Annotated in this window: 108 protein-coding genes and 4 pseudogenes (1 of these 112 only partly in view); 37 read left to right on the top strand and 75 right to left on the bottom strand. The window is 63.5% G+C overall.

What is annotated here, in order from left to right:
* From K6I40_RS27270 to K6I40_RS27250, 5 genes are all read right to left on the bottom strand, one after another.
* Window positions 1–576 carry the 5' portion of a hypothetical protein gene (locus K6I40_RS27270; protein WP_222918515.1) on the bottom strand. The gene continues 351 nt to the left of window position 1, outside the view, so only the first 576 of its 927 coding nucleotides appear in the window; its start codon is at window positions 574–576; its stop codon lies beyond the left edge, outside the window.
* A gap of 110 nt (window positions 577–686) precedes the next feature.
* The gene (locus K6I40_RS27265) at window positions 687–1,340 is read right to left on the bottom strand and encodes an HAD family hydrolase (RefSeq protein WP_222918514.1); all 654 of its coding nucleotides are present in this window, start codon (window positions 1,338–1,340) and stop codon (window positions 687–689) included.
* Window positions 1,341–1,716: 376 nt separating this feature from the next.
* Window positions 1,717–2,496: an alpha/beta hydrolase gene (locus K6I40_RS27260; RefSeq protein ID WP_222918513.1), complete on the bottom strand. Its 780-nt coding sequence runs from the start codon at window positions 2,494–2,496 to the stop codon at window positions 1,717–1,719.
* A gap of 48 nt (window positions 2,497–2,544) precedes the next feature.
* Window positions 2,545–3,048, bottom strand: a complete 504-nt coding sequence (locus tag K6I40_RS27255) for a DUF892 family protein (protein WP_222918512.1) — start codon at window positions 3,046–3,048, stop codon at window positions 2,545–2,547.
* A gap of 132 nt (window positions 3,049–3,180) precedes the next feature.
* Window positions 3,181–3,738: an FAD-dependent oxidoreductase gene (locus tag K6I40_RS27250; RefSeq protein ID WP_222918511.1), complete on the bottom strand. Its 558-nt coding sequence runs from the start codon at window positions 3,736–3,738 to the stop codon at window positions 3,181–3,183.
* A gap of 151 nt (window positions 3,739–3,889) precedes the next feature.
* Here K6I40_RS27250 and K6I40_RS27245 point away from each other — a divergent pair, with 151 nt between their 5' ends.
* A complete protein-coding gene (locus K6I40_RS27245) occupies window positions 3,890–5,458 on the top strand; it encodes an FAD-dependent oxidoreductase (protein ID WP_222918510.1) in 1,569 nt (522 codons plus the stop codon).
* 35 nt (window positions 5,459–5,493) lie between these two features.
* On the opposite strand, the gene K6I40_RS27240 is transcribed toward K6I40_RS27245, so the two are convergent.
* From K6I40_RS27240 to K6I40_RS27210, 7 genes are all read right to left on the bottom strand, one after another.
* Entirely contained in the window at window positions 5,494–6,243 is a 750-nt protein-coding gene (locus K6I40_RS27240; RefSeq protein WP_222918509.1) for a hypothetical protein, read from the bottom strand.
* A gap of 111 nt (window positions 6,244–6,354) precedes the next feature.
* Window positions 6,355–6,948, bottom strand: a complete 594-nt coding sequence (locus tag K6I40_RS27235; RefSeq protein ID WP_222918508.1) for a DJ-1/PfpI family protein — start codon at window positions 6,946–6,948, stop codon at window positions 6,355–6,357.
* 91 nt (window positions 6,949–7,039) lie between these two features.
* Complete coding sequence (locus tag K6I40_RS27230) at window positions 7,040–8,197, bottom strand: sugar-transfer associated ATP-grasp domain-containing protein (protein WP_345779424.1); 1,158 nt, start codon at window positions 8,195–8,197, stop codon at window positions 7,040–7,042.
* 50 nt (window positions 8,198–8,247) lie between these two features.
* Window positions 8,248–9,429, bottom strand: a complete 1,182-nt coding sequence (gene dnaJ, locus K6I40_RS27225; RefSeq protein ID WP_222918507.1) for a molecular chaperone DnaJ — start codon at window positions 9,427–9,429, stop codon at window positions 8,248–8,250.
* Window positions 9,430–9,658: 229 nt separating this feature from the next.
* Window positions 9,659–11,611 carry a molecular chaperone DnaK gene (gene dnaK / locus K6I40_RS27220; protein ID WP_222918506.1) on the bottom strand — a complete coding sequence of 651 codons (1,953 nt, stop codon included), beginning with the start codon at window positions 11,609–11,611 and terminating at the stop codon, window positions 9,659–9,661.
* Between the two features lie 193 nt (window positions 11,612–11,804).
* On the bottom strand, window positions 11,805–12,917 hold the full coding sequence (gene grpE / locus K6I40_RS27215; protein ID WP_222918505.1) for a nucleotide exchange factor GrpE: 1,113 nt from the start codon (window positions 12,915–12,917) through the stop codon (window positions 11,805–11,807).
* 759 nt (window positions 12,918–13,676) lie between these two features.
* Complete coding sequence (locus tag K6I40_RS27210) at window positions 13,677–14,231, bottom strand: carbonic anhydrase (RefSeq protein ID WP_222918504.1); 555 nt, start codon at window positions 14,229–14,231, stop codon at window positions 13,677–13,679.
* Between the two features lie 401 nt (window positions 14,232–14,632).
* On the opposite strand from K6I40_RS27210, the gene K6I40_RS27205 reads away from it, so the two are divergent.
* On the top strand, window positions 14,633–16,069 hold the full coding sequence (locus K6I40_RS27205) for a DEAD/DEAH box helicase family protein (protein WP_222918503.1): 1,437 nt from the start codon (window positions 14,633–14,635) through the stop codon (window positions 16,067–16,069).
* 109 nt (window positions 16,070–16,178) lie between these two features.
* On the opposite strand, the gene K6I40_RS27200 is transcribed toward K6I40_RS27205, so the two are convergent.
* On the bottom strand, window positions 16,179–16,565 hold the full coding sequence (locus K6I40_RS27200; protein WP_222920486.1) for a hypothetical protein: 387 nt from the start codon (window positions 16,563–16,565) through the stop codon (window positions 16,179–16,181).
* 67 nt (window positions 16,566–16,632) lie between these two features.
* Here K6I40_RS27200 and K6I40_RS27195 point away from each other — a divergent pair, with 67 nt between their 5' ends.
* Window positions 16,633–17,193: a uracil-DNA glycosylase gene (locus K6I40_RS27195; RefSeq protein WP_222918502.1), complete on the top strand. Its 561-nt coding sequence runs from the start codon at window positions 16,633–16,635 to the stop codon at window positions 17,191–17,193.
* 201 nt (window positions 17,194–17,394) lie between these two features.
* On the opposite strand, the gene K6I40_RS27190 is transcribed toward K6I40_RS27195, so the two are convergent.
* Complete coding sequence (locus K6I40_RS27190; RefSeq protein ID WP_222918501.1) at window positions 17,395–17,649, bottom strand: glutathione S-transferase N-terminal domain-containing protein; 255 nt, start codon at window positions 17,647–17,649, stop codon at window positions 17,395–17,397.
* Window positions 17,650–17,754: 105 nt separating this feature from the next.
* Here K6I40_RS27190 and K6I40_RS27185 point away from each other — a divergent pair, with 105 nt between their 5' ends.
* Together K6I40_RS27185 and K6I40_RS27180 are read left to right on the top strand one after the other, a co-directional pair.
* Window positions 17,755–18,042 carry a DUF3006 family protein gene (locus K6I40_RS27185; RefSeq protein WP_222918500.1) on the top strand — a complete coding sequence of 96 codons (288 nt, stop codon included), beginning with the start codon at window positions 17,755–17,757 and terminating at the stop codon, window positions 18,040–18,042.
* A gap of 304 nt (window positions 18,043–18,346) precedes the next feature.
* On the top strand, window positions 18,347–18,847 hold the full coding sequence (locus tag K6I40_RS27180; RefSeq protein ID WP_222918499.1) for a gamma carbonic anhydrase family protein: 501 nt from the start codon (window positions 18,347–18,349) through the stop codon (window positions 18,845–18,847).
* Window positions 18,848–18,865: 18 nt separating this feature from the next.
* Here the strand turns inward: K6I40_RS27180 and K6I40_RS27175 are convergent, their stop codons facing one another.
* From K6I40_RS27175 to K6I40_RS27165, 3 genes are all read right to left on the bottom strand, one after another.
* Window positions 18,866–19,909, bottom strand: a complete 1,044-nt coding sequence (locus K6I40_RS27175) for an amidohydrolase family protein (protein WP_222918498.1) — start codon at window positions 19,907–19,909, stop codon at window positions 18,866–18,868.
* Window positions 19,910–19,964: 55 nt separating this feature from the next.
* On the bottom strand, window positions 19,965–20,174 hold the full coding sequence (locus K6I40_RS27170; RefSeq protein WP_222918497.1) for a hypothetical protein: 210 nt from the start codon (window positions 20,172–20,174) through the stop codon (window positions 19,965–19,967).
* Window positions 20,175–20,302: 128 nt separating this feature from the next.
* Window positions 20,303–21,535 carry an HD domain-containing protein gene (locus K6I40_RS27165; protein WP_222918496.1) on the bottom strand — a complete coding sequence of 411 codons (1,233 nt, stop codon included), beginning with the start codon at window positions 21,533–21,535 and terminating at the stop codon, window positions 20,303–20,305.
* 110 nt (window positions 21,536–21,645) lie between these two features.
* Between K6I40_RS27165 and K6I40_RS27160 the strand changes: the two genes are divergently transcribed.
* On the top strand, window positions 21,646–21,894 hold the full coding sequence (locus K6I40_RS27160; RefSeq protein ID WP_222918495.1) for a hypothetical protein: 249 nt from the start codon (window positions 21,646–21,648) through the stop codon (window positions 21,892–21,894).
* A 115-nt stretch (window positions 21,895–22,009) separates the two neighbouring features.
* Here K6I40_RS27160 and K6I40_RS27155 read toward each other — a convergent pair whose 3' ends face one another.
* Together K6I40_RS27155 and K6I40_RS29095 are read right to left on the bottom strand one after the other, a co-directional pair.
* Complete coding sequence (locus K6I40_RS27155) at window positions 22,010–23,014, bottom strand: zinc-binding dehydrogenase (protein ID WP_222918494.1); 1,005 nt, start codon at window positions 23,012–23,014, stop codon at window positions 22,010–22,012.
* A gap of 90 nt (window positions 23,015–23,104) precedes the next feature.
* Window positions 23,105–23,251 (bottom strand): hypothetical protein, encoded by a 147-nt coding sequence (locus K6I40_RS29095; protein ID WP_345779423.1) that lies wholly within the window; start codon window positions 23,249–23,251, stop codon window positions 23,105–23,107.
* A 100-nt stretch (window positions 23,252–23,351) separates the two neighbouring features.
* Between K6I40_RS29095 and K6I40_RS29090 the strand changes: the two genes are divergently transcribed.
* The gene (locus K6I40_RS29090) at window positions 23,352–23,519 is read left to right on the top strand and encodes a hypothetical protein (RefSeq protein WP_345779422.1); all 168 of its coding nucleotides are present in this window, start codon (window positions 23,352–23,354) and stop codon (window positions 23,517–23,519) included.
* A 565-nt stretch (window positions 23,520–24,084) separates the two neighbouring features.
* Here the strand turns inward: K6I40_RS29090 and K6I40_RS27145 are convergent.
* From K6I40_RS27145 to K6I40_RS27105, 9 genes are all read right to left on the bottom strand, one after another.
* Window positions 24,085–25,212, bottom strand: a complete 1,128-nt coding sequence (locus K6I40_RS27145) for a Gfo/Idh/MocA family oxidoreductase (protein ID WP_222918493.1) — start codon at window positions 25,210–25,212, stop codon at window positions 24,085–24,087.
* A gap of 113 nt (window positions 25,213–25,325) precedes the next feature.
* Window positions 25,326–26,294: a sugar phosphate isomerase/epimerase gene (locus K6I40_RS27140; protein ID WP_222918492.1), complete on the bottom strand. Its 969-nt coding sequence runs from the start codon at window positions 26,292–26,294 to the stop codon at window positions 25,326–25,328.
* A gap of 230 nt (window positions 26,295–26,524) precedes the next feature.
* Complete coding sequence (locus tag K6I40_RS27135) at window positions 26,525–27,643, bottom strand: Gfo/Idh/MocA family oxidoreductase (RefSeq protein ID WP_222918491.1); 1,119 nt, start codon at window positions 27,641–27,643, stop codon at window positions 26,525–26,527.
* A 51-nt stretch (window positions 27,644–27,694) separates the two neighbouring features.
* Window positions 27,695–27,898 carry a hypothetical protein gene (locus K6I40_RS27130; RefSeq protein WP_222918490.1) on the bottom strand — a complete coding sequence of 68 codons (204 nt, stop codon included), beginning with the start codon at window positions 27,896–27,898 and terminating at the stop codon, window positions 27,695–27,697.
* Window positions 27,891–29,111, bottom strand: coding sequence for an ABC transporter ATP-binding protein (locus K6I40_RS27125; RefSeq protein ID WP_222918489.1), 1,221 nt, complete (start codon window positions 29,109–29,111; stop codon window positions 27,891–27,893). Before K6I40_RS27125 ends, K6I40_RS27130 begins: the two co-directional genes overlap by 8 nt.
* 2 nt (window positions 29,112–29,113) lie before the next feature.
* Window positions 29,114–30,130, bottom strand: a complete 1,017-nt coding sequence (locus K6I40_RS27120; RefSeq protein WP_222918488.1) for a carbohydrate ABC transporter permease — start codon at window positions 30,128–30,130, stop codon at window positions 29,114–29,116.
* Window position 30,131: 1 nt separating this feature from the next.
* Window positions 30,132–31,145, bottom strand: coding sequence for a sugar ABC transporter permease (locus K6I40_RS27115; protein ID WP_222918487.1), 1,014 nt, complete (start codon window positions 31,143–31,145; stop codon window positions 30,132–30,134).
* A complete protein-coding gene (locus tag K6I40_RS27110) occupies window positions 31,142–32,611 on the bottom strand; it encodes a substrate-binding domain-containing protein (protein ID WP_222918486.1) in 1,470 nt (489 codons plus the stop codon). Before K6I40_RS27110 ends, K6I40_RS27115 begins: the two co-directional genes overlap by 4 nt.
* 191 nt (window positions 32,612–32,802) lie before the next feature.
* Window positions 32,803–33,879 carry a TrmB family transcriptional regulator gene (locus K6I40_RS27105; protein WP_222918485.1) on the bottom strand — a complete coding sequence of 359 codons (1,077 nt, stop codon included), beginning with the start codon at window positions 33,877–33,879 and terminating at the stop codon, window positions 32,803–32,805.
* Window positions 33,880–34,112: 233 nt separating this feature from the next.
* Between K6I40_RS27105 and K6I40_RS27100 the strand changes: the two genes are divergently transcribed.
* Window positions 34,113–34,952 (top strand): hypothetical protein, encoded by an 840-nt coding sequence (locus tag K6I40_RS27100; protein WP_222918484.1) that lies wholly within the window; start codon window positions 34,113–34,115, stop codon window positions 34,950–34,952.
* A 171-nt stretch (window positions 34,953–35,123) separates the two neighbouring features.
* Window positions 35,124–35,720, top strand: coding sequence for a hypothetical protein (locus K6I40_RS27095; protein ID WP_222918483.1), 597 nt, complete (start codon window positions 35,124–35,126; stop codon window positions 35,718–35,720).
* Between the two features lie 26 nt (window positions 35,721–35,746).
* On the opposite strand, the gene K6I40_RS27090 is transcribed toward K6I40_RS27095, so the two are convergent.
* The 12 genes and pseudogenes from K6I40_RS27090 to K6I40_RS27035 all read right to left on the bottom strand — a co-directional run bounded on the left by K6I40_RS27090 (window position 35,747) and on the right by K6I40_RS27035 (window position 48,968).
* Window positions 35,747–38,314, bottom strand: coding sequence for a glycoside hydrolase family 3 N-terminal domain-containing protein (locus K6I40_RS27090; RefSeq protein ID WP_222918482.1), 2,568 nt, complete (start codon window positions 38,312–38,314; stop codon window positions 35,747–35,749).
* Between the two features lie 297 nt (window positions 38,315–38,611).
* The gene (locus tag K6I40_RS27085) at window positions 38,612–39,229 is read right to left on the bottom strand and encodes a nitroreductase family protein (RefSeq protein WP_222918481.1); all 618 of its coding nucleotides are present in this window, start codon (window positions 39,227–39,229) and stop codon (window positions 38,612–38,614) included.
* A 243-nt stretch (window positions 39,230–39,472) separates the two neighbouring features.
* The gene (locus K6I40_RS27080) at window positions 39,473–40,549 is read right to left on the bottom strand and encodes a methionine synthase (RefSeq protein ID WP_222918480.1); all 1,077 of its coding nucleotides are present in this window, start codon (window positions 40,547–40,549) and stop codon (window positions 39,473–39,475) included.
* Window positions 40,546–41,549 (bottom strand): annotated as a pseudogene (locus K6I40_RS27075) (5-methyltetrahydropteroyltriglutamate--homocysteine methyltransferase). Before K6I40_RS27075 ends, K6I40_RS27080 begins: the two are co-directional and overlap by 4 nt.
* A gap of 229 nt (window positions 41,550–41,778) precedes the next feature.
* Entirely contained in the window at window positions 41,779–42,996 is a 1,218-nt protein-coding gene (locus tag K6I40_RS27070; protein WP_222918479.1) for a PQQ-binding-like beta-propeller repeat protein, read from the bottom strand.
* Between the two features lie 69 nt (window positions 42,997–43,065).
* Window positions 43,066–43,638, bottom strand: a complete 573-nt coding sequence (locus K6I40_RS27065; RefSeq protein ID WP_222918478.1) for a HemK2/MTQ2 family protein methyltransferase — start codon at window positions 43,636–43,638, stop codon at window positions 43,066–43,068.
* Window positions 43,635–44,798 carry a mechanosensitive ion channel family protein gene (locus tag K6I40_RS27060; protein WP_222918477.1) on the bottom strand — a complete coding sequence of 388 codons (1,164 nt, stop codon included), beginning with the start codon at window positions 44,796–44,798 and terminating at the stop codon, window positions 43,635–43,637. The genes K6I40_RS27065 and K6I40_RS27060 overlap by 4 nt, the downstream gene beginning before the upstream one ends.
* Window positions 44,799–44,918: 120 nt before the next feature.
* The gene (locus K6I40_RS27055; protein WP_222918476.1) at window positions 44,919–45,758 is read right to left on the bottom strand and encodes a 16S ribosomal RNA methyltransferase A; all 840 of its coding nucleotides are present in this window, start codon (window positions 45,756–45,758) and stop codon (window positions 44,919–44,921) included.
* Between the two features lie 171 nt (window positions 45,759–45,929).
* Window positions 45,930–46,526, bottom strand: a complete 597-nt coding sequence (locus K6I40_RS27050; protein WP_222918475.1) for a DUF655 domain-containing protein — start codon at window positions 46,524–46,526, stop codon at window positions 45,930–45,932.
* Window positions 46,527–46,645: 119 nt separating this feature from the next.
* Window positions 46,646–47,002: an RNA polymerase Rpb4 family protein gene (locus K6I40_RS27045; protein WP_222918474.1), complete on the bottom strand. Its 357-nt coding sequence runs from the start codon at window positions 47,000–47,002 to the stop codon at window positions 46,646–46,648.
* Window positions 47,003–47,009: 7 nt separating this feature from the next.
* The gene (locus K6I40_RS27040; protein WP_222918473.1) at window positions 47,010–47,318 is read right to left on the bottom strand and encodes a 50S ribosomal protein L21e; all 309 of its coding nucleotides are present in this window, start codon (window positions 47,316–47,318) and stop codon (window positions 47,010–47,012) included.
* Window positions 47,319–47,609: 291 nt separating this feature from the next.
* The gene (locus K6I40_RS27035) at window positions 47,610–48,968 is read right to left on the bottom strand and encodes an MBL fold metallo-hydrolase (RefSeq protein ID WP_222918472.1); all 1,359 of its coding nucleotides are present in this window, start codon (window positions 48,966–48,968) and stop codon (window positions 47,610–47,612) included.
* Between the two features lie 164 nt (window positions 48,969–49,132).
* Between K6I40_RS27035 and K6I40_RS27030 the strand changes: the two genes are divergently transcribed.
* Window positions 49,133–50,299 (top strand): cystathionine gamma-synthase, encoded by a 1,167-nt coding sequence (locus tag K6I40_RS27030; RefSeq protein WP_222918471.1) that lies wholly within the window; start codon window positions 49,133–49,135, stop codon window positions 50,297–50,299.
* A gap of 61 nt (window positions 50,300–50,360) precedes the next feature.
* Here K6I40_RS27030 and K6I40_RS27025 read toward each other — a convergent pair whose 3' ends face one another.
* On the bottom strand, window positions 50,361–51,356 hold the full coding sequence (locus K6I40_RS27025; protein WP_222918470.1) for a terpene synthase family protein: 996 nt from the start codon (window positions 51,354–51,356) through the stop codon (window positions 50,361–50,363).
* A 143-nt stretch (window positions 51,357–51,499) separates the two neighbouring features.
* Here K6I40_RS27025 and K6I40_RS27020 point away from each other — a divergent pair, with 143 nt between their 5' ends.
* On the top strand, window positions 51,500–52,210 hold the full coding sequence (locus K6I40_RS27020) for an MBL fold metallo-hydrolase (protein ID WP_222918469.1): 711 nt from the start codon (window positions 51,500–51,502) through the stop codon (window positions 52,208–52,210).
* Between the two features lie 139 nt (window positions 52,211–52,349).
* Window positions 52,350–52,778 (top strand): hypothetical protein, encoded by a 429-nt coding sequence (locus tag K6I40_RS27015; protein WP_222918468.1) that lies wholly within the window; start codon window positions 52,350–52,352, stop codon window positions 52,776–52,778.
* A gap of 133 nt (window positions 52,779–52,911) precedes the next feature.
* On the opposite strand, the gene K6I40_RS27010 is transcribed toward K6I40_RS27015, so the two are convergent.
* Window positions 52,912–53,178: an elongation factor 1-beta gene (locus tag K6I40_RS27010; RefSeq protein ID WP_006184531.1), complete on the bottom strand. Its 267-nt coding sequence runs from the start codon at window positions 53,176–53,178 to the stop codon at window positions 52,912–52,914.
* Window positions 53,179–53,186: 8 nt separating this feature from the next.
* Window positions 53,187–53,366, bottom strand: coding sequence for an HVO_2753 family zinc finger protein (locus K6I40_RS27005; protein ID WP_006184530.1), 180 nt, complete (start codon window positions 53,364–53,366; stop codon window positions 53,187–53,189).
* 334 nt (window positions 53,367–53,700) lie between these two features.
* On the opposite strand from K6I40_RS27005, the gene K6I40_RS27000 reads away from it, so the two are divergent.
* From K6I40_RS27000 to nhaC, 3 genes and pseudogenes are all read left to right on the top strand, one after another.
* A complete protein-coding gene (locus K6I40_RS27000; protein ID WP_222918467.1) occupies window positions 53,701–55,101 on the top strand; it encodes an ATP-binding protein in 1,401 nt (466 codons plus the stop codon).
* A 191-nt stretch (window positions 55,102–55,292) separates the two neighbouring features.
* Window positions 55,293–56,594 (top strand): DNA repair protein NreA, encoded by a 1,302-nt coding sequence (nreA, locus tag K6I40_RS26995; RefSeq protein WP_222918466.1) that lies wholly within the window; start codon window positions 55,293–55,295, stop codon window positions 56,592–56,594.
* Between the two features lie 259 nt (window positions 56,595–56,853).
* Window positions 56,854–58,289: pseudogene (nhaC, locus tag K6I40_RS26990) on the top strand (Na+/H+ antiporter NhaC).
* 30 nt (window positions 58,290–58,319) lie between these two features.
* On the opposite strand, the gene K6I40_RS26985 reads toward nhaC, so the two are convergent.
* From K6I40_RS26985 to K6I40_RS26970, 4 genes are all read right to left on the bottom strand, one after another.
* Window positions 58,320–59,393, bottom strand: coding sequence for an AI-2E family transporter (locus K6I40_RS26985; RefSeq protein ID WP_222918465.1), 1,074 nt, complete (start codon window positions 59,391–59,393; stop codon window positions 58,320–58,322).
* A gap of 156 nt (window positions 59,394–59,549) precedes the next feature.
* Window positions 59,550–59,987, bottom strand: coding sequence for a DUF302 domain-containing protein (locus tag K6I40_RS26980; protein WP_222918464.1), 438 nt, complete (start codon window positions 59,985–59,987; stop codon window positions 59,550–59,552).
* A gap of 117 nt (window positions 59,988–60,104) precedes the next feature.
* Entirely contained in the window at window positions 60,105–60,797 is a 693-nt protein-coding gene (locus K6I40_RS26975; protein ID WP_222918463.1) for a CPBP family glutamic-type intramembrane protease, read from the bottom strand.
* 4 nt (window positions 60,798–60,801) lie between these two features.
* On the bottom strand, window positions 60,802–61,089 hold the full coding sequence (locus K6I40_RS26970) for a DUF5789 family protein (RefSeq protein ID WP_222918462.1): 288 nt from the start codon (window positions 61,087–61,089) through the stop codon (window positions 60,802–60,804).
* Between the two features lie 146 nt (window positions 61,090–61,235).
* Between K6I40_RS26970 and K6I40_RS26965 the strand changes: the two genes are divergently transcribed.
* Together K6I40_RS26965 and K6I40_RS26960 are read left to right on the top strand one after the other, a co-directional pair.
* Window positions 61,236–62,243 carry a hypothetical protein gene (locus K6I40_RS26965; RefSeq protein ID WP_222918461.1) on the top strand — a complete coding sequence of 336 codons (1,008 nt, stop codon included), beginning with the start codon at window positions 61,236–61,238 and terminating at the stop codon, window positions 62,241–62,243.
* Window positions 62,244–62,417: 174 nt separating this feature from the next.
* Window positions 62,418–62,687, top strand: a complete 270-nt coding sequence (locus tag K6I40_RS26960; RefSeq protein ID WP_222918460.1) for a HalOD1 output domain-containing protein — start codon at window positions 62,418–62,420, stop codon at window positions 62,685–62,687.
* Window positions 62,688–62,760: 73 nt separating this feature from the next.
* Here K6I40_RS26960 and K6I40_RS26955 read toward each other — a convergent pair whose 3' ends face one another.
* Window positions 62,761–63,246, bottom strand: coding sequence for a metal-dependent hydrolase (locus K6I40_RS26955; RefSeq protein WP_222918459.1), 486 nt, complete (start codon window positions 63,244–63,246; stop codon window positions 62,761–62,763).
* Between the two features lie 78 nt (window positions 63,247–63,324).
* Window positions 63,325–63,837, bottom strand: coding sequence for a CinA family protein (locus K6I40_RS26950; RefSeq protein ID WP_222918458.1), 513 nt, complete (start codon window positions 63,835–63,837; stop codon window positions 63,325–63,327).
* A 161-nt stretch (window positions 63,838–63,998) separates the two neighbouring features.
* On the opposite strand from K6I40_RS26950, the gene K6I40_RS26945 reads away from it, so the two are divergent.
* The 4 genes from K6I40_RS26945 (at window position 63,999) to K6I40_RS26930 (ending at window position 68,841) form a co-directional block, all read left to right on the top strand.
* A complete protein-coding gene (locus K6I40_RS26945; protein ID WP_222918457.1) occupies window positions 63,999–65,450 on the top strand; it encodes a S8 family serine peptidase in 1,452 nt (483 codons plus the stop codon).
* 134 nt (window positions 65,451–65,584) lie between these two features.
* Complete coding sequence (locus tag K6I40_RS26940) at window positions 65,585–66,685, top strand: pyridoxal phosphate-dependent aminotransferase (protein ID WP_222918456.1); 1,101 nt, start codon at window positions 65,585–65,587, stop codon at window positions 66,683–66,685.
* An 80-nt stretch (window positions 66,686–66,765) separates the two neighbouring features.
* Entirely contained in the window at window positions 66,766–67,989 is a 1,224-nt protein-coding gene (locus K6I40_RS26935; RefSeq protein WP_222918455.1) for a TRC40/GET3/ArsA family transport-energizing ATPase, read from the top strand.
* A gap of 75 nt (window positions 67,990–68,064) precedes the next feature.
* A complete protein-coding gene (locus K6I40_RS26930; protein ID WP_222918454.1) occupies window positions 68,065–68,841 on the top strand; it encodes a glycerophosphoryl diester phosphodiesterase membrane domain-containing protein in 777 nt (258 codons plus the stop codon).
* 60 nt (window positions 68,842–68,901) lie between these two features.
* Here the strand turns inward: K6I40_RS26930 and K6I40_RS26925 are convergent, their stop codons facing one another.
* Together K6I40_RS26925 and K6I40_RS26920 are read right to left on the bottom strand one after the other, a co-directional pair.
* Complete coding sequence (locus tag K6I40_RS26925) at window positions 68,902–69,357, bottom strand: universal stress protein (RefSeq protein WP_222918453.1); 456 nt, start codon at window positions 69,355–69,357, stop codon at window positions 68,902–68,904.
* Between the two features lie 207 nt (window positions 69,358–69,564).
* A complete protein-coding gene (locus K6I40_RS26920) occupies window positions 69,565–69,954 on the bottom strand; it encodes a 4-oxalocrotonate tautomerase family protein (protein WP_222918452.1) in 390 nt (129 codons plus the stop codon).
* 105 nt (window positions 69,955–70,059) lie between these two features.
* Between K6I40_RS26920 and K6I40_RS26915 the strand changes: the two genes are divergently transcribed.
* Window positions 70,060–71,883 (top strand): SLC13 family permease, encoded by a 1,824-nt coding sequence (locus K6I40_RS26915; RefSeq protein ID WP_222918451.1) that lies wholly within the window; start codon window positions 70,060–70,062, stop codon window positions 71,881–71,883.
* Between the two features lie 232 nt (window positions 71,884–72,115).
* Here K6I40_RS26915 and purF read toward each other — a convergent pair whose 3' ends face one another.
* The 5 genes and pseudogenes from purF to K6I40_RS26890 form a co-directional block, all read right to left on the bottom strand.
* A complete protein-coding gene (purF, locus tag K6I40_RS26910; protein WP_222920470.1) occupies window positions 72,116–73,588 on the bottom strand; it encodes an amidophosphoribosyltransferase in 1,473 nt (490 codons plus the stop codon).
* 143 nt (window positions 73,589–73,731) lie between these two features.
* A complete protein-coding gene (locus K6I40_RS26905) occupies window positions 73,732–74,352 on the bottom strand; it encodes a DUF5305 family protein (protein ID WP_255681886.1) in 621 nt (206 codons plus the stop codon).
* A 77-nt stretch (window positions 74,353–74,429) separates the two neighbouring features.
* Window positions 74,430–75,050: pseudogene (locus K6I40_RS26900) on the bottom strand (DUF5305 family protein); the annotation flags it as partial.
* A gap of 53 nt (window positions 75,051–75,103) precedes the next feature.
* A complete protein-coding gene (locus K6I40_RS26895; RefSeq protein WP_222918449.1) occupies window positions 75,104–75,640 on the bottom strand; it encodes a hypothetical protein in 537 nt (178 codons plus the stop codon).
* 2 nt (window positions 75,641–75,642) lie between these two features.
* Window positions 75,643–76,176 carry a hypothetical protein gene (locus K6I40_RS26890; protein ID WP_222918448.1) on the bottom strand — a complete coding sequence of 178 codons (534 nt, stop codon included), beginning with the start codon at window positions 76,174–76,176 and terminating at the stop codon, window positions 75,643–75,645.
* 1,236 nt (window positions 76,177–77,412) lie between these two features.
* On the opposite strand from K6I40_RS26890, the gene K6I40_RS26885 reads away from it, so the two are divergent.
* Window positions 77,413–78,570 carry a signal peptidase I gene (locus K6I40_RS26885; protein ID WP_222918447.1) on the top strand — a complete coding sequence of 386 codons (1,158 nt, stop codon included), beginning with the start codon at window positions 77,413–77,415 and terminating at the stop codon, window positions 78,568–78,570.
* Between the two features lie 118 nt (window positions 78,571–78,688).
* Entirely contained in the window at window positions 78,689–80,515 is a 1,827-nt protein-coding gene (locus K6I40_RS26880) for a DNA mismatch repair protein (RefSeq protein ID WP_222918446.1), read from the top strand.
* A gap of 48 nt (window positions 80,516–80,563) precedes the next feature.
* Here the strand turns inward: K6I40_RS26880 and K6I40_RS26875 are convergent, their stop codons facing one another.
* Together K6I40_RS26875 and K6I40_RS26870 are read right to left on the bottom strand one after the other, a co-directional pair.
* The gene (locus K6I40_RS26875) at window positions 80,564–81,157 is read right to left on the bottom strand and encodes a DUF6735 family protein (protein ID WP_222918445.1); all 594 of its coding nucleotides are present in this window, start codon (window positions 81,155–81,157) and stop codon (window positions 80,564–80,566) included.
* Window positions 81,158–81,365: 208 nt separating this feature from the next.
* Window positions 81,366–82,943 (bottom strand): HTTM domain-containing protein, encoded by a 1,578-nt coding sequence (locus K6I40_RS26870; RefSeq protein ID WP_222918444.1) that lies wholly within the window; start codon window positions 82,941–82,943, stop codon window positions 81,366–81,368.
* A gap of 180 nt (window positions 82,944–83,123) precedes the next feature.
* Between K6I40_RS26870 and K6I40_RS26865 the strand changes: the two genes are divergently transcribed.
* Window positions 83,124–83,780 (top strand): HAD hydrolase-like protein, encoded by a 657-nt coding sequence (locus K6I40_RS26865; protein ID WP_222918443.1) that lies wholly within the window; start codon window positions 83,124–83,126, stop codon window positions 83,778–83,780.
* A gap of 48 nt (window positions 83,781–83,828) precedes the next feature.
* Here K6I40_RS26865 and K6I40_RS26860 read toward each other — a convergent pair whose 3' ends face one another.
* Together K6I40_RS26860 and dps are read right to left on the bottom strand one after the other, a co-directional pair.
* A complete protein-coding gene (locus K6I40_RS26860; RefSeq protein ID WP_222918442.1) occupies window positions 83,829–84,275 on the bottom strand; it encodes an SRPBCC family protein in 447 nt (148 codons plus the stop codon).
* A gap of 184 nt (window positions 84,276–84,459) precedes the next feature.
* On the bottom strand, window positions 84,460–85,116 hold the full coding sequence (gene dps / locus K6I40_RS26855) for a DNA protection during starvation protein (RefSeq protein WP_222918441.1): 657 nt from the start codon (window positions 85,114–85,116) through the stop codon (window positions 84,460–84,462).
* Window positions 85,117–85,257: 141 nt separating this feature from the next.
* Here dps and K6I40_RS26850 point away from each other — a divergent pair, with 141 nt between their 5' ends.
* A complete protein-coding gene (locus K6I40_RS26850; RefSeq protein WP_222918440.1) occupies window positions 85,258–86,544 on the top strand; it encodes a Tat pathway signal protein in 1,287 nt (428 codons plus the stop codon).
* A 27-nt stretch (window positions 86,545–86,571) separates the two neighbouring features.
* Here K6I40_RS26850 and K6I40_RS26845 read toward each other — a convergent pair whose 3' ends face one another.
* The gene (locus K6I40_RS26845) at window positions 86,572–87,021 is read right to left on the bottom strand and encodes a DUF393 domain-containing protein (RefSeq protein ID WP_222918439.1); all 450 of its coding nucleotides are present in this window, start codon (window positions 87,019–87,021) and stop codon (window positions 86,572–86,574) included.
* A gap of 76 nt (window positions 87,022–87,097) precedes the next feature.
* Complete coding sequence (locus K6I40_RS26840) at window positions 87,098–87,472, bottom strand: 2Fe-2S iron-sulfur cluster binding domain-containing protein (RefSeq protein WP_222918438.1); 375 nt, start codon at window positions 87,470–87,472, stop codon at window positions 87,098–87,100.
* Between the two features lie 168 nt (window positions 87,473–87,640).
* On the opposite strand from K6I40_RS26840, the gene K6I40_RS26835 reads away from it, so the two are divergent.
* The 3 genes from K6I40_RS26835 (at window position 87,641) to K6I40_RS26825 (ending at window position 90,161) form a co-directional block, all read left to right on the top strand.
* Window positions 87,641–88,654, top strand: a complete 1,014-nt coding sequence (locus K6I40_RS26835; RefSeq protein ID WP_222918437.1) for a zinc-binding dehydrogenase — start codon at window positions 87,641–87,643, stop codon at window positions 88,652–88,654.
* A gap of 281 nt (window positions 88,655–88,935) precedes the next feature.
* Complete coding sequence (locus K6I40_RS26830; RefSeq protein ID WP_222918436.1) at window positions 88,936–89,742, top strand: NAD(P)-dependent oxidoreductase; 807 nt, start codon at window positions 88,936–88,938, stop codon at window positions 89,740–89,742.
* Between the two features lie 65 nt (window positions 89,743–89,807).
* Window positions 89,808–90,161: a hypothetical protein gene (locus K6I40_RS26825; protein WP_222918435.1), complete on the top strand. Its 354-nt coding sequence runs from the start codon at window positions 89,808–89,810 to the stop codon at window positions 90,159–90,161.
* A 49-nt stretch (window positions 90,162–90,210) separates the two neighbouring features.
* Here the strand turns inward: K6I40_RS26825 and K6I40_RS26820 are convergent, their stop codons facing one another.
* A complete protein-coding gene (locus tag K6I40_RS26820; protein ID WP_222918434.1) occupies window positions 90,211–91,347 on the bottom strand; it encodes a glutathione S-transferase family protein in 1,137 nt (378 codons plus the stop codon).
* Window positions 91,348–91,459: 112 nt separating this feature from the next.
* On the opposite strand from K6I40_RS26820, the gene K6I40_RS26815 reads away from it, so the two are divergent.
* Entirely contained in the window at window positions 91,460–92,530 is a 1,071-nt protein-coding gene (locus tag K6I40_RS26815; protein ID WP_222918433.1) for a DNA methyltransferase, read from the top strand.
* Window positions 92,531–92,825: 295 nt separating this feature from the next.
* Here K6I40_RS26815 and K6I40_RS26810 read toward each other — a convergent pair whose 3' ends face one another.
* The gene (locus K6I40_RS26810) at window positions 92,826–93,488 is read right to left on the bottom strand and encodes a TrkA family potassium uptake protein (protein WP_222918432.1); all 663 of its coding nucleotides are present in this window, start codon (window positions 93,486–93,488) and stop codon (window positions 92,826–92,828) included.
* A gap of 205 nt (window positions 93,489–93,693) precedes the next feature.
* On the opposite strand from K6I40_RS26810, the gene K6I40_RS26805 reads away from it, so the two are divergent.
* Together K6I40_RS26805 and K6I40_RS26800 are read left to right on the top strand one after the other, a co-directional pair.
* Window positions 93,694–95,130, top strand: coding sequence for an NCS2 family permease (locus K6I40_RS26805; RefSeq protein WP_222918431.1), 1,437 nt, complete (start codon window positions 93,694–93,696; stop codon window positions 95,128–95,130).
* Window positions 95,131–95,253: 123 nt separating this feature from the next.
* Window positions 95,254–95,511 carry a glutathione S-transferase N-terminal domain-containing protein gene (locus K6I40_RS26800; protein ID WP_222918430.1) on the top strand — a complete coding sequence of 86 codons (258 nt, stop codon included), beginning with the start codon at window positions 95,254–95,256 and terminating at the stop codon, window positions 95,509–95,511.
* A gap of 140 nt (window positions 95,512–95,651) precedes the next feature.
* Here K6I40_RS26800 and K6I40_RS26795 read toward each other — a convergent pair whose 3' ends face one another.
* Entirely contained in the window at window positions 95,652–95,861 is a 210-nt protein-coding gene (locus tag K6I40_RS26795; RefSeq protein ID WP_222918429.1) for a hypothetical protein, read from the bottom strand.
* A gap of 58 nt (window positions 95,862–95,919) precedes the next feature.
* A pseudogene (locus tag K6I40_RS26790) lies at window positions 95,920–96,884 on the bottom strand (transcriptional regulator).
* Window positions 96,885–97,051: 167 nt separating this feature from the next.
* Here K6I40_RS26790 and K6I40_RS26785 point away from each other — a divergent pair.
* Window positions 97,052–98,377, top strand: coding sequence for a tRNA(Ile)(2)-agmatinylcytidine synthase (locus K6I40_RS26785; protein WP_222918428.1), 1,326 nt, complete (start codon window positions 97,052–97,054; stop codon window positions 98,375–98,377).
* A gap of 271 nt (window positions 98,378–98,648) precedes the next feature.
* Here the strand turns inward: K6I40_RS26785 and K6I40_RS26780 are convergent, their stop codons facing one another.
* The 3 genes from K6I40_RS26780 to K6I40_RS26770 all read right to left on the bottom strand — a co-directional run bounded on the left by K6I40_RS26780 (window position 98,649) and on the right by K6I40_RS26770 (window position 101,298).
* Window positions 98,649–98,852 (bottom strand): hypothetical protein, encoded by a 204-nt coding sequence (locus K6I40_RS26780; RefSeq protein ID WP_222918427.1) that lies wholly within the window; start codon window positions 98,850–98,852, stop codon window positions 98,649–98,651.
* Between the two features lie 484 nt (window positions 98,853–99,336).
* The gene (locus tag K6I40_RS26775; RefSeq protein WP_222918426.1) at window positions 99,337–99,570 is read right to left on the bottom strand and encodes a UPF0058 family protein; all 234 of its coding nucleotides are present in this window, start codon (window positions 99,568–99,570) and stop codon (window positions 99,337–99,339) included.
* A 90-nt stretch (window positions 99,571–99,660) separates the two neighbouring features.
* The gene (locus K6I40_RS26770; RefSeq protein WP_222918425.1) at window positions 99,661–101,298 is read right to left on the bottom strand and encodes a hypothetical protein; all 1,638 of its coding nucleotides are present in this window, start codon (window positions 101,296–101,298) and stop codon (window positions 99,661–99,663) included.
* A 228-nt stretch (window positions 101,299–101,526) separates the two neighbouring features.
* On the opposite strand from K6I40_RS26770, the gene K6I40_RS26765 reads away from it, so the two are divergent.
* From K6I40_RS26765 to K6I40_RS26755, 3 genes are all read left to right on the top strand, one after another.
* Window positions 101,527–102,639: a GTPase gene (locus K6I40_RS26765; protein WP_222918424.1), complete on the top strand. Its 1,113-nt coding sequence runs from the start codon at window positions 101,527–101,529 to the stop codon at window positions 102,637–102,639.
* A 152-nt stretch (window positions 102,640–102,791) separates the two neighbouring features.
* Entirely contained in the window at window positions 102,792–104,489 is a 1,698-nt protein-coding gene (locus tag K6I40_RS26760) for a Na+/H+ antiporter NhaC family protein (protein ID WP_222918423.1), read from the top strand.
* A 48-nt stretch (window positions 104,490–104,537) separates the two neighbouring features.
* Complete coding sequence (locus K6I40_RS26755; RefSeq protein WP_222918422.1) at window positions 104,538–105,326, top strand: VOC family protein; 789 nt, start codon at window positions 104,538–104,540, stop codon at window positions 105,324–105,326.
* A 36-nt stretch (window positions 105,327–105,362) separates the two neighbouring features.
* On the opposite strand, the gene K6I40_RS26750 is transcribed toward K6I40_RS26755, so the two are convergent.
* Together K6I40_RS26750 and K6I40_RS26745 are read right to left on the bottom strand one after the other, a co-directional pair.
* The gene (locus K6I40_RS26750) at window positions 105,363–106,808 is read right to left on the bottom strand and encodes an NAD-dependent epimerase/dehydratase family protein (protein ID WP_222918421.1); all 1,446 of its coding nucleotides are present in this window, start codon (window positions 106,806–106,808) and stop codon (window positions 105,363–105,365) included.
* Window positions 106,809–107,014: 206 nt separating this feature from the next.
* The gene (locus K6I40_RS26745; RefSeq protein WP_222918420.1) at window positions 107,015–108,196 is read right to left on the bottom strand and encodes a DegT/DnrJ/EryC1/StrS family aminotransferase; all 1,182 of its coding nucleotides are present in this window, start codon (window positions 108,194–108,196) and stop codon (window positions 107,015–107,017) included.
* A 270-nt stretch (window positions 108,197–108,466) separates the two neighbouring features.
* On the opposite strand from K6I40_RS26745, the gene K6I40_RS26740 reads away from it, so the two are divergent.
* Complete coding sequence (locus K6I40_RS26740) at window positions 108,467–110,491, top strand: hypothetical protein (RefSeq protein WP_222918419.1); 2,025 nt, start codon at window positions 108,467–108,469, stop codon at window positions 110,489–110,491.
* A gap of 27 nt (window positions 110,492–110,518) precedes the next feature.
* On the opposite strand, the gene K6I40_RS26735 is transcribed toward K6I40_RS26740, so the two are convergent.
* The 4 genes from K6I40_RS26735 to K6I40_RS26720 form a co-directional block, all read right to left on the bottom strand.
* Window positions 110,519–110,902, bottom strand: coding sequence for a universal stress protein (locus tag K6I40_RS26735; protein WP_222918418.1), 384 nt, complete (start codon window positions 110,900–110,902; stop codon window positions 110,519–110,521).
* A gap of 349 nt (window positions 110,903–111,251) precedes the next feature.
* Complete coding sequence (locus K6I40_RS26730; protein ID WP_222918417.1) at window positions 111,252–111,563, bottom strand: hypothetical protein; 312 nt, start codon at window positions 111,561–111,563, stop codon at window positions 111,252–111,254.
* The gene (locus K6I40_RS26725; RefSeq protein WP_222918416.1) at window positions 111,560–111,907 is read right to left on the bottom strand and encodes a winged helix-turn-helix domain-containing protein; all 348 of its coding nucleotides are present in this window, start codon (window positions 111,905–111,907) and stop codon (window positions 111,560–111,562) included. The genes K6I40_RS26730 and K6I40_RS26725 overlap by 4 nt, the downstream gene beginning before the upstream one ends.
* A 184-nt stretch (window positions 111,908–112,091) precedes the next feature.
* Window positions 112,092–112,958, bottom strand: coding sequence for a hypothetical protein (locus K6I40_RS26720; RefSeq protein WP_222918415.1), 867 nt, complete (start codon window positions 112,956–112,958; stop codon window positions 112,092–112,094).
* Window positions 112,959–113,020 lie beyond the last annotated feature (62 nt).

Raw genomic sequence — 113,020 nt, 5'->3', positions numbered from 1 at the left:
CCCGTGGAGCTCCTGGTCGGGACCGAGTCGCTCGAGCAGGGGGTCCCGAGCCGATCGACGGACTCGATTGGAGCCGTGTTGGACGTCCGACGCGAGCACGTAGAGATCGGTCAGCGAGTCGGTGTCGAGGGCCGCGGGATCGTCGGTGTCGAGGGCCTCGAGCAGTGCCGCCAGCAACAGGGCGTCGTCGTGGACCCGTTCTGGCTGGTCCCGCGCGGCCGCCGGGGGAACGAGAAACGGGCTCTCGCCGCCGCCAGCGTCGGGATCGTAGCTGATCATCTCCTCGTCGGCGGTGTACTCGTCGGCGAGCGTCACGACGCTCGCGTACGGCTCGACGCCCGGCTGGAGGTGCTCGATAGAGACCGCCCCCTCGTTGAGTTGCTCGAGGAAGACGACGAACTGTTCGCGCCAGAGCGGCCGCGTCTCGCCACTGTCGCCGAACCGGACGACGATCCGGTCGTCATCGGCCTGTTCGATCTCGAACGGGCGCTCGGAGACGGGCGTCACCAGTTCGGCACCCGGCTCGAGGGTCTCGCACTGCTGACGGAGGGTCGTCCAGGTGTCGTCGGGTTCCATACGCCGAGTACGGCGAGCGGGCGGAAAAAGCGCGGCCACGAATCTGCCATGGGGCCCTCATTCGCACTGTCGGGTCAGCCCTCTCTCGCCGGTACCGAGAGTCGATCCGCTCACTCGAGGACCGAGGGAAGCCCTGAGAGCGACGGGAGGCGGTAGGTCGGGTCCACGTCCTCGTCGATCCCTCCGTCCCCGGACCGCGAGAGCAACACTGAATCGATGCCCGCGTTGTCGGCCGCCCGGATGTCGACGGCTCGGTCGCCGACGTACAGCGCGTCGTCCGCCTCGAGGGAGTCCATCGCGGCCTCGATGTTCGTCGGATCGGGCTTCCGTCGGGATAGCCCGTCGGGGGTCAACGGACAGCCATATATGGTCTCGAACAGCGATCGGAGCCCGAACCGATCGAGTAGCGTCGAGACGACGGTTGGGTGGTTGTCGCTGACGATGCCGAGTGGCCGGTCGAGCGACCGCACCGCGGTGACATCGTCGTATGCCGACCGCAACCCGCGTTCTACCTCTTCGCGTTGGGTGCGGACCATCTCGCGGGCGGCCTGGGCACAGAACACGTCCGTTTCGATACCGAGGCCGTGACAGCGGTCGGCGATCGACTCGAAGTCGCCGCACATGAGTTCCTGAAGCGTCTCGGCGGCCGGCCCGGACCGGTCGAGTTTCTCGTACGTTCGGCCGAGGGCGTCGGAGAGCCGCTTGGACGACGGGGTCTCGACCACGACCCCGTCGAAGTCGAACAGGACCGCCTCGTACATCATTGCCGAGGGATATTCACTCGAAGAGTATAATGCTGTTGCGGTGACCGATCACGCTGCGAATGCGAGTGAGAGGACAGAAACGGGCCACAGAGCGGTGTTAGAGGTATTTTCGGAGAGCATGCTACACGGCCCGCAGGCCGCTGCTCGCCGCCGAGAGCGTGAGCGAACTGCTCGCCGATGTCCGGTCGAAATCGCGTGAACAGTGCAGGGAGACGGCTGACAGTCGTCCGTCTTCGTATACAGGTATCTTCCATGGCCACCCGGTTAGTCACGTGGGACTCTCGGTCTCGGTCGAGGCCCACGAGGACGGCTGGCCGCGGGTCTACGACTGGCTCGCGGAACGATCAGAACTGATCGACAGCGCCGAGAAGAACGATTAGCGCTCGAGGAACGAGCGAACCCGTGAATCGAACGTCAGTTTTCGTTCGTGGAAGGCGGCGTGTTTCGCGCCTGGCACGAGCGTCAGCTCTCCGTCGGGGATCCGATCTGCGGTCTCGCGCGCGATCGATGGCGTGAAGAACGGATCGCGGTCGCCGCCGAATACGAGCGTCGGCCGCTCGATCTCGTCGAGGCGATCGCAGCTATCGAACTCGAGGATGAACTCGAGCGACCGCCATACGTCGGCGGGGTCGGCGGGTCGTGGCTGGAGAAATCGACCGACGGTCTGGACGGTTAGCGGGTACGTGACTGCGCGGCCGTCCGAGAACATCGCGGCAGCGAGCGCCGATCTGATCGACGCCCAATCGTGCTCTCGGGCATATTTTTCGAAGCGACGGATCGTCGAGTGAGCGTCGGCGTCGAGGCGACAGCCGCTGTTCGCGAGTACGAGGTGGCCGACCAGTTCGGGGCGCCAGCGGGCCAGTTCTTGGCCGATCAGCCCGCCCATCGAAATGCCGATGACGTCGATTGCCTTGCTTTCGTCCGCGATCGACTCGAGCGCTCGGCGGTGGGTCGCGACGGCGTCGTCCGCGTCATACCCCGCCGGAAGTCCGCGCTGCCGGCTGAGCAGGTACACGGTATACTCGTCGAGGTAGCGAGCGAAGTACGTCGCGAGTGCCCAGCCCGAAAACGGCGGATACGCTCCGGAAAACATCGCGTCACCAATGCCCGGAATGACTACGAGCGCTCGCGAACCGTGTCCAGTGCCGGCGCTCACGTAGGGATGAGAACCGGGGAGATCCCCGGTATCGGTACGTAACACAGCTTACGACGGCGTCAGCCGATCCCACAGCGACTTCATATCCTTCGCCGTCGCCAGCGTCTCGAGTTCGCGGAAGGCGGATTTCTCCTCGTCGTAGTTCGACTCGAGCGGTCGCTGGACGTCGTTGCCGAGTTCGAGCTGTTCCGCGATCGTCGTCAGCCCCTCATAGGCCGTCATCTCGACGCGCTCGGTCATCATCCCCGCATTTAGGTAGACCATGTTCAACATCTCGTCGTCTTCGATCTCGGCCTCGAGTTCGCGCCGGTCTTCCTCGAGGCCGTCGAGGATGGCGCAGTCTCGCGCTTCCGCGGGTCGGTCGAGCGCCGCGAAGACGTCCTCGAGGCGCTGGATCTGCGTTTGAGTCTCGTCGCGGTGGTCGGCAAAGCCCTGGCTCATCCGGTCGTTGGTCGTGTTTCGAGCCATCTCGTCGAGCGTCTCGACGAGTTCCTGTTCGATGTAGTACTGTTGTGCGAGCTTGTGGACGAACAGCTGGTGAAGATCGTTCATTACCATAGATGAACTATCACCGAGTAGTCGCTTAGTCACACCCCCCGAACACGCAGGCGTGGCGCTGTCGGCCGTTTTCACCGTTCGAATGCGGACGAAATCCGAATCGGTTCCGCCGCTCGCTCCGTTCGATCACGGCACGTCGTCGGGCACGTCGAAATCGTGGAAGTGCTCGCCCTTCTCCTTGCTGAGGATGTCCAGCGCCGCCGACGCGCCGTCGCCCGCGGCGATGACGGCCTGCCACTCCTCGTCCCGGACCATCGCACCCGTCGCGTACAGGTCGTCGATGCTCGTCTCCGTGTCCAGGTCGACGTCAACGGTGCCGTCGTCGTCGAACTCGACCGCGAGGTCCTCGGCCATGGAGCGATCGGCACCGGTCGCGAGCACGACGTAGTCGGCGTCGTACTCGCCATCGTCGGTTTCGACTCGGAACCCGTCGTCGCCTGGATCGACATCGGTCACTTCCTCGCCGACGCGCACGTCGGCACCGCGGTCGCGGACCTGGCCACGCATGAGTTCCATGAGCTCGCTCCCGCTGATGCTTCGAATTCCGGGGTAGTTGAACAGGTGGGCCTTGTGCATCCACGTCTCGTCAGTGTCGAAGACGACCGTCTCGAGGCCGTTCTTCGCGGTGAACAGCGCTGCGCTCAGGCCGGCGGCACCGCCGCCGACGATTGCGACGTCTGGCATAGCCGAAGCGACCACGAACGGCAGGATAAACAATTCCGACGGGGAGCGTGACTGTCTCGAGTCACTGCCTGTCTCGAGAGCGTTGCCGTCGGTATCGATCACCCCCGACCCCTTTTTCCTCGAGTGTGGATAGCACGACTCGCTGATCCCAATGTCGGACGATAACACACTCGAATCGGACTCCCCGCGACAGGAGTCGCTGTGGCTCGCTACGACCCCGACGACCGACTACGACCCCTTCGAGGGCGGCCTTGACGTCGATGTCGCGGTCATCGGCGGGGGCATCACTGGATTGAGCGCGGCGATCAATCTGCAAGAGGCCGGTCGGACCGTCGCGGTCCTCGAGTTGGATCGGATCGTCGAGAGCACCACTGGCCACACGACGGCCAAACTCACCTCCCAGCATGGGCTGCTCTACGACACGCTCGTTTCCCAGTTCGGAGCGGGGAAGGCGAGACAGTACGCCGAAGCGAACGAGGCGGCGATCGACGAAGTCGAGCGGCGCGTCGAAGACGGGAGCATCGACTGCGACTTCCAGCGCACGGAAGCCTACACCTACGCGGCCTCGGCCGACGACATCTCGCAGGTCCGCGACGAGGTCGACGCGGCCCAACGACTCGGGCTCCCCGCCTCGTACGTCGAAGAAACCCCGCTTCCCTACGACGTCGACGGTGCGGTCCGATTCGACGAACAGGCGGCGTTTCACCCGCGGAAGTACCTCCTTTCGATCGCAGAACAAATTCACGGCGACGACAGCTACGTGTTCGAGGAGACGCGCGCGCTCGATATCGAGCCCGGCTCCCCGTGTCGCGTCGAAACGGAACGCGGTGATGTCGTCGCCGACGACGTCGTCGTCGCGACACACTTCCCCGTTTTCGACCGCGCCGGCTACTTCGCGCGGATGCATCCCCACCGCGCGTACCTGCTCGCGGTCCGCATCGACGGGACGCCCCCGGAGGGGATGTACTACAACACCGCCTCGCCCCCGGCGACGATACGGCGGTATCCGGTAACTGAGGGGAGCACAGACGACGAGGACGAGGAACTCCTGATCGTCGGCGGACAGAGCCACAAGCCGAGCGTCGACGGCGTACCGACCTCCGAGCGGTATCGGCGCTGCGAGGCGTTCGCTCGCGAGCACTTCGATGTTGAATCGATCGAATACCGCTGGTCGACGATGGACTACTCGCCGGTCGATCACGTGCCCTTCATCGGACGGATCGATCCGCTGGCCGAGAACGTCTACGTCGGCACCGGGTTCAAAGGCTGGGGGATGACGAACGGCACCGCTGCGGGGATGATCCTCGCCGATCTGATCGTTGAGGGATCGAACCCCTGGGCCGACGTGTTCGATCCCCAGCGGCTCACGCCCGGCGCGTCAGCGAAGAGTTTCCTCGAGGAAAACGCCAAAGTCGGCGGCAGTTTCGTCGGCGACCGAATCAAGTCGCTGCTGGCGTCGCTCGGAAGCGACGAGACGGCTGACCTTCCTCGCGGCGACGCGCGCGTCGTCCGGCGCGCGAGCCAGCCAGTGGGCCTCTACCGCGACGAAGACGGGACGACCCACGCCGTCTCAGCCACCTGTCCGCACATGGGCTGTCTCGTCCGGTGGAACGACGCTGAGGAGACATGGGACTGCCCCTGCCACGGCTCGCGGTTCACCCACGATGGCGAGGTTCTGTCGGGACCCGCCGTCGACGGGCTGCTGTACCGAGAGCTCTGATCGGGACTGTGGAAATCGGCGAGAACCGGCCGCCGTCAGGGGAGCGACACCGCGTCGAGGTCGATCCGATTCGGTTCGGGAACCGACTCGACGGATGCGCTCGAGACGGCATAGGTCCCTCGTTCGTCCCCACTCTCGTCTGCGTTGTCCGGAAGCACGATCACGCCTCTGGCCAGCAACGGCGCGATCACGCCAGCCGCGACGGTCCGAGGGTCCGACAGCGGCGCGCGAACGACAACGCGATCGTCCGCCTCGAGATCGGTCTCTGTGACGACCTCGCGTGCGGCTTCAAGCACTCCCTCGTGCGTGACGGTCCGATCGCCGTCGGTCAGGATGATCGTCTCGGGGTCGATTGACAGCGGGGGGAACGAGGGGTTCTCGCTCCAGAGGCCCGCGTCGAAGTGGTGGACGCCCGGTGCGTCGGGTTCGTCACCGTAGCCGACGCGCTGTGCGCCCCGTGGTAACTCGTAGCCCTCGAGTTCATCGACAGCTGCGACGAGGGTCCGGAAGTCGTCCTCGTCAGTGAGATCGGTCGGCGGCTCGAACCGGGTGGTCCCCTCGAGCAATGTCGTGCCGAAGAAGGCGAGCAGTGCGAGGGGGCCGTCACCAACGACACCGACGGTAACGCCGTTGCGAACGCCCGCATGGCGCAGGAAGTTGCCGGCCTTCCAGGCGGTCGTACACAGCCAGTGGTAGTCGTACTCCCGGCCCGTCGCGTCGACGAGTCCGATCCGATCGTCGCGGAGCTCACGGGTGAGCAGGTCGTCGACCGTCGCTGCGTTCATACTCGAGACTGGGGACCGGGGCGGAAAAAGCGCGCCGACTCGCGTCGCCGGTGTCACCGTCGTGAGCCGCCATACGACGGGACTCGCGGGCGGTCATTCGCGGCCGCCAGTTCAGTCGTCCGCGGTCGCCGGTTCGGCGTGGTCGATGTCCGTCCCGAGACACTCGAGGAATTCGGCGAGCCACTCGGGATGGTCCGGCCACGCCTGCCCCGTCACGAGGTTGCCGTCGCGCGTGACTTCCTCGGCCCAGTCGCCGCCAGAAATCCGTACGTCCGTCTCGAGTGCCGGATAGCCCGTACAGGTCCGACCCTCGAGGACGTCCGCGGCGGCGAGGATCTGAACGCCGTGACACAGCGCCGCGACGGGTTTGTCCGCCTCGAAGAAGTGGCGAACGTACTCGAGGACCTCGTCGTAGGTCCGGAGATACTCGGGTGCGCGACCGCCCGGCACGACCAGCGCGTCGTACTCAGACGGGTCGACGGCGTCGAAGTCATGATTCAGTTCGAAATTGTGCCCCGGCTTCTCGGTATAGGTCTGGTCGCCCTCGAAGTCGTGAATTGCGGTCGGACAGGTGTCGCCGGCCTCCTTCTCGGGGCAGACGGCGTGGACCTCGTGGCCGACCATCTCGAGCGCCTGAAACGGGACCATGATCTCGTAGTCCTCGACGAAGTCACCGGCGAGGAGCAGGATTTGATTCCCTTGCATGATAGTACCACGCTAGTGTACGCTGTCACTCGTGAAACCTGTATTGGGTGTTTCCGTGACAGTCGCCCGATCAAATACAACCCCCTCCGGCTTAGAGGACGCCGTGATTCCGGTAGAATCGTCGCGTTCGGGCATCGGCCAGCAGCGGTCGGTGAACCTGTAACGAGGCGACGCCCGGATAGCTGTTGGCCTCGATGATCTGGAACTCACCCTCGTCGGTGACGACCAGATCCCAGCCGACATAGGGGACGTGAGAGAGCGTTTCTGCGATCTCGAGCAGCCGATCGCGAATCCCTTCCCAGCCCGGAATCGTCGTCCCCTCGATGCGAGCGCCGGTCCCAGGGTGGGTTTCGTGCCAGTCGACGGCCCCGTCGTGGGGATACTCGGCACCTTCACCGAGACTGCCGGTCTCGCGGTCAATCAGGGCACTTAGCCCGCCGTTCGAGAAGTTGTCCACTGGCGCGGAGTCCTGCGTTCCGATCCGGTGAATCGCGATCGGGATAAACGCCTCCCCTTCCCGTTCGTCGTACATCGTCAGGACCCGGAGCGTGTTCGCCGCGTCGGGGAACAACTCGGCCGCGTAGTCGGCCTGTTCGACGAACTCGCAGACGAGGTAGTTCTCGAGGCCCGCGAGCGTCTCGGCGAGATCGGACTCGGTCGTCGGCTCGCCGTCGAACAGGTACTCACCGTCAGCTCGCTCGAGGAAGTGAACGTTGTTCCCGCCGCCGCCGCTGAACCACTTCAACACGAGCCGGTCTCCCTCCGAGAGGGTCTCGTCGATCCAGTCGATCGGCGTCCCAGTCGGCGGCCCGGTCATCGTCTCGGATGAGTGCTCGAGTTCGATCCCCCCGTCAGTCAGCGCTGCCTGCTCGTCGGCGGGATCGAACGTGTGGAAGCGCCCGTCAGCGAGCAGTCCGTACACCGCCGGTCGGTGGTCGGGAAACTCGCCGAGCACCCGGTGGAAGGCGAGTTTGTTGTCGATCAGCGCGTTCCAGTGGCCGTTGATCCGTTTCGTCCCGACGAACCGTTGGTAGTCCGAGAGGTATGCGTTGGGATTGTTCGACTCGAAGTCGTAGAGCACGCCGGACTTACTCAGAAGCCGCGGCGATACAGCCGGAGCCGCCGCCGGGGTGAGAGGTCGAACGACGATCCGGTCTGTCGTTCCGACCGGAGTAGCTTGCGCATCTGGTTCGTCGACCGGTACGTTCGAGCGATGTCCATCGACGATGACTCCGAGGGCGTGCCCCATACTTATCGACGAGGTAACGCCCCGTCCGCTATCGAGAACTGTTTCGCTCGTTAAAACGCCCGCTTGATCTTCTCGAAGAATCCTTCCTTCACCTCGATCTCGTCGCCGCCGGCTTCGGCGAACGCCTCGAGCGCCTCGCGTTGCTCCTCGTTGAGACTCTCGGGGGTGACGACCCGGACCTGCACGTAGAGGTCACCCTGACCGCGGCCGCGCAGACGCGGCATCCCCTTCCCCTTGAGCCGGAAGGTCTCGCCGCTCTGGGTCCCCGTCGGGATCTCGAACTCGGCTGCGCCCTCGAGCGTCGGGACTTCCACGGTGTCGCCGAACGTGGCCTGGGGGAATGAGACCGGTAGCCGGTACTGGAGGTCGTCGCCCTCGCGTTCGAACTCCTCGTGCTCGCGGATCGAAACGTCGATCAGCAGGTCACCGTGTGGACCGCCCTCGGGGCTGGGCGCACCTTCGCCTTCCATCCGGAGAGTCTGGCCTTCCTGAATGCCGGCCGGGACTTCGACAGTCAGCGTCGCCTCGTTTCGGACGTAGCCCTCACCGCGACACTCGCCGCAGGTCTCGGAGTACAGCGTCCCCTCGCCCTCACAACGGGGACAGGCCGTCGTCTGCTGGACGCGACCGAGCGGCGTCTGCTGGACCTGGGTCACCTGCCCGCGGCCCTGACACTGCGGACAGGTCTCGGCGTCCGCCTCCGGCGGATGGCCCTCGCCCGCACAGACATCACATTCCTCGGGACGGTCGACGGTGAACTGTTTTTCCGCGCCGTCGTAGGCCTCCTCGAGATCGATCTCGAGTTCGGTTCGCAGGTCTCGCCCTTTGCGGGGCCGACGACGGCCACGTCCACCGCCACCACCGCCGCTGAAGACCTGTTCGAAGAGGTCGCCGAGACCGCCGCCACCCATACCGCCGCCCATTCCGCCACCGCCCATGCCGCCGAACGGGCCACCGCCCATTCCGCCGGCACCGCCGGATTCGCTGGCGTCGAAGCCGTGTTTTTCGGCTTGTTCGTAGCGGTCGTGACCCATCCGATCGTAGGCGTCGCGCTTCTCCTCGTCGGTCAGCACCTGCTTTGCCTTCTGGATCTTCTTAAACTTCTCCTCGGCATTGGGGTCGTCGCTGACGTCTGGGTGGTACTCGGTGGCCTTCGACCGATACGCCTGTTTGATCTCTTCGGCAGACGCGTCTGGGCTCACGTCGAGAACGTCATAGAAGTCCTCGCTCATTCGTTGTTCACCCGATACTCGGTTGAGACACTTGAAACGAACGTTCCAGACGTACCTTTTTCCGCCTCGGGATTCCTCACTTCGTTCGGAACCGCTCGGCGCAAAAATCTACGCTAAAAGACCGCTCGCTCACTCCGTTCGCTCGCGGGTACTGTGCTTACACCCCCAACCGCAGCCGTACCGTCTCCGTCTTCACTGTTTCCGCATCGTCTGACGGGCCGAAGACCCGTTACTCGTCGTCTTCGTCCTCGTCGAAGTCGACGTCCTCGAAGTCGGCGTCGACGAACTCCTCGTCCTCGTCACCGGCAGCGCTGGCGTCGGGACCGGGGTTCGGACCGCCGCCCATGCCACCGGGGCCCGCACCTGCACCGGCCGCACCGCCAGCACCTGCCGCTCCAGCACCCGCTGCGCCACCGGCGGCACCGGCATCCGCGGCATCGGCTTCCTGGTAGATCTGCTTGCCGATCTCCTGGAGTTCCTCGCTCAGGGCCTCGGTCGCGGACTCGATGTCCTCGGCGTCGGCATCATCGTCGTCGATCGTCTCCTCTAAGTCCTCGATTTCACTCTCGATGTCCGCGCGGAGATCGTCGTCGACCTGCTCGTCGTTCTCCTCGAGCAGCGTCTCGGCGCGCTGGATCGTCGCCTCGGCGGCGTTCCGAGCCTCGATGCGCGCGCGCTTTTGCTGGTCTTCCTCGGCGTGTTTCTCGGCCTCTTCTTGCATCTCCTCGATCTGGTCGTCGGAGAGACCGGCACCGCCCTCGATGGTGATCTCCTCGGTGGTGCCGCTGCCCTTGTCCTCCGCACTCACGTTGACGATCCCGTTCTCGTCGATCGAGAAGGAGACCTCGATCTGTGGCGTGCCCGCGGGGGCCGGCGGGATGCCGGTCAGGTGGAACTCGCCGAGCAGTTCGTTCTCCTCGGCCAGTTCGCGCTCACCCTGGAAGACCCGGACCTGCACCGTGGTCTGGTTGGCCGCCGCGGTAGTGAACACCTTCGACTCCTCGGTCGGAATCGTCGTGTTCTTCTCGATGAGTCGCTCGAAGAGACCGCCCTTGACCTCGATACCGAGCGAGAGCGGGGTGACGTCCAGCAGAACGATATCGTCGACCTCGCCGCCGAGGACACCGCCCTGAATCGCGGCCCCGAGCGAGACAGCCTCGTCGGGGTTGACGTTCTTTTGGGGATCCTTGCCCGTCAGCTCCTCGACCTTCTCTGCGACCTGTGGCATCCGAGTCGAACCGCCGACCAGGAGGACTTCGTCGATCCCGTCCTCGTCGTAGCCCGCGTCCTCGAGCGCCTGCTCGGTCGGCTCGACGGTGCGGTCGATCAGATCCTGCGTGAGCGACTCGAACTTGGCCTGGGTCATCGACTCCTCTAAGTGGATCGGGCCGTCGTCGGTCGCCGTGATGAAGGGCAGGTTGATCTCGGTCTCTTTTCGACTACTGAGTTCGATCTTGGCCTCCTCGGCGGCGTCTTTGAGCCGCTGGAGGGCCTGCCGATCGTCGCGGAGGTCGATGCCGTGTTCCGCTTCGAACTCGTCTGCGAGCCAGTCGATGATGGCCTGGTCCCAGTCGTCGCCACCGAGGTCGTTGTCACCGTTAGTCGCGACAACCTCGTAGACGCCGCCGCCGAGATCGAGAATAGAGACGTCGAAGGTGCCGCCACCGAGGTCATAGACGAGCACGGTCTGGTCGGAGTCGTCGTCGAGGCCGTAGGCCATCGACGCAGCGGTCGGCTCGTTGATGATGCGCTCGACCTCGAAGCCGGCGATCTCGCCGGCGTCTTTGGTCGCCTGGCGCTGTCGGTCGGAGAAGTAGGCGGGGACCGTGATAACAGCCTTCTCGACCTCGTCGCCGAGATAGTCCTCGGCGTCGCGTTTGATCTTCTGGAGGATCATTGCCGAAATCTCTTCGGGCGTATACTCCTCGCCCTCGATCTCGACGGTATAGTCATCCTCACCGATGTGGCGCTTGATCGAGGCAATCGTCTTTTCGGGGTTCTGAATCGCCTGGTTCTTCGCCGGTTTCCCGACGAGTCGCTCGTCGTCGGTAAAGGCGACGACGGAGGGCGTCGTCCGCTCGCCTTCGGCGTTAACGATGATCTCCGGATCGCCACCTTCCATCACCGCGAACGCGCTGTTCGTCGTCCCCAGGTCGATTCCGAGAATTTTGTTGCTCGCCATCGTGGACGGGTATTGTGCGCACTTTGTTTTAAAGGTTACTAGCTGAGCAGCAGAGCCGAATAAAATCCGGGCACGCCGCTCTAGAGCCGCGCTCGCGACAGTTGAATCAGAGTGAAAACCAGTGTCAATCCGGTGCTCTCTCGAGCCGTCGCCGGGGCCACGAGCGTCGACGGCTCGACAAATTCCGTTCGCGTTACTCGTCAGCTTCGTCCGCTGGGGCGTCCTCGCGGTCGTCGTCAACTTCGCCGCCGAGTTCGATCGCTTCGCCGTCCTCGGCGTCGGCATCCGACGAGTCGTCGTCGGCCCCGTCGGTCTCGTTACTGTCAGATTCGTCGCCCTGTCCGGCCGATTCTGCGGGGCCATCGCCGTCGGTCTCGGCGAGTTCGCCGTTCGAGACCGTCACCTGAGCGTTCTGAATGACCTTGTCACCCATCTCGTAGCCGGGCGTGTAGACGTCGGCGACGGTCCCCTCTGGCTGGTCACTGTCGACCTGCATCATGACCTCGTGACGCTGTGGATCGGTCTCGGTGCCGGGTTCGGGCTCGATCTCGGAGACGTTCTCGTCCTCGAGAATCCGGTCGAACTCCCGAAGCGTCATCTCGACGCCATCTTGGAGCGTCTCGACATCGTCGCTGTCCTCCTTGAGTGCCCGCTTTAAGTTGTCTCGGACGCCGATGAGCCGCTCGACGAGGTCCTCAGTGGCGCGGTCTTTCATCTGCTGTTGGCGCTTCTTGGCGCGTTTCTTGTAGTTCTGGAAGTCCGCCTGCTTTCGCTTGAGCCGGCTCTCGAGGTTCTCGATCTCCTCTTCGTGCTCCTCGAGTTGGGCGTCGCGTTCGTCTATCGCCTGCTCGTATTCGTCCAGTTCGTCCTGAAGGTCACCGATGGTCTCGGCCTGGGATTCAATGCGCTCCGTGAGGTCCTCGAGTTCCTCGCGCTGGTGTTTGACGGTCCCGTTGAGATCGCGGGCCTCCTCGACGATGGAACTGACCTTGCGGGCGAGTTCGTCGTCGTACTCCGTAACCCGATCGAGCACCTGCTGGATGTCCGCGCTCGTTTCGGGTGCTTCCCGGGGCGCGTCCTCGGTGTCCGCAGTCGTCTCGACATCTGGATCCGCGTTAGCCGCTCCCTCGGACGTATCGACGTCCGCGTTCGCAGATGCTGCTCTCGAGTCGTCTGACTCCGGAGTTGGTTCCGATTCCCCATCCGTCGACGCCGCGGGATCCACGTCGGCCGTCTCGCCGTCGTCGGATTCCTCCGCGGACGGGACACCCTGGGCTGACGTGTCCGTGCCCTCGTCTTCGCTCATATGCCAGTCAACGAACAGCGGTAATAAAAGGGTTGAGGTACCCGGATCCGTGATCAAGTTGCTGAGCAGAGCGGTCACTACACATGCCTCCTGATTCCTGCGGATGGTCCCCATTACGGAGGGGCTCTGTATGCCGTAGTGATACTGTCGGACAGAGGTCACTGCAGATTCGACTGCGAAAGATCGTCCGTCGACTTTAGAGACAGACGAATTCAGCGATCGATAGTCAACTAGTTCTGTCCGACAGTATGAATACGGAGCGGGAATTCAGCACGCTTCGACGCTCACTCATCGAAGAGCGGATATCGGTCACTATCGTGAACAGATCGACAAGGACAGAAATCGCGGGATGGACGTCTGTTATTCCGAGACACGCGTGTTGATCCGCTCAGATATCCGTTCGCCAGGGCGGCGGAGGGCGTCGCTTTCGACTTCATAGATGTAGCCGTGGACGGAGACCTCGTCTGGAGTGACATCCTCCCGCGCCTAAAGACGCGGGCCTCCCACCCGGTGTTGGCCGGGCAGGTCAATCCTGACGGTTGGGAGTCTACGGTTTGCGACCGACGGCGCTGGCTCTGCCACGAAGCCGTTACTCCTACCGCGTTGACGGCTCGGAGGTGTCTTGTTTTGTGTCGGTCGGCGCGGTCGGCTCACTTGTTTGATTTCGGCTCGCGCCGTGGCAAACACCGAGTCAACTGCCAGTTCTCCGCGCACAAGAGGTGTATAGTGGGGTCGAACAATCAAGCTTACGGCGCGTATTCACGGCCTGAAGGCCGTGGTATTGCGCCTGTTCATCAGTATAAGCGGATGGTCCTCGAGATAGTCGATTTGGGCCTGGCACGCCTCATCAATGTCGTCGGTCATCGAGACCCACTCGGCGATCGAGGCATCACCAATATCTAAACTGGGGAGTGCGGGATTGAGATCGATATCGTCGAGGCTACCGCCAGCGGCGGCCTCGAGCCCTTCGGCGACAGCCTCGTCCAGTGCGCTCATCATCCCGCAATCCGTGTGATTGACGACGATGATTTCCGTCGTGTCGAAGAAGTTCGTGGTCAGCGCGGCGCTTCGGATGACATCGTCAGTCACCTTCCCGCCGGCATTTCGGAATATTTGGGCGTCACCCAGGGAAATACCGAGTGCATCTTCGACAGGGATTCGTTCGTCCATGCACGCAATGACGAGTAACTGCTTATCCGTGGGAAGCTCTTTTCGACGGCGGCGTGCCCAGTCGTCCCGCTGATCGACTCGCTCTTCAATCGACTCGAACACCTGTCCAGTGTCTGGGTCGGATTGGTCAGTCGGCTCCACCATGTTCGGTGTGTTATACCGTGCCAGCAATCATGATTGGCGTTACGGCAACCACCGCCACCATCTATGACGGGAGTAGCCCGCCGGAAGACGGCGGGAGCCTCACGCGATAGAATCGATCAACACGGACAGCGACGGACAACCTGAACCCTATCCCGAAGCCGATCGTCCTCGGGTAGTCGACGCAAGTGAAGCCACGCTATAGTAGCCGCTGAAAGTCAATGCACACCTGATCGAATGACAGCTGTGCGATCAGTGTGTGAATCGTTTCAGCGGCTACTATAGTAGTCGCCACGGACGCTGCCCTGAGTCGGTGCCGACCGACGGCAGTCAGCGGCTGCGACAGCCTTCTCGAGCCGCCGAATATCCGACCGTATATGTACGTCCTCCCCTGATTGTGTCCCGTGACGCGGGCTTCAGCCGACGAATCAACGACGATCGAACTCCGGTATGAGGACGGGACGATTCGGATCGATGGCCTCGAGAACACATCCGTCTCGCCGTCGTCGATCCGAACGTCGGTCCCGGATCTCGAGGCTGATCCACGGACCGATGGCTGGCGCGTCCCGGCCGGCAGATATGCCGACCTGCGAGCAGCACTACTGACGACAGCGGCCGCGGTCGACGATCGCGTCCTCGACCTCGAGTCCGTCTCGGATCTCCGGTCGGCGTACGAACTCCGCGACTATCAGGCGACGGCGCTCGAGGCCTGGCTCGAAACGGATCGGTGGGCCGACAGCCCCGCTCTCGAGTCCGTCGAGCGAGCGCCTGCCGGCGTCCTCGAACTCCCGACCGGCAGCGGGAAGACGGTTATCGCGTTGAAAGCGATCGAGCGGCTCTCGGTCCCGACGCTCGTCGTCGTCCCGACGATCGACCTACTCGAGCAGTGGGAACGCGAACTCGAGCGCGAGTTTGGAAACCCGATCGGCCGCTTCGGTGGCGGGGAACAGCGCCTCGAGCCAATCACCGTCTCGACGTACGATTCAGCGTATCTCAAAGCGGATTCGGTCGGCGACCGGTTCGGTTGCGTCGTCTTCGACGAGGTCCACCACCTCGGCGGCGAGGGGTATCGCGAGATCGCGCGGCTGCTCGCTGTGCCGGCACGGCTCGGGCTGACCGCGACGTTCGAGCGGCCCGATGGGGCACACGAGGTCGTCGAGGAGATTGTTGGACCGCTGGTCCACCGGATCGACGTGGACGAACTCGCAGGCGATCACCTCGCAAACTACGACGTTAAGCGACTCGCGGTCTCACTCACTCCCGAAGAGCGCGAGGAGTACGAGCGAAATCAGAAAATCTTCACGGATTACCTCGCGAAGTCGGGTATCGACATGCGCAGCGGCTCGGACTACCAGGAACTCGTCAAGCGATCCGGCAACGACCCCGAGGCCCGCAAGGCACTGCTCGCCCGCCAGCGCGCACGAGAGCTCATGCTCGGCAGTGAGAACAAGCTCGAGGCGCTCACGGACATCCTCGACGACCATCGCGGCGAGCGGACGATCGTCTTTACGGCCCACAACGACCTCGCGTACGACGTCAGCGAGCGGTTTCTGATCCCGACGATCACCCATCAGACCGGTGCCGCGGAGCGACGGGAGATCTTGGAGCGCTTCCGCGAGGGGACCTACACCCGGATCGCGACCTCGAACGTGCTCGACGAGGGCGTCGACGTACCCGATGCAAACGTCGCAATCGTACTCTCGGGCAGCGGCAGCGAACGCGAGTTCACGCAGCGACTCGGGCGAATCTTGCGGCCGACCGCTGACGGCGGGCGCGCGCTGCTCTACGAGGTTGTGAGCCAGGAGACCGGAGAGGAGCGCGTTGCCGATAGACGACGGTAACGAACCACCGAACCGGCGTCTCCTGGGAGACGGTCGGCCGACGGTTCGGATAGATTCGATCGATCGCTACCGCGCGGGGCGGTCGTACCGTAGTCGACTGCGGCGCTGTTCAGTCCGAGATCGGCTGAATATCGGCTTGGTCGGAGTGGGAGGCGACGTAGCGGGCGACTTCGACGTGAGAGTGGTTCTCGACGAGGTGATCCTCGAGCGTCCGGTCGAGTTCGAGCACGTCACAGCAGATCGGACACTTGACCGGCGGTTTGAATGCCATCTGTTCTTCACCCTCCGCCTGGTTGAGGGAAATCGATACAGCATGCATATGCCCGCGGATGATCCGTCTCGTGTGGACTCGAGCGGTACGGACTCGTAGCGTCGAGATGATCGACGCGTTGCGAGCGGTCGGTCGGCGAGACGTCGGCGACCCTGGTATGCCGCCGCTCAAGTCGATGACTGACTGTTGAGATCGACACTGGAACTCGACTGCTGGTACGGTCATGTATCGGATGAGACGGCGGAATACGCAGCGAAAAGGTGTTTCCTTAAGATGGTCGTAGCCCCCCGCGATGACAGATCAGCCGTCGACTGACTGGGAGTTCAAGACAGTGTTCGCGGACGCGCTCGAGGCGGTACCGGACGACCAGTTCGATCCCGACCGATTCGTTCCAGGCATCGGACCGCTGTCGGCAGACGTGATGCTCATCGGCGAGGCCCCGGGCAAGCAGGAGGTCAATCAGGGCGAACCCTTCGTCGGACAAGCCGGACAACAATTGGACCGCGCGCTCGAGGCGATCGGCTACGACCGGCGGGACCTGTACATCACCAACCTGGTCAAGGTGCGGCCGCCGGAGAACCGCGATCCCCACGTCGACGAGATCGAGGCCTGGTGGCCGGTCCTCGAGGCCGAGATCGAGCGCGTCGATCCGGCCGTGCTCGTCCCGCTGGGGAGTTTCGCGACGGACGAACTACTCGAGACCGGCGAGACGATCACCGACCTGCACGGCCGGGAATTCGAGCGCGAGGGGCGGACCGTCGTGCCGGCGTTTCACCCGGCCGCGGCGCTATACGATCGCAGCAAGGTCGACACCGTTAAGTCGGATCTCGGGACCGCCCTCGAGTTGGCGTAGCGCTCCGAACTCCGGCTCCGTCCTGTTCCCCAGCATCCTCTCACCATCATCCAGACGGTGTGCCGGTTCGTCGACGGCGACGGGCACGCAAGAGACAGGGCACTGAAACCGATGCCAACGACGATCACGGGACCGACTCGATATCGCTCCGAGACGGTCCGTCGGTACTCGAGAGCGGTACCGCGGTCCTCGCTCCCGCCGTTAGCCGTAGTGTTCCTCGAGATAGTCGACGATATCGTCGCTCTCGTAGAGCGCCTCCTGCCGATCAGTGTCGATGAGATACGGGATCTGATCCTGCCCGCCGAGTTCCGTCAGTTCCGCGTGGGTCTGCTCGTTGCGCACCTCGCCGCTGACCAGTCGCGGGTTATGGATGGTGTAGGAAACGCCGAGGTCGGTAAGTTTCTCTCGGACCTTCCCGGAATGTGGACAGCCTTCGGCCTGATATAGCTCGAGCATTCCGGTGACGACTCCACCGGCGGGGCCCGTAAACGTTGGTGGGTATCCCTCGGATGCGGTCCACTGATTGATGGCACTGCCATACGTATCGTACCCCGATGCCCGATGAGTGAAACACACACCGCGGTTCTCGACCGTATCGTCGACGGGGAGACAGCGGTTCTCCTGCTCGAAGCGGACGGGGACGTGATCGGCGAGCGGATCGTCACCATCGAGACGCTGCCCGAGGACGGCCGACACGAGGGTGCAGTCTTCGAGGTAACCGTCGACGAGGAAACCCTACTCGAGGCCACCTATCGCGAGGAGGTCGAACGCGAGCGTCGGGAGTTGACGCGGGAACGGTTCGATCGACTCTCGGAACGACTGTCCGACGTCGATCGGGACGAGGAGTAGGCTCGAACGGCCCGGAACCAAGAAGCGAAAGGGGGATACCGAACCGGGGGAGTGGTTCGGGGTGGGGGTAGGGGATGACACGGCGGCAACTGGTGTCCGTCTGGACGGTAGTATGCCGCCAGCACCATATTTTCGGGGCTGGGTATTAGCCATAGTGCCAAAGTGTGTTGGTTGTAGTAAGTAGTATGTTCGAGTCTGTTTGGCATAGTAAATAACTTGTTCAACCGAAACTCGAGCCAGTTCGGTGCGAACAGCGTCGGTTCCGATAGGCACCTTCAAGACGGTTCTCGAGCCAGAAACGGCTATGCTACGATCGTTCGACGGGATGGAACCGCAGATAGCCGACTCCGCGTACGTCGACGACGCTGCAGTCGTCATCGGCGACGTCGTCATCGAGGCGGACGCCAGCGTCTGGCCGAACACGACGCTGCGTGGCGATCACGGGACGATCGTCGTCGGCGAGGGAGCCAACGTCCAAGATAACGCCGTCCTCCACGAGACGGCCGAACTCGCGCCGTACTCGACGGTCGGCCACAGCGCCATCATCCACGACGCCACCGTCGCCGAGCGCGCGCTGGTCGGGATGAGCGCGGTCGTCCTCGACGGCGCTCACGTCGGTGAGGGCGCGGTCGTCGCTGCCGGCAGCGTCGTCACCGAGGGCACCGAGGTCCCCGAGTCCACGCTCGTCGCCGGCACGCCTGCGGAACCGAAGACGGAGATCGACGACCCCCATCTCGAGGCGACGGCCGACCGATACGTCGAACTCTCACGGGAACACGCGGAGACGTCCGAGCGACTCGACTGACGCCGGCCTGAGCCGACGTTAGCTCGCGCTCTCGTCGACGTCCGCGCCGGAGACGACCTCGCGAACGTCGTCGACCCCCGCTCGGCGAACCACGGCCCGGACCGGGTCCCGCGCGCCAATGAGGTTGTCCGAGTCGCCGCCGAGGACCAACAGGCGGGCCTCCCGTCCGGGTTCGATCAGGCCGTACTCGAGGTCGGCGATCTCGGCACCGTTTACCGTCGCCATTCGGAGGATTTCTGTAGCCGGTAGCTCCGAGAGCTTTGCCAGGAACTCCATCTCCCGGAACATCGACGGCGAGTTGAGCATCACGTTGTCCGTCCCGAGCGCGAGCGTCGTCCGCTCGTGTAGTTCCTCGTAGGGCGACAGTCCGACGTCGGTCACGAGATTCGAACGCGGACAGACGACGATCGGAATCTCGCTGTCCGCGATTCGCTCTAGGTGAACCTGTTCGGGGTGGACCATGTGCACCAGAAAGTCCGGATCGAGGTCCAGCGCCGGGTTGATATCGCTCTCATCGACCTCGCCGGCGTGGATGCCGAACGGCTTGCCCGCCTCGCGGGTCGCCGTCCGTTCCTGATCGAAGTTGTCGTCGTTCGCGCCGCTCGCGCCAAACCCGTTGCCGGCGTGCATCGCGTCGACGGAGCCGCGAGCGAACGAGAGCGCGTCGATCGCGAGGTCGTCCGCGGCGTCCTCGAGCATGCGAACGCCCTCGACGCCACCCTCGCGGAAGTCCAGACAGGCGGCCGTCCCCGCTTGCTGCATGAATCGCAGCGACTGCTCCATCGCGGTCACGAGTTCGTTTCGAGAAGCGTCCCGGAGTAGCCGATGTTTCAGGCCGTCCGGCGGCGCGACGAGTTCCTCGAGCGAGAGGCCACCGCCGGCCTCCTTGGCGATCGAATCACCGATGTGAGTGTGGGCGTTGACGAACGCCGGGAGGATGATATCGTCGCTCTCGACCGGGGTTTCCTCGATGGCCTCGATGCAACCGTCGTCGTCGATGACGACCCGTCCCTCGACGGGTTCGAACTCGCGGCCGCGGAGAATCGTTCCCGTTCGTTCCATACGCGTCAGTTCTCGGTCAGCGCCTTCAACGGTTCGGGGTCCGACCGGCACCGATTCAGTTCGATTCGTCCTCGATCTCGAGCGGTTCGTACAGGACGGCGATCAGTCCGGAGAGAACGAGGAGGGAGAGCCCGACGATCACGGCGGAGCGCGACCGGCCGAACGCTTCGACGGTGAGAAATCCGCCAGCCCAGCCGACCAGTGCCACGGCGACCGCGGTCGCTACGACGAGCAGGATCGAAAGACGACTCACAAATTCACTCATCGCGTCGTTCTCTCCATCGAATGGGGATAAGGAGCGAGCCTGAATCGGCTACCCTGAACTGCTCCGGTCCGATTGGCTGCCCCGACCACCTCGTCTGAGAAATCGGCTATTACAGCCGCCGAGAACCGCTAGTCGACGAACTGATCCAACGTCGCGTCCATCCCGTCCCGGACGTCGCTGACCAGCGCACCGTTGATGTCCAGGCCGAGCACGTCCACTGCGGCCCGGCCAACTCGATCGCGCAGATCGGTCGGCGAGTAGACGCCGAGTCGCCATTGGGAGTACTGAGCTGCACGCAGCGCCTCCACGAGTGGCGACTGCTGGCCCAGCTGACGGATCTCACCGTTGACCATCACGCGGGTCGTCGACTCCGTCATCGACGGGCGACTCGGCACGTCGAGGATGACGTGTGCCGGATCGACCTCCGCTCGATCGCTGATCTCGCGCTCGAACTCGCGAATCGCCGCGTGATCGGCCTCGATGATCCCGCCCGGCACGTCGTCCATCTCGGCCCACACCGCCCGTTTGAACAGATCCCGCTGGTCCAGCCGACGAGAAAATTCGCTCGTCTCCACACACGAGCGCAGGGCGACGGTCAGATCGTGATCGTCCATCCGCTGGAGGGTCTCGGCGTCGATGTCCGTCTCGGGAGCCTTGAGCAGCCGTTCGGCCGCCCGGCGGAGCATCGCCTTGCTGATCCGGGCGACGCTGTGACTGTAGACGGTCGGGTTCATCAGCGCCCGCGCGACCAGCAGGCTCTCGGCCGTCTGGACGTTGCCCTCGTCGAGGACGAGTTCGCCGTTGGCGAAGGTCAGTTCCCGGACGAGCCGGCCGTGATCGATCGTCCCGTAGGGAACGCCGGTGTGGTGGGCGTCACGCACCAGATAGTCCATCCGATCCACGTCGAGCTCGCCCGAGACAAGCTGGCCGAACCGGCCCTCGCCGGCGACCAAGTCCGCAACCGTCTCGGGCTCGAGGTCGTGGTCTCGCAGCACGTCCCCGATAGCCCCGTCCGCGAGCAGATCGTGGACGTCGTCGTGGTATCGCCCCGTTCGGCGGTAGGTTAGCATCTCGATATTGTGACTGAACGGCCCGTGGCCGACGTCGTGGAGCAAGGCCGCAGCGTGGACTCGCGCCGCTTGCTGCCCCTCGACGCCGAGTCGCTCGAGGGCCTCGCAGGCGAGGTGGTAGACCCCGAGACTATGCTCGAAGCGAGTGTGGTTAGCCGAGGGGTAAACCAGGGAGACGGTTCCGAGTTGACTAATGTGGCGCAACCGCTGTACCGCCGGCGTGTCCAGCAGGTCGCGGGCGATGCCGTCGACCTGAATGTGGTCGTGGACGCTGTCCTTGATGATCTTCATTGATCGCCGTTGGGCCCGTTCGTACAAAACGGTTGTCCGAGCACAGCAGCCTCGAGTTGCGAATACCTGCTGAACTACTACCGGCGTGGCCGTGCTACGGTCAACCGGCCATGACTGACCTGACGATTCCCCCGGACGCCGATACGGAACAGACCAAAGCACTCGTTCAGGATCACTTCGAGATCGGCGAGACCATCGAGGTTCGCAGCGAGGAGCGGACGGAAGATCACCAGACGGATATCACCGGTGAACTGACGGACTTCGAACCGGGCTATCTCGAGATCGACGGGCAACCACTGGGCGAGGGTAGTGTCCGGTACGACGAGATTCACACGGTCAGCAAAATCGAATCGGTGTAGCCGACTGGCGATTCGTCCCGGCGGCGTCGACCGTGCGGTCTCGAGTTGGCTCCAGTCGAACAGCCGTGACGCCCAGTCGGTCAGCCATGACGCCCGGTCGGCCGAAACGGAGCGCTCACTCGTTGACCAGCAACAGTTTGCCGCGGAAGTCACCGTTCTCGCCGCGACGGTGTGCAGCCGCGGCCTCGTCGAAAGCGAAGCGATCGTCGATGGATGGCTCGATGGCACCATCGTCGACCAGCGCCGCGATGTCCGCGAGTTCCTCGCCGATCCAGTCCTGATGCTCGCCGAGTAGCACGGGGAGGATGACGAGCACGACGCCCAACTCGAGCGAGTTCGCGTGCATGGGCCCGAGATCCAGCTCCTGAGCCGCACTCGACTCAGTCGTCACGACGGTACCGTAGGGCCGGACCGCTTCGAAGGCCGTCTCGAGATGCTCGTCGCCGATCGGATCGACGACGACGTCGAAGCCGTTGCCGCCGGCGTGTTCGTCGACGTACGTCTCGACATCAGTCTCGGTGTAATCGACGGTCGCGTCGGCACCGAGTTTCTCTGCGAGGTTGCGCTTTTCCTCGCTCGAGCCCGTGGCGGTGACGTCCGCGCCAAACCAGTGGGCCAGTTGGACCGCGATGTGGCCCACCCCGCCGCTACCGCCGTAGATGAGCACGTCATCGCCGATGTCGACGCTCGTCTTGTCGGCAAGCAACTCCCAGGCGGTGAGCGCAACGACCGGCAGCGCCGCGCTCTCCTCGAGCGGGATCGAGTCGGGCGCGCGGGCGAACGTTCCGGCGTGGCCGACGACGTAGTCGGCGAGCGAGCCCTGTCGGCCAGCGCCACCGGGCATGCCGTAGACTTTGTCACCCGCTTCGAAAGCATCGACGTTCTCCCCGACCGCGTTGACGACGCCTGACACGTCGCAGTGGAGGATCGCCGGGAACTCGGGGGCGAAGTCGGGCAGCGCACCCTGACGGATCTTGTAATCCACGGGGTTGAGACTGGACGCAGCGACTTCGACGCGGATCTCGTCTGGCCCGGGTTCGGGGACCTCGCGGGTCGTCTCCGTGAAGACGTCCGGGTCGCCGTACTCCTCGATAACATAGGCAGTCATCTCCGCAGCCATAACGAGTCATCGTTGGATCGCCAGCCGGGAATACTCGACGCCTCCGGCGATCAGCGAGTGCGAGTGGTGTCGTCGCCGAGGGTCCCGCAGTTAGCGGTCCTGTTCCCGCTCGCGATCGCGCTCGAGCGGTTCGGTCCGAGTCGCGTCGTCCGGCGTCTCATCGACTATTGCAGCGTCCGTCGGCTCGTCGACCGGCCCGGAACCGATCGCGTCGTCCGGAATCTCGTCGACCGCCACGAGTCGCTCGAGCCGGCGTTCGAACTCCGCGTCGTCGATCTCCCCCGCCGCGTAGCGGCGTTTCAGTTCCTCGAGCGGATCCGATCCGGCATCCGTCTCGGTGTTGCGCCTCGTCGTCCTCGAGCAACAACGCGACCTCCTCGCCCCAGAACAGCAGGATCGGCGTCAACAGGAACCACCCGACGATCGAGATCGCGCCCGCGAGCGCTCCGAGGCCGGCGACTCCGGCAATACTCGTCAGTGCGAACGTCAGGATCGCCACCAGTAGCCAGCTCTCGTTGGCGATGAATTTTCGAATCCTGTCGTCCATTCCCACCGAGATATTCTTAGCGGAGCTACAAAAAATCCTGTCAGGCACCGGGCGTCAGTCGGGCGTCGGAACGGGTCGTATCGTGTGCCGCCACGGTGACTCCCGCTCTCGACGAATGCGCCGGTCCGTCTGGGAGGAATGTCACCGCTCGAGTCGATGGGTGCGCCGGCCGACCATCCGCTCCATACCAGCTGTCGATCCGATGCAGTGGCGCGTGCTGTTCCGCGATGAACAACAGTGAATCGCGGGATGAACTCGCGCGAGCGAATGGTTAGAAAGGACGTGATAACTCCCTGCTGCCAGTATGAGCAGAGCGCTCGTTTTGTCAGTGTCTTACACACTGTTACTGGCGACGAGGCGGACCACAGCTCCCGCAACTGATTCGCTCACTCTCGTTCGGCCGGGTCGACAGCGCGCCACCGTCTGGCGTGTCGGATTTCGGATCGAAGACTCGAGTCACATCCGAGAGCAATTCGACGATTCGGGCGAAGCGCTCTGGATCTGGAACGCCATCGATCTCGGCCTACTCGAGGCTGACCCACTTGCCCTGCTCGTCGCTTCGGTCGATCGCGTCGAGCACCTGCTGGGCGGCGAGGCCATCGTCGAAGTTCGGTTCGAACTCGTCGCCGTTTGCGACCGCGCTGAGGAACTCGTAGTTCTCGTGGACGAAGGTGTGCTCCCAGCCCAGCACGTGGCCCGGCGGCCACCAGTGATCGACGTAGGGATCGTCCTCATCGGTGACCAGGATCGTCTCGTAGCCGCGGTTGTCCTCGCGGAGCACCTCGAGTTCGTTCAGGCGCTCGAGCGAGAACGTCAGACTCCCCTTCGAGCCGTGGATCTCGATCGTGTGGTCGTTCTTGTGGCCCGTCGCGAACCGCGAGGCCTCGATCGTTCCCATGGCACCGTTTTCGAACTCGAGTTGCGCGGAGTAGGCGTCGTCGACCGTAACCGGTCTCGTCTCACCATCTTCGCCCTCCAGTGGCCGCTCGTCGACGAACGTCTGCAGGTGGCCGCTGAGCCGTTCGATATCGCCCGCGAGGGCGTCGTCCCCCACGAGAAATCGAAGCAGGTCGACCGTGTGTGCGCCGAGATCGCCCAGCGCACCCGACCCCGCGAGTTCCTCGTCGTTGCGCCACGACCACGGTGCCTCGGGATCGACCAGCCAGTCCTGTAAATAGCGTCCACGGACGTGGCGGATTTCGCCGAGTTCACCCGCTTCGAGCAATCGCTTCGCATACCGGATCGCCGGCACGAAGCGGTAGTTGAACGCGCAGCCGGCGGGTACGTCGTCACCCGCTGCGCGCGCCGTCTCGGCCATCACGTCGGCTTCCTCGAGCGTCGGCGCGAGCGGTTTCTCACAGAAGACCGGCGTCCCGGCCTCGAGTGCGGCGATCGACGGTTCGCGGTGGACGTGATTGGGGCCGAGATTGTAGAAAACGTCTACATCGTCGACGACATCGGCCCAGTCGGTCGAAACCGACTCGAATCCGAGCCGATCGGCGGCATCCGACAGCGCTGACTCGTCGCGACCGACGAGGACGCTGCGTTCGATCTCGGGCGCGTCCGGGAAGAACATCGGCAGCCGCGCCATCGCGTTCGCGTGTGCTTTGCCCATGAACCGATAGCCGAGCACGCCGACCTCGAGTGTCATGGCTATTCATTCACAAGAGGAGTTGTTAGAACTTTCCGTCAGGGCGATCGCGCTGCGCCGACGCGGTAGGGGCAGCGGGGCCGAGGTCGTGTCGGATTACGGCCCCACGACGGTTACTCGGCCCAGTACGCGTCGCCCGGTCGCTCCCGGAAGATCGCCCGCTCGAGGAGGTCGACCGCTTTCTCGAGGCCTTCCCGAGAACCGGTCAGCGAGTCCTCGTGTTCGATACTTAGGGCACCGTCGTAGCCGACCATCCGGAGCGTCGAGACGATGTCCTTCCAATGAGATTCGTCGTGGCCGTATCCCACGGAGCGGAAGAGCCACGACCGGTTCGCCTCGTCGTCATACGGCGTCGTATCCAGGACTCCCTTCTCACGGGCCTGCTCCTCGTAGATCTTAGTATCCTTGGCGTGAACGTGGTGGATCGCCTCGCGCTCGCCCAGATAGCGGATCGCGTCGGTGATCGAGATGCCCTGCCAGTAGAGGTGCGAGGGGTCGACGTTCGCCCCCACGCGGTCGTTCGTTTCCTCGCGCAACCGCGCCATCCCGTGGGGTTCATACACCAGCATGTTCGGATGCATCTCGATGGCCAAGTCAACGCCGTGGTCGTCCGCGTACTCGGCGAGGTCCCTCCAGTACTCGAGGGCGACCTCCCACTGGTACTCGTGGGCCTCGGCGTGTTCGGACGGCCATGGCGCGGTGATCCAGTTGGGCGTCTCGTCGGTCGGACTCCCCGCTGGCAGTCCCGAGAAGCAGGTCACGGTTCCGACCTCGAGTTGGGCGGCCAGTCGGATCGCCTCGCGGAGTTCGGTATCGGCCTCCTCGGCCCGCTCCTCGTCGGGATGAAGCGGGTTGTTATGCGTCGCGAGTGCGCTGATCCGCGTGTCGTACTCCGCGAGCAGTTGTTGCAATTCGGCCTGCGCGTCCTCGTCGTCGAGGTACGCCCGACGGTCGAGGTGGTCGTCGCCGGGATAGCCACCGACGCCGGGTTCGATTGCGTCGACGCCGACGTCGGAGAGGTATGCGAGCGCGTCCTCGACCGATTCGTTCGCGAGCGGTGGCGTGTGTACTCCGATATCCATACGGTTCGGACAAGTCGCCCACAACCAATAAATTTCACGGTCGTAATAAATTAAAATAAACGTGCTGGCCGCTATCCATGCCGATGTAAGCCGTTCCGACGGGGAACGCTCGACATTCCTCCACGGCTATCGATCGCTGCTCATCGAACGCCGGACGGCGCTATAGTAGCCACTGAAACGATTTACATACTGATCGCAACGCTGTCGTGCGATCAGATGTGCAATGACTTTCAGTGGCTACTATAGTCCGACCGTTCGCGGTTGCCCTGCGGGTCAGGTTTCCCGTCGCCCAGTGAGACGGTGTATCCGCCCTCGCTCGAGCGATAGATGCCATCGATGATCCGCTGGACGGTCAGCGCGTCCTCGATGCCGCCGCCGCTATCGCGGCTAGTCGTGACGGCATCGAAGAACGCCCGCTGTTCGTCCGTGTGGGTGTCGTTCTCGCGGGTTTCGATGGTCGTATCGAGCAGGTGATCGGGGCCGTCCGCGCTCGCCGAGTGGATCGTGAGATCGCCCTCAAGGAGATCGAATCGGGCGGCGGCTTTGGTCCCGCGGACGACGAACTCGTGGGTCGCCGGCCGGTTGGTCGCCCACGCGACCTCGAGCGAGACCGTGCGGTCGCCCGCACAGCGGACGAACGCGCTCGCGGAGTCGTCGACGTCGAACCCGTCCGGACCGCTGTCTCCGCCCCACATCTCGAGGTAGGCGTAGTCATCTCGATCGCCGAACTCCGACCGGGTGACCCCGGAGACTTCCTCGACGGCCGGATAGCCCAGCAGGTACATCGAGAGATCGATCGCGTGGACGCCGAGATCGATGAGCGCGCCGCCGCCGGAGACCGATCGGCGCGTGAACCACGAGCCGCGGCTGGGCACGCCGCGCCGACGGACGTAGTTGGCTTCGATGTGCGTGATTTCGCCGAATTCGCCGCGCTCGGCCCGGTTTCTGATGAGTTTGACGGCGTTCAGGAACCGGTTGTTGAACCCAATCTTGAGCGTTCCCTTGGCGGTCGCCGCCGCGTCAGCGATCCGCTCCGCGCTCTCGATCGTGTGCGCAAGGGGTTTCTCGAGGAGGACGTGGAGATCGCGCTCGAGGGCGGCAACGGCGTACTCCTCATGGAACTTATTCGGTGTCGTGATGACGACGGCATCAACAGCGTCGTAGAGGTCGTGATAGTCGTCGTAGACTTCGACACCGTATCGGTCGGCGAACCGGGTGCGCGCGTCGGGCTCGATGTCCATCCCGCCGACGAGGGGGACGCCGAGGTCGACGAGCCGATCGGCGTGGTGTTGCCCGATGTTTCCGAGACCGACGATACCGGTTCGAACGGACGCGTACTCGCCGGTCATCGATCGGCCCTCCTTCGGTCGCTGCCTCGGACGACTGGGGCTCGTCTGCGCTCAGTACAACTGCTCTTCTTTGGTGGAACGTTCATCATTCTGTGTTCGTTTTTCGTCGCGTCGTTTTCGTCCGCGGCGATACCGCTGGATTCCGGGTACGATCTTGTTCTTCAGGTCGAGACCGAACGAGACGATCCCGTAGATCCAGAAGAAGTAGAGCACGAGCAGGCCGCCGTAGTAGACGACCGGGACGAGATCACTCATGGGTGCCTCCCGAGTCCGCTTCGGCTCGCGCGCTCTCCGCCTCCGGTCCCGGCAGGTCGGCCGAGTCCGACAACTCGGCGACCCCGTGGGCGATCGCGTCGCCCGACGCCGTCTCGAAGAGGTGCACCTTCGACCGATCGAGTTCGACCCTGACCCGATCGTCCTCCGCGATCGTCGAGTCGGGGTTGACGCTCATCAGCAGTTGATTCGACGCGGTCGAGGCCTCGCCGCTCGTCATCATCCCCCCGCTCGAGCCGTCGAGCGAGAGATAGACGAAGATCTCGTCGCCCATCGGCTCGAGGACATCGGTAGTCACGTCGATGGCTGCCGATGCGCTGGCCGGCGAGTCGGCGGTGCTCACGGGGTAGATGTCCTCGGGACGGACGCCCATCGTGACGGCGTCGTCGGAAGCGGCCTCGAGGCCGTCGACGTCGAACTCGACGTCGAAATGGGGGGTCTCCAGCCCGTCCTCGGTCAGCTCACCCTCGACGAAGTTCATGGAGGGCGAGCCGATGAAGCCAGCGACGAACCGGTTGGCCGGCTCGTTGTAACAGGTCAGCGGCGGATCGATCTGCTGGAGTTCGCCACCGTTGATGACGGCGATCCGATCCGACATGGTCATCGCCTCGGCCTGATCGTGGGTGACGTAGATGATCGTCGTGTCGAGTTGCTTGTGCAGCCGCTGGAGTTCGGTCCGCATGTGGACGCGAAGCTTCGCGTCCAAGTTCGCCAGCGGCTCATCCATCAGGAAGACGGCCGGTTCGCGGACGATCGCACGGGCGATCGCCACCCGCTGTTGTTGTCCGCCTGAGAGCTCGTCGGGCATCCGGTCGAGCATTCCCTCGAGCTGGACGACGTCGGAGGCGCGATCAACGCGCCGGTCGATCTCCTCCGTGTCGTACTTCCGGAGCCGCAGCCCGAAGGAAATGTTGTCGTAGACGTCCATATGCGGGAACAGCGCGATGTTCTGGAAGACCATCGCGACGCCCCGGTCTTTCGGGGGGAGTCTGGTGACGTCGGTGTCGCCGATGCGGATCGTTCCCTCCGTCGGTTTGGTGAGGCCGGCGATGGTCTCCATCGTCGTCGATTTCCCGCATCCCGAGGGACCGACGAGGCAGACGAATTCGCCGTCCTCGATCTCGAGGTTCATGTCGTCGACGGCGACGATGTCTTCGTAGCGTTTCGTGACGTTGTCGAGTCGTACTCGTGCCATAGTTACTCCTTGAGTGCTCCGTCGGTCAGTCCGCTGACAATCTTTTCCTGTGCAACGATGACGATGATCAACATCGGCAGGACGCCGACGATGCTGGCGGCTGCCATGAGGTTGAAATCCGTCGTGTACTGGGTCTGGTAGCTCAGAATGCCGCCAACCAGTGGCGACCACTGGGTAGGCTCGTCTTGCAGCGACATGATCGAGCTGAAGAAGTACTCGTTGTAGACCGCGATGAACGTCAGCACGGCCGCGGTCACGACGCCGGGTGCCGACAGCGGCATGATCACGCGGAACAGCGCGCCCAGCCGCGTCGTTCCCTCGACGCGCGCCGCGTCCTCGAGCCCGTCCGGGATCTGCGAGTAGAAGGTGGTGAGAATGAAGATCGACAGCGGGAGGAACAGCGCGCTGAAGGGCATGATCATCGCGCCCGGCGTGTTGACCAGCCGCGGCGGCTCGAACAGTTCGACGCCGAGGAACGGGACCACGACCGGGTTCCCGAGGAACGCCTCGAACAGTGGGATCAGAAACGCCGCCGGCGGGAAGTACGAGACCGCCAGGATGGCAAGCATCATCGCGCCGCGGCCCGGGAACTCCAGACGCCCGAAGACGTAGCCCGCGAGACTCGCGAGGACGATGACGATGATCGTCGTCGCCGTCGCGAGCACGAAGCTGTTGAACACGTAGAGGTGGAACGGCACCTGCTGGAATACCTCCACGAAGGCGGCGACGTTGAACCCCTGCGGCGTCGGGAACGGTACCTCTCCGAGAAGGGGGACGGACACGTCCCAGCCGCCCCGCGTGATCTCGCTGCTCGGCGTCAGCGCCAGTACTAGAAGCCAGTAGAACGGGAACAGCGTCGTCACGAGGAAGAACGCGGTGACGACGTAGAACAGCGCCCTGTAGAGCCGCCCGCGCTTGTCCGGGTCGCTGATGACGCCGCTGGTCCAGCGCTCGAGCGGTCCCGCATTTTCGTCGTCCATCTCCGTCGGTTCCGGCGCGGGATCGGTCGTCGTTGCCATTTCAGAATCCCTCCTTGTACTGCTGGTAGATCACGCCCAGCACGGCGATGGCGATGATTCCCGCCGTGACGAACGCGATCGCGGCTGCCATGCCGCGGTTCGTGTTGAACGTCGAGACGACCATACACGACAACGACGGCACCGTCGTACAGCCCGACACCGAGTCGATGAGGCCGAAGATCCGCATCGCATCGATCGTCCGGAACAGAATCGCGATGCCGAGCGTCGGCAACACCAGCGGGAACGTGATCAGCTTGAACTGCTGCCACTTGCTGGCACCGGCGACCTCCGCGACATCGTAGAGGCCACGGTCGATGCTCTGGAGCCCGGCGAGGATGAGCAACGCCATGAACGCCGACGTCTTCCAGATGTCCGCGGCCGTGATGATGAACAGCGAACTGACGGGATCGTTGAGGGTGTTGTCCAGTTGGACGAGTCCCAGATTAGCGAGCGGTTCGGTCAGGAACCCGGCCGAGGGATGGAACATCAGGAAGAACATCATCCCCTGGATGACGATCGGGATGGCCCACGGGATGATGATCGCGGCGCGGACCCATCGGCGGCCGCGGAAGTCTTGGTCGAGCACCAGCGCCTGTCCGAAGCCGATGAGCGTCTCGAAGAAGACGCTCACGACAGTGAAGATGATCGTCACCGCGAGCGCGCTCCGGAGCAGCCCGTCGAAGTGGACGAACGGGAAGCTCCCGCTGGTGCTGACGCCGGGGAGGAACGTAGTCGTCCCGGGGAACTGCGGGTCAGCCTTGCCGGTGAACAACTGCACGTAGTTCTCGATCCCGATGAACTCCGAATCTGTGAGCACGTTCTGATACAGCGACAGCTCGAACGTCCGCAAGAGCGGATACAGCGCGACCGCACCCAACAGGAGAAACACCGGCGCTAACAGCAGGTACGCGAACCCGGTCTCGCCGAGGTTCTCCATCCAGCGCGTGATCGCGACGATCGGTCCCGAGCGGTTCGATCGCCTCGCGGGACCAGTCGTCTGGTCTTCGGTGCTCATCCTTGCGCTTCGATGTCCTCGAGTCCGTCCTGAAGGTCAGCGGCGGCCTGATCCGGCACCTTGTCCCCGGCGACGGCGAGGTTGACTTCTTCGGCGATGCGACTCGACTGGTTCGTCCAGACGGTCGTCACGGGACGCGGCATCGCGCTCTCACCAGCGACGCGGAGCGTGTCCATGTAATTGCCCATCGGCTCGGCCTGTTCGACCTCGTCGGCGTCGAACAGGGCCGGCTTCGGCGGGATCCAGCCCCAGAGGTCGAACATGCCGAGGTTGAACTCGTCGGTCATCGTGGCGCGGATGACCTCGAGCGCCTCCTCCTTGCGTTCGGAGTTGGGGTTGAGTACGAGGTGCCAGCCGCCGAGCGCGGCCGTCGTCCCGCCGGTGCCGGGCTGGGCGGCCTCGTCCTCGGTCACGCCGTAGGGGATCGGCATCGCGCCGTAGTCTTCGACAGGGACCGGGTCGTCGGCCTCGTCGACGTTCATGTTGATGGCGTACGGCCAGTTGCGCTGCATGACCGCTTCGCCCTCGAGGATGGCCTCGCGGGCGTCCTCTTCCGTCCAAGAGGTGATATCCGACGTGGCGAGCCCGAGCGGGTACTCATCCTCGAGCGTGTGTTCGTCCGCTTCGTCGGCGACGAACGTGCGCATCATCCGCAGCCCCTCGACGAACTCCGGTTCGTCGACGGTAACGTCTCGTTCGCCGACCGTTCCGAACAGGTTGTCCCGCCCACCGAAGTACGCGCCGCCGAACGAGGACATGACCTCGTTCCACGTACAACAGGCCGTGCCCTCGTACTGATCCCACTGGGTCGCGAGCCCGTAGCTCGCATCGGAGGCCGTGACGATCTCCTCGGTGACCTCGGCCCACTCCTGCCAGGTCATCGGCTCGGTCGCCCACTGGTCGAAGTCGCTCTCGTCGTAGCCGGCCGCCCGCGCGTAGTCCTTGCGGTACTGCATCGTCGGGTAGTCCGGGAACATCGGAACGCCGTACAGATCGTCGGTACCCGGGTCGCGAGCCGTCGCGGTGAACGACTCGAAGTACTCGTCCTCGACCGTCGAGAGTTCGTCATCGTCAAGTTCATCGCTCAGGTTCGCGACGTACCCGCGCTGGATGAAGACGTTCACCCACCCGTTGTCCATCAGGAACAGGTCGGGTTGGGTCTCGTCGGCCCCCAGCAGGTTCGTGTACGTGTCCCGTCGAGCACCCGTGTCCTCGTCGCCGGCTCGCAGGTCGATGTCGACCCCGTCGGCCCCGCTCTCCTGGACCAGATCGACGATCTCGTCGCCGACCGCGTCCGCGGCGTTCGGGTCGAAGCCCCAGACGACGGCGTCCGAAGACGCCTCGTCGCCGTAGATACACCCGGCGAGTCCGACCGTCGCCCCGCTCGCACCCGCTGCTTTGACGAACGTCCGCCGCGAGACGCTCGAGTTGGTACCGTCACCCGAATGTGAGTGGTTATCACTCATATCATGAGATATGATATTCATTCATAATATAATTAATGGTGGTATACAACAGGTGTTGTTAATTTTGAGAGAGCGCCGAGAACGGCCGATTAGCGCCACGAGAAGGATTCGAGATCGTCTCAGTGCAATCACTACTGGAGTCCCCGAACGAAGGAAACGCGCGAAACGTCGGAAGCGGGGAACCGGCCGACTCAGTCGAGCGCTTCGATTGTGATCCGCGTCGCTTCGTAGTCCTCGAGCATCGCACCCCAGCCCCCGACGGTGTACGTTCCGTCGTCGGTCGCGAGCGTCAGCGAGGCCTTTCCCGCGAGGTGGAAGAGCGGCGTCTCCTGCTCCTCGCCCGTCGAGTGACCCGTATAAGTGACATCGGTGATCGTTCCCCGCTGTGTCACCTCGCGGCCCGTGTCCGTCTCGAACCCGTAGACGGTGGCTTCAATCGTCACCCCGTCCTTGAGCAGCGGTTCGACGTCCCGGAGACACTGTCGGAGGTCGACGTACGTGATCGGTGGCTCGTCCCCTCGAGCCGAGTATATCGAGTCGTGGATCTCCCAGAGACAAGTGAGGAAGTACCAGTGGAAGACGTACGTGTGCGTTCGATCGTTGACGATGACGCCGTACTCGTTCGTCGAGTCGCCGTGGGGAGAAAAGCAGGTCCACGAGCGGTCGATGAGTGCCACGAGCGGCGAGGGAAGTGTTCGATACCGCGCTTCGGTGCAGGTGCTTGCCAGTTCCTCCGCCGACGGAATGTCGGGGTCCGTGGCCATCTCCGGAAACAGACAGATCTTGACATCGACACCCGACTCGTGGGCCGACGTCAACGCGTCCGAGAGGTCACGGAACTGCGCGGGCGTCAGCCCGATCTGAACCTGATTATCGGCCGCACGGATCAACTCGTCGGCCCGCGTCAGGACCGTATCGAGGCGCTTGACAATGCTCACCTTGTGCTCCTCGAGATCCGGTCGACTCCAACGGTCCTCGATTTCGTCGGCCGCCGTCTCGAAGCGGTTCGCCCGCGACCGGAGGTCGGCCAGCACGTCCGCCGGATCGTGTGCGCGAGCATGGAGGCTGTCCTGCTCGTAGGTCTCGATGTACCCCTTCTCCTCGAGCCCCCGCAGGACGTCGTAGATCCGCGGATCGGGGACGTCACTGGCCCCCGCGATGTCGGTCGCTGATGCCGACCCGAGCCCCAGCAGGGTGACGAACGCGTCTGCTTGATACGGTGAGAGTCCCGCATCCTCGAGAATCGCAGTCAGTTCGTCACCGTCCATGATCGCTCACCGCGAGTACTCGTTCGATCGACTCCGTCCGCGTCGGCGCACTAGCCAGTACCTCCCATTGGCGGATCGACTGCAACCGATCGGATCGGGCCGACAGTGGTTGAGTATCCGTCGATCGGGTATCCGTTCTACCTGTAGTCATCTCGGTTGAGTATAACACCCGTTGTAAAAAAGCGTGACTGTGGTAGCCATATTCAAGGTAACTGCCCGGAAACCGATCCTGTATGATCGACACGACGGAATGGATCCGACGGCCGGAGTACACCGGTGACAATCGGTGCTGGCCATGTACGGTCACGAACGGCGTCCTGCTGACGATCGGCGTCGGCGTCCTGACGATCGCCGGTCGCCGGACCGTCGCCGCGGCAGTCGCCGTCATCGGTATCGTCGCGATTTGGCTGCGCGGGTACCTCGTACCGTACACGCCCCGGTTCGCGCCGCGACTGGTCACCGCGCTCCCCTTCGGGTTCGTCGACCATGGCGACCACACCGGTCGCGACGCCGGCTCGCTGTCGGATACCGGCATCGCGACCGACGAGACGGCCGAGACAGACGTACCGACCGGCGAAGCGGTCGTCACCGCCCTGCTCGAGGTGGGCGTAGTCGTCCCCGCTGGTGAGGAACTCGCCCTCGACGAATCGTTCCGGGACGAGTGGCATCGAAAAATGGCCCGTCTCCGCGATCTCGGCTTCGCGGGGCTCGCCGCCGAAGCGAACGACCTGACCGACCCGTCGATCGACGTGCGGGTCGGTCGGGACTGGCGCGGTCGAGACTCGGCCATCCGTCTCGAGGGCGACGGAGGTCGGAGTGTCTCGTTCGGTGAAGCGGTGGCCGTCGCCGAACTCGCCGCCGCCCGCGCCCTCGAGTCCCGGATCGACGACGAAGCCATCCGTCTCGCCGCCGGCCGCCCGTTGCGGTCGCTGCTCGATCGATGTCCCCGCTGCGACGGCGACCTGACCGTCTCGCGGTCGACCTGCTGTGGCGAGGTGACGCCAATCGGATCTACGCCTGCCGAGAGGTTGATCTGTCCCGACTGCGACGTTCGACTGTTCACGTACGACTGACCCGCGAATCGGAGCCGAGACCACTGATCTCGAGTGCCACGGGCGGTCGTTCACCGGCCTGGTCGGTAGCGCTTCGCAGTGTACCATCGTAGACCGTTTCCGCGCAGTTACCGGGCTATACGATACCATTTCACGCGCTCGGCCCCTATCGTCACGTACCGAGGGGATCGGATGACTGTGACAATCACTCTCGACGAGAACGAGAATATCGATCTGACCGACACTGATATCGAGAACCGAGCGCCCGATCGGCTCGCAGTCACCATCGAGGGACAGCTGACAGTGACCGACGCATTGCTCGCCGAGTTCGAGGGGGCGGCGCTGGATCCCGTCCGCATCACGGTAGCAGTCGAGGACGCGGAACCGATAGCAATCGATCTGATGGGGCCGGCATCGCTTCGCCTCGAGAACGTCGATGTCGGCGTCGCAACGCCGGACGAGGACGCTATCGGAGACGGGCTCGATGCGCTCGAATCGGTCGCAGGGGACAGCTCGGAATCGAGCGATACACGACCTGACGTGATCGCGTTTACCGTCGACGGCGTGATCCGAGACGTCCCGGCGACGACGATCGAGGCGATCGCGGGCGGCGATCCGACGCTCGAGTCGCTCACGTTCGCCGTCGAGGAATCGCTCGAAAGCGACGGTGGGTCGGGAAGCGACGTACTCTTCGAACTCGCCCTGCTCGGGTACGGCATCGTCGTCCACCGCGACGGGACGATCGTCGTCGACAGCGGCGGACGGTCGGTCAGTATCGACCGTGCCTGACGGCCGTGTTTGGCGGTGACGACCGTTCAGCGGTACGTTCGCGGAGAGGAACGCTTCCCGGCGTCACCGCGTCGTTTGAGCCGGCGGTAGAGTGTCATGACGTCCTCGAAGTCCTCGCTGCCGTTTCCGTCGATGTCGTACCGGCCGGGGACCGGCTCAGGGTCCGTGATCGACGCCGTGTTCGCGACGGTCAGTGTCGTCGTCTCGTCGCCGACCGAGAGTTCGTACCCACCGGCTTCGACCACTTTGGCCCGGTTTCCGGGTACGTCGCCGGGGACGACCTCGAGCGTCGAGAGGTCGAGTTCGATGTCGACGGTCGAAGATTCACCGGCACGGAGATCGACTCGCTCGAAGCCCATCAGCCGGCGCTGGGGCTGAAGCACCGACCCGTAGAACTCGGTGTTGTACACTTCGACGATGTGTTCGCCGGCCATCTCGCCGGTGTTCTCGACGGTAACTCGAGCCGTAACGGACGGGTTCCGAGCGGGATTGCCGACAGTGTCCCGCGAGAGCGAGAGCTCCGAGTACTCCCAACCGGTGTAAGAGAGGCCGTGTCCGAACTCGTACTGGACCATCCCACCCGCCGCACCGATGGACTGGCGCGGCGGATAGTCGTCATAGAAGAGGGGGACATGGCCGACGTTGGCTTCCCAGGTGAACGGGAGCCGTCCCGAGGGGTTGTAGTCGCCGAACAGCGTGTCAGTGACCGCGACGCCGGTGTCGCTGCCGGGCTGGCCGGCGAACAGGGCGGCGTCGAGGCGGTCGAACGTCTCGTCGGTCCCGCGCGGACTCCCGGCGACGATCACACCGACGAGCGGAACGTCGTCGTCGGTTTCCTCGGCGACCAGTTCCACGAGGTCCCGCTGTGCCTCGGGGAGACGCATCTTGTCGCGATCGCCGAAGCCCTCGTTGTGCGGGCCCTCGCCGAGTACGACGACGACGGCGTCGGCCGCGTCGGCAGCGTCGACGACCGCCGCTTTCTGCTCGTCAGTGACGTCGAAGAACCCGTTATCGAAGTTCTCGTAGATGCTCTCGTAGGGCGCGGCCTCGAACTCAGTCGGCACGTGGGTGAACTGCTCGCCGAGTCGATCCGAGAGCTCGCCTGCGATCGTGTTCTGACGCGGCCGCGGCCCGTCTTCGGTCAGGGTACCGTCCTCGATCCCTTGCCAGCCGAGCGTCCAGCCCCCGTGTTGCATCAGGAATCGATTCGGCGTCCCCTCCTCGACTCCGGGGCCGGTCAACAGCACATCGTCCGACCCCTCGAGCGGCAGAACGTCGTCCTCGTTCTCCAACAGGACTAGCGATTCCTTGGCGAGTCGCTCGGAGACGTCCCGTGAACCGCCGACGAGATCACTGATCTCGTCCTCGGGGACGTAGGGCCGAGCGAACAGACCGAGGTCGCGCTTAAGCTCGAGAATGCGACGGACCGACTCATCAATGCGTTCCTCGGCGATCTCGCCGCTCACGACGAGATCGATCGTCGTCTCGATGAAGTCTGTCGGCGGCGTCTCCCCGCCACACATGTGCATATCGATACCGGCCTCGAGTCCCTGCTTGACCGCCTCGCGCCAGCCCTCCGCCGTATCGGGCAGGTACTCGTGGTTGGAGAGCAGTCGATCGAAGTCGTCCCAGTCGGTGAGGACGACGCCATCGAACCCGTATCGCTCCCGCAGCACCTGCGTCAGCAGCCACTGCGAGACGTGAGCGGGTTTTCCGTTGACCGCCCCACTGTTGACCATCACCGTCTCGGCTTCCTCGAGTGCTCGCTCGTAGGCCGGAAGCTGTCTGGTGCGGAAATCGCGCATCGACGTGCGGGCGTGAGCGCGATCCTTGCCGGTGTTGGGCGTCCCGTAGCCGGCGAAGTGTTTAACCGTCGCGGCGACGCGACCAGTCCGCTGGAACCCACGCGCTCGCGCCTTCCCCAGTTCACCCAACAGCATCGAGTCCTCGCTGTGGCCCTCGAAGTACCGCCCCCAGCGCATGTCGCGGAGCACGTCAACCGTCGGTCCAAAGATCCAATGCCCACCCATTGCCGCGATCTCATTCCCGGTATGGGTCGCCGCCGCCTCGACCAGATCGACGTCGCGGGTCGCACCCATGTTGAGCCGCTGTGGGAAGCTCGTACAGCCGTCGAGCAAGGTGTTCCCGTGGAGTGCGTCGCCACCCCAGAGGAACGGAATTCCGTGGTCCGTGTTCTCAACGGCGTACTGCTGGAGCCCGTTGAGTCCCGCGACGAACTCCTCGCCGTCCCACGTCGGGCCCGACGCGCCCCCGTTGATGATCGAGCCGAGATGGTACTCCGTGAACAGCTCGCCGATGGTATCGACGTCATCGTGAGTGGTGTACGGATCGTCCGGATCGAACCCCTCCTCCGGTTCGTCGATCGCAACCTGGGTCATCTGTCCTACCTTCTGCTCGAGGGTCAGGTTCTCGATCATATCGTCGACGTCCGTCCCGTTGCGGTCGGCCGCGACGGCCGTTGTGCCGACGCCGACCGCGGACGCCGCCGTCGCTGCCCCAGTCGCCTTCATGAACGTCCGCCGCGATTCGTCGACTGTTCCCGATTCTGATTTCGATGGTCTATCGCCAGACATGCGATAACACATAACAACTCGGAATTTAATAAATATTCCTTCACGAGATCCTAAATACGATATGTATGGGGAGAGAAACGAAAATGGAGTCCTACACCAGCCAATAGAGCCGCGCCATCTCGGGAAGAAACGGGTCCCGATTACGGAACAAGACTGACCGATTCGAATCGACGACTCGAGCCGACCGTGACCTGACGGGTTCGACGGAAGCGCAACGTCGCAGAACCGCCGAACCGCGTAGATCTTCCAGAAGTAGTTGTAGTGTAGTCTCGAGCGATCGGATCGCAGGACAGCGGCTTACTCGAAGCCGCCGCGGTGGAGGGTTTCCGCGAGCGGTTTGCGGTCACTCGGCTGCTCGCGTTCTTGAAGTTCCTCGGGAAGTGTTTCGGGCGGTGCGCGCTCGCCGATCGCGACCATTGCTTCGACCGCGAACCCGTCGGGAACGTCGAGTTCCTCGGCCGCGCGCTCGTAATCGAAGCCGGCCATCCCGTGGACAGCCAAGTCACGGCGTGCGCCCTCGAGTGCGAGGTTCTCCCAGGCCGCACCGGTGTCGAAGGAGTGGACGGGGGCCGGTTCGCCGTTGTGGTCGAACGTCGTCTTGGAGACGATGACTGTGAGAACGGCTGCGTCGGTCGCCCATGCCTGGTTCCCTTCACCCAGGAGGTCAACGAAGGTGTCCCACTCGTCGTCCTCACGGCTCGCATAGCAAAACCGCCAGTGCTGATTGTTGAACGCGGAGGGTGCCCAGCGGGCAGCCTCGAACAGCGGGAGGTACTCCTCCTCATCGAGCGGTTCGCCGGTCATTGCACGCGGCGACCATCGATTGACGAACAGCGGATCGATGTCGTGGTCTGGTTCGCGATGCTCGGCGACGTCGTCGCGCAGTTCATGTCGGGCCTCGAGAGAATCTTGCATCGACCGTTTCTTCGAACTCGACCCATGTATATATTATCGGACAGGAAGGTTACCAGGTAACACTTGTGTCCAACTCCTGTTTCTTGATTCAACAGTGTCTTCGGACGTAATATGCGTGTGACCGTCTCCCACGAGGCACAGACGGATGCGGCCGTCGAAACGGAAATCGTAGAGCAGAAAACTCAGATGAGACCTCAGCTGGCAACGAACCGCCGGATAAACGTAACGACGTGGCGAACCGCGTCAGTCGTCGGCCGGCGTCGGCGCACCGCGCTCGACGTCGATGTTGCCCGCGTCGAGGTCTTCCTCGACGTTTCGGGCCGCCTGCACCATGTTCGCCATCTTGCCGTAGGCGACCTCGCGGGGCAGCAGCTTCACGCCGCAGTCCGGCGAGACGACGAGCTGTTCCGGCGGCACGACCTCGAGACCCTTTTTGATGTTCTCTTCGATCTGCTCGACTGACTCGACTTCGGCGATGTGAGCGTCACAGACGCCGAGTGCGAGATCCTTGCTGAACTCGGGATCTTTGAAGACATCCAGCTGCTCGTAGTCACCGTTGGCGAGTTCGAGGTCGAACTCGTCGACCGGGAACTCGAGGATCTCGGGGTAGATGCGGGAGTAATCGCCGTAACAGACGTGGAGACCAATGCGGACCTCCTCGGGGATATCGGCGACAATGTGCTCTAAGGCCTCGCCGACGATGGCGTGGTCGTCGGGCGTGGTCGCGAGTGCGGGCTCGTCGATCTGGATGTAGCGAGCGCCGGCGTCGACGAGCTTCTCGATCTCCTCGTTGACGAGGTCGGCGAGCTCCAAGGTGAGTTCGTCGTCATCCTCGTAGGCCTCGTTGAACGACCAGTTCGCGAGGGTATAGGGGCCCGTGATCGGGACCTTTACTGGGCGGTTACTCGCTTCAGCGGTGAACTCGTACTCGTCGACCAGCCAATTCTCGTCGTACTCGACCTCGCTGACGACGCTGGGCTTGTCGAAGTAGTTGTGTCCCCAGACCTTGACGGGGCCGTTAAACTCGTAGCCCTCGATTCGGTGGGCGAAAAACTCGACCATCTCGTTGCGCCGCATCTCGCCGTCGACAACGACGTCGAGGCCGGCGCGCTCGTGCTCGTTCGTGATGAGGCGGGCCGCGTCGTTCTTGGCTTCCTGATAGTCGTCCTCATCGAAACCGTGGTCCTCGTCCTGATAGAGCTCCTTCGCACGGTTGAGCCACTTGGGCTTGGGATAACTGCCGACGACGGTCGTCAGCAGGAAGTTATCGTTCTCGTGATCTGCGGGTCGGAACTGATCTTTGTTTTCGTTCGTGCTCATGCTGCTTTCACCTCCGCGAGGTCCGCGGCTTCGGCTAGAACTTCGAGTTTCTCCACGTACTTGCCGTAGGGTAGGTAGAACGTCTCGGTGTTCGTCGTCAGGTAGACCGTCTCGAAGTCGGTGACGCCGAGCTGGCCTTCGACCCACTCGACTCGGTCACGGATCGCTTCGGGATCCTCGACGAGGGTGTTCTGGCCGTCCGCGAGGCCCAGTGCGACGTCGTCCGTCGCGCCGTACTCCTGAAGGTTGTAGATATTGTCGTCCTGATTCGCGACGAAGTCGAAGCCGACCGCGTCGATGTCCGCGTCGAGCAGGTGCGCGTAGACCTTCTCCTCGAGCGCGCCCCAGTAGGGCTGAACGACGACGTCCGCGTCGGTCGCGCTCGCGACTCGGTCAATTGCCTCACTCGCTCGCTCGTCTTCGCCGTCCGCGGGTACGTTCTCGACCAGCGAGGGCTCGAGCAGGAACAGCGTTTCGACGTCGGGGAAGGCGTTGACCTCGCCCTCGAGGAACTCCGCGATTGCGCCGAGGAACTCGGCGTCGTCGCCGTAGTGTTCGTCAGTTGCGAGGTCCGCGAGCGAGTACGGGCCGGGGAGGACGGCCTGCAGATCGTCGCCCTGGGCCAGTTCGGCGGTCGTTTCGAGCTCCGACGCGACATCGCCAGTAGGCTCGAGGTCGGCCTGGACGACTGGCTCTCGGTAGAAGTTGTTGTTGTCGTAGTAGCGGACGATACCACGCGTTTCGACGGCGTCGGCGACGGCCAGCGGGTGGGCGAGCATGTCGTCCCAACGCAGTTGGCCCTCGACGACGCGGTCGAGGCCGGCGTCCTGCTGGACGCCGATCACTTCTTCGCGAGCCTCCTCGTAGGCCGCGGTAATTCCTCACCCTCGTCGCCGCTGATGAGATCGTGTTTCTGGTGACCTTTGAGGTCCGAGAGGTCGTCTTTCGCCCAGTCCGGGAGCGGATACAGCCCCGGTGTGGTCGAAACGTACTCAGTCATCGTAGGCCCGGATAGGCTATACCGACGCTTAATATTTTCCATCCAAACTAATACATTGGAGTAATTTTTGCGGAGTTCGGCCGATTCCGTGGTCCGGTTTCGAGACGGACGTGAACACGTGCCACGTGGCGGCTACCCGAGGAATGACCGTCGGAAACGGGACCGAGACGGTCCCCTATCAAGCAGCGAACCAACTCGAGTCTGAGGATCGCAACGTGAGTTCACGGTATCACTTCAGTGCCAATAGGGCGTACGTCTCGTCGTCGACCTGCGCGACGACGTAGATCGTGCCGTCGTCGAGAACCGGTCCAGGGCCGACGCGTCCAGCGAACTCTCGCTCGAACCGGACTGCAGGGCCGCCGCCTGGACTGTCTCCCGGTGTCGGGTCCAGAGCGTGGAGGCGATCGCCGCCGACGAAGACAGTGTCGCGACCGTACGCCGGTGCGGTGTGTCGCCAGTCACCGATGTCGTATTCCCAGTGCCGCTCTCCGGATTCGGTATCGACGGCCTGAAGCTCCTGCCCGTTTGCGACGAGGACGAGATCGTCGGCCACAGCGATCCCGCGGTCGGCCCAGCCGGTATCGACCCGCCAGTTGATCCCCGAGTCCGAGAGCCCAACCCCATCGCCCATCAACGTGTACGTAGTTCCGTTTCTGCAGTTGACGTAGACCGAGTCAGTGTCCGCGCTGGGCGGCGCCGTCGGCTCGGCAGGTAGTTGCCACCGTCGTCCGCCCATTCCGTCCCTGTCCAACAGATACACCATCCCGGCTTGAGTAGCGATTACGAACCAGTGTACCATGAAGACGGCAGGATGGTCCTGGACCTGTCCGAAGACCTCGCGGTCCCACTGGATCGTCCCGTCGTCGGGCTCGAGCGCGACGACTCGTTCCCCCGCGCCGCAGACGAGTTGCTCTCCGGCGCGCGTCGAGGGCACCGTCACTCGCCCGGGTGTCTCGAGTTCCCGTTCCCACAGTTGCTCGCCGGTGTCGGCCTCGAGCGCGCGAATCGCGGCCCCGGTCGAAACGTAGGCGACATCGTTCCAGATCAGCGGCACTGTCCCGACGCCCTCGACCGTCCACAGTTCCGTTCCCTCGGCGGCGTCGAGGACCCGGAGCGTGTCCGCGTCGGGTTGATAGACGCGCCCGCCGGCGACGACGGGTGCCTGATGGGTGAATTGTGGGACCTCTACGCGCCAGCGCTCGGTGACGCCATCGACCGGGGCCTCGCCATCACCGACCTCGCGGGTGTTAGCCGCGTTGCAGCCGAACGTCGACCAGTCGCCAGTGGCCCCGCGAGCGCTGTTCCCGGGATCCGGTAGACGGTCGACGCCCGACGGCGGCGGCTCATCTGGTCCCCTGAGTCGCGAGAGCTGTGAACAGCCCGCCAACGCGACGCTCGCACCGGTCGCGCCGACGCACCGCAGCAGCGTCCGTCGAGTGGAGGGCATCCCCCGAAACCTATCACCCGTTCGAAAAGAATCTTCTGATGACGTATCTCGCCGCTCGAATCTCGGCCGCTATCGGAGCAACTCGAGCACCGTCAGCGTCTCGAAGGGGAACGACTCGTCGGCGATGGCCACGGCGCTGAACCCGTGTTCGCCGGCTTCTTCGACCACTTTGTCGGCCCCCGTCAGACTGCTCACGAGCAGGTAAACGCTCCCGTCGGGCGCAAGCACGCGACCGACGCGCTCGAGGAAGGGATCGATGACGGCCCGGCCGTCCTCGCCGCCCGACAGCGCGCGCTCCATCCAGTCGTCCCACTCGTTTTCGGGATCGGTCGGCAGATAGGGCGGATTGAAGGCGACCGCGTCGAACGCCCCGTCTCGGAACGGCGAGACGAGATCCGCTCGTACCGTCTCGACGCCCTCGGCGCTGGCCTGGCGGACGGCGTGGGGGTTCAGATCCGATGCAATGACGCGAACGTCCGTCTCATCGGCGATTTGTTTGGCGACGTAGCCCGACCCGGTGCCGACCTCGAGGACCGTCTCGCCCCCCGAAAGGCGCTCGCAGGCCGCCTCGGCCAGCAGGTGAGAGTCCTCGGCGGGCTGGTAGACGTCCGGTTCCTCGTCGCGTCGATCCTCGAGCGTCATTCGTCTTTCTCCAGTGTCGTCATGCGGTGTTCTCGTGATTTGCCGTCGGTATCTTCGGACGATGTCGTCGTTCCCTCGTCGGCGATCCGGAACCCGCCTGTCTCGGCCCGCCCGGAGAGTTCGCGCTGTGGGAACGGGATTTTGATGTCTTCGGCTTCGAAGGCTCGCTTGATCGCATCGATCGCAGCGGTCCGGGCCGTCCAGTAGCGTCTGGCGCTCGGTTTGTCGATCCAGAACCGCACACCGAGCAGGACCGCAGAGTCACCGAAGGACTTGCCAACCACCTGCGGCGACGGCGCGGACAGCACCTCGTCTATGTCGTCGAGTGCGTCCTCCACGAGGTCGGCAGCCCGTTCCACGTCGGTTCCGTAGTCGACGCCAACCTCGACCTCGAGTCGCAGTCGGCCCCGCTTCGAGCGATTGGTCACCATGCTCGAGGCGATGACGTCGTTGGGGATCATGATGTACTCCCCGTCGAACGACCGGATACGCGTGTTGATGATCGAGATGTCGGTGACGATCCCCTCGTCGTCCTCGATTTCGATCCAATCACCGATCTCGAAGGGGCGGGCGAACATCAGGACGAACCCCGCGAGCACGGTTCCGAGCGTCTGCCTGGCGGCCATCCCGAGGACGATCCCGAGGAAGCCGGCCCCGACGAGCAGGCTGCCGAGATCTTCGATCCAGATGCCTAAAATGACGACGAGCGAGACCGACCAGATGATGACCTGCGAGAGGCGGTGGGTGACCTGCCGCTGGTGTTCGGTGACAACCGCAGTCGAGTCCATCACCTCCTCGATTACCCGGCGGACGAACCGCGCCACGATGACCGTCAGCACGAGCAGAATGAACGAAAAGATCGCGCGCGGAACGGTGTTTCCGCTCGGGTCGTCCAGATAGAGCTGCTGGATCTCGTCGGTTCGACCCCAAACGCCCGTGACGACGGCGGTACTGACCGCACACGCGCTGATGAGAAGGGCCATCGAAACGACATCGGCGTACAGCGGCCTCACTCGCTCGGCCATCCATGCATGAACCCGCTGATAGGCGAGCAACACGGCGACAATGAGTCCGACTGCGACGAACGACACCGCGAGTTTTAGCGGCGTCGTTGGGAACAGCTCCGACAGCCAGTTGAGCCGCGTCAGGAATCCGAGCATGCGTTCGTCTCTCGAGTTCGTCGTCCGCGCAGCTTTGAGTATCCGTTGGTTGGGTCGTTCTCCGCGGTATACCTACACGACTCGAGCGGAGCGGCCGACCCGCCTTGCCGGCGGTCGGGATCAGCCGTCAGTAGGCTCGCCGACGTCTCTCGCAAGCTGGGCCAGCGCGGCGAACTCAGCCGGAGCCATCGCACCGGCCCGCTTTCTCAGCACGTCCTCGTCCGCCGCATCGACGACCGCTTCAGGCTCCGCAAGCCCGGAAATGTGCGCCGTGTTCCGGATCGCGTTGCGGATCGTCTTCCGGCGCTGGGTGAACAGCGCCTTGACGAACCGCAGGAAGAACTCCTCATCCTCGACCGCGTAATCGGGATCGCGCGGAATCGCTCGAATCACCGCGCTCTGGACCGCCGGCGGCGGCGAAAACGCTTCCTTGGGAATCGACTCGACGAGTTCGATATCCGCGTAGTGCTGACTCGAGACCGAGAGCCGACCGTACTCGCTCGTTCCCGACTCTGCGACCATCCGCTCGGCGAACTCCTGTTGAAACATCAAAATGAGCGGTTTCTTTTCTGGAAACAGCCGGAACGCGATCTCGCTCGAGACGCCGTAGGGAAGGTTCGACACCGACGCCGAGAAGTCGGGGAGTTCGACCTCGAGAGCATCGCCCTCGATCACGGTTAACTCGCCGGCGTCGATCTCCTCGGCGAACTCCTCGCGCAGGAACGCGGCGAGTTCGCGGTCGCGCTCGACGACGGTCACCTCATCGCCGACCGCAAGCAACCGGTCAGTCAGCGCGCCCGTTCCGCCGCCAATCTCGAGCAGGTGGCTCGTATCGGCATCGATCTCCTCGAGATAGGTCGGCAGCCGGTCCAGCACGCGATCGTCGACGAGGAAGTGCTGGTCGCGGTCCGGATCGCCGCGGACGCCGGCCCGGGCGATCAGTCCGTCTGGATCTCTCATTGCCGGCGCTTTGGCTGGGGCAGGTGTAAACGCACCGTCTCGCAGTCCCCTTTCGCTACGGGTTCTCGCTTCCGACGGTCGCTCGAATCACTCGCAAAAAAGTCCGCGCGCTCTCTCTCTCTCATTGACGGAAAGCGGGGAAAACTCGCGACCACATTCGAGCGAGCCGCGCTACTGGTTCTGTTCCTGTTCGCGCCGACCCACGAACGTCTGATACTTCAGGTCGTCGTCGCGCAGTTCCTCGAGAATGCGATCGACGAGGATTTCATCGGGGTCGTGGAGCCCGGAGACGCGATCGGACAGCTCCTCGAAACTCTCGAAGGGTTTGCGCTTTCGCTCGTCTAAGATGCCGTTGCGGAGCTTCTTGCCGATCCCCGGCAGCAGGTTTAGCTGGTGTAGTCGCAGCGTGATCGGCTGGGCATCGTTGTAGAAGTCGACGAACCGCTCTTCGTTCTCCTCGACGAGGTCGGCAACGACGTACTCGAGTTCCGACTGGGCACCTGAGGAGAGGTCCTCGTACTCGACGCGGTGACACTCGGTAACGATGTCGCGTTCGGCCGGCGGTTCGACGACGACTTCGCTGCCGATCGTGAGCCGCTCGTCCTCGTCGAACGCGACCTGATAGAGCTGGAAGTCATCGATGCCGACAGCGTAGCCTGCCGGTGACTTTGCGTACTGCGGTCGGCCGTCGTCCGACAGACCGTGTGCGAGGTAGTCCAACACAACCGCGCGCCGAACGTCCGTCTCGTCGCCATCGGCTTCGCTCATTGGTTTACAATACGGTGACGGCGTACTTAAAGAGTCGGCTCGCTTTCAGGCGACCGGACAACGAAGGGTTTCGGGCGATCCGCACCCTTGAGACGCCGATATCGTTCCGGCCGACCGTCTCAGGCGTACTGCGCGACGACGTTGAGAATCTCGTCGAGTTCGTCCCCCGACAGCGAGTACCGCTGCTGTGCGTACACCGACCGGAGTTCGTCCCGGTCCTGTGGCAGCAGGTTAGCGATCTTGTAGGCCGTCGGCTCGTCAACCTTCTCGATGTCCAGCAGGTCGTCGACGAGCGTCTGGGCCTCCTCGGGCTCGAGGACGGCGAATCGGTTCGCGTGTTCGATCGCTCGCGCGAGCTCGTAGCGCAGCTCGCGATCCTCGTCCATCGCACGTTCGGCTTCGATGTCGGCGAGCAGCTCCTTCGTCTCCGAGACCGTCAGGAACTCCTCGTCGACGATCTCTTTGAAGATCGTCATCCTGCGGTTATATCCGGCTCTTTTCCTGGTTCTGTGCGCGCATGTGGGCGGCGGTCACGAGCAGCGTTTTCTCCTTGCTGCCGTCGACGATCTCAACCTTGAAGGCGTCGCCCTGTTTGCCGATGACTTCACCGGTGCGACCGTCGAATCGCGGGTGGAAGCGACCATCCGGGATGCTTGGGTCGATCTTTAGGTGGACTTTCTCCCCCTCCTCATACTCCTGAATCGCACGCTGTGGCGGCGAGGTACCGCGGTCTCGAGGATCGTTCGCGAGCTTTCTTCGGGTTCCCTGACGAGGGCCATTAGATTTCGGCATAGTCGTACGACCGCTTTGTCCGGTGACGGTTATAAAACACACGTATTCCGCCTCCCTTTTTCTCAATGTTCTCGGACGGCGTCGCCAGCCGCGAACCCTGACGAGAACTCGATCCGTCGAGATCGAATTCTTGCGCTGTATGGCATCTCAACGGTGGTCAGTGCGCCTGCGTCTGCCTGGGAACTGCAATGAATTCGGTGGTCGTCGGACGGCCAGTTTCGGACGACAACCGTCTGTGTGAGATTGCCGTCTCGAAGGAGACACGTCACCGAGACGGTCTGAGTCGGCATATCAGGCGTGCAGGAAACTCATCGCGTAGAACAGCGACCGTTCGTAGATGTCCGGTTCGATCGAGAAACCGAGATGGGAACCGATGTAGGCGTTGTTGAAGTGGCCGTACCGCGGCCCCTTCAGAATTCGCAGCGTCAGCCGGGGGTCCATCTCCATCCGAACTCGCCGCCGGTCGGTTCGTTCCGGTAGGCCCTCAACAATCTCGTGTCCGCCGCCGTCGGCCGTAAACCGCATGTAGTGGTCGTCGACCAGCGAGAGGACGACCTCCGTCTCCGATTCGAACCCGATCCCGCGGCGCTTCGCGTCGAAGTTCTCGTAGGCCGCCGGCACGTACTCCCGAAACGCCTCGAGCGTCGGCATCGGATCCGACTCGTAGGTGAACTCCCGGTCCGCGAGTTCGGTCTCGATGTATTCCTGCCGTTCGTCGGGATCGACGGGCTCGTAGGGGACAGACTGCTCGCCAGCAGCGACATCGAACCAGTCGCCGCTATTGAGGAGGACGCACTCGGCGTCGTCGTCGACCCGATCCTCGTCTGCGAAGTAGTCTCGCGCCTGCGTTCGCGTCGACCGGGCGACGTACTCGTTTCTATCTGCTAGATCGCCCGCGAGCGTGTAACTCCCCGCGAAGGGCATATAGTAGTCGGGCTCGAGTAGTTCGAGGAACCCGACGGCGTTCTCTAGAGACTGGAGCCGGCGGTCGTCGCGTTCCTCGAGCAGTTTCTCGTGAGAGTAGTCGATCCGCCCCTGCGGGTAGCCGCCGGCGAACGTGTACTGCAACATGGCCAGGTCGATCTTGCCGTACTGCTGTTTCACTCGGCCGGCGGCGTGTCGGGACATCGGCCAGCGACAGTCGTTCAGATTGAGCACGGTGTGCTCGCCGTCGTCGAAGACGGCCATGGAATCGATCTGGGTCGAGCCGTCGACGCCTTGTGTGCTGGCGTCTTCAGCCATCCACGCGCAGGCGAAGTGATTGCCACAGACCTCTGGATCGCAGTCATCCGACGCGAGCACGTTCACGTGCAGGTCACCGCCAAGGTGAATCCGCTCGTCGTGGGGCAGTTCGCGAACGTCGAATCCGGCGGCCTCGATGTTGTGTCTGAGAAAGTCCCAGTTGTAGTCGTGGATCAGGACCGGAATGTCGGAGTCGAGCCGCTCGAGCGTCTCCCGGTGGCAGTGATCCGGATGGATATGCGAAATGTAGATATAGTCGACGTCGAAGTCTTCGGGCTCGAGTTTGACCGGCGGGTAGTGGGCCCAAGCACCGTAGAACGCACCGTCGAGGATCCAAGGATCACAGAGGATCGATGTGTCTCCCGATTCGACAAGGACCGTTGACGACTTGACGTGTCGAACGCGCATACGGAATGAAATAACAATCCACCAAATATACTCTCTCGAGAATCACACAGCGTGAGAACAGAGCGGTTATCGAGAACGTGCGGATCCGGGGCGCGGTCGGCAGGGCCGTCGATGACCTGCCCGCCGGAGCAAGAGTAACCCCGTTCGATCCCCTTGGGGACGGTATGGACGACGACTCTGACCGTCGGATCGAGACCAGATCGATCCACGCCGGCCAGGAACCGGACGACGAGACCGGCGCACTGATGACGCCGATCCACGCGAACACCACGTATAAACAGGATGCTCCGGGCGACCACCGCGGCTACGAATACTCCCGAACCGGGAACCCGACCCGGACGGACCTCGAGGCGAACCTCGCGAGCCTGGAGAACGCCGATCACGGCCGCGCCTTCGCCAGCGGGATGGCTTCGATCAACACCGTGCTCAACCTGCTCGAGGCCGGCGACCACGTCGTCACCGGCAACGATGTCTACGGCGGCACCCACCGCATCTTCACGCAAGTCTACGAGGACTACGACATCGACTTTTCCTTCGTCGATATGACCGACCTCAACGAGATCGAGGCGGCGTTCCGCGAGGAGACGGCACTCCTGTGGCTCGAGACCCCCACCAACCCGCTCATGTCGATCGTCGACATCGAGGGGGCGGCAGAGATCGCCCACGCCCGCGACGCGCTGTGTGCGATCGACAACACGTTCGCGACGCCATACCTCCAGCGGCCGCTCGATCTGGGCGCGGACATCGTCTCGCACTCGCTGACCAAGTACCTCGGCGGCCACTCGGACGTGGTCGGTGGAGCCCTCCTGACGAACGATGCAGACCTCGACGAGCGACTGGGCTTCTACCAGAACTCCGTCGGCGCGACGCCCGGTCCCTTCGAGTCCTTCCTCGTCCTTCGAGGTACCAAGACGCTGCCCGTCCGGATGGATCGACACTGCGAGAACGCCTGCGCCGTTGCCGACTTCCTCAACGATCACCCCGACGTCGAGCGGGTTTACTATCCGGGTCTCGAGTCCCATCCCGGCCACGAGATCGCCGCCGAGCAGATGGACGACTTCGGCGGCATGCTGAGCTTCGAACTCGACGCGAGCCTCGAGGAGGCGAGCGAGGTCGTCTCGAATACCGAGGTGTTCACGCTCGCAGAGAGCCTCGGCGGAGTCGAGAGCCTGATCGAACAGCCCGCACCGATGACTCACGCCGCGATTCCCCGCGAGGAGCGCATCGAAGCTGGGCTCTCGGACAGCCTGATCCGGGCGAGCGTCGGCATCGAGCACGTCGACGACTTGATCGACGACCTCGAGGGGGCAATCGACGCTGTGCTCACATAGTCGACTCGCCGACGCTATACGTGCGTAACTGACGCGAGCGACGCCACACCGCCGGACGCCCTTACGCCGACGGTCGCCGCGCGAGTTGCGAGCGGAAGATCGGCTCGAACCCCTCGAGGTAGGCGCGGACGTCGATGGACTCAATCTCGTCACAGTACTCGGTGGCCGCCTCGTACTCGCGACACCACCGGTCGACGAACTCGGCTTCGATTCCGGAATCGCGAATCCGGTCGACCACCGGGTCGACGGTCGCGTCGGTCGTCGCCGTTCGGATCGCTCGGAGCTCCTTGTGGGAAACGACCTCCGACTCGAGGGCACGAATCACGACGCCCGAACTGTAATCGCCTTCGGCGAGTTCCCGCTCCCAAGTGGCGATCCAGTTGCCGATACGCGCCATTCGCTGGCCGTGAGCGACGACGTCCCGAACGGTCGAGAGCTCCCGGGGCTCGAACGCGAGGGCGTTGGCGAAGTCGATATCAGCGAACGGAAAGAGCATCATGTTGTAGACGTCATACGTCCGGAGCTCGCGTTCGCCCGCGAGGCCGGGATACTGGGCCAGCAGTGCCGAGTAGTCGACCGACTGCAGTGCCTGCCGGACATCGAACCGGAACAGGTCCGCGAACTCGTCTGCGCGTGGACTCGCCGCGTAACACTCCAGCAGCGCGTCCCAGAGTTCCTGCTGGAATCGAACGTACGTCCCGTCGACGCCCTTTCGAGTCGGATCGGCAGGTCGGGAATCGAACGGGACCAACAGCAGTTCCTTGAGGGTCGCCCGATCGCCGTGGCGTTCGGCGACGTCGTCAATGACAGTGATAAACATCGTGGCAAGCACTTTCGCGTCGCGAACGCGCCGTCCGTACTCGTCATCCACACACGACAGTCGGAATTCGGGTTCGACCGTGTCGAACCACCGCCACGTCGATCGGTCCCTGTCCGCAATCCGTTCGTCGTACGCGTCGGCGAGCGGCCGAACTGTCTCCGAGAGCGTCCGCCGCGGTGCATTCGAAAACGGGTCCGTCTCGACTTCGAGAGTAGGGTACTTCGACTCCGTATTCATTACCTATAGTTCGGACTGGAAAGTAAAAGGTTTTTGTCAGCCCAACATACTAAACCAGTAAACGGTGTAGACGTAGATATCGAAGATAACCGGAACGAAACCGGACGAATACTCCTTTTGTGAGGAGCGTGAACAACTCGAGTATGTCGGCAGACGACGGCGAACGCGACACAGGCGTACACGTGCTCCCGATCACGGTCGAATACGGCGGGAGAACGTTCACAATCACTCCGACGCTCGTCGAAACCGAGCGCGGCCCGGTGCTGATCGACGCTGGCCCGCAGGATTCCCTCGAGGGTATTCGGACCCATCTGCGGTCGCTGGGGTACGAACTCACCGATATCTGGCTTGTCCTCTTGACTCACCACGACGGGGACCACGCCGGCGGCCTCGCGGACCTGCTCGAGCAAGTCGATGCGGTCGTCGCGACCCACCACGACGAAGCGCCGTACATTTCGGGTGAGTTAGACCCGATCAAGGGTGACGGCGAACGGTATCCGCCTGTCGACGTCGATATCGAACTGACGGACGGGGTCCGGTTTCCGACGCTCGCTGGGCCGATGGAGGTCGTCGCGACGCCCGGCCATGCGCCCGGACACGTCTCGCTGTACCTTCCAAACAGCAATCTGCTCATCGCCGGCGACGCGCTCGTCGCAGACGGCGGTGAGGGAACCGACGGTGAGGAACCACTCGCCGGCCCGAAGCCTCGTTTCACGCCAGCAATGGGTCGCGCGATCGAATCGGTCGGGACGCTGGCGGATCTTGAGATCGATCACACCGTCTGCTATCACGGCGGGTACGTGGACCAAGGGACCGAACGGATTCAAGATATTTACGGCCAGTTACGGGAGTGAGTCGGCGGTTCCAGAGTCCCGTTCCAGCAGCCGATCTCCCTTTGACACGACGAGACGCTATGCGAACGCGGGAGAGGAATGGGAACGGAAACGGACGGAAGCGGAATTCTCATCGGTGTCCGGCACTAACCGATGCACAATGCGACTCGAACTCCGCGTCTGTCAGCACTGCCTCGACGGCGATCACGGCAACGAGAAGCGGACCGCCCTCCTCAACGATATGGTCGACTGCGCCGAACAGATCAAGGAGTACAGGGAGGTCATCGACCTTGACGCGGTCCACATCCGCAAAGTCAAGGACGACGAACCAGGGAAGCCAGCGGCACTGCCGGTCGTCTCGGCGACGATTCAGAACGATCAGGTCGTCCTGAACGACACCCAGCTCGTCGCGGAGGGCCAGGACGGAAACATGCTGGTCTACACTAATCCCGACGACGTGTTGACGGTGCTTGCAGGGAACTTAGACGAGATCAGTAAGGCCGTTACCGAAGACGTGACCGTTGATCTCTCCCAGGTCGGCGCGGAGATCGTCTCACAGGCCGATCTGGGCGCAAACCGGGAGCAGTAACCGGAGGCTCCGCTCGACTGAACGCGAGCGACTCGACTATCGAGTCCGACGATCCGTCTCGCACCGCACAGATCAGGATGCGCCGCTCTCGAGTGGTACCAGTGAAACGGCTAAAACCGAACGTCGGGCGGCGTTAGATACGGCCGACGTTCTCGACGCCGACGCTTTCGACGCCCTCGACGTCTGCGAAGCTCTCCTCGACGGTTTCCGTTCCGCCGGAGCCGTCAGGAACGATCACGGTCGGGTAGAGCGCAACGAGACCGAACGCGACTTCGTCGCGTTCGACGCCGTTGATCTTCGCGCCCTCAGGAAGGGCGCTCTCGAGGCGCTCCTGAAGCGCATCGAGGTCGATATCGGGGCTGTCCGGCATGACCTTGATTTTGGCAGCGACTTTTCCCATGGGAGACGTTATGGTCCGGTGAATCCGCAGTCGGGACACTCGTAGAGGTTGCTCTGCTTGCGACACTTGGCACAGCGGTAGATCTGCTGGCCGCAGTCGGGACACTTGAACGCAGCGGCGTTGGTGCCCGCGATGTTGAGCCCGCAGGAGACGCAGGAGCGCGTCTCTCGGTCGTCGGTCGTACTCATACCCCTCCCTTCCCGCCCGCCGTTTTTAACTCTTTTCAAGGCACGGCCGCCCCTGACAGGGAATACCGTGGCACATGTGCGGTTTGCGACACGGGTCGGTTTGGGTGTCCAGACCGAACCCGCACCGATACCTGTCGCCACTGATCGTTACTCGATAGCCGTCGAGTGGGCGAACAAACGGAACCGTCGGGTCGTCGTATTCATCGGTCACAGTATTCTATCGTCCCAATTGAGACGATTCATACGGATATCGTCTGAGACAAGTTCTGAACGTGTGATATGTGGCCGATATACATAACCGAATCCGGGGACTAGAAACGCCAGATAACCCGCAATGCAGTCGTCAGGCGACTTCTTCGAACAAATCGTTGAAACCGTCGGCACCGGAGTCGCGGTCTACGGCTCCGATGGCACGTATAGATACGTCAATCCTGCCTACGCGGCCCTCCTCGAGACGACTCGAGACGCCCTCGAGGAACGACCGATCTGGACGATTAACCCGGAGTTGGATCGAGACCGATTCGACGACTACTGGCACTCCTTCGAGATCGGTGAAACGAGAGTCGCCGAGACGCGCCACGAGGTCGAGGGGACATCGACGCCGGTTATGGTCGTCACGACGTGCAACGAGATCGACGGGACGGTATATCACTATGGGACGATTCAGGATATTACCGACCGAAAACAACGAGAGGAGGCACTCGAGTACCAGCGCTCGGTACTAAAATCCCAACAAGAGGCTACTATCGACGGGATCCTCGTCGTTGACGAGAACCGAGATATCGTCACGTACAACGATCGATTCGCCGAAATTGGTTCCATCTCGACTGCTCTCGTCGAGAGCGGAGATGATACGCCGGTCTTCCAGCGGGTCGTAGAACAAGTGAAATACCCCGACGAGTTCCGAGAGCGGGTCGAATACCTGTATGACCATCCCTCCGAAACGTCGCGGGACGAGATCGAATTCGAAGACGGACGAGTGTTCGACCGCTATTCGACAGCCATCACCGGCAACGGGACGTACTACGGACGGCTGTGGGTATTTCGAGACATCACCGATCGCGTCGAACGCGAACGCCTGCTCCAACGACAGAACGACTCTCTCGAGGAGTTCGCCAGTCTCGTCAGTCATGACCTGCGGAACCCGCTCAACGTGGCGACCGGCCACCTCGAACTGGCTGCGGCGGAGTCCGATAGCGACCACGTCGAAATCGCGATGGAGTCGCTCGATCGGATGGCGGAACTTCTGGAGGACATGCTATCGCTCGCTCGGAACGGCCAGGGCGTCCGCGATATCGACTCGGTTTCCGTCTCGAGCCTGGCTAACCGATGCTGGCAGAACGTGGAGACGGGAGCCGCAACCCTCCGTCTGGACGACGATCTTACCGTTCAGGGGGACGAGAGCCGACTCGCACAACTGTTCGAGAACCTGTTCCGAAACGCTGTCGAACACGGCGACTCGACCGTGACAGTGACCGTCGGCGCGTTACCGGACGGCTTCTACGTCGAGGACGACGGGCCGGGAATTCCGCTGGCCGAACGCGACACGGTTTTCGAGAGCGGTTACTCCACGAACGAGCGCGGAACCGGATTCGGCCTGCGTATCGTCACGGACATCATCGACGGACACGACTGGGAGATTTCCATTACCGACGGGACTGACGGCGGTGCGCGGTTCGAGGTGACGAACGTCGACGTGGGAGACGAGTCGGCCGACCGCCAGTTCCGGGCGTAGTTTCTGAGCCTGAAAACGCCCTTGCAGGTACTTTACGGATCGGGGAGAAGGATGGAATGAGGTTCGGGGGCCCGACGCCCGACCGAACCTCAGCCTCTGACATCTTCCACGGTCGCTGACAGTCACCAACCAGCGTCGCGACCATACTCGGAACTCAACATTCAAAGCCGTCCCCATCCTACGTCGAGTGAATGCGCCTCGACGACTACATCGAGGACTTAGAGCCCGACGAGGAGGCCGAGCGTCGCCGCCTCGCAAAGGAGAAGTCCTACGCAATCACGGACCATCTCGAGGAGTTCGAACGAAAGTTCGACGACGCGCTGAGCGGCGATACCCTCGTCGGTTCGACCTCCCCCTCGATCTTCGTCGGTCGATCGAACTATCCGGACATCCCCGTCGGACTGCTCTCTCCGGTCGGCGACGAGGACGCCGCCGAGGAGTACGTCACCGACGGCGACTGGTACCAGCAGGGGTACGCGATCGACGACGTGCTCCAGCGCCGAACCGGACTCCTGAACTCGAGCAAGCGCGCGAACGTGGACTCGCCGAGCATCGCGAGCCGGATGACGCCGAACGTCGACGACGTCTGGGACGGCTTCGTCGGCGTCCAGCGCGAGGTCGCCATCGCCGACCGGCCGGTGGACCTCGAGATCGGGCTGGACGACAAACCCGACCTCGGCCTCGATGCGGGTACCGACGTGGCGACGCCGCGGGGTCCCCGGGCCAGCGCTCGCGGCGCAGACCTCCGGGAGAACCCCCACGTTCCGCAACCGGTCAAGAAAACCCTCGAGGACGACGACTGGCAGGCCGAAGGGGCAATGACCTACCTCTACCGGCGCGGCTTCGACGTCTACGAGATCAATTCGATTCTCTCTGCGGGCGCGCTCGGACAGACGAAACAGCGCCGGCTGGTCCCGACCCGATGGTCGATCACGGCCGTCGACGACACCGTCGGGAAGTTCCTGCGCGGGGGCATCCGGAACGCGCCCAGCATCGACGAGGTGCAGGTTTGGGCCAACGAGTACGTCGGCAACCGTTACTGGATCGTCCTCGCACCGGGCAACTGGGAGTTCGAACTCGTCGAGATGAAAGCCCCCGGCAGCATCTGGAACCCGGATCCCGAAGACAACCTCTGGATGGCCAGCGCCTCGGAAGGGTATGAGGGCCGCTCGAGCTACGTCGAGGAGACCGCGGGGGCCTACTACGCCGCCCGGCTGGGCGTCCTCGAGTACCTCGAGTCGATCGGCCGGCAGGCGAAGTGTCTCGTTTTGCGGGAAGTGTCGGACGACTACTGGGCCCCGGTTGGCGTCTGGCAGGTCCGCGAGAGCGTTCGAAACGCCTTCGACGGGAGATACGGCGAGTCGGAAACCTTCCACGAAGCGGTTTCTGAGGTCGCGACCCAGCTGCCAGTTTCCTACGCGCGATTGCGGCGCAAATCCGAACTCGCGGCCGGGTTGCAGTCCAATCTGAGTGCCTTCTCTACCCTGGATTGATCCGGGACGGATCGTCCATTGTCGCAGTTACGAACGTGGCCAACAGCGCTTCGGACAGACACCGTTCGGGCCCGCGCTGCTCACTTCACGTCTCGAACCCTGTCTCTCTTGAGAGCCCGGCCGTCTCGGGCCCCAGCCATTTCAAACTATTCGTGAAAGTGACTGTCACTATACCAGTAATATGATCACTGGTACCGCAAAACATACACTAAGGTAATAAAGCGCTCAGTTTTTATGCCCCAAGTGCATACCACCGGTGATGACATTCGACTTTACACCGACGACGGTCGACGATCTCGACCCCGAACGACGGCCATCGTTCGCTCTCGCGCTCGTTCCGGTACTCGCAGTCGTCGTGTTTCTCGCCATCGGGTCGGCCGTACTCGGGCTGGCCCCCACGTTCCGTTGCTCTGGAGTATCGTCTTCGTCGGCGCGTTCGGTCGCTCCCTCGGCTATCGCTGGACCGAACTCTCCGATGGCATCTCTAATGGCCTCCTGATGGGGATACAGGCGCTGCTGATTCTCTTTACGATCTACGCGCTGATCGCCACTTGGGTCGACGCCGGGACGATTCCGGCAATGATGTACTACGGCCTCGAGTTGCTCACTCCGACGGTGTTCCTGCCCGTCACGGCGATCTTGGCGGCGGTCGTCGCGTTCTCGATCGGCTCCTCGTGGACGACGGTCGGGACGCTCGGCGTCGCGTTCGTCGGGATCGGGGCGGGACTCGGCGTCCCCGCGCCGATGACCGTCGGCGCAGTTATCTCGGGTGCCTACGCGGGCGACAAGCAGTCGCCGCTGTCGGACACGACCAACCTTGCGGCCGGTGTGACGAACACGCCGCTGTACGACCACATCCGCCGCATGCGAACGGGCACGGCCGTCGCGTTCGGTCTCACGGTACTGGGATTCGCCGCGCTCGGCCTCCGTTCTGGCGGCGAGATTCCGGTTGGCCGCGTCACCGAAATCCAGACCGCGCTCGCGGGCACGTACGACCTCTCCGTGCTCGTCTTCCTGCCGCTCGTGGTCACGTTCGGCCTCGCACTCTATGGCTACCCCGCGCTTCCGACGCTCGTGGCCGGCGTCTTCGCCGGGGTCTTCACCTCAATTCTGCTTCAGGGCTCCGGCTTCGTCGCCGCCTGGGAGGTCTTCATGAACGGGACCGCGCCCGAAACCGGAGCCGATCTCGTGAACGAACTCCTCGCAACCGGCGGCCTCACCGGTTCGGCCTGGACGATCACCGTCGTCGTCGCCGCGCTCTCGCTGGGTGGCCTCCTCGAGCACACCGGCGTGCTGGCGGTACTCGCCGATCGGCTCTCGCAGGGTGTGCGTAGTTCCGGGGGCCTGATCGCCGGCACCGGCCTCTCCGCGATCCTGATCAACGCGCTCACCGCCCAGCAGTATATGAGCATTGTCCTCCCCGGACTGACCCTCAGGAACCTCTACGAGGAGTTCGGCCTCGATAGCGACGAACTCTCCCGAGCCGTCGAAGCCGCCGGGACCCCCACCGGCGCGCTCATTCCGTGGCACGCCGGCGGCGTCTTCATGGCCTCGGCGACCGGCGTTCCCACTCTCGACTACGCGCCGTTCTACCTGTTCGGGCTGTTGTCGCCGCTCGTGTTGTTCGCGATGACACTGACCGGTCGCGGCGTGCCGACGACCGGACGCGCCGAGCAGGTCCAGACGGCCGACTGAGCGGCAGGCCGATTGCGGTCACACTGGCTCTTACTCCGTTTCGACGAAGGTCTGCTCGCGGTCGATACTGGACTCGGATTCTTCCGGCTCGACCCGCTCGATCCGATTAACAACCGTCACGCAGGCTTTGAACGTCGCGAGTACGACGGGACCGACGAACAGTCCAACCACCCCGAAGAGGTAGATGCCACCGACGACGCCCAGCAGGGCCGTCGCTGGATGCAGACCCGATCCCCGGTCGACGAGGTACGCACGCAGATAGTTATCCGTCACGGTGAGCACGGCGATTCCGTATCCCAACAGGACAACGGCGCGCACGGGATCGCTCGAGACCGCGTGGGCGACGGTGACTGGGCCCCAGACGAGCCAGACGCCGACCGTCGGGAGAACCGCAGCGAACATGAGAACAACCCCCAACGTGGTCGCGTACGGGACGCCGAGCAGTGCGAGTCCCACGCCGCCGAGCACCCCTTGGACGACCGCGACGAACACATGAGTACGAAGGACCGCCCAGGTCACGTCGTGAACCTCCGTGAACAGTTCGTCGAGTACGTCAGCATCGAGCGGTGCAATTTCGCGGAGCCAGGTGACGAACGCGGCACCGTCGACCAACAGATAGTACAGCAGAAAGACGATGACGAGCACTCCGACCGCGACATCCATGCCCGTCGTCACGATATCGATGGTTCGGGCTAGCGTCAGTTCCGCGACGTCCGGAATCGATCCCTCGAGCTCCGATCGCATCACGGACTCGAGTGTGGCGACCGACTCGTCGGCCAGTCCCAGATCGTTTCGAGCGATGTCACGACCGTACGCCACGATCTGGCCCCCGTCGAATGACTCGAGGGTCGAGACGGCGGTACGGAGCACGACCAGCGAGATGAGGAGCAGCGGGACGATGCCGGCGACGACGGCGATGCTGGTACACGCGAGTCCGGCGAACCGCGGGCCAACTTGCGGCTCGAGTCGCTCGTAAGCCGGTCGGAGGACGACTGCGAGCAGACAGGCCGCCAGTACGTACTCCACGAGCGGGAGGACCAGCAGGGCGGCGAGCCCGCAGAGGGCGGCGACGAGGAGGGCGAGAAACGTCGTTCGGACGTCCATATTTCAACGTCTTGAACTGAAACATAAGTGTTGGTATTTATTACTGTTTCTCGGAATTAGAGGACCGGTCCGTCCGACCGAGACTGAGTCGAATCGAGCGACGGCGCGGCCGGACGGCGATCCGGTCCAACGTGGTCGCGGCGAGTAGGTGCCCCGTTAGAGGGTTGCGTACGCTTCGTCGACCATTTCGCTGGTCTCGTCGACGATCCCCTGCCAGTTCTCGTCGTCGGGAGCGATTCCGAGTAGGCGCGCGATTTTCATGATCGAGACGTGGTAGACGACCTGCCGGCCCGGTTCTTCTTCCCAGACGACGACGTTACACGGGAACAGTGCCCCCATCTGTTCGGTCACGTCCAGCACTCGATCCGCCATCTCGGGGTTGCAGGCCCCAAGCACGTAGTAAGGATCGCGGTCCGCGTCGACCTTCTCGTTTAACAGTTCCGAGGGCGAGAACTCGGCCGGCACGCCGAACCCCGCCTCGGTGAACACCTCGCGGGTGTGTTCAATGGCTTCCTCATGGTCCATCTCGAGGACCGCTCGATGTTCGCCGTAGTCCGCCGGATCGATCTTCGTCGGGTCGATGGGAAGTGCCATACGGAAGTGTTGGCTTCCCCGTCCCTTATACGATAGGTGACCCGAAAACCTCGACTGTCGCCATGGGGGCACGAACCGGCCACTGGGACCCGATGAGAGCCGGCAATCGAGAGCCGACTACACCGGGACCGGTAGCCACTTGAGGAATCGCACTACGAGTACCGGATCAAACACCGGGTCGTGGAGGACGAGCCAGTCGAGCAAGACGAGTCCGCCGCCGTGGGCGACGACCGACGGGAGGATCGAGTTCGACTTGTAGTCGACGGCACCGAATAGGACATCCGTCGGCCCCGACAGCAGGAACTCAATGGGCGGTTTCGAGGCGTGGTGGAACATGTAGACGACGGGGCTGATAAATACCGCGACGAACCCGAGTTTCTTGACGCCGACACAGAGCAAGCCCCGGTAGTAGGTCTCGGCGGCCAACGCGAGGACAAAGAGTTTGATCGCGTGTGGGACAAACGCTGCCGGCGCAGCCGACGTCTCCCAGATCGGATAGAACGCGCGGATCGTGGGTAACGTCGAGCCGACGATGTAGAACGGAAGCACGAACGCAGCGAGCAGGATCGTGTTCCGAACCGCGACACGATCGATTCGCCAGCCGAGTCGATTCCCGTGGGAGAGTCCAAGTGCGAGCGGCCCCGCGATCAGGAGGAGACCATCGACGATAACCCGCTGGGTCAGATCAGTGGGAACCAGTCGCATCCATAGCACCGTCAGTACGGCACCCACCAGTAACGACTTCTGAACCCAGGAGAGCCTCATGTGATCGCTGAGCCAACGGCCACGTCGTCCCGACTCGGAGGCCACGTTACTACTCGTCCGCGGTCGGAATCGGTCCGGTCCCGATCACGTCTCGGACGTGACCCTCGAACTCCTGGTGGCGCTGGAAGTACGTCTCGTCGACCGACTTGAGGACGGTCGAGAGCTCCTGTGGCCCGTCGGGCGTTCGAATGACGGCGTCGCCTTCGAGACGGTCGACCTCGCTCTTCTCTTTGGGCCAGGTTAGCCGCGAACTCACGCGGGCGAGCGGTGCACCCTCGACGGGAGTGTGTTCTCCGAGCGAGACTGCCGGCTCCGTGTCCTCGTCCTCGTCGCTCATACCGGGCCGTTTGCGAGGGCGGCGATTCAAGCTTTCGTTTCAGCGAGTCACACCGAACCCAGTGACTGCCGGCCACCGAGATACCTCTCTAATAATCGAGGTGTGTCTGACGTATCGTTTTGTGATGGGATGCCGAACGGCCGGGTATGACAAGCCTGACGGAGGCCTACGATGGGACTGCACCGGGGGTGACGAGTCGCCGACTGTACGCGGGGACGGCGCTCGTGTTGCTCGGTGCATTCATGGCCGTCGTGGCCGTACTCGTGGCGACGACTGACCTCTTCGGCGGGTACGCCGTCGAGCTCTCGGGGGGCATGTCCGCCCAGTTCGCGACCGTCCGGGCCGCGGGCATGTTGGTCGGGTTCAGCGTTCCCATCGTCCTCGTCGGCGTCTTCGTCGTGTTGCCAGCCAGCCGTCGCGTTCAGGCGGCGGCCGCGATCAGCGCGAGCCTCTGCCTACTGGGCGTCGTGCTCTTCTGGCACGCCTACCCCGAACACTGGCGCTACGGCAGCGACCAACTCACGCTCGAGGTCTCCGCAATCTACCTGCTCGGACTCTTGCCCGCAATCTGGTGTCTGTTCAGCGCCGTCGCCACGTTCAAGCAGCGAAACGATCCCGGCGGTAACCTCGAGATGAACGTTACTCGCCACAACAAGACCGTCCTCGAAGTCGACGACTCGAGCGATGCGGGCGGGCTGGGCGGCATCGGCTTTCTCGGGGGCACGCCGGACGGCGATGTCGAAACGCAGACCAACGCGGACGCTGAGGACGACACGAACGGCGGCACGTCGCTTTCGTACGATGGTGACGGGGTGAATAGCCGACCCTCGCAGCGGTCGGCCGCGTCCTCGCGGAGTGGCAGCGACACCGGAACTGGATCGAGTCTCGGTCGGACCGCTGGCGCCGCGACCAGTGACGGCGGGTCCGCGACGAGGGACATCACCTCGCCGCTCGAATCGGGCGATGGCCACGACGCGGAAATCGTCGAGTCGTCGACCGAGACGCCCGACGAGCCGACGGACCGCTACTGTGGAAATTGTACGCATTTCGAGTACGTCCGCTCCTCAGAGGGGATGGTCCCCTACTGCGCCCGCCACGAAACGGCCATGGACGACATGGACGCCTGCGAGGAGTGGACACCGAATCGGGAATAGGATCTCCATCTCGTTCTCCGTCGTTTACGGCTCCTTGCTAGTCTCCGCTTCTAGAACCGCTCGAGACGGGAGTATCCCGCCGCGTGGCCGGACCACACAACCATCGGTTGTAGCCGTCTAGTCACACTATAGCTAAGTGGGAGGATGACGCCCCGTCGGATAGAACGACGAATCATGGCAGAAGAACTGTTCTCCGGTCGATACACCTGGTCGAGTACGACGCCAACCGTTGCTGTCGTCAACGCCATCGCCGGCATCGAAGATGTCGAGCCGACCGATCTGTCGACGGCACTCGGGACGACCATGTACGAGCACATCAATCCAGAGGCGCTCGACACGGTCGTCACCACCGGGACACATCCCGAAATCGCGTTTTCCGTCGACAACTATCGAGTCGAGATCAACGGAAACGAGCTGTCGATCACCGCTGGCGGCGACACCTGACGATCACGTCATGTCGGTCCCGCTCGAGGCGCGTTGCGAGACTGACGGTGACGGTTCGTCCGCGGCGGCCGAGCTAGATCCCGAGTGCCCGCCGTCCTATCTCGAAGCCCCACTGCGGAATCTCGAAGACGATCAGCGCGACGAGGAGGAGTTCGGCGACGGTGACTACCATCATCATCAGATCGGCGCGCTCGCTGCTGACCGCGACGCCGATTGGGAGTCCGAACTCCTCCTTCCAAACAGGATAGAACAGCGCGATTCCGCGCTTGCTCCCTGCGATATCGAGGACGTAATGGGTCAACACGCCGATCCAGACGTACTCGAGGTTATTGAACACGTACGGAAAGGCGAGAAAGCCGACCAGAATCGGCAGGTTATGCAACGTCTTCCGGTGCTTGCCGAAGGCGGTGTCGACGTCCGGAAACAGTGCGCCGAGCGAAACCGGTACACCGATCATGGCGATCGTTCTGAACGTCTCCAAATCGCCTGCTGGCTCGAGTAGATACCCAAGTCCAATACTCAATAAGACGGCATTCAGCACGTGCCCCTTCTTGTTCATCTAGCCCCATCTGGGGAGTCGACGACGGAATAGTTTTCTCTCGAGAGTGTCGGCCGTTTGGGCTTATCTCGACCGGACTCACCGCGCCTCGATCTCGGCGAGCAGATCCTCGAGGGCCCACTCGACGGTCTTCGCGCGAACAGCCGCACGGTCGCCGTCGAAGACGTAGCGGGAGACAGTCGCATACGACCCTTCGCTGCCCCATGGGGCCCCGTAGGAAACTCCGATGTAGACGGTCCCGACCGGGTTCACGTCGGTTCCGCCAGTGGGACCGGCGATCCCGGTCGCCGAGACGCCCCACGTCACGTCCGAGACGTCTCTAACTCCCCGTGCCATCTCGCGGGCGACCGGTTCGGAGACCGCACCGTGCTCGTCGAGTGCCTCGCGACTGACACCGAGGTGGCGGCGCTTGGCATCGTAGGCGTAGGTTGTCAGGCCCGAATCGAAGTAATCACTCGCACCCGGGACGGCAGTGATTGCCGCGCCGATCAGCCCGCCAGTACAGGATTCGGCGACGGCCAGGGTCTCCTCGGCGTCACGCAGTGCGTCGGCGACGTCCATCGGCAGGTTGCGATCGATGTCGTCGTTCATGGCTCGAGCAACGCCCCGATGGGTTGTCAAACCGATGGACGACCGGCATCCGAGAATCGGGTCGCCATCGAAAGGAGACGATCTCTCGATTGATATGGTCCGGAAAATAGTTGAATTATTAATCTTTTATATTGAAGCGACGTGGCCACACCTGTTGGAAAATGAATCAGTTAGGCGGACGATCGAGGCGATCGGTACTGAAACGAGTCGTGGAAGGCGGTATCGTACTGGGTAGTGTCGGCGCTGTGAGCGCGGGCGACCGGTCGGTGCCAGCCGACCAGGAGGTCTATGTCGTCTTGGCAGGCGATTCCGAACTCCGCGGTCGGATCGAACGCGCCGGGTTCGAAATCCTGAACGAACTCGCCGACGGATCGATCTTCATCGTTCAGGGTGCCGCCGAGAAGGCAGCGGAACTTCGGGCGGCGGCGGTCGCGATTGAACTCGTGCCGAACGAAACGTTCGTCCTCGACACGATGGAAGCTGCCGCGACCGACGGGGAATCCGGCGATGAACCGGAACCGCTGTACGAAGACCAGTGGGACAAGCAACTCACACGCGCGCAAGCGGCCCATGATCGCGCGACCGGCGAGGGGGCGACGCTCGCCGTCATCGACTCCGGTGTCAGTCACTCCCATCCGGACCTTGAACCGCGACTCGACGCCGACCGCGGTCGTCTCTTTCGCAACGGACACGTTCACACGGGCGTCGGAGAGGTTACCGTCGCCGAAGAATCGAGTCTGCTCCTCCAGCCGACGAAGACGGCAACCCGACCCGTCGCCGCCGACGTATACGGGCACGGATCTCACGTCGCTGGGATCGCGGCTGCACCGCGTAATGACGCCGGGATCGTCGGTATGGCACCCGATGCGACGATCGTCCCGCTTCGCCCAGCGTTCTATAAGGACGCTACCGACGTGTACGACGAACTGTCCGACATCGACGAGGAATACGGCGTTCTGGTCACGACGATCGCCGACATGCTCCTCGCGATCGACTACGCGGTCGAAATTGGCGTCGATGTAATCAATCTCAGTCTCCGGAAGGTCTGGCCCGGCGACAGCCGGTCGTTCGCAGCGTTTCGACGGATAGCCAGTCATGCGATTGAGCAGGGAACCGTGGTCGTGGCCGCGGCCGGTAACGAGATGGTCGACCTCGATCACGACTCGAGATACTTCCTCCCGGCCGGTATCCCCGATGCGATCACCGTCGCGGCGACTGGCCCGACAGACAAGCGGAGCCACTACTCCAATTACGGCGACGGAACGATCGACGTTGCCGCGCCCGGCGGCGGCTACGAGACGCTCGACAAGACCATGAGCGAAGAGCCGGCGCGCGTCGAGTATCCCGCTCCGACGAACTACGTTCTGTCGTCGGTGCCCGAAGAAATCTACGGTAGACAGTACGAATACTTCTCGGGGACGTCGATGGCCGCACCACAGGTCGCCGGTCTGGCGTGTCTACTCCGCGAACTCGCTCCCGATCTGCATCCGCGCCGCGTCGAACAGGCGATCACGGAGAGCGCGGTCGACCTCTCCGGCGAGTACACGTCGGGGCTCGGAACCGGCCGCATCGACGCGCCGGCCGCGATCGACCGCATCTCGGACCGCGTCTAACGAGGATCGCGGACTGCGATCCGAATCAAACTGCATCGTTTTCGAACGCTCGAAGTCCTATAGTAACAACTGAAACAATTCACACGCCGATCGGGATAGGAAGACCGAAGAGATCGACGACGCATACCTCGCGCATGAACTACGAGACGCCGCTGTTCTTCCGCGTGATGGAGTACGCGGACGCGGCGGACCGCGATGTCATCGACATGGTCAGTGGGAACCCCGACTGGGAGCCCCCCGAGGCGCTCCGCGAGGGCCTGCGGGAGTACGCCGACCTCGAGCCAGATCGGTTCCAATACCCGCCCAGTGAGGGCGTACTCGAGTTGCGCGAGGAGATCGCTGCACGTCGAGGCGTCGACGTCGGTCAGATCGTCGTCACGAACGGGACCGGCGAGGCGAACTACCTCGCGATGGCGCGGGCCCTCGAACGCGAGAGCGGCGACGAAATCCTGCTGACTGATCCAGTTTATCCCTACTACCCGGGAAAGACAACGATGCTCGAGGGGACCCAATCGTACGTCCCGACGGACGACGAGGGGCAACTGGACCCCGATGACGTCCGCGCGGCCGCGAGCGAGGAGACGGCCGCGATCGTCGTGAATACGCCGAACAATCCGATGGGCGCGGTCTACCCCGCTGAGACGATGCGGGAACTAATCAACATTACCGAGGAATACGACGCCGTCCTGATCAGCGATGAGGTGTACGACCACTATGACCTCTCGGGGGAGTTCGCGAGCGCGCTCGAGACCGACTCCGCCCACCGGATCGTCACCAACGGCTTTTCGAAGTCGATGGCGATCACCGGCGTTCGCGTGGGATATGCGATTTTCCCGCCAGAACTCGTCGACGACGCTAAGAGCCGCCACATGCTGGTCAACGTCGCCACCACTCGCCCCGGCCAGTACGCGGTTCTGAAAGCGTTGCGCGAGACGGGCCCAGACTACAACGAGCGCAATCGTGACCGCCTCCGCGAGCGCGTCGAGACGTTCACCGCTGCGCTCGACGCCGCCGGAGCGGAGTACACGCGCCCGGACGGCTCGTTCTACGTGATGGCGCACTTCGACGGCTATCCGGGGACGCTCGAGAACGTCGAGCGGCTGATCGACGAGGCCGGCGTGGCCGGCATGCCCGGCGAGGCCTTCGGAAGTTCGCGGACGGAATGGCTGCGATTCGCTCTCGTCACGCCGCGCGTCGAAGAGGCAGCCCAACGGTTGGCGGCATATTTCGGGTGAGCGGCGAGATCGACAGGGGTCCGTTGTGCCCGGTAACCGAGACCGACGAATACTCGTGTCTGGACGGGGAACCGGCGCGTATGAGCGGCATCGACGTCGAGCCGGTCGACGAGGAAGACGAGACGACGAGCAGGGATAGCGACGACGCACACACGATCGAGGTAACGCCGACGGACTCCGTCGACGACGCGGCGACGGACGAGCGCGAGACCATCGACGTCGAGCCGTCGGACGAGCCGATCGACGGCCCCGACTACGTCCTCTACGGCGGGAAAGGCGGCGTCGGAAAGACGACGATGGCGGCCGCGACCGCCCTCGACAGCGCCCGAGGCGGTACCCGAACGCTGGTCGTTTCGACCGACCCGGCCCACTCGCTCTCGGACACATTCGAGACCGATATCCCGGCCGAACCCGGCCGGATCCGGGACGATATCCCCCTCTACGCGGCCGAGATCGATCCCGAGGCCGCGATCGAAGCGGGAGAGACCCCCTTCGGCGGTCCGGGCGCGGGGGAAGATGGGGAATCGCCCTTCCCCGGCGGTGAGGGCGGCGGGTCCCCATTCCCCGGTGGCGAGGGTGCCGAGGGCGGCCCCCTCGGCGGCCTGGGTGACATGCTCGGCGGCGACTCACCAATGGACGCCCTCTTCGGCGGTGCGATGCCCGGAGCCGACGAGGCCGCCGCGATGCAACTCCTGCTCGAGTACATGGACGACGAGCGCTTCGAGCGTGTGATCGTCGACACGGCTCCGACGGGCCACACGCTTCGATTGCTACAGCTCCCCGAAATTATGGACACGATGATGGGCCGACTAATGAAATTCCGCCAGCGCATCAGTGGGATGCTCGACGGCGTCAAGGGGATGTTCGGCGGTGACGAAGGCACCGACGACAGCGATCTCGAGGACTTAGAGGAACTGCGCGAGCGCATCGAGCGCTTGCGAGCCGCGCTGCGTGATCCAGCGCGGACGGACTTCCGGATCGTCATGGTCCCCGAAGAGATGAGCGTCTTCGAATCAAAGCGGCTGCGCCAGCAGCTTCGAGAGTTCGAAATCCCCGTCGGGACCGTTGTCGTCAACCGCGTGATGGAGCCACTGTCAAACGTCACCGACGACGTCGACGGGCAGTTCCTGCAGCCAAATCTCGAGGACTGCGAGTTCTGTCAGCGCCGCTGGGACGTCCAGCAGGGTGCGCTGGCCGAGGCACAGGACCTCTTCCGCGGTACCGACGTCCGTCGAGTACCGCTGTTTGCCGAGGAGGTCCGCGGCGAGGACATGCTCGAGGTCGTAGCGGCCTGCCTCCGATAGCCCGCCGCGACGGAAGCGCCGTATCCATCTTTGAGACGGGTATTTTATATTGCCTATATTTCTTCAATATGTTGTATGGAACAACATCTCCGACGAAAAGGGTCAATCGGAACCCTCGTCGCGGCGACCGAGTGGCTCCGACGAAATCCGGTTTTGATCGTTATCTTCCTCCTGTACGGGCTTCTGGAGGCGTTCAGTAACAGTCCCGGCACCCTCGGGTTGCTCTTCGCCGTCGCTGCCTTCCTTGCCGTAATATACGTCGACGGTCTCGCTCATGTGATCGGCGAGCAGGAAGCGCGCGGAGCGTCGAGTGATATCGCTCGAGCATCGACTACCGTCCGCCAGCGGTACTTATCGCTGTTCGGTGCGACGGTCGTCTACGTTCTGGCCGTCGCCGCCGGACTGATCTTCTTCGTGCTTCCGGGACTCTATCTCGCCGTTCGACTCTCGCTCGCGTTCCCCGCATGCGTCATCGACGACCAGGACGCGGTCGAGAGCCTCAAGACGAGTTGGACTGTCGCCGATGGAAACCTCGCGAAACTGGTCGGCATCTCCCTCACGTGGCTGTTCGTTTTCCTCGGCGGAATGGTCGTGGCGTTCGTCGCGACCGATCTCAGCGTTACCGATCTCAACGAGGGGTTCTCTCTCACGTACTTCGCCGCCACGGTTGTCCTGACCGCGATCGGCAGTCCGATCGTCCAACTCGCGTATGCTCGTGTCTACCTCGAGAACCGGCCCCACTCCGAGACGGACGCCGGCGAAACCGACCGTCGTGAGCAGCCGTCGTGGGGAGCGACGGATGACGGAACGCAAACGGAGCGCGGGGACGACCGATGGAGAGACGACGACTGACGGCGGGATCGATCGGAACCGCTGACACAGACCGGATCGCTGTCGTTGACTCGCGTTCGTTCAGGTCGCCGGAACGACGGTTACCGGCCGCTCGCTGTCGAGTATCACGGCCTGGGCGACGCTCCCGAAGAGCACCTTGCCGACGGGCGACCGATTCTGGACGCCGATAACGATCACATCGCTATCGTACTCCGCCGCCGCCTCGAGGATCGTCGCTGCGGGATCGCCGGTTGCCGTCCTGATTGTCCACTTGAGGTCGCTCGCGTCCAGTACGTCGACCGCTGCCTCGACCGATTCGGGAAGGGCCTCGTCGTCGGTGACCCGCTCCATCTCGGCAGCGTACTCCTCGGTGAACCCGCCCGCCGCCCACTCAGCATCCGTTCCCGACTCGCCCTCGCGAACGTGAAGCACGTCGACTGAGACGTCCGTCGTCGCGCCCGGAAGGTCGCGGACGACGGTGGCCTGTGCCCGCGCTCGCGGTTCGGATTCGTCGACTGGAAGCAGTACGCGGTACATACGAATCGCTTCGGGAGGGAGACAGATAGTGGTTTCAGCGCTCAGTCGTGTCGCCGATCGAACGGTAACCCGTCGCGACCGGCCCGATAATCGGATCGTCGCTATCAACCCAGCGTCCGGACCGTCGCGTTCAGACTGACAATTGCAACAGCGGCTCGAACCGACAACTGCAACAGCACGCCCGGACCGACAGCCGGGCTTCTATACTTACTCGGAATCGTCGCTCTCGCCGTCCCACTCGCCGCCGACGCGGTCGACGCCCATCATCGCCTCGCCGGGGTGTTCAGTGAAGACGACCTTCATGTTCTCGTCGGGAACGTCGAAGGTATCCCCGGCGTACTCCATGGCAGCGAGCGCGAACGCCCGCTTCCGCTCGAACGATCGGCCGCGGCGGATCTCGGCGTCGAGAAAGAGCAGCGGTCCCTCGACGGCGCGCCCGAGGTGGAGGTCGGCTGCCTCGTGTTCGCGGATCGTCACCGCGACGTGACCCGCTGTCGTCGCCATCTCGGTCGTGTAGTAGTCCGTCACCCGCTCGGCGAAGGCGGTCTTCTCCGCGTCCGACGGCGACAGCGTCGTGTCGAACTGTAACAGGGGCATACCGCGAGTTGTCCGGTCGTTGGCTTGTACGTTCTGCCCGTCGGGCCGACGGGACCGTGTAAGCGACCACTATTTATACGCGTGCTCGTGGGAGAAATCGAGCACATGGTGGCCGAACGCGAGCGGACCGCTCGAGCGGTGACCTGGCGGCTGTGGCGGTACTTGTGGATCGTCAACGCCCGGACGAAGGCATATCTCGCGCTCGACGCACCGGCCATGATCGCAGACATGGACGATCTGACGGCTGAGGAACGACGCCTCGCACAACGGGTGTTTCCCGACGGCGGACGCGATCCGGACGGAGGTGGCGAAACCGATCCCGGCGGTGAGTGGGAGGAGGGCCCTGATGGCGGTTCGGACAGCGACGGGAGTCGCGGGGACGACGGCGGCTCTCCGTTCGACGTCGGCGGCACGTACCGCCTCCGACAGAAGGTCGGCTTCGTCCTCGGCCCGCTCCTGTTCGCGCTCATCTTCCTCTCGCCGACGCCGAGCGGGCTGTCCGCCGCGGGGAAGGCCGTTGCCGCCGTCACGGCCTGGGTCGCCGTCTGGTGGATGTCCGAGGCGATCCCAATCCCAGCGACGTCGCTGTTGCCGATCGTCCTGTTTCCGCTGACCGGCGCGTTGCCCGTCGCAGAGACGACGCCGTCGTACGGCCACCCGCTGATTTTCCTGTTCATGGGTGGGTTCTTCCTCGCGATGGCGATGCAACGGTGGGGATTGCACCGCCGGATCGCGCTGCGGACGATCAAAGCCGTCGGCACCGAACCCTCGAGACTCATCCTCGGGTTCATGCTCGCGACGGCGTTCCTCTCGATGTGGGTCTCGAATAGTGCGACCGTGATGATGATGGTCCCCATCGCGCTCGCGGTCATCTACCAGACCGCAGACCTCGTCGACGAGAGCGACCTCGCAGTCGACACGAGCGAAGGCAATTTCTCCTTCGGCATCGCGCTGATGCTCTGTATCGCCTACGGCGCGTCCGTCGGCGGCGTCTCGACGCTCATCGGAACCCCGCCGAACGTGCTCTTCGCGGGCCAGGCCGACGCGCTCTTCGACCAGTCGGTCTCGTTCGCCGAGTGGATGCTCTACGGCGTTCCCATCTCGGCGATCGGTCTCGTGGCAGTCTACACCTACGTCACGCGGGCAGTGGCACCGCAGTTCGAGGAACTCCCCGCCGGTGCGGACACGATCGACCGCGAACTCGAGCGACTCGGCCCGATGAAGCGACAGGAAAAAATGGTCGCCGTCGTCTTCGTCGGGATGGCCGCGGCCTGGATCGGTGCCAGCCTGATCGATCCGCTCCTCGGTGTCGCACCACCCGAGGACGCCGATACGATCGTTGCGATCGGCGGCGCGATGGTCCTGTTCACGCTCCCGACGACGACCGCAGACGGTAACCACACCTTCCTGCTCGACTGGACCAACGCCGTCGACATCCCGTGGGGCGTCATCCTCCTATTCGGCGGCGGCCTCGCGATCGCCAGTGGCTTCGGCGATACCGGCCTCGCGGAATGGATCGGCGAAGGGCTCGGTCTCCTCGAGGGCGTGCCGATGATCGCCATTCTGTTCGCCGTAGTCCTGATGACGATCTTTCTGACGGAAGTCACGTCGAACACGGCGACGACGGCGATGCTGATGCCCATCCTCGCAGGCGTTGCGGTCGGCATCGGCGTCCATCCGTTCGGATTAATGATCGCGGGCGCGACCGCTGCCTCGTTCGCGTTCATGCTGCCGGTCGCGACGCCGCCGAACGCGATCGTCTTCGGCAGCGGCTACATCACGTTGCCACAGATGGCCAAGATCGGCATCGGTCTGAACGTCATCGGAATTATCTTAATCACGCTCGTCGCGCTCGGCTGGCTGCCGATCGCCTGGGGAATCGATATCGGAACACTCCCGACGGAGTTCGCGGAGGCGTTTCAAGGATGATCTGCACGGGTCATAGTCTGAGAACACCGTTGCATCCGCGAGCGAACGAAAGCGCGGCGCGTAGCGCCGCGGTAAGACGAGCGGCCGATGGCCGCGAGTCAGTGAGCGAGTGGGCCGACGACTGACCCGGTGCGAGTGAAACGAGCAGAGGGGAAGGAGGAGTGCTTTTGATCGAAATTTTGTCGAGCGAGCAAGGCGCGTTGCGCCGCCGCTCGCGCAGAACAAAATTTCGTTAGTCGTCCGCGTGAAGTGGCTGCTCGCCAACGTCGGGACGACTCACGTCGCGGTCGGTCTCTTCGCCCTCGATATCGTAGGGGTACTCCCCCGTTACGCAGCCCAGACAGAGGTCGAGTCGCTCCTTCCCGAGCACCTCGGCGACGGCGTCGGTCGAGAGGTAGGCGAGGCTGTCGGCGGCGATCTCGTCGCGAATCTCGGCGACGGACTTGTCCGAAGCGATCAGTTCCTCGCGAGTGGCCATGTCGATCCCCATGTAGCAGGGGGCGACGATCTCCGGGGCACCGATTCGAACGTGAACCTCTTCGGCCCCGCAGTCCTTCAGGAGCTGGACGAGTTGGGTCGAGGTCGTCCCGCGGACGATCGAGTCGTCGATGACGGTGACGGTCTTGCCCTCGATCGTCGATTTGATCGGGTTGAGTTTGAGCCGCACCGCGCGTTCGCGCTCGTCCTGGGTCGGCATGATGAACGTCCGGCCGACGTAGCGGTTCTTCATCAGTCCCTCGGCAAACTCGACGCCGTCGTCGTCCGCGTCTCGTGGCTCACCGTCGGCGGTCGTCTCGCTTGCGGCGTCGGCGTAACCCGAGGCGAAGGCGCGTCCGGAGTCGGGAACTGGCATCACGACGTCAGTCTCGACGCCGCTTTCTTCCCAGAGTTTGCGGCCCAGATTGCGCCGCGCCTCGTAGACGAGCGTGTCGTCGATGACGCTGTCGGGTCGCGCAAAGTAGACGTGTTCGAAGAAGCAGTGAGCGGTGTTCTCGTTCTCGACGAGTTGGTAGGAATCGAAACCCGCGCCGTCCTCCTGAAGGACGACGAGTTCGCCCGGTCGAACGTCGCGGACGAGGTCCCCATCTAACGTGTCGATCGCTGCCGACTCCGAGGCGAGAATGTAACCGTCCTCGAGTTTCCCGATACAAAGCGGGCGGTTCCCCTGCGGATCGCGTACGCCGAGGATGGTATCGTCGTGGCTGATCGTCAGCGAGTACGAGCCGTGAATTCGCCCCATCGTCCGTTTGACGGCCCGAACGAGGTCCTCCTCTAAGAGGTTGCGCGCGAGGTCGTGGGCGATGACCTCGGTGTCGCCGTCGCTGGTGAAAGCGTGGCCCACAGCGGCGAGTTCGTCGCGGATCTCGTCAGCGTTGACGAGGTTGCCGTTGTGCGAAAGACCCAGCGAGCCGCTCTTGAACGAGACGGAGAACGGCTGTGCACAGCAGGAGTCGACCGAGCCGGCCGTCGGATACCGGACGTGACCCACCCCCGCCGAGCCGTTGAGCATATCGAGGTCGTCCTCGTCGAAGACGTCGCCCACTAGGCCCATCTCGACATGGCTGTGTTGCTGGAAGCCGTCGTGCGTGACGATCCCGGCTGACTCCTGGCCGCGGTGCTGGAGTGCGTAGAGCGCGTAGTACAACGGTCGTGCCGCGTCTCGACCGTCCAGTGAGACGCCGACGACGCCGCACTTTTCGGTCATTCCTGTTCGCCGGGGAGTTTCGCCCCGCCCATCAGTCATGGAAGTCAGTAGGGCACCGAGCCGATAAAAATCCTCGTGTTTGTGCGTCGAATTCCGTCACTGACACACGACATTATACACGTTTGTGGGTATCTTCGATGGTGTCAGTCCGCTTCTCGCTCACGAGGAGACTGCTCGCGCTCCTCCTCGATGGTCGAGGAATCGTCGAATATCCAGTCGTCGGGATCGTCATCCGATTCGTCGCTGGGGTCAGCATCTCCGGCCGGTTCGCCAAACTCCCACTCGTCGGGGACGTCCCGCTCGCTCGCCTCGTCAGTCACGCCTTGGTCGATCGCATCGGATTGCGTATCCGCGGCGTGCCGGTCTGTCGCGTCGATCGGATCGTCCGCGACGACTTCGGTCGCCGATGCCGTTCCAATGGTCGGATCGCTTGTATCCTCACTGCTGGCCACTGCCACGTCGGCCGGCGGTTCGTAGACGTAGCGGACGTCCTCAACGAGGACGACGTACGTTGGCCCGTCGATCTGGATTACCCGCCGGTCCGTATCGATTGCTACGTCCGCGATCGCGGCGAGCGATTCGACCGTCACTCTGGTCCGGTCGTCGTCTTCGGGGACGGTCCCGGCGGAGATCCAGTCGTCGAAGTCCGCGCGGGCTCGTCGATACTCGACTCGAGCACGGTCTGCTGCCGTGACCGCGAACAGGCAGCGATGTCGCCCCCATCCCAAGACCGCCAGACTGGCGATCCCGCCGAGGGCCAGCACCACCCCCCCCCCCCATAGCTCGCGAGCGGCGACGACTCAACCGGGGTCCGGACGCGGTTCGTCGCCTCGTACTGGCGATCATCCGCGAGGTTGGCAGTCACTCGATACGTATTCCCGCCCGGCTCGAGTTCGAGGGTATCGGTCCGGGTATCAACGAAGGACTCGTCACCCGTCGCGGTCTCGATCTCCGTCTCGGCAGTGATTACGACCTCGGTCGTTCCCGGTGAAGCTCCAAGCTCGCCCTCAATAGCGTCGAGACGCCGCTCGAGGGTTGCGACGGATACCGAAAACGGGATCTCCTGCCGCTCGCCCGGCTCGAGGCTGGCAATTCTCGTCGACGCAAGCGGTTCGGTCTCCCGCCAGTGGACCGTCGACTCACCACCTCGATCCTCGACCGCCCGAAGTTCGAGCGCGAGGTCGACGGTGACGGTCGCCGCCTCGACATCGCCGGCGTGGCTCACGACGTAGGTCCCGTCCAGTTCGGGCGCGACGCGGCTGAAGTATATCGGTCGGTTCGTGAGTACGTCGCCGGTCTCGAAGACGGACGACTCGTTCTGGACGGTCGCGCTGTGATCGAAGCCGGTCTCGGGCGTCCATGTCGCGGTCACCTCGCGTTCGGTCCGATACCCGTCGTCCGCGTACGCTCCATATGCGGCGTATCCACCGGTCGCTACCAGGACTACAGAGAGGAGCACCATGACAGTGAAGTACCGCCGGAGGAGGAGTACGGTCCCCGGGTCGAGATCGTCGATCATGATTCTGGGGCGGTAACGGTTACCGCGCGCGTTAGCTCGAGCGAAACGCCGTCGATGTCGGCCGTAACGTCGAGACTGATTGCCGCGTCGGCTCCGCCGGGATCCTCGGTGTTCGTGACCCGGAGGACCGGCGGATCGGACTCGCCCGCCGTCAGGTCGGTGATATTAAAATCAGTTCCGTCGATCGTGAACGTGTAGGTGCCGTTATCGACCGCTTTGGAGAGCGATATCAGTTCTGTATCGCCAGTGATCGCCCCCGTCACGTCGATCATACCCCCGGTGGTCGTGTCGAACTGGACGTCGAGGTCGCCGGTGTACGGCGAATTATTTTCGATCGGCTCTCCGGTCGCGTCGTCGACGATGGTCAGCGACGCCTGGTCGTCCGTCGAGATGCTGAGTGCTACGTCTCGGCCGGCAGTCAGATTCGCGAACCCGGCCGTTCCGAGCGCGGTCACGGACCCGCCGGCGAGCATCAGCCCGAGGGCTGTTCGGCGGGTATACCGCCGACGACGCCAGGGGTCAGGTTTGGTCACGATTAGAGTTCCGGGTGCGGACCGTCGCGTCCGAGCTCGGTGCGGGTGGTCTGCCAGACGTGAGCCGCGGCCGAGAGTAGGAAGACACCGGAGATGAGGGTCGCCCACAGCAGGTCGGGGATCGTCTCGGGATAGATCCCCAACCAGACGCCCCCGGTGACCGCTGCGGCGATGGCCGCCACGCCAAGGTAGTAATGCGCCCACGGGATGGAGTTCGCGGGGACCACGTCCATATACACCCCGATCTCGGAGGCCTGCTCCGTCGGTTCGATTACGCCACGCTCGAACTCGACCACGCCCCACCGGTCCATCTTCGGGAGGTGGGTCTGTTGGAGCGACGTGTACACTCGCCGCCGTTCCTCGGAACTCACCGCCTCGAGAGATTTCTCGTACTCCCAGGCGGCCACCTGTTCGGCGAGATCCGAGAGAGTGATCGTTGACTCGGTCTGCAGACACGCATGCAGCGCGTACCGACGCCGACAACTACTCAGAAGTGTGTACACTTCGTCTTCTGTGAGTGATGTTCCTGTATTCACGTTTGATTGCGGTCTACGGCCGGTTTAGTACTCTTCAGACACCAGTATTATAGTAGTTTTGTCAGATATGACAGACTATATGATTTTATAGTCACGTATTTCACATCTTCGGACAGCAATCCGGGCGGGATCAGAGCGATCCCACCAATGCCGAAAACGGTCCGAAGTGGCGTATGGGTCCCCGTGATCCCGGTTCCAACGCGGTGGGAATCGCTATATGGCACCTCGTGAGGATCTTCACGCAGCCTAATATGATATGGGTGGGGTCTCGAGGGGAGAGGGCGTGGGAAATGGGAAAGGGGGGTCCGTCTCTCCCGCAAGAGAGGACAGAGACCCAATCATGAAGAAAACATCAATCGACGACACGTATTACTCGGAATCGGCGGAACAGCAGCAGCTAGCGGCGCGGTTTTCGGTTCGGGCGCGTTCACACAAGTAGAGGCAAACAGGGATCTTTCGATTAACGTCGACAACGACTCGGCTTCAGCAGCCGGAATCGCACCCGGTGCATCGCCTGACGGTGCTTTTGCCGACATCTCAGAGGACGCCAACGGGGCAGTCGTAATCAACTTCTCGAACGAAACGCTCAACACCGATGCAGTCCTGACAGTCGGAGACAGCACCGTAAGCGCAACTGCTTTGGACAGCAGTCCCACGGCCGAAGCGATTGCATTTGTCATTCAGGACAATTCTGGGTTCACTGACACTAGCACTAATGCGCTCGGTGTGACCGTTGACATTCAGACGGACACAACGCTGAATAAGGTCGCGTTCGACTTTAGCGGTGACAGCGATAATAGTGCGCTTGATCAGACGGCGTCGGGAACGGGCGATGGTGGTACCGACTTCAGTACATTAACGGGATCGACGGCGAGCAGCGGAAGCACAGCGGGGGATCAAGTCGCTGAATTCGTCCTCAACGCTAACAGTCCCGGTAGTGCTTCGCTTTCCGACAGCCACTCTGGCGTTGCAGCTGGAGTGATTACCGTTGATACGGGAAGTGCTAGTGGAACACACAGCCTCAATCTGACTGCGACAGTCACCGCCGAGAGAGTTACCATGTAACTCGGTTTCGGTAGCACGGCAATCAGTATCTGAACTGATACCAATCTACGACTGTTTTGAACACGTTTTTGTATATCGACAGATGGACAATTACCGAATGAGACAACCCTCGCAATAGCAGCGATCCTTTCGGCCCGAATCATTATATCCGACTCGACACTCACTCGAGACGTGACATCGTCACGGGTTCGCCGATGGGCCGAACTCAGCCTCACCGTCGTGGTGATCGCGGCGACGCTAGCCCTGATCGCCGGCCAACTGCTTGGACAGCCGGTTTTTCTGGTGTTCGTCGAGACTGGCAGCATGGAGCCGACCCTTGAGCCCGGGGACGGCTTCGTCGCTATTCCGTCCCAGGTGACCGGTGATCCGGAGCCCGGCGATGTCGTGGTCTTCGAGTCGGTCGAGGTCAATGACGGGCAGCTGACGACCCATCGGGTCGTCGCCGAGACGGCGGACGGTTATCGAACGCAGGGCGACGCCAATCCGTTCGCCGATCAGGACGCCGGCGAGCCGCCGGTGACCGACGACCGAATCGCCGCGACCGCGCTTCAGGTCGGCGGTAGTGTCGTCGTCCTGCCGAAGTTCGGAACGGCCGTCAAGACCGTCCGTGGGGGCGTCGGCTGGGTTCTCGCCCCGATACTGGCCGCTCTCGGCCTCGAGGCCGGTGCCGGAATCGGCAGCGCCGGCCTCGTCCTGTTCGGGGTCGGTCTGATACTGTTCGTCGTTACACTCACTGTCGGGACCAGACGACGGGCTCCGGGTCGGCCCCCTCGTCGCAGGTCGACCGACGCCGATAGTATCGATCCCCGCATCGTCGCACTGATAGTCCTCACGCTCGTGCTGGTGCCGGCCAACGCCGCGATGATCGTACCCAGCGGCGGCTATACGATGTCGGTCGACGCTGACGGCAGCGAGGATATCGAACCCGGTGAGTCGATCACGGCAGAGATCCCGATGCGCAACGGCGGACTTATCACGACGGTGGTCGTCCTCGAGACGGCAACCAACGACGCGTCGATCGAGCCTGGGTCCGTGCCGCTCGCGCCGGGGAGCGAGTCCGCGGCGTCGCTGCGGACGACGGCACCCCCGTCGGGCGAGGAACGGTCGGTCGCGGTGTCGGAGTATCGATACCTCCGGGTACTGCCGACATCGCTACTCCTGCGATTCCATGCGATCGATCCACTGGTCGCGTGGGGGACGATCAACGGTCTATTGGGCGCGAGCGTCCTCGGGTTCGTCGGTGGCCTCCTCGGGTTCAAGCAGATTCGCGTCCGAGACCAGTCCCGTAACGTCCCTCTTAGCGTCCAGCTCCGCCGCTATCTCCGGTAACCGTCGAGACGGCGAACATCGAAGTTTCTCCCTCAGAGACCGGTCGCGCCATCGGAATCGATCCGACTACGCGGACGGATGACACAGTGTTCAAGACGGTTGCCGCGAGTCATCACGTATGCGACTCGAGGAGTACTGGGGGGTCGGCCCGAAGACGCGGGAAACGCTGGTCGAGGAACTGGGTCGGGAACGGGCGATCCGGGCGATTGAGGGTGGAGACGTGCGGACGCTCGCGGACGCTGGACTCGCTCGCGGGCGAGCGACGCGAATCCTTCGTCGGGCGACCGGCGGCGCTGGCATGGCTATTCTCGCGACCAGCGACGCCCGATCGGCGTACAAGGAGTTACTAGATCTCGCGGTCGAACATGCCGTTACCCAGCGCGCGGCAGACCGTATTCGGGTGCTCACACCGCTAGAGAGCCGTGAGGCGATGGACGAGCGCCTCGACGACGTGCTCGCGGCTCGAGACGCTTGGGCCGAACTCGCGGACGATGACCGCACTGCCGTGCTCGAGGCCTACGAGCGCTACGACGACCGCGGCGGGAGCGAGCACGCCGCCGTCGAGGCCGGGCTCGCATTGCTGGCAGCCGGCGTCGATTCCGGACCCTTCGCCGCGATCGCGGATCTCGAGCGCGAGCGGCTCGCAGACGCCGCCGAGGCACTGGCAGCGCTCGACGGCGGCCGGGTCCGGGAGGGTGCTGACGAGGAACTCGACCGCCTCCGGGACGCACTCGGTGCCGTTGAGGACATGGATGCGAACGCGCTCGCGTTGATCGAGGACCTGCGCGCCGAGGGCGTCCACGACGCTGAAGGGTTCCGACAGTCGTTCGAAGACCACCTGCTGACCGAGACGGACGTGACGATCGACCGGGTTCGGGACGCGATGCCCACCGACGCGACGGACGCGACCGACTTCGTCGGCGACACGCTGCGGACGCTCCGGAGCGACCTCACCGACGCGGTCGACGAGCGCGAGCAGGCCGTCGCGAGCGATCTCGAGGAACGGCTCGCGGATGCACGCGATGCGATCGATCGGACCGTCGAGGCGGTCGACGACATCGCCTTGCACCTCTCGCTGGCGCGCTTCGCGCTCGAATACGACTGCACCCGTCCGATTTTCATCGAGGGCGAGGCGCGGAGTACCTCGGAAGACACGAACGAACGAAATGAGCGAGGGAGCGACGAAGCCGCCGTCTCCGTCGTCAACGCGCGCAATATCACGCTCGCTTCGCGCGATGACGAGTCAGTCCAGCCGGTCACCTACGCGCTCGGCGAGCACGGCGTGACGAGTGTTCCGGCCGGCGTCAACGCGGTTCCTGATGAAGAGCGCGTCGCCGTTCTGACGGGTGCCAACAGTGGCGGGAAGACGACCCTGCTCGAGACGCTGTGTCAGGTCGTCCTGCTGGCGACGATGGGACTGCCGGTTCCAGCAGACCGGGCCGAGGTGACACCCGTCGACTCGCTGGTCTTCCATCGCCGCCACGCGAGTTTCAACGCCGGCGTCCTCGAATCCACGCTGCGCTCGATCGTGCCGCCACTCTCGACGGGCGGTCGCACCCTAATGCTGGTCGACGAGTTCGAGGCGATCACGGAACCCGGCAGCGCGGCGGACCTGCTCCACGGGCTCGTCACGCTCTCGGTTGACCGCGAGGCGCTCGGCGTGTTCGTCACACACCTCGCGGATGACTTAGAGCCCCTCCCGCCCGAAGCGCGGGTCGACGGCATCTTCGCGGAGGGACTGAACCCCGACCTCGAGTTACTCGTCGACTATCAGCCCCGGTTCGACACTGTGGGCCGGTCGACGCCGGAGTTCATCGTCTCTCGACTCGTCGCGAACGCGAGCGACCGGAGCGAGCGGACGGGGTTCGAGACGCTGGCGGAAGCAGTCGGCAACGAAGTCGTCCAGCGAACGCTCGCGGACGCTCGCTGGACGACCGGTGAGTGAGTCGGGGCTCCGAGGCCGTCCCTCTCGTTCGTCTCCCCCGCGTTCCGTTCACTCCTCGGATTCGTCTCTATTACTCGTCGTTTCGTTGCTCCCTCGGCGCTCGTCCCCGAGCCAGCGGTCCGGCGTGGGCGTATACGTCGATTCGGCGTCATCGAGCGATTCGCCGTACGTGTAGGGGATGCCGTCTCGCTCCTCGCAGATGCGGGCCTCGAGATACGCCTGTGCGGCCCGTCGCGAGAGCGCCCCCATCTCGATGATGTCGGCTAGGGCGGTCTTGGTTGCGCGAAACCAGACCCTGATCGTACTGCCGTCGTTGGGACGGGACGCGACGATCGCTCCCCGGCCGCCGTCGCGGCCGTCGCCCCACTCGAGCCAGCAGACCCGGTAGGGTTCAACGCCGTAGTCGTCGGCCGGAGCAACGAGATAGAGCGCCTCGTGAACGCAGGGGTCAAGATGGTCCCGCAGGATTCGATCGCGAGAGATCGAGTCTGCCAGCAGCGGCCCCTCGACTGCGCCGTCGGCGAGGGGGGTCGTCGCCGTAATCTCGTCGGCGAGCGACAGCGTCTCGCCGCCCCAATGACTGTATCGCAGGTCGTAGAGGCGATCCGGCCGTTGATAGGCGACGAGCGCCCTATGACCCATCATCCACCCAACTGGAACGACGCGAATCGATCTGTTCGACGCGCGAATGAGAAATCGTCTCGTGGCTCACGACGGGTCTGGCCGCCCGTCCGTACTTGAACCTGCGGACGGGTTCGGCGTTCCGGCAGCGATCGCACCGCTCGGTGCGTCGAGCGAGCGACGGGGACCGGTAGATCTCAATTCTCTCGGTACGTCGACGGGATGGACGTCAACACTGACTGACAATCAGCTCATGAGGAGTGGGTTCACCGACCGGTCCGTCCGCATCGACCGACTGGTCGACGCGATAGATGGTCACCGACTCGACGCCGTCGGGGGCCTGCTCGCAGAAGTACGCCCCCGCCGACTCGAGCGCGGGATCGCCCGCGCCCTGTCCCTTGCGTCCATATCGGTCCCAGAGCGTCGACGAATACCGGTCCGCGGCGTCGGGCGGTCCGTCGAATGTCGCCGATCCCCCATGAATCAGATCGGTCGATTCCCCGGACGCGTCGGTGGCTTCGACGACGTACCAGCTGTCGGTATCGGGCGGATTCGGCGCGAAAAAGGCCCAGCTCGCGCTCTCCAGAACGCTGTCGTCTCCCGCACCCGGGGTATCGACCAGGCCCGCCGCCGTGACCTGCCAGCTCGCTGCAGCGAGAAACACACAGACAAGGAGCACCGACGCGGTGAGTCGCGTCCCGCGTCGAACGCGGGGTGAAATCACGGATGTGGACGACGCCGGTCCCGCCTCGGTTCGCTCGCCGCGTGACGGTGCTGACGGTCGTTCGGTCCCATCCGTTCTATCCACCCCGCCGCTCGTTGCGAGCGCACCGAGGCGGTGCGCGAGCCCGGTCGCCGAGGCGAGGTGCTCGAGACGGTCCCAGACCGGCGGTGGAAGAAAGACCAGTACGGCGGTGACCATGACGAACGGAAAGATACCCAGGCGCATCGTCACCGCCATACTGAGATGTGCACCGACGTAGGCGGCGACGGTCGCGGTTCGGAGCCGGCCCGTCGCGAGCACGAGTAGCACGGCCGAAGAGAGGACGGCGATCCAAAGCCAGTTAATCGCGGTTAAGAGGGTGGGATACTCTGCGACCGTCGGCCCCAAATAGTCGGTAAAGCTCTTGAGTCGGAAGATCCGCTGGACTGCGATGCCGGACAGCCACTCGTCGCTCCGGAACTTGAGAACCGCGTTGATTGCGTAGATGACGACCACATGCGAGAGAAGTATCACGGTCGCCGTCGAAACCACGCGTGGATCGTCTCGAGACTTACGAATAGAGTGGTTTTCGCGGCGGCGAGGGCGGATCGCCCACCGAGCGTCGAGCGGGAGCAACGTCGCGAAAATAAGCAACGAGATGAGGATCGTATCGCCGCCGTTGACCAGATACGGGTTGCGAGCGTACAGCGATGTGAGGAGGAGTGCCGAACCGATGGCCGCGAGACGGTGTCTGTAGCCGACCAGCAAGCACGCCGCGAAAGCGCCGGTGATCGCGAACAAGAGGGCTTGCACCCATACCGAGCCCGACAGAGCGTGTAGCGACCAGCGTGCGAGCGTCGGTGAGAGCTCCTCGAGGGCGGACCGCGGGAGGATGCCCGCGTCCGTATAGAACGTAACCAGCCCCGGGCCCCGGAGGGCGAGCAAATCGAACAAGATGACGAGCCCCAGCCCGATCCGGAACGCACCCAGCGCTCGAGGATCGATTCCGAGACGCGATCGAACGAGCGCCTGAACCGCGGCGAGCGTTGCCACCTCGTTGCCGGTCGCAGTCACGGTCTCGGATTTGGGTGAGGGTCCTGTCATGGGGACCAACGAGTCGGTCCCGAGTTATGAGCCGATATATATGTGTTTTCTCATGAGTGTCGCCGGAAACGGACAGTCGATATCATTGTGAGACCGCTCGAGAAATCCTACTCCGTTCTCGCGGTACCGAGTTCGATGCGGCATAACGCCGAAATCCCTGCACGTTTTACGGAGACCCACATGGCAACTCACACGGCGTACGACGCGGTCATCTTCGACAACGACGGCGTTTTGACGATACCGACGGATCGAGACGTGCTAGTTGAGGCGATGGACGACGCCTTCGAGACCGTCGGCATCACCGACCCATCTGCCGATCACATCGAGACGCTACTCAGCCCGGACGTCTCCTCGCTACGTCGCGTCGCGGCCGATCACGGCGTCGATCCCGATGACCTCTGGGCCGCCCGCGAAGACGCCGCGATCGCGGCCCAACTCGCCGAGCTTCGGACCGGCCGGAAACGACACTATGACGACGTCACAACACTCGAGTCACTGGCCGTCCCGACTGCAATCGTCAGCAACAACCAACACGAGACGATCGGCAACGTCCTCGAGCACTGCGAACTCGCAGTCGACGTCTGGTACGGCCGCGAACCGACGCTCGAGGGGATCGAACGTAAGAAGCCGACGCCGTACTACCTCGAGCAGGCCCTCGCGGACCTCGCGGTCGAGAACCCGCTGTTCGTGGGTGATAGCCGCGTCGACATCGGTGCGGCCGATGCGGCCGGGGTCGACGCCGCGTTTATCCGTCGTGATCACCGCACGGACTACGAGCTCTCAAGCGAGCCAGCACACGAAATCGAGTCGCTCACTGCGCTGACAGAGTTGGTCTGATTACCGGCTCGAACAGGTCTTCTCTTACTCGTCCAGTAGTGAACGCGGTCACGCAGTTGCGCTTGCCCGTCGCTCGGCGCGAGCCGCGATCGCCTCGTTCATCTCGATGAACGCTCGCTCGACGCGAGCTGCGTCGAACACGAGCGAGACGAATGCGCCGCGGACGGTCTCCCGCTGGAGCAATCGCGTGCGCCGGCCGTTGTCGATCGGCTCGAGGTGGAACTCATGGTAGCGGTCGAACGCAAAGGGGACCACGAGCCGGTCGAGCCAGGCGAGTCGCCGATTGGGTTTGACGGTGACGGCCATCGGTCCGTCGAGGAAGCGGGCGGAATCGGACGACACGTCCCCGTTCCGACGCGCCGTGGTATCGACCGCGACTCCCTCGATCGTCCGGCTGATCGGGTCCCACTCGGGATACGTGTCGAAGGCGAGAAGCGCTTCCCAGACGACCGTCGGCGGCGCGTCAATCTCAACGAAGACCTCGACCTGGTTCATGGTAACTAATACCACTCTCAGACGGATGGCTGTACCGGTCGATACGCCAACGGTGACGACAGTACGGGCGAACGGGACTCATTGACCGGAAAACATCCCGTGGCCCGTCAGCTGGCTCTGGACTGCAGGCAGCATGCGAGCCGTGACCGTGCGCCGCGTCGTGGGTCCGCCAGTCGCTCGGAGTCTAGGCGCTGTCGTTGAACCGCCGGTTCGTCGAGAGCGGCGCGTCGCCGGGCTCGCCCCGGATGAAGTGACCGGCCGGATTGGTCTCGCCGTCGCGTTCCATCGAGAGGAGTTCGACAAACCAAGCCTCGTGTTCGATCTCCTCTTGCAGGATGCGCTGGGCCATATCGTAGGTCCGCGGGTCGACGCCGTGGGTCATGTCACAGATTTCAGACCACGTCCGAATGGCACAGCGTTCGGCCTCGAGCAGCACCTCGAGGATGTTCTCGGCGGTCAGGTTCTCGAGGTCGAATCCCTCGGTCTCATAGGGTACCGGCATTTCGGCGTCCGGACAGGACGCGCGGTCGGCGAACTCCCGAATGTCGTTGGGGAGCGCACCGCCGAGTTCGTACACCCGCGGCGCGACCAACTCGAAGTGCGCCCGATCCTCGAGGCGGGCATCTTCGGTGATCTCCTTATAATCCTCGTGGCCGGCGAGGTGCATTCGCAGGTTCGTATAGTAGTAGTAGGTAGTGAACTCGGCCCCGATCGCGTCAAGCAGCTTTTCGCGTAACTCCTCCGGCTCGAGCCCCCGTTCGCGAAGCACAGCCATTCCGACACGTTCGCTCGTGTCCCCTGCGTCGACGTTGCCTGCCGCGTGTGGTTTTTCGTCGGACATCTATCGATCCACTCCCAGCACCCGCTGCATCAATCTTTGCCTGCAATTGCAGCCCGCGAACGTCGAGATTTCGCCGGTCGCGCTCTCGACCCAATCGAGGTGACCGCAATATCCTTACTCGTCACCCCCCGAAGGTTGTGTATGAATGGTTCGGATCGCGGCCTGTCGCGTCGCGCGTTCGTCCGCAGTGCCGTCGCTATCGGCGGTGCGAGCGCACTTTCCGCCTGCCTCCAGCGCGAGGAGACTGCGGACGTGCCACAGGCCGAACTCGCCCCGGACGAGCTTCCAGACCGCCAGCACGCCTGGAACGAGTTCCTCGCAGAAGACGACCACGGGAACGTCGAACCCCCCGAACACCACCTCCTGCTGGCTCTCGAGTACGTCGGTGACGGCCCGGCCGACGTCGAGGACGAACGCGAGCAACTCGAGGCCGCGTTTCGAACCCTCGAAAAGGCCTACAAGCGCGGGAACGAGGGGTTAGCGTTTGCGATCGGCTACGGCCCAACGTACTTCGACCGGTTCGATACCGACCTCCCTGAGGGAGTCGACCTGCCCGACCCCGAAGCGCTCGTGCCGATCGAAGACCCACAGCTCGACGAGTACGACGCGCTCGTCCATCTCGCGAGCGACTACGGCCACGTCACGCTCAGCGCCGAGGAGGCCCTGAAAGGCGAACTCGACGAACTGAACGGCCTCGAGGTCGAGGGCACCCTCAAGGGAAGCTTCGACGTGGCCGAGCGCCGGACGGGATTCATCGGTCGCGGCCTCCCGGCGGACAACCAGTCCGGCGTCAGCGGCATCCCCGACAGCGAACCCGTCCCGGAGGACGCGCCGCTGTTCATGGGGTTCAAATCGGGATTCAGGAAGACACAGGCGAGCGAGGATCGCGTAACGATCGAATCAGGCCCGTTCGCCGGCGGGGCGACGATCCACCTCTCGAAGATCCAGTTGCACCTCCACCAGTGGTACGAACAGGACAGCCGCGACCAGCGCGTCGCCAAGATGTTCTCGCCAACCCACGCCGAGGAGGGACTCGTCGAGGGGGCCGGCCACAATCTCGGCGACTCGAGCGGGGTTGCCGAGGTCGGTGGCGATGCGGCCGCGGACGCCCGCAATCGCGGGACGGTCGGCCACGCCCAGAAGGCCGCTCGCGCCCGCGAGGACGGCGAACCGATCATCCTCCGACGGGACTTCGATTCGACCGACGATGATCGAGCAGCCGTCCACTTCCTCTCCCTGCAGCGCTCGATCGCCGACTTCGTGAAGACGCGAAAAGCGATGACCGGCAGCAACCTCACCGAGGGGTCGGTCAACTCGCGGACGAACAACGGCATCCTCCAGTATATCAGCGTCCGCAACCGGGCGAACTACCTCGTGCCGCCACGGGGACTTCGGGCCCTGCCCGAGCCGAATCCGGGATCGGAGTGAGCGGAGAACCGTAACGTGATGGCCGATTCAGTGTCCGTAGCTCGAGCCGGTCGGCGCGTGCGTCCGATTCCCGCTGGCCGCTAACTCGTCGAACAGCGCCGCGGCGTCGTCGGCCAGCGGGTACGCGTCATGATAGGGATCGATCTCGCAATCGGTTCCCGAGACGAACTGAATGGCGTCCGCGAACCGCTCGTAGTTCTCATCGACGATATCCTGGACGAGCACGGGCATTCCGGCCCGCTCGCACAGTTCGGTTGCAGCGGCCCGGCCTGCCCAAACAGTTTTGGCCTCGGTATCGACGAAAAAGATCGCGAAGGGTGCATCGCCGAACTGGGCCTCGAGGAACTTCTGTGCGACCGGCTCGTCCCACGGAACGACGCCGACGGTCTCGAGTTGGCGCATCGCGGTCGAGGCCGCCGAGCAGAAGGGACAGTCGCCGTCGTAGAGCAAGATGCCGGTGAACTGCGGCTCGGACATATCGTCTCGTACGCTGCGGAGGCGGAAAACGTTCAGTGGGGCAGTTGCCGGGAGTCTCGGTCAAACTTCGCGTCCGCTACCCGAGCTTCGATCGGCCCGGCGGCTTGTCGTGGTCGGCCCGATGCCGGAGCAGTTGATCATACTGCTCGACCTTGATGACGCAGTCCGAGCGAGGGCGAGCGACGCAGGTGAGGACGAAGTTCGCCGCCTCGTCCGACGGGTAGTATCGCTTGGCCTGGCTGTGATCGACGTCGCCCTCGAGGAGTTTCGCGCCACAGGTGATACACCACCCCTGCTGGCAGTCCGCGGACAGCCAGATATCCGCAGCGCGGGCCGCCGCGAGGATCGACTGGTCCTCGCGGACCTCGATCGTTCGGGACTCGTCGGCGGCGTCCAGATCGGCATCCGCGGGCACGCGAAGTTCGACGTCCCATGTAGTGGGGCCTGTCACGGGTACATGTACGGCCGGCCGCGAAAAAGGCCTACGGCCGGATGACCGCAAGCCACGGGGTCGATCGGCACCGACAGACAGGGGCCGAGCAGCGACTTCGGCTCTCTAGCGTCACGTTCCGTGCCGCCTTCCCTAGCATCTTTGCCCTCGAGACTGACTCGCAAACCGATGAAAGCCGCAGCCTTCACCGACTTGATCGGCCCCGAGGGAGTGAGCGTGATCGAGCGAGACGACCCCGAACCCGGCCCCGGCGAGGCGCTGGTCGACGTCGAGGCCTGCGCGATCAACCGCCACGACCTCTGGATCCTCGAGGGGGACTCGGCGATGGTCGACGCCGACGACCTGCCCTTCGTCACGGGCCTCGATGTCGCTGGCGTCGTGAGCGAGGTGGGCGCGGACGTTCGGAGCCTCGAGCCTGGCGACAGAGTCGTCCTCTGTCCGAACGAGACCTGTGGCTCCTGTCGGTTCTGTCGCGAAGGGCCGGAGAACATGTGCGAACGGTTCTCGCTGTTCCACGGCGGGCTGGCAGAGACCGCCCGCGTGCGGGCCGATCGGCTCATCCCGTTGCCCGACGGCGTCAACGCGACGACTGCTGCCGCGATTCCGACGGCGTATATGACCGCGTTCCACATGCTCCGGCGGGCCGAGGTTGGGCCCGGCGATTTCGTCTTCGTTCCCGGTGCGACCGGCGGCGTCGGCGTCGCGACGGTCCAACTCGCATCCATCTTCGGTGCGAAAACGATCGGGACGTCCTCCTCCGCATCGAAACTCGAGCGCGTCCGCGACCTCGGCCTCGATCACAGCATCCAATCGACGGACATCGATGAGATCCGCGAGGAAGTCGAGGAAATCGGCACGCCGGACGCGGTGATCAACCACCTCGGTGGGGAGTTCACCGAACTCGGGCAGTCGGTGCTGCGTCGCGGCGGGACGATGGCGATCTGCGGGCGGACGGCCGGTAACGAGTCGACGATCGATATCGCGAACCTCTTCCTCGGCCACAAGCGCATCATCGGCTCGACGATGGGTACCCAAGACGACCTCCGGCGGCTCGTCGAACTCACGGCCGACGGCGAACTCGCGCCCGAAATCGACGAGACGTACGCGCTCGCGGGCACCGACGCAGCCTTCGCAGCGATGCAAGAGCGCGAGAGCGTCGGCAAAATCGTCGTCGAGCCATAGCACACCCATCCTTGGGCGCGTTTCAGCTCCCCCTCCATTCCACCGTCGGGTGGGACTGAAAGGGGCTTCCGCGCTGGACGAACCCGGACGGCGCAAGCACTGCAGGGAGTGAGCGGAGCGAACGACTGAAGCGCACAGCGAGTCCCGGGAGTCGAGCGCGGAAGGGGCTTTCAAGACGTTGCCGTCGATGGCTGCGATACGGGATCAAAATACAGTGATTCACGCGACTAGCCGGAAGGCGCTGGCCCGACCTATTTCGGCGCAGTTACCGTCCATCCCGTATGCCGAACATCGCTATCACCGGCGCATCGGGGACCGTCGGTCGGGAGGCAATCGACGCTTTTCCGGACGACGATCACGAGCTCACGCTCTTTTCCCACAGCGAGACCGAGGATCTCGAGGCGGACCCCCTCGAGATAACGGACCGCGAGGCGTTCATCGAGGCCCTCGAGGGCCAGGACGTACTGATCCACCTCGCGGCCAACCCGTCGCCGCGGGCCGAGTGGGACGAAGTGCAGGGGCCGAACGTCGATGGCGTCTACAACGCCTTCGAAGCCGCGGCCGAGAACGACCTCGAGCGGGTGGTCTTCGCGAGTTCGAACCATGCAGTCAACATGAAAAACACCGTCTCGGGGATCCGGCCGGAGTCGACGGTCGGCAGCCCCGACATCGTCCGACCCGACGATCCGGCGGATCCCGACACCTACTACGGCGTCACGAAGGTCTTCGGCGAGGCGATGGGGTCGTACTACGCGAAACGCCACGGGTTCGAGGTGGTGAGCCTGCGGATTGGCTGGCTGCTCACCCGCGACGAACTCCGACAGGAGTGTCAGGAACGGGACGGCTCGGGTGAGCGATACGCCCGCGCGATGTGGCTGAGTCCCGACGACTGCCGGCGGGTGCTCAACGCAGCCGCAACGGCGACCCTCGACGGCTCGCCCCTGATCGCTCACGGCATCTCCAACAACTCCAAACGGTTCCTCTCACTGTCCGAGACCATGCTCAGCCTCGGTTACCGACCGCAGGACGACGCCGAGGAGGCGCTGAACGACGATTCGAACGGGCGTGACGGCCTCGAATTGGCCTGAGTCCGCTCGGGAGTCCGCCCCTCGAGACCGAAAGCCCGAATACCGACACGTTCGTACGACCTCATATGTCAGTCAAGGTGTCAGAGTCGTCGGGCTACGGGCCGAACACCCAGATGTCCCTGTTCGGCTATATCATGGCCGCAGTACTCCTGGTCGTTCTCCTCCCGCTGATCCCCGTTCTCGTTCCCGTCTGGATTCTCTGGAAAGTGTTCGTCGCGGATGAAGAGTTCGACCACAGTTTCGAGACCTGGCGTCGCGAATCCGGCCGTACCGGCTCCGATAGTCACGAATCCACCGAATCCGAACCCAAAAACGCCGAATCCGAACCCGAAAACGCCGAACCCGAACCCGCAGACGCCGACGCTGCAGATGCCGAAGCCGAAGACGCCGAGGCCGACCAGACGGCCGCGGAGTCCTAACGCTGAACGCCGCCATCCCGTCAGTCTCCTTCTCTCACACGACTCCCCGTTAGTCGTCCGCGTTCGCTGCTGTGACGAGGTCGGACGGCGGGCCACCCGGAAGTTCGTCGCGGTCGTGGGGGGCCTCGAAGTCCAGATTGGGCCCGCGGGCGACGATCCGGTGTGGATTCACGTCGGGGTGAGTCGTGTAGTAGTGTTCTTTGATGTGGTCTATATCGACCGTATCGGCGACGCCCGTCTCACGGGTCGCTTCGCTCACGGGTCGTTCCTCCCCGTTCGCGTCATCGAGGCGCTCGCTTCGCTCTTGCCTCGCACCGCTCCCCGTTCGTTCATTCGGCGTCCCCTCCCTTCGGTCGGCGACGCCCGTCTGATAGAGGTCCCGCAGATACGGCCAGAGATTGTCGTACTCGCGGATATACTGGGCATTACACATGAAGTGCGTGTGGTAGACGGTATCGAACCTAACGAGCGTCGTGAACATCGCGATGTCGGCTTCGGTCAACCGATCGCCGGCGAGATAGCGCTGGTCCGCGAGCACCTCGTCCCAGTGATCGAGCGCCGAAAAGAGGTCGTCGACCGCCTCGTCGTAGGGACCCTGTTTCGTTGCGAATCCGGCGCGATAGACGCCGTTGTTGATCGGCTCGTAGATCTCGTCGATGATCCGATCGACCTCGTCCCGATACCCCTCGGGATAGAGGTCCACATCTTGAGACGCCACATTGTCGAACGCAGTGTCGAGCATCCGCATGATCTCTTCGGACTCGTTGTTGACGATGGTGACCTCCTGCGTGTCCCACAACACCGGCACCGTCACGCGACAGGTCGCGTCCGGATCCGCCCGCACGTACAATTCTCGAAGGAAATCGGCGTCGTGGACGTGATCGCGCGTACAGCCGTCCTTCTCCGGAGTGAACTGCCAGCCGTCGTCGTCGCGGTAAGGATCGACGACCGAGACGGAGATCGCATCCTCGAGACCTTTCAGCGCCCGCGTCACGAGCGTCCGATGGGCCCACGGGCAGGCGAGGGAGACGTACAGGTGGTACCGGCCGGCCTCAGGCTGGAATCGGGCGTCGGGATCATCCCGAATTTCGTCCCGGAACGGCGTCGTCTGGCGTTCGAACGAGCCGTCATCGTCAGTCGACTCGTACGCGTCGGTCCGCCACTCGCCGTCGACGAGCATATTCATACGTCAATAGACGGTCGCTGGGTTCAAATGATCTCGCTAACACTCACGTCACTGGCGCAACTCACAGTGCTCGAAGACAAGCGTTTAAGCGACTCCCGTGAGCACTCGAGGTATGGCAGACGACGGGGATCGACACCGCCAGAGCCGCTTGTTCACGGACGACGACGGCGAGTTCGACGCAGATCGCGCACGGGAGGAATCCCTGCCGGTCGAAGACGGCGAGGTGATCGACACCGACGATCTGGCCGACCACCAACACTACGTCGAGGATCGAGGGATCTACGACGAGCGCAATCGTGTGAACGACCTCACGGGCAAAGAGTGGAAGTATGCCACGAAATCCGTGATCGCCGAGGGATATCCGCCCGCCGTCCAGCACGACCTGCGCAGCGAACACGGTGGGCAGAAACCCCCGCGGCTCTGTGCCGAGCTGATCGGCCGGTTCAGCAAGGCCGGCGACACCGTCCTCGACCCCTTCGCCGGCGTCGGGGGCACCCTGCTGGGTGCGAGTTTCTGCCAGCACGAGGGGACCGGCCTACGGGAGGCCATCGGCTTCGAGCGAACCGAGCGCTGGGTCGACCTCTACCGAGAGGTCCTCGAGGCGGAAAACAAGGAACGCCGCGAACGGGGCGAACCGCTCCTCGCCGAGCAAGACATGCGCCACGGGGACTGTGCTGATCTAATTAATGATGTCCCCGATGACTCCGTGGACCTCCTGTTAACTGACGTTCCCTACTGGCACATGGACGAACTTGAACAGACGCGCAACGAACGCGAAACGCGCGAGAGCAAGTTGGGGTCGTTCGATGGCGTCGCCGATACCGGCGACGCGAACACCGACATCGATGCGGACGAGAGATCCGACGAGCGACAACCGAAAGCCGAGTGGCTCGCCGACATGGCCGACAAGTTCGACCGATTCACCGACGCCGTCGCGCCGGACGGCCACGTCGTCGTCTTCATCGGCGATATGTACCGCGAGCAGTCCTACGAGTTCCTCTCGGCGGATCTCGCGCGGGCGATCGAGTCGACCGCACCGCTAACGCTTGCAGCGACCCTGATTTGGTACGATCCGACGAAGAACCTCCATGTCTACGGCTACCCCTTCTCGTTCGTTCCCTCGATGGTCCACCAGAACGTCCTCGTCTTCCGTCTCGAGAGCGGGAGCGACGGCGAGAGCTGAGCCTCAATCCAGTCGCTCCCGTCGGCGTCGGCCAGTACGTCCGTTCGATGAGCGGGTGCGATGAACCCATCGGATAGTGGCGGCGAAAGTCACCGTCAGACTCCCGTCGGTCGATCGTCTGACGCGGTTTTATTGGGCCCCGGCGTGACGAAAGGAATAGGCGCGCGGCGGTCTCCCCACCCCTCCCCCATCCACCCGTCTGCGCGCCTGCTCCCGTTCCACTCCTCCCTTTTGACGAGTAGCGAAGCGATGCATCGACGACTGAGCAACCGCTCTCGAGCCGTCGCTCGGCCGATCACGCGTTCGCGGGCAACAGCGTTGACCGAACCGCCTCCGCACGGTCGCTCTCAGTGATAACCGCGACCTCGTCGCCGACTTCGAGTTCGGTGCCCGGCAGCGGGATCGTCAGCGGTTCGCGAGCGCGGCCGTGAGCGTAAATCCGCGCGGATTGGGGCAGTTCGAGTTCGCTCATCCGCTTGCCGACCGCTGGCGACCCCTCGCGAATCTCGAGGACGGTCAACTGGAGATTCGCGGCGAGATCGGCGACGACGTTGAAGTCGCCGCCGAGCAGGGCTGTCTTCGCGCCCGCAGCACCGAGCCGTTCGGGATAAATGATCTCGTCGACTTCCTCAGCGTACTTCTTGTAGATCTCCTCGCGGTAGTCCTCGTCGATCCGCAGGACAGTCCGGCAGCCGTGGTGAGTACCGACCATACAGGCCGCGAAGTTGGCGTTGAGATCGGGCGTGAACGCGCCGATCGCGTCGGCGCTCTCGATGCCGGCGTCGACGAGGACGTCCTCGTCAGCACCGTCGCCCTGGACCGTCTCGAGTCCGTCATCGCTGGCGCGCTCGACGCGGTCCATGTCGTTGTCGACGATGACGACCTCGTGGCCCTCCTCGGCGAGAACCGTTGCCGTCCGCGAGCCGACTCGGCCGTATCCCACGATAACAAACCTCATGCTACCGTGGTACGCGCTCCGAGGTGAAATACGTTGGTCCGGCCATCACTCGTCGCACCCCTGTGGACCCGTCAGAGTAGGACGGGATCTCAAGGGAGCGTGTCCGATTCCTTGTCCGCCACCTATACACAGACGTGGATACATTTACCGCCGATACGGACAAAAACGCTTAACTGACCGGTGTTGTTATGCTCGAGCATCCAATATGGGGGTACTCGAGTCACTTGCAGCGTTCTTCGGATTCGATGAACACGATACCGACCTCGAGACGGAAACGATCGCGGGGCTGACGACGTTCCTGGCAATGTCGTACATCATCGTCGTCAATCCGATCATTCTCGGTGATGCGATCACGATCGAGGGCTACGACTCCGGCGATATCACACAGATGATCACCGTCGCAACGATCCTCGCGTCGGTGGTCGCCATCCTGGTGATGGCGTTTTGGGCGAACAGGCCGTTCGGTCTCGCACCTGGAATGGGACTGAACGCCTTTTTCGCGTACACAGTTGTTCTCGGCCTCGGGGTCCCGTGGCAGGTCGCGCTCGCAGCCGTCTTCGTCGAAGGCATTATCTTCATCGCGTTGACTGCGGTCGGCGCACGACGGTACATCATCGAGCTGTTTCCCGAGCCCGTCAAGTTCGCCGTCGGGGCCGGTATCGGCGTCTACCTGCTCTTCCTGGGGTTACAGGAGATGCAGCTCGTCGTCGCCCATCCGGATACGCTCGTTACCCTTGGGAACGTCGCGACGAGCGCGGTCGCCGCGCTCTCGGTGGCAGGACTCGCGTTGATGCTCATCTTGCACGCCCGCGGGATTCGGGGTTCGATCGTCATCGGGATCATCGCCACCGCCGTCGCCGGGTGGTTGCTAACGGCTGTTGGCGTCGTCTCCCCGGGCACGCTGACGCCGCCCGGGAGATACGAGCAGTTCAGCAACGAGGGGGTCATGGGCCTGCTCGCCAACGTTCAGTACGACTTCACACCATTGGTCGCCGGCTTCGTCGACGGCCTCGGGATGATTACCGACGATCCGATCGTCTTCGTACTGGTCGTCTTCACGTTCTTCTTCGTCGACTTCTTCGACACCGCCGGAACGCTCATCGGCGTCTCACAGATCGGCGGTTTCCTCGACGAGGACGGGAATCTCCCCGAAATCGAAAAGCCGCTGATGGCCGACGCGATCGGAACCAGCATCGGTGCGATGATCGGAACATCGACGGTGACGACGTACATCGAATCCTCGACCGGTGTCGAGGAAGGGGGACGGACCGGCTTCACGGCGCTGGTCGTCGGCCTCCTCTTCTTGCTCTCCTTGCTCCTCGTTCCGGTGATCAGCGCCATCCCGCAGTATGCGTCCTACCTCGCGCTGGTCGTCGTCGGCATCATCATGCTACAGGGCGTCACCGACATCGACTGGCAGCATCCAGCCTGGGCGATCGCCGGCGGACTGACGATCACGGTCATGCCGATGACCGCGTCGATCTCGAACGGGCTCGCCGCTGGGATCATGAGTTACCCAATCGTCAAGGCCGCCATGGGCGAAGCCGACGACGTCCCGCTCGGCCAGTGGGTCCTCGCCGCCGCGTTCGTCGTGTACTTCGCCGTCTTCTTCGCAGTCGATGCCGAGATGTTCGCGTTCTGATAGCGGCCACGGGATTCCGTGGCAGTCACACGTTCTCGAACTGTCCGCACGGCCGGGCGCACGATCCCGGCAACCGTCCGGTCGACCGGTGACCTGATACGTCTTCCGCGGCACTATCCTCATATGGCAGACATCACGATGTACGAGCTTCCCGGCTGTCCGTACTGCGCGAAGGTCCGCTCGAAACTCGACGAACTCGAGCTCGAGTACAACGTCATCGAGGTCCCCCGCTCGCACGGCGAGCGGACGGAAGTCGAGACGGTCAGCGGCCAGACCGGCGTCCCGGTCATCACCGACGAGGCCAACGGCGTCGAGGGCATGAACGAGAGCGACGACATCGTCGAGTATCTCGAGGAAACGTACGGCAGCGGCGCGGCTTGAGTCCTAGAAATCGGTCGCAGTTCGGTCTTCGGTAGTCAGTTCGACAGCGAACTATAGTAGCCACTGAAAGTCACTGCACACCTGATCGCATGACAGCTGTGCGATCAGCGTGTAAATCGTTTCAGTGGCTACTATAGCGATTAGTGGTCCCACCAGAATCGATGAGAAAGCAGGCTGAACAGCGTGAACACGAGATAGCCGATCACGACGGAGACAACAAAGAATAGCGCTGCATCGGCCGCAGTCGTGACGTTCGTTCCGTAGTTAACCCCGATTCCGAGTACTGCGATGAACCCAGCGAGGAGTGCACGGTGTTTGTTGACAATGTCGATGGAAGAATTCGTTTCCATTGGTGACTGTCTCGATCTTTCGTCTCCGCGGTCAGTACATGCGGCCGGATCGCCCCTCTCAGGCCGCTTCTTCGTGCTCGGAGCGCTCCCGGATGACGTCTCGGAGGTCGTCGGCGTTCCGGAACGTCGCGAGTTCGTCGCGCTCGATTAGCGCAGTGCCGTCGACGGACTCCTGTTTCGCCCGGTCGACGACGTAGACGGATCGCGTCCGCGTGACCTGCCCGATCGAACTCATGATCCGGGCGCGTTTCTCCGCGGCCTTCGTAAACTCCGAGTGGCCAGTCAGGACGATTTCGCTGTCGTCTTCGTCCTCGCTGATCGCCGTGAACGGCGACCGAGCCGTCGGGTGGACGCTGTAGCCGGCCCGCGTGAGCACGGCGACGACCTGTTCATCGTCCGGATCCGCTTTGGGATCGTCCGGCGTCGCCTCGCTCTCGTGGACGTCGTCAGCCCCCTCGAGCACGTCGACGGGGCTCGTCAGGGGTGCCTCGAACATCTCCTCTAAAGCCATCGCGATTTCGACAGAAGCGTTCATCCCGTCTTCGTACTTCGAGACAGTTCGCCGGGAGACGCCGAGTTCGCTGGCGAGTTGACCGAGACTCCAGTCGCGGTCCTCGCGCTCGTCGGCCAGCAGGTCGCCGTCGATGTTGACGTAGAGGCCACCGGGGGCCGCGTAGATCAGCGGCGGGACCTCCTCGATGAGCAGGTTGTATGCTGTGTCGGGGCTGAAACCGGGACGCCGTGTCGGAAGTAGACGACATCGGGTTTTAGGTCCTCGTCGCGACTGCGAAGGCCGATAACCAGCGGCGTCGCGTTGAGATAGGTCCCCAAGCGTCGCATCTCGTGGCCAGTCGCCTCGTTGAACGCATCGATGTTCGCGAGAATCTTGACGAGAGTCAGGTCCTCGCCTCGTCGGGCAACGATATCGAAGCTCTTCGGCCGAATCGCACACCGATCACTCACCATGAATCCCGCGTCCTCTAACATCGCGGTTACATTACCGACTAGCGCGGAGCGGGACATACGGGGTTGTAAGCGATTCCTCGTATAAGACGTTTTCCCCGGGATGCCCGTGTGCCGTGTCGCGATTCGGACCTGTATCGGGAGTATACTTATATACTAGTTTTCGCAGTGAGGCGGCGAAAGCGAATCCCGAAAGGGATTCCCCGATCCCCTGCCAAGATCCGCCGATGACCATCGTCGGGATCGACGATACCGATTCGCGCGAGCGGGGGATGTGCACGACCTACGTCGCCGCGACGATCGCCGAACAGCTGTGCCGGGAGAGCGACGCGTCCGTCGCTCGAGTGCTCCTCGTTCGGCTCAATCCCGCTGTCGAGTACAAGACGCGGGGCAACGCCTCGCTAGCGATCCACACCGACTGCGATCCTGACCGCGCGTTCGCGATTGCCCGTGACCGGCTCGAGTCGCTCGCCGAAACCGACGACGAGCGGACGAATCCGGGACTGGTCGTGGCGGACCATGCCCCCGAGGAGGGTGCGATCCCCGCTGACATGAGTCGATTCGCGCGCGCGGCGATCCGCGACCACCTCGAGCCGGCCGATGCCGTGACACTGATCGAGCGCCGCGACTATCGGTCGTGGCACGCCGGCAACGGCCGCGGCCGAATCGGTGCGCTAGCCGCCATCGGGGCCTGGGCAGCGCTCGAGGAGTGGACCCATGAGTACATTTCGTACCGCGAGCCCGACCGCTGGGGAATGCCCCGTGAGGTGGACCACGAGAGCGTCTTCGCCGCGTCTGACTGGGGCTATCCCGCGGTGTGGGACACGGTCGACCGCGGCGAGGATGAGACCGTCTGCGTGCCCCACACGCCCGGGCCTATCCTGTACGGAATCCGCGGCGATGATCCCGATGCGGTTCAAGCGGTCGCCGACCGAATCGAGAGCGAATCCGTCACCGCGAGCCGGCTGTTCGTGACCAATCAGGGGACAGACGTTCATCTCCAGGACGGATCGATCGGCACCGTCGAGAACGACCGGGCCTATCGAGTCGAGGGACGAGTGGCGAGCGACCCCGAAACGCGCCGCGGCGGCCACGTTTTCGTCGATATCGAACCGCCGGCCGCCGCCGACGGGGAAGACGGCGATGAGGAGGACGGCGACCGGTCAGCCGAGCGACTCACCTGTGCGGCATTCGAACCGACGAAGCGGTTCCGCGATCGCGTGCGAGCGCTCCGCGTCGGGGATCTGATCACTGCCTGTGGCGAGGTCGCCAGCGGCACGCTCAAACTCGAGAAGGTTGCCGTCCGCGACCTCGTCCGAACCGAGCGAGTCACGCCGATCTGTCCCGGCTGCGAGCGGACGATGGAGAGCGCCGGCCGGAATCAGGGCTATCGCTGTCGGGATTGCGGGACCAGCGCGGCGGAGAAAGACGAGCGGCCACTCGAGCGCGACCTCGAGATGGGCTGGTACGAGGTACCTCCGTGTGCGCGTCGCCACATCGCGACGCCGCTCGTCCGGGGCGGGTTCGACGCGCCGACGCATCCGGAGCGGTAATACCGAACGGCCGGGCGGCTGTCGTGGTAACTCGACTTAGAAGATACCGCGTTGACCGGGGAACACACTCTGGGTCGTCCGCCGGACGGCCCCTCGGAACTCATCGATACAGCCGACACAGTACTCGTAGCCGAGGTTGTTCACAGTGCCACAGGTATCGCGTATTTCGTCCGAGACGGATACGGATTCTCGAGACTCCTCGCGTTCGATCAGATTTCAGAGAATGGATGCTGGAAAACCGATCGGCCCGCTATCATATGGACGCCGGCGATCAGCGGACGCTGACGCCGTGGCGAGCGAGGAACTCGCTCGCTTCCTTGATTTCGACAGGGCTGCCGATGATCCGGCAGTAATCGTCTCCCTCCGGGAAGACGGTGACCGTGAACTCGTCGTCGAGCTGCGACTCAAGCCCCTTGAGCGTCTCCCGCGGCAGGACGATCTGGGTGCTGTCACGCAGCTGCGACGCGTTTGACATACGTAGAATATCCTCCGCTGGTCGTTTATGTGTATCGAAGTCCTGTTGGTATCGGTAATTTAATTGGGTGGTAGTGTCCGGGAATAGCGCACTATGGCCATAGCGATCGCAGTATAGTTCGACAGTCAAACACTGTCGGGGTGAGGATTACACGGTTCCAGTAGATATCGCCGCCGATCCGAACGATGCTGGCGTTGGCATGCAGCCCAGCTATGGTTGTTGGTGACATACACCAATATGGTCTGCCCCCGAACTCCCGGGTAACTGGCGGCAGCGACAGACGAAATCCCAGTTCGATGGGGCAGGCCCGGCGTCGGATCGTGCTACCGCGAGCGATCACCGAACCGAATCCGTTGACGAACTGACCGCGCTACCGGGTGCGTTCGGCGAGCGTCACCCATTCCGAGGGGATCGCTGACCGACAATACCTTTTCTGTTGCGAAAACGGGTCGACGATGAGAGAAGCGAGCGGACCGTAACGAACTCAACGGTGGGCCACGGCGAAGTTGCTCTCTGTCTCGATTGACTGGACGATCCCCCAGAGGAGGAGGCGAGCCGCCCGCTTATGCTCGGTTTTCTGCCGGTGGAGATGCATCGGTCGAGTGTCTTGATAGTCATACGCGGCGAACGCGTCAGGGGAGGCGTCCCCTCGGTGCTCTATATACGTCCGAATCTCCCGTAGCAACGCGTGGAGATTCATCCATTCATCGTGGCGCATTCCCACGGACCGAAAGTGGACTCTCATCCGTGAATCTTCGGCCTGAAAGCGTACCGTCGAGAGCCGGTATCGATCGGTTCGGGAACGTGATCAGCCTGTTCCGTAGACCGTCACCGTCCGCGTGTCGCTGGCGTGTGGCGACCGCACTACCACCGGGAACACGTCGTCGTTGTTCACGGGATAGGTCTCGTAGCCGAGCGACACCGTTTGCGTCTCGCCGGGAGAAAGACTCACGCTCGTTCCGTCAACGACCTCGGGCGTCCGGCCGACCACGAGTTCGATGTCATGCGTCCCGTCACCGTCACCCACGTTCTCGACGGCGGCGGAGACCGAGAGCCACTGGCCACCGTTGACGGGCGCGGTCGTCCCGGTGATCGAGACCGCGAACGTCGCCTGGCCGCTTCCGCCGTTCCCGTCGCCGCTCCGTCCGTGGACGAGCACCGTCTGGGACGCGGTATCGTCGCCCGTCTGCACGTAGACGGGGAACTCGTCGTCGTTCTCGACCGGGTAGGTCTCATATCCCAGCGACACGGTCGTCGTCTCGCCCGCATCGACGATCACCGCCTGCGTGTCGACGGTCGTCGGATCGTGACCCACGACGAGTTCGACCTCGCGGTCGGCCGGCCCGTCACCCGTGTTCGACAGCGTCGCCGTCACCTCGAGCCGTTCCCCACCCGTCACGGGCGCGTCCGTCTCGAGACCGGTCACCTCGAGGTGACCCTGCGACCCGTCGTCTTCGGTCCCAATGACGGTGACGTCGGTCTCCGAAACGTCGTCTCGCGTTTCGGCGCGGACGGGGAAGGTCTGCGTGTTGCGGACGGTCGCCGTCGTGAACTCGAGTTGCACGGTCTCGGTGTCTCCCGTAAACACCTCGACCGTCTTGCTGTCGACGTGCGTGGGGTTGTGGCCGACGATCAGGTCGGTCTCCACGTTGACGAATCCGTGATACGTGGAACTTCCCTCGGGATCAACTTCGGCCTCGACGAGGAGGTCCTCGCCCGCCCGAACCGGCGCGTTCGTCCCGGTGATCGCGACGTTTCGGAACGCATCGACCGCCGGTCCATCGGTCCGTGCGGCCGTCAGTCGGCCGTCGCGGCAGGCGACCCACGCGATCATCGGATAGCCGCCGATGAACCAGATGGCGTTGCCCCCGGTCGTCGTGTATGTCGTCGTCGCCGTCGACCCCGACAGGTCAGTCCGGTCGACGTACGTGGCGTTGCGTCCCTCCTGCCAGAAGAGTCGATTGAGCCTCCCGGAACCGTCGGCCGCCGATGCGGTCACGTCGACCTCGTCGCGGACCGTGATCGTGGCGTCCGGTCCGGGGTCGCACGTCACGTCGGCGTTCGGGGCTGCCGGTGCGTGCGGCGTAACCTCGACCGTCCAAGAGACGGTTGTCCCGCCGACCGTGACGCTCACGTCGTGGGTTCCCGACTCGTCGAATCGGCCGTACGCGGCCGGATTCCCCGTAATAGAGGTGTAACTCCAGAACGGAGCGTTCGGTGCGATCGCACCCCTGTCCGACCCGTCGACCCGCCAGTCAGCCGCCGGAGAGTCGACGCCCGGCGTCGCCACCACTTCGAAGCCGATTCGATCGCCGGGTCGAACGGCCGTCTCGCTATCCGCCGGGTAGACGCGCTCGAGAGAAGCCGTCTGTGCGGTTCCCACCCCCGTCGTCGCGAGGACACCCACGCTACTCCCCACTGCCGTAACGTACTCGCGTCGTCGCATGTGATGTCATACGTAGTATGGGACGGTATAGCTAACACAACCTTGGCGATACGAACATAGTCGAGGAAACGAGTATCCAGTTCGACTGCAAGACGGTGGCAGATCCGATACCACGATCGCGTGGCCGCGCGTCGACGGCGAGGGAAGCGCGGTCGTTCGGGCTAATCGCGGCGTCGCCAACGTGTGTCTCGAAAGGGTTTTTCGGCCCGACCGGTTGCATACTGACAAATGGGGCTCGAGGATGAAATCGAGGAAATCGAAGACGAAATAGCCAATACGCCCTACAACAAGTCGACTGAGGCCCATATCGGCCGGCTGAAGTCCAAGCTCGCGGAGAAAAAGGAGAAACTCGAGACCCAGCAGTCCGGGTCGGGCGGCGGTGGCGGCTATTCCGTCGAGAAACACGGCGACGCGACCGTCGCCTTAGTCGGGTTTCCGAGCGTCGGCAAGTCGTCGCTGCTGAATTCGCTGACCAACGCCGAGAGCGAGACGGGCTCCTATGAGTTCACGACGCTGGACGTCAACCCGGGGATGCTCAACCACCGTGGCGCGAACATCCAGATGCTGGACGTCCCCGGACTCATCGAGGGCGCGGCGGCGGGCAAAGGCGGCGGCCAGCAGGTGCTGGCGGTCGTCCGCAACGCCGACCTGATCATCTACATGCTGTCGGTGTTCGAACTCGAGCAGTACGACCGGCTCCAGGAAGAACTATACGACATCAACATCCGCGTCGATCAGGAGCCCCCGAAGGTCACGGTCCGCCCGAAAATCAAAGACGGCATCAAGATCACCTCGAGCACCGACCAGGACTTAGACGAGGAGACGATCAAGCAGGTCATCCGCGAGCACGGCTACGTCAACGCCGTCGTCAACCTCCAGGAGAACGTCTCCATCGATCGGCTGGTCGACGGCCTGATGGACAACCGGGAGTACATCCCCTCGATCACCTGCGTTAACAAGGTCGACCTGATCGATCCCGACTACAAGGAGACGGTCGACGAGCAGTTGCGCCAGCGCGACTTAGACCCCGAGGAGGTCACCTTCATCAGCGCCGAGGAGGAGAAGGGCCTCGACGTGTTCAAAGACCGCATCTGGGAGCGACTCGGGCTGATCCGGGTCTACATGGAGAAACCCGGCCGCGGCATCGACTGGGAGGAACCCCTCGTCATTCCGAAGGGGACCACCGTCGGCGAGGCCATCGAGAAACTCGGCGGCGAGATGGAAGAGCGGTTCCGCTTCGCCCGTGTAACCGGCCCTAGTGCGGCCCACGATCAACAGCAAGTCGGAAAGGACCACGTCCTCGAGGACGAGGACGTGTTGAAGCTGATTCTGCGGCGGTAGTACCGGTCGGGTTCGTCGCCCCGCTCTCGAGGCCTCTTGGCCGACAACTCGATCAGCCGTGCCGTCGGTATTCGATGCAGAATAATCATTGGATCGACACTACCCGGATCGGAACGATCAATAATATCCGGCGGCCCGAAGACTAGATAGTTATGGCTACGTACGGGGCGCTCTCGGTGTTGCCGCCGCTGCTCGCGATCGTCCTCGCGATCGTGACCCGCCGGCCGATGCTGGCACTGTTTCTTGGCATCTGGTCAGGCGCGGTCGTCTACACCGAGAGTCTCGGCATCGCACAGACATTCGACTGGATCGTTAGCGCGATCATCGTCGACGAGGGGTTTCACGTCCAAATCCTCGTCTTCACGTTGTTGTTGGGGTCGGGCGTCGCGCTCATCTGGCGGCTCGGCGGCGCGATCGCCGTCCGCCGCTGGGCAACGGATCACCTCGAGAGCCAGCGGACCGTCGGGCTGACCACGTGGGGACTGGGACTCGTCATGTTCTTCGACGACTACGCCAACACGGCCATCGTCGGGAGCACGATGCGTGAGCTCTCCGATGAGCTGCGCATCTCCCGCGAGAAACTCGCCTACATCGTCGACTCGACGGCGGCACCCGTCGCAACGCTGGGCATCTCGAGTTGGGTCGCGTTTCAGCTGTCACTGATCAGTACCGCCTACGACGATATGGGCGTCGCGGGCGAGGCACCGACAGCGTTCGCGACGTTCGTGAGATCGATTCCGTACAACACTTACGCGCTGCTGGCGATCGTCATGGTCGGCATCGTCGTCTACACCGGCCGGGACTACGGCGAGATGCTCGACGCCGAACATCGCGCGCGGACGACGGGGGCGGTCAACCGCGAGGGTGCACAGCCGCTCCAGAAGGTCGAGGAGGACCTGGGCGAACCGATCGACAAACGACCGATGCTTCGGACGTTCTTCGCGCCCGTCGTCGTCCTGATCGGGGTGACGCTCGCGGGCGCGTTCTGGACGGGCTATCAGTCCTGGCTCTCGAGCCAGGCCGAGTCGGGAGCGCCGACAGCGTTCGGTGCCGCCGTGGACGAGGTAGGGTTCACGCAGGTACTGATCGACATCGTCGGCGCGGGCGACTTCGCGACGGCGCTGATCTGGGGCTCGTTCGCCATGGTCGCGACCGCGATTGCGATCGGACTCGCCTATGGCCTGTTCGATATCGGCGACGGCGTCGATACCGTCATCGACGGCTTCGGCATCATGCTGACGGCGGTGACGATCCTCGTGCTCGCGTGGACGATCAGCAGCGTCGCGGAGACGCTCGGCACCGGCCAATACGTCGCCAACGTGGCTGAGCCGTACCTCACGACGGAGTTGCTCCCTGTTCTCATCCTGTTCGTCGCCGCGTTCGTCGCGTTCACCATGGGATCGTCGTGGGCAACGATGGGGCTCGTGACCCCCATCGCCATTCAGGTCGCCTACGAGTTCGGGACCGGATTCGAACTCGTGCCGGTCGCCGTCGGTGCCGTCTTCTCCGGGGCGATCTTCGGCGACCACGCTTCGCCGATCTCCGATACCACGGTGCTCTCCGCGACGTTTTCGGGTGCAGATCTGATCGACCACGTGCGCACGCAACTGCCCTACGCACTGACCGTCTTCCTCGTGGTCGTCGGCTGCTATCTGCTCAACGGCTATCTCGGCATCCCGCCGATCGTCTTCCTGCCGCTGGGCGTCCTCGCTCTCGTCGGTCTCGTCGTCGGCCTCTCGAAACTCGACGCCGACCGAAAGGGGCTCGAGCCGGTCGCGACGACCCCGGCCACCGAGACCCCCGGCCCCGAGGCCGAACTCGACGCGGATTCGCCGGACAGGTCCGAGTAGACCGCCGCCTTCGCCAATTTTTTGGAGCATGCAGGTGTCCGTTCGCGTATGGACGGAACGCTCGATCACACGATGATCCGCGTCGCTGACCTCGAGGAATCGCTCGACTGGTACCAGACGCACCTCGAGTACGAGGAGAAAGATCGCTACGAGGGCGACGGCTTCACCATCGTCTATCTCGGGCCCGAGGAGATGCACGAGGACGGAGCGATGCTCGAGATTACCCACAACGAGGGCGAGGAGCCCGAAGTAGGCGATTCGTGGGGCCACATTGCAGTCCGCGTCCCCGAGGGCGAACTCGAGGACTGCTACCAGCAGCTCATGGACGAGGGCGTCGAGGACTACCGCGACCCCGAGTCCTGTGGCGGGAATTACGCCTTCGTGAAGGATCCCGACGGCCACGAGATCGAGATCGTCCAGCGCGAGACCGGTGCGCTCTGGTCGCTCGACCACACGATGATCCGTGTCGAGGACGCCGACGAGGCGCTGGGCTTCTGGACCCGTAAATTCGAGTACGACGAGGTCGGCCGCTGGGAGGCCGACTCCTTCGCGAACTACTTCGTCGAACCCGCAGACGCCGCCGACGAAGCGATGTCCGTCGAACTCACCTACAACTACGACGGCCGCACGTACGAGATGGGCGACGCTTGGGGCCACCTCTGTATCCGCATCGACGACCTCGAGGATGACTGGGACCAGCTCATGGAACGAGAAGCCGCCGACTACCGTGATCCCGAGAGCTGCGACAATATGTACGCCTTCACTAAAGACCAGGACGGCCACGAAATCGAACTCATCGAGCGCGATCTCGAGGCCGACACGTTGTTCCCGTTCTAAAGCCGTGGCAGCGTCGGTTCGATACCGGTCGCCCGATCACGTGCGCTTCGAGGGAGGCGTCTCGCGCGGCGGGGGCTCGTGGTGGTCGGGCACCGCTGCCGCGTCCTCGAACTCGTTGAGCCCCTCGAGGGTCGCGCGGTTGTTGTACCGATCGGCGGTGTAGTCGTCGAACTCGCCGGCCTCGAACGCGGCCGTGAGCTCCCGACAGTGGTCGCGAACGGTCAGTTCGGGCTCGAATCCGAGCACGTCGCCGATTCTGTCGAAAGACACCCGATAACTTCGGTCGTCCGTCCGGTCGTCGTGGTACTCGATGGCGGACTCGGGGACGCAGTCGGAGACGATCGTCGCGAGTTCGTCGATCCGGTAGTTTTGCCGGTCGGAACCGACGTTGAGGACGGTGTCACCCACGTCATCGATGGGGGCAGTCAAACATTCGACGTACGCACGTGCGACGTCGGCGACGTGGACGTTCGGCCGGTACTGGTCGCCCCCGAACACCGGAATGACGCCCTCGTTGTACGCCTTCGCGGGCAGAACGTTACCGACGAGATCGAATCGCATTCGGGGCGACCGGCCGTAAATCGTCGCCATCCGGAGGATCGTCGGCGAGAAGTTTCCATCCGCGAGATCGCGAAGCGCTTGTTCGGACTGAATCTTCATCCGGGCGTACAGCGAGACCGGGTTGAGTGGCGACGTCTCGTCACAGCGCCCGCTCTCGGTCGCCGCCCGTCCGTAGACGCTGCAGGTCGAGGCGAACAGGAACCGATTAAGCTGGTAATACTTGCAGATCGACGCCAGCAGCTGTGTCGAGTGATAGTTGTACTCGAGGGTCTTCCGCGGATCGAGTTCGGAGGCCGGATCGCCGACAATGCCGCCGAGATGAACGACGGCATCGACGCCTTCGATCGCGTCGACGACGGTCGCCACAGACCGAGCGTCACCGCGGACGAGCGAAAACCGATCCCGATCGAGCAGGGCTGCAACTCCGCCCTCGCCGTACAACACCGGATCGAGCACGCGGACGGTAAATCCGTCCTCGAGGAGTCGTCGACAGAGGACTGATCCCAGATACCCCGCGCCGCCAACGACGAGGACTGTCTCGACGGCAGTCGACTCGCGGTCCGTCTCGCAGATCCGTTCAACCCCGTCGGCTACCGTCGATCCATCGGCAGGAATCCCGTCCACATCGACGACCGGTGTGACCACGGGATCGATTCGATCCGTCTCGGTCTCGAGAGCGTCGCTCGATCGGTCCGTCTCGTCCACCTCGCGGGTGGACGGTTCCTCGTCGATGACGGCCGACAGCGGCGCGTCAACTGCGATGCCCGCCCGCAGTTGTCGTCGCAGCCGTTCGGCCGTCGCGGTACCGACAACCCGATTCTTGCCGTCGATGCGGACGATCCCGCCGGAGCCGGCGCGATCGATCCGGGCCATTGCCTCGCGAATCGACGTCCCGTCGTCTGCTGTGACTGGCCATCTCATGGGTACGTATCGACTTCGACTGCCGCAGGGGTCGGCCCCGTACTGACGCCGACGCGGCGTGGTCACTGCAACCGGACGGTCCCCCTTTGTTATGAGTCGATTTGGACGGCGAGAGAGGGTCTGAAGCGGGCAGTTCGGTTAATCTGAAAAGAAGTGACAGTCGATACGGAGCGACCGGACCGACGGCCATGCGTACGTCCCGTCGCTCAGTTGGATGGCATCCCTCGAGGCCCGATCCGCGAGACGGTCGATCGACCGCGTTCGATCCCGGCTCTGACGCCGGCTGCAATGCGCTCGATCTCGTGGGGCCGCAGTTCGGGATGCATCGGCAACGAAAGCACGCGACCGGTCACGTCTTCAGTGACGGGAAGCGGGTCCGGCTGGGGACCATCCCGGTCGCGGTACGCTCGCGTGCGATGGACGCCGGGCTCCCAATAGATCTTCGACGCGATATCTCGCTCGGCCAGCGCATCGATAACGGCCGCTCGGTCGACGTCCGGTTCGAGGGTGACGGTGTACAGTTGATATACGTGGCGGCCGCGGCCAGCAGCCGTATGCGGTTCGACGCCGCGAACATCGGCCAGCGCAGTCGACAGCTGCTCGGCCGCGTATCGCCGACCCGCGATGAGGTCATCGACCTTCTCGAGTTGGGAACAGCCGATACTGGCGACGAGATCGGACATTCGGATGTTCGTCCCGAGACCAACGTACTCACCGCTATCTGCCGAATTGAAGTACTCGTTGGACGCGCGCCCGTGCGATCGGTACCGTTCGACCCGCCGGGCGATATCGTCGTCGTCCGTCACGACGGCACCGCCCTCGCCCGTCGGGAGAATCTTGTTCTGACAGAAACTCAACGCGGCGGCGTCGCCGATCGTTCCCACCGTTTGGCCTCGATACTCGGCTCCGAACGCTTCGGCCGCGTCCTCGATCAGCGGAATCCCCGCGTCAGTGGCAAGGTCCGCGAGTGCATCGATTTCGCAGGGCGCACCGTAGGGATGGACCGGGAGGATTGCCGCCGTCTCCGTGGAGATGGCATCGGCGACGGCCGCCGGATCGAGCCCGTATGCCTCGCGCTGAATATCGGCGAACACCGGCGTCGCGCCGACGAGCCGAACGGCGTTGGCTGTCGCGATGAACGTAAAGGACGGGACGATCACCTCGTCCCCCTCGCCGACGCCGTAGGCCGTCAGCGCTGCAACCACCGCCGTCGTTCCCGAGTTGACCGTCACCGCGTGGTTGACGCCTAAGTACTCCTCGAGGCCGTCTTCGAACGCCTCGACGTAGGGACCGTTCGCCCAGTAACTGCCCCGTGTGATCGAGTCGACGGCGTTGGCCACGTCCCGCTGGTCCCATGGGATTTCGAACAACGGTATCGAGTCACTCATCAACTATGTTGTTCGTGCACACGTGAATTAAGTAGCAGCTCGTTACCCCCGAAATGGGTACGAGTGGCTGACGTCCGATTGGAGTCCGTGAGCGACCTGACCGCTCGCGAAGCGAGACTGAGAGGACACTGGAGCGTCCCCACACCGCGAGTTCCGTCCGGAATCATGTGGAAACCGATCGACAGCGAACGGGGCGAAGGAGCAAATACTAGTTACTAATACAAGGAGTTATAATAACGTACTTGTGCCACCCTGTTAAAACCTATTCACATGCGAGATCGTCCCCGCAGAACCCTCCTCAACGGCATTGGTTCGGCGTTCGTCGTCACAACCGCCGGCTGTCTCTCGTTTGGAGACGATACCGACGAATCGTCCGTCGATATGAACAGTCCCGACTTCGATGGCTCGTTCGCCGACCTGCTCGCTGCCGTGCCCGGCGACACCGTCGGAGAGCGCACATCGCTCGCGGCAGTAAACGAGTCGCGTTTCCGGGACGCCGGCATCCGGGACCTCGTGGGCGGATTCGACATCACCCATAAAACGAGGATCGCGGACCTGTTCGCCGACGACGCCGTGGTTGTTTCGAAACACGTCACCGTCATGGGCTACGAACCCGAGTCACCGTTTCTTTCGGTTTTCGAACCCGAAGGCGGTGACTTCGACCCGGAACGAGACCTCGACGTTGCCCTCGAGAGCGCACTCGCCACGCGCGAACACGATACCGGGACCGACTACGAGTTCGCGCCGCTCGCGGCCGAGGCCGTGGTCGCGATCACCGACAACATCGTCTTCCTCGCTGACTCGGAATCGACGATCGATGCCGCGCTCGAGGCACACGACGGCGACGGGGACGCGGTTCGGGAAGCAGCTCCCCGCTTCGATGACGCGCTCGCAGCCTTTCCGGACGCCGACGTACGGTCCGTGATAACGGCCGACGAGTGGTCGCGGACCTACGACGAGCTCGAGTCCGAAGACGGCGAGTACATGATCCTGGCGGCGACAGTAGCCGGGCCGGACACGCTCGAGATCCATCACGGTCTCTCGCTCGTCGACGAGTCGCTCGTCACGGACGCGCTGGTCGATCAGTTCGAGGAGACCGTCATGGGGAATCGGGACGTCGACGGCTCCACCGAGGTCAACGGCTCCCTCCTGACGGCCACGGTCCCTCGCGACCTCGAAGCCGAGCGACGCGCTGGGGCACACGAGAGTCCGAGCGGGCTCAGCCCCGGCGAATTGGATAGCGACGCGAAGTACGTCGAGATCGACGTCCTGGAGGGCGATCCGACGCCGGTCGATGAACTCACGCTCGAACTCGACGGTGAACCCTACGACGAGGCGATCTGGGCCGATGGGCAGGCGGAGATCGAAGGCGGCGATACGATACAGGTGGCGACCGAGGACGCCGAACCGAACATGCCGATCACCCTCCGTCACGAGACCGAACACGGCGGCACTGCCGAGACGAAACTGTACAGCCACTTCGAGTTCACGTTCGACTACGATCCGGACGCCAAGGCGGTGTCGGTCCGCTACGAGGATGAGTTCCCGCTCGACGGCGATCACGTCACGCTCGCGCTTCGCGACAGTGACCGCGTGGCCGACCCGGACGCGGAACCGCTCCGGACGACCACGCCGTGGACCGGCTCCGAACTCTCGGCCGGAGACGAGGCGACCGTAGAGCACGTCGACCCCGGGACGTTCGTTATCGTGGGCTGGGACAGCGACACGCTTCAGGGATCGCTCGCCAACGAACGGATCCGACCGCCGGGAGACGTCGCGGTCGACTACGAGTACGAAACGAAGACGGCGACCATCGAACTCACCCTCGCGGACGACCGGACCAGACCGGCCGCGGAGTATACGGTCCTGCGCGACGGTGATCCGGCGGCCGCGCAGTGGCGCGATGCGGATGAGACGGTCTCCGACGGTGACACGGTCGAACTCGAGGGAGTGGCCGTCGGAACGACCATCGAAGTCGTCTGGGGCGAGGACGGCCACCACGTTGGCAGCGGCGTCGCACGACCGTCGGTCACGTTCGATCTCACGGTCGAGAACGGAACGGTAACGCTCGTCCATAACGGCGGCCCGTCGCTTCCCGCGTCCGAACTCGTCGCGGAAGTCCACGTTGACGACGAGGAAACCGATGTCCCGCTTGACGAACGACTGGACGGGACGTTCGCCGTGGACGATACCGTAACGGTCGTCGACGAACTCGAACGATCCGACCCGCCACTGAAGGTTCGGGTTAGGTACGGCGATGAGTACATCGAAGACGCATACAACGGAGAGCTGTGAGTCGGCTCCGGAGTCGACGTTCGACTCCTACAAGTCCGGAATCGGAACGACGACGACCGGCCGGCTCGCGTCAGTGAGGACCTGCTGCGCGCTCGAGCCGAGTTCCCGCGTCGCATCGGGATCACCACTGTGTACACCGATAACGATCTCGTCGACATCGAACTCCCCCGCCGTCTCAAGGAGCACCGTTGCCGGGGACCCCGATCGACGCTCCGTCTCGACGTCACCCGCGGCCGCGAGTCGGACGGGAGCGACGTTCAGCGCTTCGTCGGCGTCTCGACGCGCCGTCGGGTCGTCAGGCGGCGCGACGGCGACAGTGGTCACGGTGTCGCCGGGGGTCACCCGATCGCCGAGATAGTCACAGATCGCCGCTGTCGTGTGGATGGAGTCGGTTCCCACGAGGTAGTGCATAGCGACGCTATGGCGACGATCTCGAAGAACCCTGTGGAACGCGGCGACTGCTAGTCGGCGACGACTGTCGTATTTTCCGACCCAGAAAACGCGCTCGCAGTACTAATACGACGGCCGGGTACGGTACGCACGGGGGACGAGAGAGGCCAGCCCCGCACGCCTTGGTGGTCCCCCGAGCTTCCCCGCATCCGATCATCCCAGGGTCACGACGCCTGCTGCCCCCTACGCCCCCGCGATTCCCCCTCGCGCGGGGGCGTGATGCGTCGTTCGACCCCTTCCTCACTGCCAGCAGAACCGGTGATATCGGGATGGCTTCGGCCCTACACGTTTGCCGATTGTGACGCGTCAGTCAGTGGTGTCCGTACAGCGAGTAGGTAATCGCAACCAGTCCGAACAGTCGGCTCACATTCTCGAGCAGTGCGATGACGATCCGATCCGGGCTGATGAACGTCGTCATCGCGACGTTGACCAGGAAGGGACACAGCGTCAGCAAGAGGAGTCCGACGGCGAGATAGAACATCGACGACGCGTCGTTCCGTCGGTAGCCCCGGTAAGCCTGGTACGCGATAATGGTTCCGAAGAGTGCGACGAGGAAGAGACTGGCAACTGTCAACAACTCGAACAACGTCGCCTCGTCGATCCGGACGATCTTCCGACTCATCGCATCCCCTCCCACATACGAGTGAATTTGTCGGCGACGTCTTCCTCGCGATACGTCAACTCGAGAGTGAACGAGCCATCCTCCAGCGACAGCTCTAGTCGGTCGAGGTTCGCACTGTAGACGCTGTAGTGATTGCCGTCGGAGGCGAGTTCCGTCTCTTCAGTGACGAGGTCACACTCCTCGAGCCGATCGAGCCGCCGATAGATCGTTGGGAGAGACGCGTCACACCGTTCGCTCAATGTACTGGCAGACATGGGTTCGACGCTCGTGTGAGTGAGGATATCCCGTGCGTACTCATCGTCGAGAACCGCGAGCAATGTCGACAGGTCTGTTTCCTCACTCACTGGTATAGCTGTTCGTTTCGGCATGGCTATGAAAAGCGGTCCGGTTTTTCTGAATGAGAAAATACGATCGTGCCGCCGAGAGAATCACTTCAGGAAGTGGAGATCCATCGGTAGCCGACGTTCTCCAGCGAATCACGACGAATGGCCACTGACTGCGAGTCACCTCAAGAGATGCAGCGAGGGCTCAGACCTCGATATTGTAGACGCGACTGAACGTATCGACGCCGCCAGTCTCGTAATCACCGGATCCGTCGGCACACTCGTAGCCGGGTGTCGTTTCACCGGATCCGACCGGACACGCTATCTGGTAGGTCGACGCGAAAATCTCCAGTTCCACGGTAGCGTCCTGTGGCTTCTGGAGCCCCCAATGGAGATACTGGCTGATCTCCGACGTGCCGCCGTTTGTTCGCCCGTCGTCATGTCGAACAAACGACTGGAACATCGGGTCGTCGACCCAGTGGGGCCACGGATCCCATTCGGTGTAGGGCTTCTGCGGCGTCGGCGGGGTCGTACCGAGTGCGGTCACGAGCGAAGCCGCACTCGTTACAGAGAGGGGAACGCTGGAAAAGCTCATCATCGTGCTCAGGCCCCAGCCTAGCACGTCACTGGCTTCTGACGTATCTTCGTCGACGTCCTCCATCGGCCCGCTCGCGTTTCGGACTGCGACGTAGTCGCTCTCTGTGGGGTTACCGATCCACTGGCTGAGATCGCTTTTCGACGCACCGTCGACGTTTCGGACGTTGACAGCGAGGCCATCTGCAGCGATCGTTTCGGAAAGGTCCGTCGTCCGTTCGCCGTCGCCCCACTGTTCGCTTCCCTCCGCGAACGCCTGAGAAGAGATTCGGAATGGGACGATCTCGTCGTCGTTCCCGCGAGTGAACGGGCGGTACTGACCGACGCTGAGTTTGTGCGTAGAGTCGTACCAGGTCGTGTAATCCGAATTCGGCCACGTGCCTTCCTTGTTGATTCCCGCGAGATAACGGTGCCTGTCCTCGAGGTTGTCAGTTGACTGGCTACTGAAGTAGTTTTCAGGGGCCGACGCCGCTGCCATTCCGGTGAGGGTTCCAGCCGCAGTGATACACGTGGCAAGGCCACCGACGCGTTTCAAGACGG

The sequence above is a fragment of the Natrinema sp. SYSU A 869 genome (genome assembly GCF_019879105.1).
In the GTDB taxonomy this organism is placed as follows: domain Archaea; phylum Halobacteriota; class Halobacteria; order Halobacteriales; family Natrialbaceae; genus Natrinema.
The sequence above is the reverse complement of the archived record's forward strand: the minus strand, read 5'-3'. Positions and strand labels throughout refer to the sequence as shown.

Excerpts from the sequence above, each read along its gene's own strand:
- K6I40_RS27265 (WP_222918514.1), bottom strand. The coding sequence starts at position 1,340 with ATGATGTACGAGGCGGTCCTGTTCGACTTCGACGGGGTCGTGGTCGAG.
- K6I40_RS27255 (WP_222918512.1), bottom strand. The coding sequence starts at position 3,048 with ATGAACGATCTTCACCAGCTGTTCGTCCACAAGCTCGCACAACAGTAC.
- K6I40_RS27250 (WP_222918511.1), bottom strand. The coding sequence starts at position 3,738 with ATGCCAGACGTCGCAATCGTCGGCGGCGGTGCCGCCGGCCTGAGCGCA.
- K6I40_RS27245 (WP_222918510.1), top strand. The coding sequence starts at position 3,890 with ATGTCGGACGATAACACACTCGAATCGGACTCCCCGCGACAGGAGTCG.
- K6I40_RS27240 (WP_222918509.1), bottom strand. The coding sequence starts at position 6,243 with ATGAACGCAGCGACGGTCGACGACCTGCTCACCCGTGAGCTCCGCGAC.
- K6I40_RS27235 (WP_222918508.1), bottom strand. The coding sequence starts at position 6,948 with ATGCAAGGGAATCAAATCCTGCTCCTCGCCGGTGACTTCGTCGAGGAC.
- K6I40_RS27230 (WP_345779424.1), bottom strand. The coding sequence starts at position 8,197 with ATGGGGCACGCCCTCGGAGTCATCGTCGATGGACATCGCTCGAACGTA.
- dnaJ (WP_222918507.1), bottom strand. The coding sequence starts at position 9,429 with ATGAGCGAGGACTTCTATGACGTTCTCGACGTGAGCCCAGACGCGTCT.
- dnaK (WP_222918506.1), bottom strand. The coding sequence starts at position 11,611 with ATGGCGAGCAACAAAATTCTCGGAATCGACCTGGGGACGACGAACAGC.
- grpE (WP_222918505.1), bottom strand. The coding sequence starts at position 12,917 with ATGAGCGAAGACGAGGGCACGGACACGTCAGCCCAGGGTGTCCCGTCC.
- K6I40_RS27210 (WP_222918504.1), bottom strand. The coding sequence starts at position 14,231 with ATGGTGGAGCCGACTGACCAATCCGACCCAGACACTGGACAGGTGTTC.
- K6I40_RS27200 (WP_222920486.1), bottom strand. The coding sequence starts at position 16,565 with ATGACCGTACCAGCAGTCGAGTTCCAGTGTCGATCTCAACAGTCAGTC.
- K6I40_RS27195 (WP_222918502.1), top strand. The coding sequence starts at position 16,633 with ATGACAGATCAGCCGTCGACTGACTGGGAGTTCAAGACAGTGTTCGCG.
- K6I40_RS27190 (WP_222918501.1), bottom strand. The coding sequence starts at position 17,649 with ATGCTCGAGCTATATCAGGCCGAAGGCTGTCCACATTCCGGGAAGGTC.
- K6I40_RS27185 (WP_222918500.1), top strand. The coding sequence starts at position 17,755 with ATGAGTGAAACACACACCGCGGTTCTCGACCGTATCGTCGACGGGGAG.
- K6I40_RS27180 (WP_222918499.1), top strand. The coding sequence starts at position 18,347 with ATGCTACGATCGTTCGACGGGATGGAACCGCAGATAGCCGACTCCGCG.
- K6I40_RS27175 (WP_222918498.1), bottom strand. The coding sequence starts at position 19,909 with ATGGAACGAACGGGAACGATTCTCCGCGGCCGCGAGTTCGAACCCGTC.
- K6I40_RS27170 (WP_222918497.1), bottom strand. The coding sequence starts at position 20,174 with ATGAGTGAATTTGTGAGTCGTCTTTCGATCCTGCTCGTCGTAGCGACC.
- K6I40_RS27165 (WP_222918496.1), bottom strand. The coding sequence starts at position 21,535 with ATGAAGATCATCAAGGACAGCGTCCACGACCACATTCAGGTCGACGGC.
- K6I40_RS27160 (WP_222918495.1), top strand. The coding sequence starts at position 21,646 with ATGACTGACCTGACGATTCCCCCGGACGCCGATACGGAACAGACCAAA.
- K6I40_RS27155 (WP_222918494.1), bottom strand. The coding sequence starts at position 23,014 with ATGGCTGCGGAGATGACTGCCTATGTTATCGAGGAGTACGGCGACCCG.
- K6I40_RS27145 (WP_222918493.1), bottom strand. The coding sequence starts at position 25,212 with ATGACACTCGAGGTCGGCGTGCTCGGCTATCGGTTCATGGGCAAAGCA.
- K6I40_RS27140 (WP_222918492.1), bottom strand. The coding sequence starts at position 26,294 with ATGGATATCGGAGTACACACGCCACCGCTCGCGAACGAATCGGTCGAG.
- K6I40_RS27135 (WP_222918491.1), bottom strand. The coding sequence starts at position 27,643 with ATGACCGGCGAGTACGCGTCCGTTCGAACCGGTATCGTCGGTCTCGGA.
- K6I40_RS27130 (WP_222918490.1), bottom strand. The coding sequence starts at position 27,898 with ATGAGTGATCTCGTCCCGGTCGTCTACTACGGCGGCCTGCTCGTGCTC.
- K6I40_RS27125 (WP_222918489.1), bottom strand. The coding sequence starts at position 29,111 with ATGGCACGAGTACGACTCGACAACGTCACGAAACGCTACGAAGACATC.
- K6I40_RS27120 (WP_222918488.1), bottom strand. The coding sequence starts at position 30,130 with ATGGCAACGACGACCGATCCCGCGCCGGAACCGACGGAGATGGACGAC.
- K6I40_RS27115 (WP_222918487.1), bottom strand. The coding sequence starts at position 31,145 with ATGAGCACCGAAGACCAGACGACTGGTCCCGCGAGGCGATCGAACCGC.
- K6I40_RS27110 (WP_222918486.1), bottom strand. The coding sequence starts at position 32,611 with ATGAGTGATAACCACTCACATTCGGGTGACGGTACCAACTCGAGCGTC.
- K6I40_RS27105 (WP_222918485.1), bottom strand. The coding sequence starts at position 33,879 with ATGGACGGTGACGAACTGACTGCGATTCTCGAGGATGCGGGACTCTCA.
- K6I40_RS27100 (WP_222918484.1), top strand. The coding sequence starts at position 34,113 with ATGATCGACACGACGGAATGGATCCGACGGCCGGAGTACACCGGTGAC.
- K6I40_RS27095 (WP_222918483.1), top strand. The coding sequence starts at position 35,124 with ATGACTGTGACAATCACTCTCGACGAGAACGAGAATATCGATCTGACC.
- K6I40_RS27090 (WP_222918482.1), bottom strand. The coding sequence starts at position 38,314 with ATGTCTGGCGATAGACCATCGAAATCAGAATCGGGAACAGTCGACGAA.
- K6I40_RS27085 (WP_222918481.1), bottom strand. The coding sequence starts at position 39,229 with ATGCAAGATTCTCTCGAGGCCCGACATGAACTGCGCGACGACGTCGCC.
- K6I40_RS27080 (WP_222918480.1), bottom strand. The coding sequence starts at position 40,549 with ATGAGCACGAACGAAAACAAAGATCAGTTCCGACCCGCAGATCACGAG.
- K6I40_RS27070 (WP_222918479.1), bottom strand. The coding sequence starts at position 42,996 with ATGCCCTCCACTCGACGGACGCTGCTGCGGTGCGTCGGCGCGACCGGT.
- K6I40_RS27065 (WP_222918478.1), bottom strand. The coding sequence starts at position 43,638 with ATGACGCTCGAGGATCGACGCGACGAGGAACCGGACGTCTACCAGCCC.
- K6I40_RS27060 (WP_222918477.1), bottom strand. The coding sequence starts at position 44,798 with ATGCTCGGATTCCTGACGCGGCTCAACTGGCTGTCGGAGCTGTTCCCA.
- K6I40_RS27055 (WP_222918476.1), bottom strand. The coding sequence starts at position 45,758 with ATGAGAGATCCAGACGGACTGATCGCCCGGGCCGGCGTCCGCGGCGAT.
- K6I40_RS27050 (WP_222918475.1), bottom strand. The coding sequence starts at position 46,526 with ATGAGCGAAGCCGATGGCGACGAGACGGACGTTCGGCGCGCGGTTGTG.
- K6I40_RS27045 (WP_222918474.1), bottom strand. The coding sequence starts at position 47,002 with ATGACGATCTTCAAAGAGATCGTCGACGAGGAGTTCCTGACGGTCTCG.
- K6I40_RS27040 (WP_222918473.1), bottom strand. The coding sequence starts at position 47,318 with ATGCCGAAATCTAATGGCCCTCGTCAGGGAACCCGAAGAAAGCTCGCG.
- K6I40_RS27035 (WP_222918472.1), bottom strand. The coding sequence starts at position 48,968 with ATGCGCGTTCGACACGTCAAGTCGTCAACGGTCCTTGTCGAATCGGGA.
- K6I40_RS27030 (WP_222918471.1), top strand. The coding sequence starts at position 49,133 with ATGGACGACGACTCTGACCGTCGGATCGAGACCAGATCGATCCACGCC.
- K6I40_RS27025 (WP_222918470.1), bottom strand. The coding sequence starts at position 51,356 with ATGAATACGGAGTCGAAGTACCCTACTCTCGAAGTCGAGACGGACCCG.
- K6I40_RS27020 (WP_222918469.1), top strand. The coding sequence starts at position 51,500 with ATGTCGGCAGACGACGGCGAACGCGACACAGGCGTACACGTGCTCCCG.
- K6I40_RS27015 (WP_222918468.1), top strand. The coding sequence starts at position 52,350 with ATGCGACTCGAACTCCGCGTCTGTCAGCACTGCCTCGACGGCGATCAC.
- K6I40_RS27010 (WP_006184531.1), bottom strand. The coding sequence starts at position 53,178 with ATGGGAAAAGTCGCTGCCAAAATCAAGGTCATGCCGGACAGCCCCGAT.
- K6I40_RS27005 (WP_006184530.1), bottom strand. The coding sequence starts at position 53,366 with ATGAGTACGACCGACGACCGAGAGACGCGCTCCTGCGTCTCCTGCGGG.
- K6I40_RS27000 (WP_222918467.1), top strand. The coding sequence starts at position 53,701 with ATGCAGTCGTCAGGCGACTTCTTCGAACAAATCGTTGAAACCGTCGGC.
- nreA (WP_222918466.1), top strand. The coding sequence starts at position 55,293 with ATGCGCCTCGACGACTACATCGAGGACTTAGAGCCCGACGAGGAGGCC.
- K6I40_RS26985 (WP_222918465.1), bottom strand. The coding sequence starts at position 59,393 with ATGGACGTCCGAACGACGTTTCTCGCCCTCCTCGTCGCCGCCCTCTGC.
- K6I40_RS26980 (WP_222918464.1), bottom strand. The coding sequence starts at position 59,987 with ATGGCACTTCCCATCGACCCGACGAAGATCGATCCGGCGGACTACGGC.
- K6I40_RS26970 (WP_222918462.1), bottom strand. The coding sequence starts at position 61,089 with ATGAGCGACGAGGACGAGGACACGGAGCCGGCAGTCTCGCTCGGAGAA.
- K6I40_RS26965 (WP_222918461.1), top strand. The coding sequence starts at position 61,236 with ATGACAAGCCTGACGGAGGCCTACGATGGGACTGCACCGGGGGTGACG.
- K6I40_RS26960 (WP_222918460.1), top strand. The coding sequence starts at position 62,418 with ATGGCAGAAGAACTGTTCTCCGGTCGATACACCTGGTCGAGTACGACG.
- K6I40_RS26955 (WP_222918459.1), bottom strand. The coding sequence starts at position 63,246 with ATGAACAAGAAGGGGCACGTGCTGAATGCCGTCTTATTGAGTATTGGA.
- K6I40_RS26950 (WP_222918458.1), bottom strand. The coding sequence starts at position 63,837 with ATGAACGACGACATCGATCGCAACCTGCCGATGGACGTCGCCGACGCA.
- K6I40_RS26945 (WP_222918457.1), top strand. The coding sequence starts at position 63,999 with ATGAATCAGTTAGGCGGACGATCGAGGCGATCGGTACTGAAACGAGTC.
- K6I40_RS26940 (WP_222918456.1), top strand. The coding sequence starts at position 65,585 with ATGAACTACGAGACGCCGCTGTTCTTCCGCGTGATGGAGTACGCGGAC.
- K6I40_RS26935 (WP_222918455.1), top strand. The coding sequence starts at position 66,766 with ATGAGCGGCATCGACGTCGAGCCGGTCGACGAGGAAGACGAGACGACG.
- K6I40_RS26930 (WP_222918454.1), top strand. The coding sequence starts at position 68,065 with ATGGAACAACATCTCCGACGAAAAGGGTCAATCGGAACCCTCGTCGCG.
- K6I40_RS26925 (WP_222918453.1), bottom strand. The coding sequence starts at position 69,357 with ATGTACCGCGTACTGCTTCCAGTCGACGAATCCGAACCGCGAGCGCGG.
- K6I40_RS26920 (WP_222918452.1), bottom strand. The coding sequence starts at position 69,954 with ATGCCCCTGTTACAGTTCGACACGACGCTGTCGCCGTCGGACGCGGAG.
- K6I40_RS26915 (WP_222918451.1), top strand. The coding sequence starts at position 70,060 with ATGGTGGCCGAACGCGAGCGGACCGCTCGAGCGGTGACCTGGCGGCTG.
- purF (WP_222920470.1), bottom strand. The coding sequence starts at position 73,588 with ATGACCGAAAAGTGCGGCGTCGTCGGCGTCTCACTGGACGGTCGAGAC.
- K6I40_RS26880 (WP_222918446.1), top strand. The coding sequence starts at position 78,689 with ATGCGACTCGAGGAGTACTGGGGGGTCGGCCCGAAGACGCGGGAAACG.
- K6I40_RS26875 (WP_222918445.1), bottom strand. The coding sequence starts at position 81,157 with ATGGGTCATAGGGCGCTCGTCGCCTATCAACGGCCGGATCGCCTCTAC.
- K6I40_RS26870 (WP_222918444.1), bottom strand. The coding sequence starts at position 82,943 with ATGACAGGACCCTCACCCAAATCCGAGACCGTGACTGCGACCGGCAAC.
- K6I40_RS26865 (WP_222918443.1), top strand. The coding sequence starts at position 83,124 with ATGGCAACTCACACGGCGTACGACGCGGTCATCTTCGACAACGACGGC.
- K6I40_RS26860 (WP_222918442.1), bottom strand. The coding sequence starts at position 84,275 with ATGAACCAGGTCGAGGTCTTCGTTGAGATTGACGCGCCGCCGACGGTC.
- dps (WP_222918441.1), bottom strand. The coding sequence starts at position 85,116 with ATGTCCGACGAAAAACCACACGCGGCAGGCAACGTCGACGCAGGGGAC.
- K6I40_RS26850 (WP_222918440.1), top strand. The coding sequence starts at position 85,258 with ATGAATGGTTCGGATCGCGGCCTGTCGCGTCGCGCGTTCGTCCGCAGT.
- K6I40_RS26845 (WP_222918439.1), bottom strand. The coding sequence starts at position 87,021 with ATGTCCGAGCCGCAGTTCACCGGCATCTTGCTCTACGACGGCGACTGT.
- K6I40_RS26835 (WP_222918437.1), top strand. The coding sequence starts at position 87,641 with ATGAAAGCCGCAGCCTTCACCGACTTGATCGGCCCCGAGGGAGTGAGC.
- K6I40_RS26830 (WP_222918436.1), top strand. The coding sequence starts at position 88,936 with ATGCCGAACATCGCTATCACCGGCGCATCGGGGACCGTCGGTCGGGAG.
- K6I40_RS26825 (WP_222918435.1), top strand. The coding sequence starts at position 89,808 with ATGTCAGTCAAGGTGTCAGAGTCGTCGGGCTACGGGCCGAACACCCAG.
- K6I40_RS26820 (WP_222918434.1), bottom strand. The coding sequence starts at position 91,347 with ATGAATATGCTCGTCGACGGCGAGTGGCGGACCGACGCGTACGAGTCG.
- K6I40_RS26815 (WP_222918433.1), top strand. The coding sequence starts at position 91,460 with ATGGCAGACGACGGGGATCGACACCGCCAGAGCCGCTTGTTCACGGAC.
- K6I40_RS26810 (WP_222918432.1), bottom strand. The coding sequence starts at position 93,488 with ATGAGGTTTGTTATCGTGGGATACGGCCGAGTCGGCTCGCGGACGGCA.
- K6I40_RS26805 (WP_222918431.1), top strand. The coding sequence starts at position 93,694 with ATGGGGGTACTCGAGTCACTTGCAGCGTTCTTCGGATTCGATGAACAC.
- K6I40_RS26800 (WP_222918430.1), top strand. The coding sequence starts at position 95,254 with ATGGCAGACATCACGATGTACGAGCTTCCCGGCTGTCCGTACTGCGCG.
- K6I40_RS26795 (WP_222918429.1), bottom strand. The coding sequence starts at position 95,861 with ATGGAAACGAATTCTTCCATCGACATTGTCAACAAACACCGTGCACTC.
- K6I40_RS26785 (WP_222918428.1), top strand. The coding sequence starts at position 97,052 with ATGACCATCGTCGGGATCGACGATACCGATTCGCGCGAGCGGGGGATG.
- K6I40_RS26780 (WP_222918427.1), bottom strand. The coding sequence starts at position 98,852 with ATGTCAAACGCGTCGCAGCTGCGTGACAGCACCCAGATCGTCCTGCCG.
- K6I40_RS26775 (WP_222918426.1), bottom strand. The coding sequence starts at position 99,570 with ATGCGCCACGATGAATGGATGAATCTCCACGCGTTGCTACGGGAGATT.
- K6I40_RS26770 (WP_222918425.1), bottom strand. The coding sequence starts at position 101,298 with ATGCGACGACGCGAGTACGTTACGGCAGTGGGGAGTAGCGTGGGTGTC.
- K6I40_RS26765 (WP_222918424.1), top strand. The coding sequence starts at position 101,527 with ATGGGGCTCGAGGATGAAATCGAGGAAATCGAAGACGAAATAGCCAAT.
- K6I40_RS26760 (WP_222918423.1), top strand. The coding sequence starts at position 102,792 with ATGGCTACGTACGGGGCGCTCTCGGTGTTGCCGCCGCTGCTCGCGATC.
- K6I40_RS26755 (WP_222918422.1), top strand. The coding sequence starts at position 104,538 with ATGGACGGAACGCTCGATCACACGATGATCCGCGTCGCTGACCTCGAG.
- K6I40_RS26750 (WP_222918421.1), bottom strand. The coding sequence starts at position 106,808 with ATGAGATGGCCAGTCACAGCAGACGACGGGACGTCGATTCGCGAGGCA.
- K6I40_RS26745 (WP_222918420.1), bottom strand. The coding sequence starts at position 108,196 with ATGAGTGACTCGATACCGTTGTTCGAAATCCCATGGGACCAGCGGGAC.
- K6I40_RS26740 (WP_222918419.1), top strand. The coding sequence starts at position 108,467 with ATGCGAGATCGTCCCCGCAGAACCCTCCTCAACGGCATTGGTTCGGCG.
- K6I40_RS26735 (WP_222918418.1), bottom strand. The coding sequence starts at position 110,902 with ATGCACTACCTCGTGGGAACCGACTCCATCCACACGACAGCGGCGATC.
- K6I40_RS26730 (WP_222918417.1), bottom strand. The coding sequence starts at position 111,563 with ATGAGTCGGAAGATCGTCCGGATCGACGAGGCGACGTTGTTCGAGTTG.
- K6I40_RS26720 (WP_222918415.1), bottom strand. The coding sequence starts at position 112,958 with ATGGCAGCGGCGTCGGCCCCTGAAAACTACTTCAGTAGCCAGTCAACT.